The sequence below is a fragment of the Streptomyces cylindrosporus genome (genome assembly GCF_022698165.1).
GTDB lineage: Bacteria > Actinomycetota > Actinomycetes > Streptomycetales > Streptomycetaceae > Streptomyces > Streptomyces cylindrosporus.
On the sequence record NZ_JALDAY010000006.1, the window covers coordinates 1 to 115,343 of the forward strand.

Genomic DNA, 115,343 nt, shown 5'->3' on the forward strand with positions numbered 1-115,343 from the left:
GCTCATCCTCGGCGTCGAGGACGCCGAGGACCCGCTGCCCGCGCCGTAACCGCCGGCGCCTGCTGACGATCCGCGATACACCGATGGAGCCCCCGGCGCCTCTCTGCCGCACAGAAGGCCGCGGTAGCCACGGGCCTTCACCACGTCCTCGACAGCGCCGGAACGCAGAACACGCAGAGTGCCGGCAGCGCTTCGAAGTAGGCGCATCCTCCCCGCCTTTCGAGTGATGCCGATGCCGCAGCTGCCCGTCCTGTGGCCGCAATCGACTCCCGTGCGGCAGGATCCCTGACGCAACGCGAGGGAGACTGACGGGAACCACGCTCAGCGCCCACGCCCGCATCACGGAACACTTCAGGACGCGCCTGGGTGTCGCCCTGCGTCGGGCATTCGAACAGGGAGTCCCGGTACGGGATCTGGCGCAGGCCTGCGGCCGGAGCTACGGCTTCGTCCACACTCTGCTCGCCGGGGCAGGGACCTCAAGCTTTCTGCAGGTCGATGCCACAATCCGCGCTCTTGAACGACAACGTGAGGTAGGGCGCTTCCGTGAGCCTACTTCTTCTGCAACGCCTCAATCCGCTTCATCATTTCATCGAGGTAGCCAAGCGTGTCGTTTATGCCCGGCTCATAGTCGTCCGGATGCGCACACTCATTCCGCTTGGCCAGCAGCCCCTGTAGCGCCTTCATCATTCCGTTGGTGATGAAAGCCTGCTTCTTCATGACTTCAAAGAGGGTGTGATCCTTCTGGTCACGGAAGTCCGAAGCCTGCTTGATGTTCCACGCAGTGTAGTTGGCTTGGATCGTCGAGAGACGGGTTGCGTCGTTCGCAATCCACTCGTGAATGAAGTCCATCAGCGCGGCGAATGACGTGACATGCGCGGACCGGTAGAGCCCATGCTCCACGCACTGGAGTGCCTCACGAAACAGCTTGTCCTGCTTGACGTTGAGGCTCATCAGCTTGCCATAGGACTCGGTCACCGTCATGACTCGATGCGCCGAGGTCTCTCGCTTAGCGAGAAGCCTGCGCAATTCGTCCTGCGCGTTGGCCGCCCAGTCGGCGACCTCACGCGGGGTTCTAGGCGCCGCCATCCGTCAAACCCGTGAGGTGCTTTGCCATCGCGGCGAAGAACGCATCGTAGACGGCGGCGTCGCTGGTCGCATCGACGGAGAGTGCGATGTTCACATTGATAACCACCGAGCCGGGCCCGTTGCTACCCTGCTGACGTTGGCGGCGCCCCTTCGCCAAGTCGGCCTGCTCGTCGACTTCGCCCTCGTCACCTTCTTTGCCTGCATTACCGGCGGACGAGTTGAAGTCGCCGAACTTGCACACAGCCTTGAAGGTCTTGACCGCAAGACCCACCTTCTTGTCATCCAAGTCCGAATGACTCTTGAAGAAGGTCGCCAGTTCCGTATCAGACCGGCTGTTCGCGTCACTATAGGTCTGAAACACATTGTCGTACCCGGCACGGATACCCGCCGAGAGCAGGGCGCGACCTCCCTCTCCGCCCCGGAGGCCCTTGGTGTAGAGCTCGGTCGGCTTACCGGAGCCATCCAGCAACCCGACCTTCTTCATGATCGGGATGAACGGACGGCAGTTCGATGACGCAAACCCCACCGAGCCGAGATACTGCTGGTCGATCCTCGCCGGCACACCTATCCCCTGAAGCTTCTCCAGGAATTCTTCCAGCTTCCCAGGGGTCGGGGTGTATGGAAACGAGTTATCAGCTGCCATGCGTCGCATGGTACGCGGAGCCACCAGTGTAAAGCACTAGGGCAACACGAGCCGCTTCCGTGTCGAAGGCGGGCCCGCGTGATAGAGGGGCACACTGGCCTACTGTCACAGGCTCGAATTCGAACAAGCTACCGAATCTGAACCGACGTTTTGGCAGTCCAGCGGAAGCGACCGCCTTCGCCTGATCCTGCGCTCCGTCGCAGAGCGAAGCAGCGTGAGGCACGGCCGTGCCCTCGAGTATCAGGATGTCCTGCAGGATGCACTCAACGAAGCGTCACCTCCCGACACAGTTCTATGTGTGCCTTACTGTGCGCGCGACGTGCGATTCGAGTTATGCGGCGCGCTTTCCTGCACGTGCGCTTGTTCCAGCATGGCGGTTGCCCCGTGCAGGGCAGCGCGTTCGGACACTTCCTCGCCTCCGGCGACGCGGCCGTGGAGATCGCCGATGCGCTCGTACCGGGGGGTGCAAATCCGTCCGGGAAAGATGACCTGTTCACGGTCAGCGAGGCCATCCGGATGTTCGCCGAGGACGTGGGACTGGCTTACACGACGGTCCGCTCATACGAGGCCCGGGCTGGGCGTCGTACCGCCCCGCCTGTACGAGCTCGGGTTCAGCCACAACAACTGTGGAGGCACGTGCGTGCGCGCGGGCCAGCGCCAGTGGAGGCACTTGCTGGAGGTCCTGCCCGAGCGGTACGCGTACGCCCAGGAGCGGGAGGAGGAACTGCGGCAGCTGCTCGGCGACGTCAATCCTCCGTCGCCGCCTTGGCGGCGAGGGCCAGACCCTCCCCCTGAGCCTGCTGCGCGAGGAATAGCCGGTGCTCAGCGCGACGCCCCGGGCAGATGGCCTGGGGCGTCTGCGTTACATGGTCCGCTTCCCTCATTACGGCCGGGCTCATCGCCCTCAGGCGCGCCGCCCCACCAGCGGAGGCAGGAGGCCGTCCCCGGCCAGAAGGGCTGCACGGTCGCAATGCCGGTGAGGAACACGCCGACTTCCTCCAGGACCGCGGCGCGCTCCGAAGACCCGTAGACAACGACATCGTCGGCCGCGGCGTCATAGGCGCGGACGTGGCTGTGGGGCCCCGTGCAGACGAGGGCGCGCGCGATCTCGGGCAGGCCGAGGCTGAGGGCATCGCACTCCCCGGCGCGGACGAGCTGCAGCAGGTCGGTGGTGACGCTCTCCCAGTCGCCGACAGTTGGCCAGTCGGCGCCGCCGTTCAGTTCGTGGGTGAGGGTGGCCAGCGGGATGATGTCGCCCGGCTGCCTTCCCCGGGTGAGGACGTCGTGGATACGGGCGCCGTCGGGCTGGTGCACCTGCGGGTGGAGCAACGAGTCGGCGGCCACCACGGTGGTGTTGATCTCCTGGGTTCCCGGGCCGGGGTAGTACGGCTCGTGCGCGAAGAGCAGATAGACGCCGGTGGTGCAGACAGCCGGAGCGGGTTCGGGCTGGGGCATGACGAGGGTTCCCTTCAGCGGTGATGTGCCGGACGTGTGCTGAGGTGTCGACTGGACTGGCGGCCGCTCGCCGGACGGGGAGAGGCCCAAGGGTCGCCCGAGTGCGCAGGTCTGTTCCGCACGCACTGTGCCGTCCTGGGCGGTGATGCGCCTAAGGAGTTGGGCGACCTGGTCGACGAGTTGGAGCATCAGCCGTTCGCGGGCGATGAGGTCGGCTGAGGCCGAGCGGGGGTTGCGGGTCTGGAGCAGGTCCGCGGCATCCCACATCAGCTGTTGGCCGATCTCGGCCGAACGGCGCAGTTCGTAGCGGTCGCTGTCGGCGGCGGCCTGCACGAGCGAGCTGTGCAGGGCGGCGAGGCGCTGCATGTAGCGGACAGAGTCGTCACCTTCGACGCGGCGGACGTGTTCGTGGGCTCGGGCGTCGAGTCGGCCGGGCAGGTGCTCGGCGAGGATCGGAGCGAGCAGCATCGCCGGTAGGGCGACGTCGACGGGGACGCCGTGGCCGATGGCGAACAGGCCAGCGATCAGGCTGAGGACGGCGACCGCGGCGGCGGACAGCCGCAGGGATCCGGGGACGGCACCCAGGGTGATGCGCTGGGCGGGGCGCCGGGTCAGCCAGCGCAGGGCCAGCCGCTGAGTACGGGTGGCGGCCGGGGTGAGCACCCCGATCTGGTGGGGGGTCTCGGGCGGGAGGCCGTCACCGGGGACGGTCGAGGCGATCCAGCCCCAGCCGGTGCGTTCGTGGACGAGCACGAGCTCGCACGCGGCCGTGCAGGTGTGGCCGCGGACGTGGCCGGTCCGCAGGGCGCGGGAGCGTTCCTTCTCCCACCGCCTGGGGTCATGCGTGAAGGGACGCGCGTGGTGGGCCGCGGTCGGCGGCCGGGTGTGGAGCGTGTCGGTCACGGGCTTCCTTCCGGTTGGACGGCAAATGCGGAGGCACAGGTGGTGCAGCGACCGTCCCCGTCGGGGTGGGCTCGCCGAGGGGTGGGGCCCGGGCAGGTGCGGCAAAGTGGCCAGCCGAGGCAGGCCGGGCAGAGGTCCTCGCCGGGGGCGATTCCGGGAAAGCCGCAGCCGGCGCATTCGACGAGGGCCCGGTAGGTCAGGGCCTCGCTCACCGTGCGGGCGGCGGCGGATCCGGTCATCGGCGGCGCCGAAGGGTCGTCCCACACGGGTGCGTCGTGTTGGTCGGCTGCGAGGGTGGGCGGCGGGTAGGCCTGGGCGGCACGCAGGCGGGCAGCGATGATCGCGCCGACCGTGGTTCGCACCGGGTGGGGCAGGGGCCGGGCGGCGATGACGTGCCGCAGTTGCTCGCGGCTCCAGCCGGATTCCAGCATCACGGTCACGACGCGGCCTTGGTCGGTCAGCGCCTGCCCGGTCAGCAACAGCTCGGGGCGAGCCGCCCCGAGTTCGAGCAGCAGCCGGATCCCGGGATGCATCTCATCCGCCGCGGGCGCGGCCGGCGGGGACGAAGGCGTGTCCGGCCGGTCCGTCCGGCCGGGTGCGCGCGATGCGTCGCCGCGGCACGGACGGAGGGGGCTGGTGTGCTGCTGAGTGGTGTTCTTTCTGTTGGTGTTCTTAGTGGGCCGATGAGCCAACGTAGGGTCATCCACTGGTGGAAAACCCGACTCTGGCCCGGACCTGCCGTTTTGCAGAGCGGGCAGGTCGGTGATGAAGTACGCGACCGCGCCGAGGGTGCCGTCTGGGCCGCGCTCGCGTTCCCGGACCAGGAAGCCGTGCTTCTCCAGCTCCTTCAGCCCGCTCTTGACGGCTGAGTCACCATCGCGTCCACGGCGGGCGATGTCGGAGACGGTCATCCGCCAGCCGTCCCGGTGCGTGGAAAGCAGTCCGAACAAGCCCTTGGCCTTGAAGGACAACTGGGTGTCGCGGAACAACGCGTTGGCGATCTGGGTGAACTGATCGGCCGCCATCACGCCCCGGCGGATCCCCGCCGGGAGGCCGTCGGCATGCTCGGCCTCGGAGCCCGTGACCAACAAGTCGGCTTCGATCAACGCGATGTCCCAGGTGGCCGGGCGGTCCGTGATGCAGTAGACGACCTCGCCGAGGGTGCCGTCCGGGCGGCGCAGACGTTCACGGATCAGGTAGCCGTGCGCCTCGAGCTCCTGCAGGCCGGTGCGGACCGCTTCGCGTCCGTCCGGACCCAGGCGGACGAGGTCGGTGACCGTCACCTGCCAGCCGTTCCTGTGCGTGGAGACGGACCCGAAGATGCCCTTCGCTTTGAACGACAGCCCAGCGTCACGAAACAGCGCGTTGGCGATCTGGGTGAACTGATCGGCCGCCATCACGCCTCGGCGGATCCCCGCCCCGAAGCGGCTCACCGCCGCGTCCCCGACGCCTGCCGAGCGCGGTGGCCACGGCGGCACACCGGCCCCGCCGCGGTGAGGCGGCCGGTAGGCCTCGGCGTGGCGGCGGGCGTGTGTTCCATGGCGTCAGCTCACCCGCCGACCCCGACCAGGCTGACGGCCACGAGCCCCGACCATCGGTCACGATCCGGCAACGGACGCCTACTAGCTGCCGTGGTCGGGCCTGTGGTCGGGCCGACCACGCACCTTCAGCCCGGGCGCTCAGCGATTGCGCAGCCGACTTCGCAGCCCCGGACGGGTGTTGCGCAATCGGGCTGCGCAACCAGTCGAAGATCCTGCGCAGTCGAGTTGTGCCGGGGCGGCTGCGCAGTCCGCCCGGAGTTCCTGATCTTCTCTTGCGCAGGTCCGTCTCGCGCACTGCGCAGGTGTCTGTCGCGGCCCGGCCGGCTTCTGTCTGCGCATCGGCGTCCGGGCCCGGTGGCCGGGCGGCACATGATCACGGCGGGCGCCCCTCCTGGGCAACGCGCGCCGGACGCAATGGCCTACGGCCGGCCTGCGGCTGCCCCATGGTCGGGCCGACCACGGCCCCGACCACGGACTTCGTGTCCCCATCGTGACCGTGGTCGGGGTCGGGTGGTCGGTGGTCGGGTCGGGGTCGGCGGGTTTCCTCAAGGTCAGCAACATCCGTTCTGACCAGGGAGTTTGACCATGTCTCCTGGCACGCAGGCCGCACCGAGCGAGGCTGTGGCTGCGATGGCGGCCGGCGCCCGTCTGGAGGCGATGCGCCGCCGCGTACGCCTCTCACGTCTGGCGGTGCTGACCGCCATCGCGGCCGGCCCCGTCGCCCTGTGCGTCGCGATCGCCTCCACCCCGACCACGGTCCAGGCGGCTGTCCCGGCCCAGCCCACCGCCGTGCGCACCGCGACGGCCGCCGCCGACCCGGGCGGCTATGCGCAGCTGTTCGTCGGCGCGTGGCTGCGCAGCGACGCGAACGACGCGACGAGTGCGCAGGCGCGGCTTGCGCAGTCGATGGCGCCGGATGTCGAGCTGCCCGACCCGGCCGCCGATGCGCAATCGGCGCCTCAGTCGGTGACGGCGGTGCGCAGTGCGCAGCGCGGCACCGGTGCGTGGTCGGTGACGGTGGCTGCGCAGTACGCAGACGGATCGGTGCGGTACTACATGGTGCCCGTTGCCTCCGACAGCACGGGCTCCTCGTTCACGGTGACCGGGGCGCCCGGCGTGGTGGCCGGCCCGGCCCGGGCCGAGGTGGCGAAGTCGCCGTACGGCGTGACGGTTCCGGAGGGTGATCTGTCCTCCGCCGTCGGGGAGTTCCTGGCCGCCTACCTGACCGGGGCCGGTGAGGTCGACCGCTACCTCGCGCCCGGCGTGAAGCTCACCGCCGTCTCCCCCGCCCCGTACACGGCGGTCACCGTCCAGGAGGTGTCGGCCGTCGAGGAGGCCGCGGCCGCCGAGCAGGCGCCGACGGGCGGCACGACGGTGCGGGTCCTCGCCGCGGTGGAAGCCCGCGATGCCGACGGCCGGTGGCCGCTGGCGTACGAGCTCACGCTCAAGGCCCGCTCGGGCCGGTGGGAAGTCGCCGCGCTCGGGGCCGGCACCGCCCAGAACGGGGGCGGGCGATGACCGCGGTGCACAGCCTGATGCTCGCCGGGCAGCTGGACGACCTCGGCAACTCGTGGATCAACATGTTCAAGGAGTGGGCGACGAAGGGCCTGCAGGCCGGTCTGATCTGCCTGGTCGTCGTCATCATGATCCAGAAGTTCTCGTTGAAGGCGGGGATCGGTGCCCTGCTGCTGATGGTGATCGCGCTGGGCCTGTACAACTCGCGCGACAGCCTGGCGAACATGTTCGAGGACGAGGTGAAGAACCCGTCCAAGGGTGCACCCGCCGTCCCCGGCGTCGTCCGGTCCGAGCGGCCCGCCTCCCGTGACCACTCGCCGGGTGTCGGGGGCTGGCTGTGAGCGCGGCCGATGGCCGGGTGGGCCGCTTCTACACCGCCGCCCGCCGCCACCCCTGGGTGCTGGGCAAGGTCGCCGACTGGAAGATCCCCCTCGGCCCCTACACCCCTGCGCAGATCGCGGTCGCCGTCGGCGGCGGCTACCTTCTGATCAAGACCATCGGCTGGTGGTCGTGGATGGGGCCGGTCCCCATCGTCGCGTGGGGCCTGGCCATTTGGATGGTGCGTCGCCCGAAGGTCCGGGGCCGTGCCCCGATACAGGCCGCGCTCGGCTGGGTGCTGCTCGGCTGGCAGCCCCGCGGCGGGCGGATCGGCGGGCGGGCCGCCCGCGACCGCGCTCCCCACCCGCTGCTCGGCGGCTTCACCATCGAGGCCACACCCGCGCCCGTCCCCGCTGCACAGGCCGCACCCTTCCGTGCGGTGCAGCGGCGTCCGGCCCGGGCGCCGCGCCCAAGCCCGGCCGCAGACCGCGCGTCCGTACCCCGCCGCACCCAACCGGTTACTCCCGCGGCAGCGGTTGGGCCGGTGTCGGGCGTACAGCAGTTGCTCGCGCTCGCCCAGCAGAGCGGGGGTGCGCGGTGAGGGTTCCGATCCGTCACATCGCCGGGCATCTGGTGTGGTCGACGCAGGGCAGCGTGTGGGCCGTCTACCGCCTGCACCCAGGTCCGGACGCTCAGGGACGCCGCGAGGAGACCGTGCAGGGCACCTACATGCCCGCCGCGGTCCGCGACGAACAGCTCGCCAAAATCACGCACCTGGTGCGCTCGCTGTCCGGGGCGCCGCGGCTGTTCGGTCTGTGCGCGCAGGTCGACCCGGGCGAGGTCGCTCTCAAGATGATCGAGGGCATCGAGCCGGCCGAGCAGGCGCCGGGTGCGGGAGCGCATCCGTGGGTGGAGAACGTCGAGGCCGCCCTCGACCTGCTGGATGACCAGGAGATGCACCGCCGCACCCTGTGGCTGGCCGTGCCCCTGCAGAGCGAGACCACGGGCCTGCAGGTGTCGGCGTCGCTTGGCGCGGCGTGGGCCGAGATCGCGCCCCTGCTGGGCATGCGGCCGGCGCCGGTGGCCCGGCGCGAGGTGAACGCCTGCCGCGAGCAGGCCTCGCGGGTGGAGGCCGCGCTCGCCGGCGGGATCGCCTTCCGCCCGGCCCGCCCGGCGGAGATCGTGTGGATGATCCAGCACGCCCTGCACCGCGGCCTCGCCGAGCCGCTGCTGGCCCAGGCCGAGACCAGCGAGCTGTACGGCGGGCAGATCCGGGACGGGGTGCTGCGCTCCCCCAGCTACGCCGACCTCGGCCAGGTCCGCCTGCAAGAAGGCGGCCTCGACCCCGACCTCGACGACGTCGACGAGCTCAAGAACGCGGGCCGGATCACACGATCCGGGCGCAAGGCCTGGTGGCGGGTGAACACGGGCTCGCCGCTGGGGCGGCGCTGGCTGCAGGTCGAGTCCGACAACGGGGTGGGCTACCAGGCGCAGTTGGCCCTGGCCGAGTGCCCGCCCGCCGTCGGCCAGGACGCCGCCGACCTGTTCGCCCAGCTGGAATTGCTCGACTTCCCCGTCGACTACACCGTCGACCTCACCCTGGTGCCCGCGGAGAAGGCCCGCGAGCAGGTGCGGCGCAAGAAGAACGAACTCATCGACCAGGCCGACCAGTACGACGCCCGCCCCACCGGCATGCCCGCCTCCCTGACCGAGGCCGCCCGCGACCTGGGCGAGCTGGACGCCCGCCTGTCCCGCACCAGCGTGGAGGTCGAGGTGCAGTCGGTGACGGTGCTGACGGTGTGGGGGCCGACCGCCGCCATCTGCGACGCGCGGGCCCGCGCCCTGGCCGCGCTGCTGGGCGGCGCCGACTACCGGGCCGTGCGCCCGGCCGGACTGCAGGAGGCCCTGTTCACCCTGGGCCTGCCCGGCACCGTACGGCCGGGCGTGGTACGGGAGTTCACCCAGCACCAAATCAGTGAGGACTGGGCGCTGTCCGGGGCCTTCACCGCCTGCGAGGTCGGCGACCCGAACGGCATGTTCCTCGGGATCGACCTGGACTGCGGCACCACCCGCCCCGTCATGATCAACGTGGCGGATGCGCCCAAGGTCGACGCCTCCGCCTCGATGGGGATTGTCGGGGATCTGGGCGCGGGCAAGTCGGTGCTGCAGAAGCTGATCGCGGAGGCGGTGTGGGCGCGCGGCGGCTGCGCCATCTGCATCGACCGCACCCCGGTACGGGAGTGGGCCACGTTCGCCCGCGCCGCCGCCCAGGGCCGTGTCCAGATCATCGACGCCGCGCAGGCCGAGGTCTCCATCGACCCACTGCGCATGTTCGACGGACCCGAGGGACGCCACTACGCCCTGTCCTACCTCACCCTGCAACTCGGCATCGGCCCGATGAGCACCAACGGCGAGGTTCTCCACCATGCCGTCGAGCAGGCCGCCGCCAGTCCCGCCCCGTCCATGCACCGTGTCCTTGCAGTCCTTGAGGAGATGGCCGCCCGCGAGGCGGGCAAGCGGCAGGACGCGGCCGCCACCCTCGCCGGCCTCATCCACGTCGTCGCCACCAACTCCCTCGCCCGGATGGTCTTCGACCCGACGCTGCCACCGGTGCGGCTGGACGCCTCCAGCACCTCCGACATGATCGTGATCACCACCACCGGGCTGAAGCTGCCCCCCAAGCAGGCGTTCGACAAGCCCGAGATCCTGCACCAGCAGCCGCTGGAGGCGCTGATCGGGCGGGCGGTGCTCTACCTGATCGCCGCGATCGCCCGGCAGACGGCTTTCGAGGACCCCGAACGCTTCACCGCGGTGGTCCTGGACGAGTTGTACTGGCTCACCTCGTCCGCCGAGGGCACGGCTCTGGTTCACGAGATCCTCCACGACGGCCGCAAGCACGGCGCCGGTCTGTTGGCGGGCTCGCACGACGCCGACGAACTCGGCCCCGACCGCGGCCTGATGGCCTACCGGGCACTCGCCCGCACCGCCGACCGCGAACGCGCCCGCCGTGGGCTGGAGTTCGTCGGGCTCGACCCCAACAACCCGGAGCTTTTGCGGCTGGTGACCACCGGCCTGTCTCCGGTCGGACAGAGGGGCCGGGAGGGCGAGTTCCTGCTGACCTGCCCGCGGCAGAACACCGGCCGCGTCAAAGTCTCCATCCCCCGCATCGAGCGCATCACTACGTCCATCACCACCACGCCGGGACGTCGACCGAGCACTGTCTCCCCCTCCGCGCCGGAGCCGCTCGCCGGTGAGGCCGCACAGATTCGTCCGAAGGAATCCGTCTGATGATGACTCTGTCGTGGGACCGCTCTCGGCGCGTTGCCGCCGTGGTGAGCGTCCTCACTGTGATCGCCGTCGTCGTCGCCGTGGTGGTGCTCGTTCTCGGGGTGGGCGTGCCGCAGGGGTGGTGGCCGCACACCGGACAGGCCTTCGCCGCCGACGCCGCGCACCGGGATCCCTGCGCCCTGATCGTGGGCCCGGCTAAGGCGTACTGCGAGCGCGGTGCCGCTTCCGATGCCTCCGCCGGTCATCAGGACGTGGGTGGCGGGGCGTGGAGGCTGGGGACCGCGGGTGCGGGTGTGGGTGCTCTCGTGGTGTGGCGGCTGCGCAGCGCCGCGCGAAGGCGGCGCTGACGTGTTGCGTCCCGACCGCGCGAGCTTGCGTTCGGCCGGCTTGGTCGTGCTGCTCACCGGCGTGTTCCTCCTGGTCAACACCCAGGTCGTGTACGCGGCCGACAGCAGCGGCGAGACCGGAGACCTGCTCGCCCCGCTGAACATCACCTCGTCCGAGGGCGTGCCGATCGACGGGTACGACCTCAACGCCTCCGGCGGCTCCATCGTCGCCTTCAAGACACAAGCCCTCGCCTTCGCCCTGTCGGGGCTGTTCACGCTGATCCGGCTGCTGGTCGGGCTGGCCGGGTGGGCCATCGAGGTGGCCTTCCGCTTCCCGCTGCTCAAGCTCCTCACCACGCCCGCGCAGAAGGCCGCCGACACCTACGACACCGTGGTGGTCGACACACTCGGGATCAAAGGGCTCCTGCTGGCCTGGGCGTTCGTGTTCGCCGGGTTCATGATCGTGCGCGGGCGGGTCGGCCGCGGCCTGGGCGAAATCCTCCTCACCCTGCTCATCGCGGCCTTCGCCGCCTCGGCCCTCATCCGCCCCGACACCCTGCTCGGACCCGACGGCCCGCTGGGCCAGTCCCAGCAAGTCGCCGCCGAGGTCGCCCAGCAGAGCGTCAACTCCTACGACTGGGGCGGCAAGATCGCCAGCTACGACCCGTGCGCGGGCATGGCCGGCAACGCCGAGATCAAGTGCGAGCAGCAACAAGGCGAAGGACCAATCTCCGCAACCGAGGTGGCCCGCCCCCTCCAGGACTCGATCACCAACGCGCTGATCGTCAAGCCCTACATGCTCCTTGAATACGGGCGCATCCTCGACCCGGCCAGAAAGTCCGACCGCAAAGCCTACGCCGTCCACCTGAAGTGGATCACCGGCGGCTACCTGCCCCAGCCGGCCAGCGACAGCACGGACCAGGCGAAGGACCCCTGCCGGCTGATCCACGGGGCGGCCAAGAAGTATTGCCAGCGCGACGTCGAGGCCAAGAACGGCAACACCAGCGGCAGCTGCGATCTCCTGGACGGCTCGGCGAAGGAGGTCTGCGAAAACGACGGACTGCCCGCACTGACGCCGGGCAACGAACTGCTCGACTCCTCCCACGCGATCGTCACCGACGAGGACCGGGCCTTCGCCCTGTTCCTGGAGGACCTCAAGGACGCCGGGCCGGTCGGCAAGGCGTGCGCGGCCTACGCCGAGAAACCCACCTGGTGGCGGGTGGGCGGCGCCTTCCTGCTGCTGATCGCGGCACTGTTCGTCTGCGGGATGCTGCTGTCGTCCGCGATCGTACTGCTGGGCACCCAGGGAGTGTGCGCCGCCGCGGCGGCCGCCGGCGGCGTCACCTTCGTCGCGGGCATGCTGCCCGGGCCCGCGCGCCAGTCGGTGTGGAAGTGGCTGTCCGTGTGGGGGATCGCGGTCCTGGCCGTGGTCGGGATCTGCGCGTTCATCCCCTTCTTCGGCATCGCCGTCGACGCCACCGTCACCCACGGGCCCGACCTGATGGTCGAGCGGATCCTGCTCATCGATGTCCTCGCCATCGCCGGCGCGGCCGGGCACCGCCGCCTGCTGACCGGGATCGCCTCCTTCGGCCGGCGCATGGCGATGCGGATGCGCTACGCCAAGGTCGGCGGCACCCACCTGCCCGGCGACACCTCCGAACTCGGCGCCGCGCTCGCCATGAACTCCCCCGCCGCACTGGGCGGCTACGGCGCCGGGCTGCGCGCGTTCACCGGCGGGGGCGGCGGCAGGTTCGGGATGCTCGGCACCCGGCAGCGGCTGATGGGCGCTCTCACCTCCCTGGCCGACGGAGCGGGCATGCCGGTGGACACCGGCGGCCTGCTCGCCGATGCCACCGCCGAAGCCGGCCGCGGGCTGGCCCCGCTGGCCGCGGCCGCGGCCCTGGGCGGGCTCGGTGCCCGGCTCGGCGTGAAGGGCGCCTACGGGCTGCTGATCGGACGGCGGCCGGGCAAGGAGCAGTTGGCCAGGTGGCGCAAGCCCACCGCCGACGGCGATCCGAACTCCGGCGGGCCATCGGACGGCGGGGGCGGCGGTTCCGGTGGCATGGGGCCGCGGCGGCCCGGGGGTCCGCCGGACCGGTATCGCAACGAGGACGGCCAGGTCGTCGACCGAACCACCGGCCAGGTCTTGCACGACCAGCACAGTGACCGCACGCTGCTGTCGACCCGGGCCCACAACCGGCTGGTCCGCTTCCGCGGCTACCGCATCCTCCACCGCGGCGGCCGGGCCGCCTACGGCGCGACCGTCGGACTGCCGGCCACCATCCGCCGGGCCCGGTCAGGCAGATCGCGTTACTCCCACGACGCCCGCCAGCAGGTGCGGGTGTGGGGCAACACCGTCCGCGAGGACGGCCGGGCCTGGGGCGACACCGGGCGGCACGTGGCCCGCGTCATCCGCGACCACACCGACGACAGCGGCGGAAGCGGTCCGTTCGCCGGCCGCCGTCTGCCGAACGCTGCGACTGCGGTCCCGTCCCCCGGCCCGGCTGCGTCCGCCAGGCCTGCCCGCTCCGGACGCCCTGCGCGTCCGGCCCCTGCCCCCGCACGGCCGGCCGCGCCGGCGGGCGGTCCCGCAGCAACTCCGCCCCCGGCACCGCTCCCCCGCCGCGCGGCCTCTCCCAGTCCGCCTCGGTCCGAGAGCGGCGGGCCCGGGCGTCCGGATCGTCCCGGCGACGGTGACGCGGGCGGTTCCGCAGGCACCAGCAACCAGGCCCGGATCCAGGAGGCGATGCGGCAGGCCGAAGCGCTGCGCGCCATGCGGGCCCGGTGGAGGACCGAGGACGGTGAGGACGAGTGAGGCCGCCGGGACGCCGCGTCCGGCGGTGGGGGTGTGTGGTGGCGCTGCTGATGTTTGCCGCCGTGTGCTGTGCCGCGCCGGTAGGGAACGCGATCAGCGCGTACGTCGCGCTGAAGACCGGCGCCCAGGACGACGGCGGGATCGCCGCCGGCGGCAGCGCCGCGGACATCCCGCCGCGGATGCTGACCGCCTACAAGAAAGCCGTCCAGCAGGTCGGCACGTACGTGCCGACCTGCCGGGGCATGCGCTGGCCGATCCTCGCCGGGATCGCGAAGGTCGAGTCCAACCACGCGGTGGGCAGGAGCATCGCCGACAACGGAGACATCACCCCGAAGATCTACGGGGTGCTCCTCAACGGCTCCGGCCAGGGCGGCAACACCACCGTCGTCCCGGACACCGACGGCGGCAAGTGGGACGGCACCTCTCAGGGGGAGCGTGCGGTCGGTCCGTTCCAGTTCCTGCCCTCCACCTGGGAGTCGATCGGCCAGGACGGCAACGGCGACAAGGTCGCCGACCCGCACAACGCCGACGACGCCGCGCTCGGCGCCGCGATCTACCTGTGCGGCAACGGACGTGACCTGACCAAGCGTGCGCAGCTGAAGGCCGCGATCTGGCAGTACAACCACTCCGAGGAGTACGTCGCCGATGTGCTGGGCTGGATCGACCAGTACACGGCGGCCGCCACAGACCCGGACCTGACGAACGTCACCGGCAAGGTCCGCACCGTCATCGACGCCGCGCTCTCCCAACGCGGTGTGCCGTACTCGTGGGGCGGGGGCAACGCCCAGGGTCCGTCGTACGGGTTCTGCTGCTCGCCCAGCGGCAAGAGCGGCGCCGCCATCAAGGGCTTCGACTGCTCCGGGCTGACCCAGTACGCCTACGCGCGCGCCGGTATCACCCTGCCGCGCGTCGCCGCCGCGCAGGCCGGGGCCGGCCAGCGCATCCCCGCCCGCCTCGGCACCGGCGTCCTCAAGCCCGGTGACCTAGTCTTCTACGCCACCGCTCCCGGACGCGATGCCACGATCTACCACGTCGGGATCTACGCGGGCAGCGGACAGATGGTCAACGCCGCCCGCCCCGGCACCGTGGTGCGCCTGGACGCCGTCAACGCCATGCCCGGCTACGCGGGGGCAGCACGACTGCTATGACCACCACCCCGCGCCCGCCGCGCCTGCTCATGCTGAGCACCATCCTCCTCGCCGCCGCAGGAGTCGCCGTGCTGAGCGTGCCGCACGGCCATCAGCCACCCACCGCGACGACCGCGCCGGCAGCGCCCCCGAATCCGGCAGCGGTGGCGGCTGCGCCTCCCGCCCCCACCCCGACCGCCGGCACGGCTGTCTCTGCGACGCCCACGCCATCAACACCCGCCGCCGTCGAGTCCGCGCTGCCACCCCACGGCGAAGGCGCAGCAGGTGACCCGGCCCTCCAGCAAAACCTGGAAGCAGCCTGGCCCGCCGACCTTCCCGCCGCCGACCAGCAAGAGTTGCTCACCGCCGCTCGAGCGCTGCTGCGCGCGGACGCCACCGGCGTCGGCCGCGCGCAGTGGCCGGACGTCTTCGGTGACTCGAGGCAGGCCGTGGCCCCGGCGTTCGCCGCCGCCCGCTTCCGCATCCAGGCCGCGATCGCCCGCCGCGAGGGCAGCCCGAACAAGGCGGTGGTCCACCTGGTGTGGGCCGGCACCGACCGCGGCGGCACCTACACCGACCTACGCATCACCGACTGGCACTTCACCCACACCATCGAGAAGGGAGCAGCGGCGTGGACTCCACAGCCCCCCACCTGACCAGCCAGGCATCCTCATCCTCATCCGGGCAGGTGCTCGGCCTCGTCTCGGGCATCGTTCACACCGTCGGCTGGGTGATCACCTACTGGTGGGTGGCGGCCTTGACCGCCGTGGCGGTCTGGGCCACCGGCGAGGCGCTGGTGCGCCATCTGGCGCGGAAAGCCTCGGCCGAACGGATGGCGCTGGAACTCGAACCCTCACGGCACTTCGACCCGGGTCTGGAGGAGATCGTCCGCCGGGGCGTCCAGCTCGCTCGGGCGTCGACGAGCATGCCGTGGTGGGCGCCGCGCCGGTCAAAAGCGGTGCAGATCCGGCTCCGCGCCGACGGGTCCAGCCCACTGCGCTACCGCATCGAAGGCCCGGCCGGCGGTGAACGGCTGCTGTCGATCACGCCGTTCGGGCCGGACGTCACGGTCAAACGGGCCAGGACGATCGCCGACGAGCCGCGCACGCACACCGTGCGCGCCGAGTTCATCCTGCGCGGCAAGCTCACCTCTCCGCTGCGCGAGGTGCCCCTGACCCCCGATCCCCTCCAGCCGCTCATCGATGCCGTGGCCGATCTGCGCGCCGAGCTCGGCGACCTTGCTGAGCTACGGCTCGACCTCCAGCGCGCGCCGAAGTGGGCGCTGCGGGCGCGCCGCCTGCAGCTGATGGGGGCCGCGCGGCGGTCGGAGCGCCGGGAGGCCCAGCGGGCCGCGCGCTGGCTGCGGCAGGACGCCAGCGGCATCGAGGACTCCCTTACCTGGCAGCTGCAGCAGTTGCTCACGGACAGGCCCAGCGCCACCTCCGGGCGGCGGCTGGTGATGCCGCCGGTGCCCCGCCGGGTCGAGCCGGCCGAGGCGCTGGGCAAGCTCGCCGAGGACGACCACCTGGTGCGGGTCCAGCTGCTGGTGATGTGCGCGTCGAACACCGAGGGCCGCGCCCAGGCCCGGCTCGCTCAACTCCAGGCCGCCCTCGACGTGTTCGGCGGGCGCTCCCGGTGGGCGATGCGCGGCTGGCGGCTGGGGCCGTGGCGGGTCGGTGCCGACCACTGGCCCACCAAGCGCGGGTTCGAGCGCCGGTGGAATCTGGGGCACTGCCAGCCGCCCCGCGCGAACTGGGTGCGGTTGGAAGAGCTGACGGGCCTGCTCAAGCCGCCCACCGTCAACTGCCGTCTGCCGGTGCTCGCCGGGGACCTGCCGACGTTCGAGTTCGGTGATCCGCAGCTGCTGCTGCAGGGCATCTACCGGGGTCCGGACGGCCGGGAGCGGCTGGTCGCTACCTACGCCGAGGAGACCCTGTTCGAGGTCGGGGTCGGCAAGGCGGGCGGCGGCAAGACGGAACGGGCCCTGGCGCAGGCGATCGGCTGGGCCCACGCGGGCGGGGGGCTGGTCTTCGTCGACCCGCACCGCGACTCGTGGCCGCGCGCCCTGCCGTTTTTGGCGCACGACCACCTGATGCCGCGGATCGCCCTGATCGACCTGGGCGGCCTCGGCCCCAACCCGCAGGTGAGTTCGTGGAATCCGCTCGGGATGCATCAGGGGCAGGCGGGGCACGAAGTCGTCGAGGCGATCGCCGACGCCTACGCCTCCGCACTGGCCTGGGACGACGCAAGTGCCCCGCGGGCGCTGACCATCCTCACCGCCGCGCTGACCGTCCTGGTCGCGGTGAACGAGGCGGCCTGCCGGGCCGGCCGGCCCGAGGACCAGGCCACGATCTTCCACGTCCGGGCCCTGCTCACCGATGCCGGCTTGCGCACGGCAGCGCTCGCCGCGGTGGCGGACGCTCTGGATGAGGAGACCCGCGCCTGGTGGCAGTCGGTGTTCCCGACGCTTACGCCGGACGCGTTCGCCGTCGTCCTCAACCCGATCGCCCGGCTGGCCGCCCACCCGGTCACCCGCGCCTTCCTCGGCCAGCCGGTCGGCGTCTACAACATCCGGGCCGCGATGGACTCCAAGATGATCGTGTGGGTGTGCCCGGGCGGCAACGGCCCCACCGACCGGCTGCTGACCGCGCTGCTCGCCCGGGACCTGCTGCGCGCCGCACGCTCACGGCGCGACACCCCGGAAAACCAGCGGGTGCCGTTCCGCCCGTACTTCGACGAGCTGATCACCCTGACGGGTGCGGCCCCGGAGACCATCGCGGCGATGTTCGAGGATCTGCGGAAATACCGGTGCCACGTCCACGGCATGACGCAGCTGCTGTCGCGCCTGCCCACGCCGGTGCGGCTGTCGCTGGTGCAGAACGCCTCCACCCTGGCCACCACCGCCGGCTCGACGTCCGCGATCGCACCGATCACCGCCGAGTGGGGCGATGACCCCAGCCCGCACCGCGTCGCCACCATGGAACGCTTCGAGCACTACGTGTCCGTGAACGTGCGCGGCCAACGGGTCGGGCCCGTCCAGCTGCGCGGACCCCATCTCGACGCCGTCTTCGCCGCCCAAGCCCGGCCGCAGCAGACCCGGGCACTGCAGCGAGCCGCGGAGGCAAACGCCCAGGCGCTCCCGCTGGGCCAGCTCACCCACCGCGCCGCCCAGCAGCTCGGCCGGGTCACCGCCTTCCTCGCCGCGCACGCCCCCGCCGGCGCTGTCCGCCTGTCGAAAGAGGACAACGAATGGACCTGACCACCGCCCAGCCCACCAGCCGTACGGCGGGCTTCACGCCCAGCCCCGTCGAGCCCCTCAAACATCAGCTGCTGGCCACGCTCGCCCAGCACCGCATGGCCTCCACCCACCAGCTGCATGTCCTGCTGCGGCCCGACCGCTCCCGCCAGTCGGTCTCCCAACGGCTGAACGATCTCCTCGACGAGCGCCTGGTCGACTTCGTCGTGCTGCCGCAGTCGCATCGCACCCGGGTCTGGTACCTCACGCCCAAGGGCGCACGCCTCACCCGGGACTGGCCCGCGCTGCGGGGCCGTCCGCCGTATCCGATCACCTCGGCCACCGCCGCCTCGCTCAAGACCCCGCACACCCTCACCGTCCTGCGCACCCACCTGACGTTCGTCGCGGATGCCCGCCGCCGCGGCGACGGACACGGTCACCTGGACTGGACGCCGGAGATGTTCCATTCGATCGGTGACGGAGAGCGGGTCGTGGCCGACGCACTCATGCACTACACGCTCATCGACGGCCAACAGCGGCGCAAGCTCCGGGCGTTCATCGAGGTCGACCGCGCCACCATGAGCAGCGAACGCCTCGCGGCCAAGCTGATCGAGTACGCGCGGTTGTGGACGTACGAGCCGCAGCCCGTCAGCCGACGCCGGCAGGCGGCCAGGCCCGGCTGGCTGCGCTGGTACCCGGTGTTCCCCCGCATCCTGTTCGTGCTGACCGGTGCTTCACGTCGGACGATGGACAACCGGATCAGCGACCTCCAGGCCATGGCCGCCCATCATCCGCTCGTCGCTGATCTGGCCCGTGAGGTCCCTTTGGGAGCGGCCGTCCTGGAGGACCTCGACGAGTACGGGCCCACTTCTGACGTGTGGGTGCCGCTGGCCGGCGGCAAGCCCCGTCCCTGGACCGAGCTGTGACACCCCGCTCGACGGGGCCGAATGTCGCAGCCCTGCAACGACACCCCAAACCCCTTGAATTTGCTTACGTGAACCAATAGTTTACTACTGCACACCTCGACGCCGCCTTGCACTCCCTTGCCGGACAATGAGGTTGGAGGACTCCACATGTCGCGCCCCCCTAATCAGATTTGCACTTCACAACGAGCCATCGATGGCGGATGGCCCAGCCGGACGCAGGACGTCTCCTACATCGGGGACGCATGCGTGGTCCGCGGAAGCAGCGACTTCGATCTCACCGACCTCAACGCCGTGCGCGGCCACTTCCCCGGCCGGCGCGTCACCCTCGACGGCGACGTGATCACTGTATGGCCGCCCGTTCAGCAGTGATGAACACGCATCCGCCCCCTGCCCGCCCCTGCCAACCGCAGCACTCAACCGCCATATGCGGCCCTGGATCCACCACTGAAAGGAAGGAGACCCATGACCAGTTGGCACGCCACCACCTCCGGCCGACACCTCACCGCGACAGCACTCACCGCTGGCCGGCAGTACACACCGCCCTCTGTCCGCCCGGCAGCCGGGAGCACAACCGCACCGACAGCCAATCCCACCTCCTCCAAGCAGCACACCCCCGCCATCCCGAGCACGCCGGCGGAGGACCCAGCGGGCGCGGCGGCCACCTTCGACCCGCGCGGACTCCGCGAGCGACAGCCGACGGCCCCGACGCCACCGATCCCGGCCACCAGAACAATCGACGCATCGAGATCTCCTCTCCTCGCGCCGGCACTCAAGGGCCGCACCACGAAAAGAAACCGGACGTCCACCCGAATTCACCGTCCCAACAGCCGCATACAGGCGGCTACATGTCGACACCTGGCTTGAGAAGTGACCGGATACGTCCGGAGTTGCGCAAGTGAACTCAAATATGACACTGGGAAGTTGGCCGGCATATGCGTAATCTCACCGTCACGCAAAGGCACCACCGCAGTCGGCAGGCCGCGGTTCTGGGTCGTCGCAGGGCGAAGGCCGGGGGCAGCGGTCAACCACACCGCGCCGTACGGGGAGACCACGTGACCCAGCAACACCACAGCCCACCGCCCACCGCTGCCCGCATCCGAAACCTCGCGGTCTCGTCCCTCCTAGTGAGCGCCGTCCTCGTCCTCGCCGCATGCAGTTCCACTGACGGCGACAACAAGGCCTCGGAGGACACCTCGGCCTCCTCGTCGTCAAAGACGGCTAGGACAACGTCGGCCGACCCGCAGGCGGTCGAGAAGAAGGCCGTTCTGAGCGCCTACGACGCCTTCTGGACCGAACAGGTCAAGGCCTACGCGCAAGGCGACATCAAGGGCACCGCCCTCAAGAAGTACGCCACGAAAGACGCGCTTGGTGGCGTGATGGGCGACGTGCTGGTCATGCAGAAGGCCGGCACCGCGACGACGGGCGCTCCCACACACCAGGCAGAGGTCACCGCCATCACTCTTTCGGGCGATTCCCCCGCGGCCACCGTGGAGGACTGTCTCGACATTTCGAACTGGAAGACCGTGAAGAGGAAGTCGGGCCAGGTGCAACCGTTCCCCTCAAATCAGCCCTTGCGCTACATCACCACCGCCAAGGCAGAGAAGTGGGGAAACCAGTGGATGATCACCAAGCTGACGCCGGACGGGGACCGCACATGTTAAGACGCTGGCCGCTCACTGCGCTCATGTCCATCGCCGCGGTCAGCGCCGTCGCCGGGCCCGCGACCGCCGATGATGACCCGGTCATCGGGGGCGACTGTGAGGGCACGAGCAAGTTCGTGACGGTCTGCCGACAGGAGCCGGCCACACCAGGCGGAACCCAAGAACAAGGCGGCAGTTCCACCGACCCCAGCTCCGGCACGAACACCCGCAAGCCGACACCGCAGACGTGCTCGGTGGAGAAGCTCTCCCCGCAGCCGCCGACGAGCGATCCGGTCTGGGACGGGCACACGCCAGGCGACGGTGCGATCTACGTTCGTGTGTGTCTCAGCGACGCCCTCGGCGCGGCCGCCGGCGCGCAGACGGTCCCACAGGTGTTCTGGGCGGCGACGGCACCCGCCGTCAACGTCGATCCGGAACAACTAGCCCGGGAGGCCGTCGACAAGATGCTGCTGACCGGCCCGGACGTCGCCAGCCCGCGCGCCACAGGCCGGTACGTCGTCGGCATGCCCATGTGGATGTGGGTCAACGAGAGTCCCACCACCTACGGTCCCAACTCAGCTTCAGCGTCGCTGGCCGGAGTGACCGTCACGGCTACCGCCAAGGTCTCCAAGATCGACTGGCAGATGGGTGACGGCAGCACGGTGACCTGCAACGGCCCAGGAACGGTGTACACGGCCTCGTACGGCAAGCAGCAGTCTCCGACCTGCGGTCACACCTACACCCGCACCTCTGCCTCGCAGTCCGGGGGCAAGTACGCGGTGACCGCCAAAGCCACCTGGACGGTGGACTGGCAAGTCAACGGCGGCGGGGAAGCGGGGCAGTTCACCGAGGTCAGACAGTCGCAGATGCAACTCGCGATCGGCGAATTACAGGTCGTCAGGTAACACCGCCGGAAGGACAGAGAGTTGAGTAGGACTCAAGTAGACGCAGCCGCGCACGGAGTCCCCCAGCAGGGCCATGTGACCGGGCCGGTGGCACCACCGCGTGTGTCGGCCCGCCGTCGACGCCCCGGGGTGATCGCCCTGTCGCTGGCTTTGATCGCCGCCGGAGGCGCCGGAGTTGCCGTCCTAGTGCTGCAGGTAGGCCACCGCACGGACGTGGTGACCGTGGTCCGCGACGTCCAGGTCGGCCAGGTCCTCACCGAGAACGACCTGGGCCGGGCGTCCGTCGCCCTGGATCCGGCCGTCAAGGCGGTGCGGGCCGACCAGCTGACGTCGGTGGTGGGTAAGCGGGCCGCTGTGGAACTCAAGCCCGGCTCCATGCTCGCCCCCTCGCAGGTCACCAAGGACAACCTGGTGCAGGCCGGTGAGCAACTGGTGCCGATCGGCTTGGAGCCCAAGCAGATCCCGGCGACCGCCCTGGTGCCCGGGCAGCGGGTGGAGTTGGTGCACGTCCCGGCCCAGGGCGCCACCGACACCGACACGGGCAAGACCTCCGACGCCGTGCCGCAGACCATCGACGGCCGGGTGGTGAAGGCGTCCAGTGCCGCCCCCGGCACCGGGATCGTGGTCGTCGACATCGCTACCTCGGCCGCCGACGGTCCCACGGCCGCCGCGTGGGAGGCGGCCGGCACCCTGCGCCTGGTCCTCGCTGCTGCGGACGGCAGCTGATGGCGGTGATCGCGCTCGCCGGGTGCAGCGGCGCGCCCGGTGTGACCACGAGCGCTTTGGCCCTGCTGCTGTCGTGGCCGCTGGAGGCGGGCCGGCGGATGATCCTGGCCGAGTGTGACCCGGACGGCGGGGCCGTGCTGCACGGTCTGCTGCAGGGAACGCTCGGCGACCGGTACGGGCTGCGCAACCTCAGTGTGGCCGCCCGCAAAGGGGAGTTCAGCGACGCGTTCTGGCGGCAGCTGATCGATGTGAGCAGCGGAAACGGCCAGCACGACTCTGCGCGTGACCGGCTGCTGCTGCCCGGCGTCACCGACCCCGCGCAGGCGGCCAGCCTGACTCAGGTGTGGAAGATGCTGGCGCAGATGTTCCGCGGTATCGAGGCCGAGAGCGGTCACGACGTTCTGATCGACCTCGGCCGCCGGGGAGCGTTCGGGCCCTCCGGGGTGCTGGCCGAGCAGGCCGACGCCGCCTTCGTGGTGGTCCGTAACACCCTGCGCTGTCTGCAGGCGGCCGAGGGCCGGGTGCGTGCGCTGGAGGAACGTGTCGGGGACGTCAGCGTGCTGATGATCAACGAGGGTCCCTATCCTGCGGGCGAGGTGCAGCGCGTGCTGCAGGTCCCGGTGATCGCCACCTTGCCGTACGCGCCCGAGGACGCCCGTGTGTTGTCCGACGGCGCCGAGCAGCCCCGTCGCTTCACCAGGTCGGCGCTGATGAAGGCCGCCCGCACGAGCAGCACGCTGATCCTTCAGCGGGCGGCCATGCGCCGGGCCCGGCTCGATCCGCGCGTCGCGCGCCCGGCAGGCACGGAGGTGACCCGTGCACGCTAAGCCTCTGCACCCCGACCCCACGGTGGCCCCGGCGCCCCAGGGGTGGACGCCTTGGTACAACGGCGCGCCGGCGTCTGCCGGTACTGCCGCGCGTCCTCAGGTGCTCGGCACGTCGGTGCCCCAGGTCACCGTTGACTACCTGGTGGCCCGCGACATTGCCTCGCAGGTGGCCAAGCAGCGCGAGGAGCTGCTGAAGGCCAAGCCCGGCATGGACCGGGCCAGCGAGGAGCAGCGCTGCCTGAATTGGATCGCCGAGGCCGTCGCGCTGTGGTCGGATGCCCAGGCGATGACACCGCAGGAGGACGAGGCGCTGCGGCGTGCGGTGTACGACCTGCTGTTCCGGGCCGGCCGGCTGCAGCCCTATCTGGACGACGAGCGGGTCGAGGACATCATCATCCAGGGCCCGGGCGAGGTGTGGCTGGACTATGGGGACGGCGAGCGCCGCCGGGTGGGCCCGATCGCGGACTCGGAAGAGGAACTGCTGGAGCTGCTGCGGGAGTTGGCGCGCGGTTCCGGGCACAGCGAGCGGACTATCTCCACCGCGAACCCCACCCTCGCCCTGGCCCTGCCCGACGGCTCCCGTCTGCAGGCCATCACGGGGCTGGGGCCGATGACGTATGCGGTCATCCGCCGCCACCGGGTCTCCCACGCGACGCTCGACGACCTCGTGCGGCTGGGCACGATCGACCCGATCCTGCGCGCGTTCCTCGGCGCCTGCGTGCGCGCCGAGAAGAACATGATGATCGCGGGCAAGCAGAAGGCGGGGAAGACGACGCTGCTGCGGGCGATGCTCAAGGAGTTCGCCCCCGAGACGCGGTTTGCCACCATCCAGACCGAGGACGAACTCTTCGCCCACCAAAACGGCTACCACCGCCAGGTGGTCTCCCTGGTCGGGCGGGAGTCCAATGGGGAGAAGGACGCCACCGGGCGCGGCGCGGGCGAGGTCACGCTGCTGGATCTGATGCATCCGGCGTTGCGGATGTCGCTGGAGCGGATCGTGGTCGGCGAGGTCCGCGGCCCCGAAGTCGTCGCCATGATGCAGGCGTTGACGAACGGCTCCGGCGGCAACTTGTGCACCATCCACGCGCGGCGCCCCGACATCGTCTTCGACCGGATCGCCGAGCTGTACGCGCTCGCTCAGGGCAACCTGTCCGAGCAGCTCGCCTACCGGCAGACCGCCAACGGCCTGGACTTCATCGTCTACGTCGACATGACGGACGAGACGCAGATCGGCGGCCGCCGCCACCGCTACGTCTCCCACGTGCTGGAGTTGACCGGGATCGGCGAGATGGGCCGGCCCGCCACCAACGAGATCTTCTCCCCCGGCCACGCGTGGGGGGAGCTGCGGGCGGTGCCGCGGATGGACCCGACGTGCATCGACGACCTGCGCCGCGTCGGCTTCGACTCCGGTCTGCTGCAGCAGCCCTACGGGGCCTGGCCGGCGCCACTGCCTTTGATGGTGGGGGTGGGCCGATGACGTTGTTGTTCGGGCTGCTGTGCGGGATGGCCGTAATCGGTGGGCTGATCGGTGTCGTGGCCGGTGTCGTGGGCACCACGGCGCCGCGCCCAGCCCCGCTGCACCGGCGCTGGCAGGCGGCCTGGCGTTGTGGGAAAGAGCAGGGCGAGGACGTCCGGCTGCGGCGGCGGACCCTTGCCGTGGCGGCCGTGGTGGTGTTCGCGGGCGTGTGGCTGGTCTCGGGGAACTTCGTCGGCGGTGCGCTGCTAGGCGCGGCTGTCATCGGGGTTCCCTGGCTGATCACCCCGGCACAGATGGCGCAGGAGCGCATCGGGCAGTTGGAGGCGCTGTCCGAGTGGACGCAGCGGCTGGCCGGCCTGCTGCGGCTGGGCATGGGCCTGGAGCAGGCGATGATCACCAGCCGTCAGGGGGCACCGGACGAACTCGCCGGGCAGATCGTCAATCTGTCCGACCGGCTGCGCCTGGGCTGGCGGCCGGACGGGGCGCTGCGCGCGTTCGCCGAGGAGCTCGACGATGTCACCGCGGACAAGGTGACCGCGGCGCTCATCCTGTCGGTCAATGACCGCGGACCGGGTCTGGCGCAGGCCTTGGAGGATCTGGCGGCCACCGTCCGCGAGGAGGTCGCCAAGAAGCGCGCCGTCGAGGCGGACCGGGCCAAGCCCAGGACGACCGTGCGGTGGATGACCATCATCACGGTCGGCGTCGTGGTGGCCGGGTTCTTCGTGCCGTCCTACACCACGCCGTACTCCACCCTGCTGGGCCAGCTCGTGCTCGCCTTCCTGACGGCCGGGTTCGTCGGCGTGCTCGCCCTGATGCGCCAGCTCGGCAGCTTCCGGCGCATCCCGCGTTTCCTGGTCACCGACCCGGCCAGCACCGTCCGGCTGCCCGCACCTGAACCGGACGGGCGGCCGGCGGCCGCCGGCCGGGAGCCGGAAGGAGCGATCTCGTGAACGTGCTCCCCGTGGTGCTGAGCGGCGGCACGGTCGGCGCCGGTGCGGCCCTGCTGATCCGCGAGCTCCTGCAGCCGCAGCCCGCGTTGGCACCGGCCCTCAAGCGCAGCGCCCCGGCCACCTTGACCCTGCCCGAGCCGGACCTGGGCCGCGAGGAGGTGTGGGGCCGGTGGCTGCTGGCCCGCCTCGAGCGGCTGCCGGGCGTACGGGTCCCGGCCACGAACCTGGCCCTGCTCGGCCAGGGGCCGGGGGCGTTCATGCTGAAAAAGGTCGCGCTCGCCGGGCTGGGGCTGCTCTGCCCGGTGATCGCGGCGATTCCGTGGATCATCGCCGGGGTGGGTCTGCCGTTCTACGTGCCCGCCGGTGTCGGACTCGTCGTCGCCGGCCTGCTGTTCATCACCCCCGACCTCGCGGTGCGGGACCAGGCCAAGCGGGCGCGGGAGGAGTTCGCGCACGCCCTGTCCGCCTACCTCGACCTGGTCGCCCTCAAGCGGGCCGCCGACGCCGGCCCCGCCGAAGCGCTGGAGAAGGCCGCCGCCGTCGGCGAAGGCTGGCCCTTCCGGTATCTGCAGGGCGCGCTGCGCCGGGCCCGGCTGGAGAAGATCCCCCCGTACCAGGCGCTCAGCGAACTCGCCGACGCATACGACCTGCCGGTCCTGGACGACGTCGCCGACATCATGCGCGGCTCGGCCACCGACGGCGCCGCCGTCTACAAGGCCCTCCGCGCCCGCACCGCCGCGCTGAATGCCGAACTGCTCGCCGGCCAGGCCGCCGAGGCGAACGCGGCCAGCGAAAAGATGACCGCACCCGGGGCCTTGTTGGCCGTCCTGGTGATGCTGCTGATGGCCTTCCCCGCCGTGATCCGCATGCTCACCGTCTGAAGACCACCCGACCCGTTCACCCTCCAGAGAGGCAAAGGACCATGAAGCACACCGCAGCCCGCACCCGCCGTGCTGTGCTCCGCGCCACGCACAAGCCCACCACGGCCACGGGCCCGGGGCCAGGCCGTCGAGGCTTACACAGCCGGGAACGCGCGCACCGTGCGCTCCTGCACCTGACCACCCGCGTGCAGGACGGCCTTAAGGAGGCCGCCCGCCAGCCGGACCGCGGCGACATCAGCATCACCACCGTCATCATCTGGGTGGCCGCCGTCGCCGGGGCCCTGGCCATCGCCGGCACCATCGCGGTCGTGATCGCCAAGTACAACGGCCAGCTCAACGGGCTGTGATGAAGCCTCCCGAGCGGCTCGCGCAGTGGTGGCAGGGGCGACGGTGGCGCGACGACCGCGGCGACACCGGCATCCAGATGGCGATCGTCTTCCCGTTCGTGCTGCTCGCCACGATCGCCGTCATCCAGGCCTCCATGTGGTACTACGCCCGGCAGATCGCCCTGACCGCGGCCCGCGAAGGCGCCAGTGCGGCCCGCGCCTACCAGGCGAGCCCCGCCGACGGCGCCGCCCAGGCCCGCAGCGTGCTGCAGCGCACCGCGGGGGACAGCCTGCGCGGCTACAGCGCCGCCGCCAGCAGCGACGGCCAGCGGGTGCAGGTGCGGGTGTCCGGCACCGCCCTGTCGATGATCCCCGGCGTGCCGGGCCTGCAGATCACACAGTCAGCCTCCGGAACACAGGAGCGCTGGACCGTCCCCGGGGAGTGAACCACGTGCGATCCACCGCCCGTTGGGCACGCAGATGGCGCAGTGACAAGGGCAGCGCCGCGATCGAAGCGGCGATCGTCCTCCCCGCGCTGATCATGTTCCTGTGTCTGGCGATCGCCGGCGGGCGGATCGTCACCTCCGGCTCGAAGATCGACTCTGCGGCCGAGGACGCGGCCCGGGAGGCATCCATCCACCGCACGGCCGCAGCCGCCCAGAGCGCCGCGCAGGCGGCGGCCGCCCAGTCCCTCCACGACCAGGGCATCACGTGCGCGTCCACCAGCGTCCACGTCAACACCGGCGGCCTGCGCGTGCCGGTAGGCCAGGTCGGCACCGTCACCGCCACCGTGACCTGCACGGTCAACCTCTCCGACCTGCTGCTGCCGGGCGTGCCGGGGGCCAAGACACTCACGTCGACGGCGACGTCGGTGGTGGACCAGTTCAGGCAGAAAGCTCTCGGGTTCACGAATTCCGAATGGTCCTCGGGCGGGAACTCGAGCGGTGGGGGTAGTGATGCCTAGGGTATGGCACTCAGGTTCCCGAACTCGGCGACGGATGGTGCTCGTTGGCGGGCAGGTCGCTGCGGAAGCCAGGATGATCGAGAGCCTCGGTGTAGCGCTGAGCCGCTTGGGTGCTGAGGCCGAACAGGTCGCTCAGGCGTCGGGCGTCCCCGTTCGTGGCGAGTGCCTCATCGAGGAATCGGTCTTCTCGGAGGGATCGGGCGTTGATGTTCGGTCCCAGCAGGAGGTAGATCCAGCGGTAGCCGACATGCCCGGTTCCGTTGACTGTGCGGAAGTGGACGAACAGGTGCGGGTTGGCCGTCTTCGGCCAGTGCCTGTTGCGGTGGTCGAGGTAGTTGGCGAGACGCCGGCGGACGGGGGCGGCGAGGGGAACGGATCGGCCGGCCAGTTCGAGGCGGCCGTCGTGGATGTCGGTGAGCAGGAGGTGCTGCACCCGGATCGAGCTGAGGCCGTGAAAGGCGAACAGCGAGGTCAGCAGGGCGCGTGCGGGGTCTGGGGAGTCGAGGGCCTCGCGGATGTCCTCGACGTTCAAGGGCAGCGGGACCTTCGGATCGGGGAAACCGGTCTTGATCTGGGCGATGGGATTGGTGAACAGCAGTCGGCTGGCCTTGAGGAGGCGGAAGATCGAGCGGAGTCCTTGGCCCATCTGGGCCCGCGTGATGCCGTCTTGGGGCAGCACCGCGCGGACATCTGCGGAACTGATCTCGCGCAGCGAATCCTTGCCGTCTTCGGCCCACTGCCGCAGCGCGGGCAGGGCCCAGCCGAGGTGGAGCCTGATGGTGATCTCCGTGCGGGGCCGGCGCCGCGGGGTAGTGCTGCTGCCCTCCCGCATGATGCGGAACCAGGCCCACACCTCGCTGGTCATCGACTCGGGGAGCCCGCTGAGACTGCGCTGGACCCAGGCGGTGACGGCGGGGGTCCGGTCGTCGTCCAGCAGCCTCGCGTCGTCGAGGACCTCCAGGACGTGCGCGATCGGCAGATCGACCTCCGACAGCACACTGACATCGGTGGCGGCGATGGCAACGCCCGGGGTGTCCTGGAAGCCGAGCATGATGTTGACGCCGGTGCGGACACACCAGATCAGATCACGGTTCCAGCCATGGCGGGCCGCGCGCTGTTTGGTGAACTGTTCAACCCAGGCCGCCAGTTGAGGATCAGCTCGCCCCGCGAGCCCGCGCATGCCGCGGTGTCGCAGGGTGCGGGTCATGTCGAACAGTGTCGGCTGTCGGTAGCTGACCGGCGGCAGCGGTTTCGGTGGCACCGACGGGACAGGCGAGCGTATCGGGATGGGTGCCCCATGGCCGGAGAACAGGTCCGCGATGAAGAGCTGTTGTCCGTCACGGTTGGTCTCTTCCAAGGTCGCCTGCGCGCGAGCGCCGCGGACCAGAGCCGCCTGCTTGCGGCACAGCCGGCACACACGGTCCAGGTCAAGAACTGCATCGTGTCCGCAGACGCGGCAGGCGCCGCCGAGGGTGTACTTGCGACACCACGAGGCGCATCCCCTGCACAGCCAGGTCAGATTGCGGGTGGCACCCCAGGCCAGGCAGTTGCGGCAGGACTCGACAGGCGGGATCGCGGACGGGTGGCAGCGGGCACACAGCCCAGAGGCGTAGTAGAGCGTGCGGGATCCGCAGCGAAGGCACGGGGGCGTGGTGACTGGCCCACCGGGCCAGCAGGTGAAGCAGTAGGCGACGCGCGCCATGGCGATCGGCCGGCGGCCGCAGACACTGCACATCGTCTTGTGGCCCGTACTCATGCGGGTGGCACCGTTCGGTGCTGGCCCCACCGCGGTGCCACGGTCGCGCTGACCGCCGCGGTCTCGGCTGGCGCGGGCTTGCGCGCGGCCACCTTCTCCGGTTCGCGGATGAGCAACTCGGTGGGCTCGCAGGCGAGTACCGCGCAGATCACGTCCAGGTCGTCGAGGCGGATCGTGGTCGGAGTGCCCGTCCACAGCGCGGACATCTTCCCCGCGCTGATCTCCAATCCGGCATCGGCCAGCCGGCGGCGCATCTCGGTGGACTTCCAGATGCCCCGCTCGGCCGCTTTCATCCGCAGGTTCCAGCGCATCAGCTCATCCGATCTCCTGGCCCAGGCGCGCGGCCACGCGGGCATTGGCACTGGTCCAGGCGAGTTCGATGTGTTCATCGCAGACATGGATGTAACGGGTGGTGGTGGACAGCCATTCGTGACCCAGCAGGTCCTGGATCGCCTTCAGGTCCAAACCCCGGCCGTAGAGCGAGGACGCGCAAAAGTGCCGCAGCCCGTGTGGAGTCAGTCGGCCCGCCCAGTCCGGCAGCCACCGCTCGACCTCGTGTGCCAGCGCGGTGCGCAGGGCATTTGCTCCCACGCGGGCGCGCTGCCCGTCGCAGGCCCGGCGTTCGCTGGGGAACATGGGGGCGTCCGGATCGGCGTAGTCCGGGCCGAACTGCGGACGGACCTCGGCCAGCCACCAGTCCATCAGTGCGTCCACCTGGTCGATGCCGGGCACCAGGCGGGCCTTGGGCCCCCGGCCCTGACTGCCCTTGCCGTGGCGGATATGGAGCTTGCCGAACTCGCCGAGGTCGGGCCGCCAGTCCCGGATGTCGAGCATCACGGTCTCGTTGATGCGAAGGCCGGCCCGCCGCCACAGCGAGGCGGCCATGTAGTTGCGGGCGGCGGACAGATACTTGCGGGCGCTCGGCAGCTGGTGACGCCAGGCGTCGAAGAGCGCGATCACTTCCTGCTCGGAAGGAGGCACGCGGCCGACGCCGTATTCGGCATGGGTGGGCTTGTTGAACTCGTCGATCGGCTGCGACAGCACGTAGCCCGTGCGGGCGTGGATCTCGCCCTGGTATCGGGCGATGAGGAAGTCGTAGAACCGGGCGATGCAGTTGGCCTTGCCGTACACCGTCGACCGAGCCTGCTGACGCTCTCGGCGCAAATACGCCAGGAAACGGTCCGCGTCACACTCTTCCGCCGTCCATACCGGACGGCCGGTGAAGCGGATGAACTCGAACAGCGCCGACCGGTCCGCCGCCAGCGACTTGTCCCCCAAGCCCGCCCCGACACCGGCCAGCAGGAACTGATCGATCAGCTCCTGCTCAAGATCTGCCAGCTCCTCGATCGACGAAGGAGCTCGCACATCGGACAAAGACCGGACGACTGTCAACGTCATGGCGCCTGCCTCGGTTCAACGGAGACGCATTCCATGCCTGATTACTGCGCAACGCTCAGGAATCCCGGAGCTTTATCGGAATCCTGTCCCGTTCGGGTGAACTTGGGACGACCAGCTGACACCGCCTACCAGCAGGGTTCATCCTCCGCCGAACCCAACGCCCTTCGGACAAGAGGCGACTGATGATCTTGCGCCGGATTCTGCGGAGACCGTGCGACGACCGGGGAGGCGTCACCGTGTTCGTCGCGGTGTGTGTCGTCGCGCTGATCGGCATCATCGGCCTCGCCGTGGACGGCGGCAGCACGATGCGCGCCACCGAACGGGCCGACTACCTCGCCGGCGAGGCCGCCCGGGCCGGCAGGCAGGCCATCGACCCCGCCGACGCCATCAACGGCACCGCCATCGACGTCGATCCGCAGGCGGCGATCGCCGCCGCGCAGGCCTACCTCAGCTCCGCCGGCGCCACCGGCTCGGTCAGCGTGTCCGGCAACGGCACGACCCTCACCGTCACGGTCACCGACACCTACGCCACGAAGTTCCTCTCGGTGGCCGGGATCGGCTCGCTGCCGGTGACCGGCCATGGCAAAGCCACCCTCCTGCACGGCGTCACCGCTCCCGAAGGACCTTGATGCGCACCACCCCCTCCCCCACCGCGACCGCGGGCCGCACTCTGGCGCGAGTCGTCACGGCAGGCTTCAGCCTGCTGGTCCTGGTCGTCGCGGTCGCCGGGCTGCCACTGCTGCTGGCCTGGGCCACCCCCGTCATCTGGGCTGCCACCCACGACGACGCCCTGCACCTGCTGGATAGGCAGGACACCGGCAGCGTGTTCCTGCTGCTGCTCGTCGCCGTGGGATGGATCGGGTGGGCCCAGTTCACGTTCTGCGCCGTTGGCGAGCTGATCGCACAAGTGCGGGGCCGCACCTGGCACGCCCCACGCGGGATGGGCGCCGCCCAGCGCGCCGCGGCCCTGCTGATCGGATCCATCCTGGTCCTGCTGCCCACCAGTTCGGCCCTCGCCTCCGACGCCCAGGCCGCGCCCGCCACATCGGCCGCTCACGTCCCCGGCCAGGCTCAGGCCCGGCAGGCCACCGAGACCCGGCAGGCTCCGACCGCCGCGGCAAGCACACGCGCGTCGGGCACCACCACGTACACGGTGCGCGAGACACGTCCCGCACAGAGTTTGTGGGGCATCGCCGAGCAGGAGCTGGGGGACGGCGAGCGGTGGCGGGAGATCGCCGAACTGAACGAGGGCCGGACCATGGCCGACGGGACAGTGTTCCGCGCGAACAGCTTTCTGCAGCCTGGCTGGCAGCTTCAGATGCCCGAGGGCGCCGCGTCTGCAGCGGGCGTCCGTACGCAGTTGGATGCCCGTGCCCCGGCGGCCGACGAGAAGGGTGAGCACGTCGTCACGGTCCATCCGGGCGACTACCTGTCGAAGATCGCCAAGGAGGAGCTCGGCGACGGTGACGAGTGGCCCGAGTTGTTCGAGGCCAGCAAGGGCCGGCCGCAGCCGCACGGCCTGCCCAAGATCACCGACCCGGACATGATTTTCGCGGGCCAGCAGGTCACCGTGCCCGGCGCCCGGCCCGACCAGTCGCCGCAAGAGCGCGGCCAGGGCGAGGAGTCGGGTGGTAAGGAGACCGCTCCCCCGGCCACGCAGAATCCCGGCGGCGAGCAGACTCCGGGCGACGGCACGGGGGACGCGCCCCGTCAGACCACCACGCCGGCACCCGCCTCGTCGCCTCCCAGTTCACCGTCCCATCGTCCTGCCGAGCAGCCTGGGCAGGGTCAGTCCTCTTCGTCCACGGGAGCGTCCGCGACTCCCGAGCCCAGCGCCAGCGCTTCGCCCTCTGCTGCCTCCCCCTCTGCGTCGGCGCCACAGTCGTCTGGCTCCGCTGCCTCCTCCCCCGCTGCCAGGGCATCCCAGACGCCGGCGTCGGCGCCATCCGACGGTCCGTTGAACCTGCGCATCGTCCTGGGCGCCGGCGCGCTGCTGGCCGCCGCCATCACCGGCGCGCTCGCGCTGCGCAGGACGCTGCAGCGTCGTCGCCGTAAGCCGGGAGAGACGATCGCCATCGCGTCGGAAACCTCCCCGGCGGAGGCCCAGTTGGCGGCGGCCGCGGAACCCGATGGTGCGGCCCGACTGGATGTGGCGCTGCGGACCTTGGCTCACCACGTGGCCCAGCAGGAGGACGCGGTGCTGCCGCCGCTGCGGGCCGCCCGGATCGCAAGCCGTGCGCTGCAGGTGCTACCCGAGGACCCGGCCCAGGATCCGGTGGCGCCGTTCACCCCCGGGCCGGGCGGCTGGTGGGTCCTGCCCGCCGACGCCACCCTCCTGGACGACGAGGCCGCCCGCGAGGTACCGGCACCGTATCCGGGGCTGGTCACGATCGGCCACACCGAGGCGGGCGACCTGCTGCTGCCAAACCTCGCAGCCCTACCCGCGCTGCTGCTGGACGGCAACCCCGTCCACATCACCGAGGTATGCACCTCGCTCGCTCTGGAACTCGGGATGAGTCCGTGGGCGGCCGACGTCGAGGTCGTGACCGTCGGGTTCGGCGAGGACCTGCCGCAGCTGCTGCCCACCGCGCGGATCGCGCACCTGCGCCAGCCCGCGCACGCGCTGCGGGATCTCAGCGAACGCCTCCTGGAGGCGCACCAGATGCCCGAAAGCCAGCATCAGCCCTACCTGCTGCTGTGTGCGGCGGCCCTGGACGAGGATACCGCCTGGCAGCTCGCCGACCTCATCGACAAGGCCCGGGCAGTGCCCGTCACCCTCATCGCGCCGGCCGGCACGGCAGCCGCACACTTCCCGCAGGCGCAGATCCTCAACGCCTCGGTCAGCGACCCGCAGCCCCTCGACGCCGCCGCAACCGACATCCGCCTGCAGCGCCTGGAACACGCCGCCTACCAGCAGATCACCACCGCGCTCAAGGTCTCCGGGCAGCCGGCCCACCCGGCCGAAGGGCCCTGGCAACACGTCCCCGACGAACCCGACATCCGGCACGAGCCCGCACCCGGGGAGGCGGTCGTGCCCGCGCCCGGCACGGGCACGACCGCCTCCCCGGCATCAGGCGCGGACGGGGTCGGCGAGGTCTTCCCCGCCCTGCTCGCCGCCACCACCGATCCGTCCGCACTGCGCCTCCCGCCCGCCACCACGCCACCGCCTGCAGCCGAAGACGAGCCCGAGCCGGGCACCGACGCGCCCTCGGCGCCTGCCACCGAGGGCACGCCAGACCAGGACGCCCAAGCCGAACAGGCCCCCGAAAAAAGACCGGTGCCCCAGGCGGACGGAGGCGCAACGCATGACCTGCACGCCCCGGAAATCCGGGTACTGGGCCCGGTCGAGGTGGACGGCGTGGCCCACACCGGCCACGGCCCGCGCATGGCGCAACTCGCCGCCCTGCTGTACTTCCGGCCCGGGCGCAGCGCGGATGTCCTGTGTTCCGCCATGGACCCCGTCCACCCCTGGTCGCCCAGCACCCTAAACGCACGGATGCAGGGCCTGCGCAGCTGCCTGGGCAGCGACTCCTGCGGCAGCCTCTACGTGCCACGCCGCAAGACAGGCGAAGACCCCTACCGGCTCGCGCCCGGCGTGCGCTGCGACTGGACGCGCTTCCTCCACCTCGCCGAGCACGCCCTTCCGCTGGGCCCGACCGGCCTGACCGACCTGGAAAAGGCACTCTCCCTGGTGCGCGGCCGGCCCTTCGGGGGCAAACCACTGCCCTGGGCCGAACCCCTCCAACAGGAAATGATCACCCGGATCATCGACGTCGCCCACACCGTGGCCACCCACCGCACACCGGAAGGCCCCCACCACGACCTCAACGCCGCCCGCCACGCCGTCACCACCGGCCTCGACATCGACGAAACGGCAGAACTCCTCTACCGGGACTGGCTGCGGATCGAACACGCGGCCGGCAACCGACACGGGCTGCACACCGCCATCGCCCGCATCCAGCACGTCAACCAGGCACTCGACTGCTCCCTGGAAGCGGAGACCGAACAGCTCATCAACAGCCTCCTCAACACCCCGGGCACGGCGGTGCGCAAGACCTTATAGCCGCCCGGCGCGCCGACGCGCAGACCGCCGGCTACCGGCCGGCGGCCATGGCGCGGCCGCGGACGCAAGGAGTTCATCGATGGCGGCCGCGCTGGAGGCAGGAGGACGCTCACGCCACTCGGCCAGAATGCCGCGGACGGTCCACGCCACAGCCCCGACGGAGTCGTCCCGGACCTGTGCCTGTTCGAGCGGACGGGCCCAGGTTCCGTTCGCCTCCCAGCGGGCGAACCACTTGTAGCCCGTCCACCACGGCCCATAGCGTGTCGGCAGTTCACGCAGCAACGGAGTACCTGTCCGCTAACACCCCGTTGCTCACCCACTGATGATCACGCCACGGCCGCCTACGACCATCAACACCTGGCAGCAGGGGCGCAAGGCGTACCCACGCCACATCAGTCAGGTCACCACGACCCGCCGCAAGATCATTATCAGAGGTCTTCGTGCGTGCTGAGGAAGACCGACTTGAACAGGTCCGCCGCGTCTACGAGGGGCTCGGTGGGCACCCGGAGCTCACCACCGGTCAGCGCGTCGTTGCCGTCCTCGGTAAGTTCCCACGAGACCTCCACCGAACTGGCATGAGGATCCTTTGCAATGATAATGTAGTCGTCTTGGTCGCTCGTCCAAAGTACGTTCGGACGGAACGACTCCGGAGTGAGTACAACTACGGCGTCCTCGCCGCGGGTACTCCAGGTCACGGGATAGCCCCGCGGGAGGGGTCGGATAGTGGAGTGGTCGAGGCTCGGCAGGAACGGCTCGTGCGGCCCCAGCACTGGTTCGACGGCCTTCTCGAAGTCTGCGTCGTCCAGGTCGAGGTAATCCAGCACCTCACAGTTATGGAACGTCAGAATCAGGTGCGGCTTGGACACGAAACGATCGCGACTGACCACCTGGACGCCAGCACCCGGCAGCCCGACGCCTAGGAGGTGCTCCCGACCCTTGGCGATGTGCTCGGCCTTCTTGCTCTGCCATGCGGCGAGCACCTGCTCCCGGTCCTCCGTCGACAGTGGCTTCGGGTTGCCGAAGACGCTCGACGGCAATACGAACGGCGTCGAGACGAGAGTGTCTTCAGCCGGTGTCGGCTGCTTGCGGAACTGCTCTTCTTCGTAGCGGCGCAGGCTCTCCAAAACCTCGTCCACGCGGTCGACCCTGCAAATCGGGCCAAGCAATTGCACCTCAAGGTCAATCGGTGGCCTCCCGCCTCGGCGGACCCGCTCGACGAGGGCGAGGACCTCTCCTGAGCGTGCGGGCCGCGTGTTGCTGGTGCCTCGAACGTAGATCGCGCCGTCCTCGAGGCTGTCGCGGCGGTCGTCACCCTGAAAGCTCTTGTGACACGGGAAGATCGTCTGGCCATCCTCCGGCGGTTGGGCGATGACGAACAGGACCTCGTGGTCGGAGTCGATGCCGATCCTGCCGAACTCGAAGGCCGGGAACTGGGGCCCGAGGTAGGGGCGGAGCCGGTCCTCGAGCTCGTGCGCCTCGGTTCCGCGCAGTACTCCGGGAGCACTGTTCTTCTGTGCGCCGATGACCAGGACCGCGTAGCCGTGGAAGTGTCGGGCCGCCTCCCCCGGACGCCGGTTCGCTGCGCCCAGGAGGAACTTTGCGATCTTGGCCGCCGTCGCCTTGCTGTTCATGTCGAGTGGGCTCTTGACCTCGAGGTAGGTCGTCTCGGCCTCGTCGCCGACAGCGACTACGTGTCCCAAAACGCCCCGTAGGGCGCGCTCACCGAGCGGAATGACGTTGGTGTCGAGAGCGGAGGTCCCGGCGTCCGAGTCGTCTTCAGGCAAGAGATCCGGCATGGGACGATTCTCCCATTCATGACCGCCGGGCGGGATCAGATATCCGCCTCCGAGAAGCCTGGGCCGCGGTCACGGCGCAACATAGCCGACGATCGCCGGTTACCCCAACCATCCCGGAATGGCAGCAGCAAGACGGAATGGCTCACCGAGACGGACGTCACCACCGCCTACCACCTCCGCTACACGGCGGCCGCCGAACGAGACGAGCGGCTGATCGATGTAGGGGCAGACCTCGTCGACACCCTGGCCGATCGAGCGGGTCCTGCCGGCAGGGGAGACGGTCGGTCTGGAGGCGGATCAGCGTGCCTTCGAGGACAGGGAGTTCGCCGGTGCGGCCGATCCAGGCGGAGCGGGTCGTGAGCCGAGCGTGGATGCGGTTGAAGGACATCGCCTGGGCGGTGCCGTACCGGTCGGTGACCTGCACCGTTTCCGCGTCCGGCTCGCCCCAGGTGTCCGGCTTGGCGAAGCGGAGTTCCTTGCCGTACTTCGGCGGCCGCCCGCCCTGGGGATAGGCCAGGGCGTACTCGTTAAGCGAAGGCACCGGCCGTCGCATGACGCGGTCCGGCGGCGCCGATGTGGCCGCAGTTCAGCGCGTCGTAGAGCGCGCCTTGCCCGCGGCGGTGCTCGGCCAGCAGTGTCAGGTCGACCGGCGAGGTGACCGGCCCGTTCTCGCAGAGCATCGCTCCGCACAGCTCGAACAGGATGTCACCGCGCCGGGTCAGACACTCGTGGAAGTCCTCCCGGAAGTGTGACGTGAAGTCGAACGCGTCCCAGCGGGCATCGTGGTCCAGCACACTCACCTCTGCGCCCTTCGTATGACTCTGATTCCGTGGCGGAACGCAGGATCATGCGAGGGTCATCCGCCTGTCCGGCGAATTCCCAGGTGAGTGACGGTGTACGACGCCTCGTTCGAGTCCAGAGGACATAACAAGCTTAGGCCCATGTGGCGTTGTACGGGTTCCAGGTGCCTTGGGCTGTCCTGCCCAGCGCGGACCCGCATGACCCACACCCGGCCGCTGCCGTTCCCCGAAGCCCGGCGCCCAAGCCCAAAAGCTTGGCAGACTTTACGAAGGCACAATGCAGGTTGGGGGATCGGATGGCGAAGATCGGTCTTGCTGCGGCGATCGAGGAACTGCGGCAGGAGCTCTATCAGGCGCAGGACCTGGGGGCGGATCAGCAATTCGCGTTCGTCGTCGAGGAGGCCGAACTGGAGCTGCAGTTGGAGTTGCGCAAGACCGGTAAGGGGGACGGCAAGGTCAGTTTCGGTGTGGCGACCGTCGGTGCGGGTGGTGAGCGCTCGACCGTCCGCACCCACCGGCTGACGCTGAAACTGTCGGTGCGGGACCGGGCCCGCGGCGGCTCCAGTCCCGAGATTAGCGATCCCGAGACCGGGCCCTGGGATGACAAATGATGGCCCCGCACAGACTGGCGCTGATTCGCAGCGGAACCACGCGGCGGGGCTCCGAACCCGGCATCGGCCAGTACGTCCGGCTCGGCCCCCTGGGCAACGCGCTGCTGGCCGGTCCACGGCCCAGGGTCCTACTCATCGACGAATTGGACAAGGGGGACGTCGATCTGCCCAACGACCTGCTCACCGTGTTCGAGGAGGGAGAGTTCGAGATTCCGGAACTCAGCCGCCTCCCCGAAGAACACTCCACGGTCCACGTCCGCACCGACGACCCGAACGTGTCGGCCCCGGTAGTCCGCGGCCGCGTCCGCTGCCATGAGTTCCCCGTCGTGATCATCACCAGCAACGGTGAACGCGAGTTCCCGCCCGCCTTCCTCCGACGGTGTGTCCGTCTCGACCTGCCCGAGCCCGATGAGGAGCGCCTGCGGGACATCGTCGCCGCGCACCTAGGCCACGAGGCACTCCACGCCATCGATGAGCTGCTGGAGGAGTTCCTCAGCCGCCGCGCGCCTGGAGAACTCGCGACCGATCAGCTCCTCAACGCGGTCTTCCTACGCAAGAGCGGCATCGATCTGGACGCAGGCCGACTGCTCGACGCCGTTCTGCACCAACTCGGAGGGGCGGTATGAGGACATGCTCGGACGTCTGAGAGAGATCCTGGCCAGGAGTGGCGTTGACCTCGCTGAGGAGGAACTCCTCGACATCCTGTGGCTCGCCAGCAACCTGCCGGGCGACGTCGCTCCATTGGCGCGACGTCCGGCACCGGCCGCACCACGGCAGGCCGCCGAGCGCGGTACGCCCCGGGCCTCCGGCGCGGACGATCCCGCGCAACCGGGCCTGCACCCGCCGCAGGACCTCGCCCCGCACCGCCTGTTCCCCCTGCACGCGGCCTCGCGGGAGAAGGACAGCGGCAGGGCAGAGCACGCTCCACACCGGGCGCATGCCGTACGCGCCCCGGGCCCCCAGATGCTGCCGAGCCCGCATCTCACGCTCGGCAAGGCGTTACGGCCGCTGCGGCAGCGGCTCCCCGATCGGCGCCGTCAGGAAATGGACGTGGCACGGACGGTGGACGCCATGGCCGAGACGGGCCTGCCCGAGACCGTAACAAGTCCCGCCCGCAGCCGCTGGCTCTCCCTCACGCTGCTGATCGACGACGGCGTGTCCATGGTCCTGTGGCAGCGTCTGGCCTCCGAGATCCGCACGCTGATGGAACGGGCCGGTGCCTTCCGTGACGTCCGTGTGTTCGGACTCAACACCCGTGGTCCCCAGGCCCCGTTGCTGAGCAACCGACCTTTCCGCCAGCAAGGCCCATATCTTCCGCCGGCCGCGCTCTGCGACCCCGCCGGCAGCACCCTTGTCCTCGTGGTCAGCGACGGTGTCGGGGACGCCTGGTGGGACGGTCGGATGAGCGAAGCGGCGGCCCTGTGGGCGCGACGGCAACCCACCGCGATTCTGCAGGCGCTGCCTGCCCGGCTCTGGGCCAACTCGGGCATCACGACTCGGCCGTGGCACGTCACCAGTGTCCGCAGAGGTGGCCCCAACACCGCCTGGCACGTCACCGACCCGACACTGCCGGCGGATCTGGTCAGCTTTGACTCCGTCCCCATCCCGGTGCTCGAACCCACTCTGGCCTCCGTCGGCGACTGGGCACGGCTGGTCGCCTCACCCAGCGCCACCGCGGCACTGCCGCTGTGGGACATCAGACGGTCCTTCGCTCAGCCCCAGCGCCTAGCCGAGCCCCAGCAGAGTCCGGACGCCGAACCCGTCCTGAGCTTCCGCGGTGCGGCCAGTCCGGAGGCGTATCGGCTCGCCGCCCACCTCGCGGCCGTGGCGCCCGTCACTCCGCCCGTCATGCGCATGGTGCAGGAGGCCCTTGGCCCTCCGACGGACATAGGGCACCTCGTGGAGGTCTTTCTCGGCGGCCTCATGCACAACGCGGCTGCGGACGCCAGCGACCGCTTGCCCCAGCCGGAGTTCTTCGACTTCTCCGACGACGCACGGCGTATCCTGCTCGGCACGCTCCCCGCCCGCGAATTCCTGCGCACCACACGACTGATCGCTGACCGCCTTGCCTCGTCTGTCCGGCACTCACCGAGCTTCACCGCCTGGGTGACGCACCCGAAAGGGCCCACCGCCGTCGGCGCACCCGAACGGTCCTTCGCCCAAATGGAAGAGCGTCTGCTGAAACGCCTCGGCGTCTCCACGCACATCGACTCTACGTCCCACGACCAGCCTCTCACGGCCCCGGAACCCCGGGAACGGGCCCAGGCACAGCCACCTTTGGCTCAGCGACAAGGCACTATGCCTCCCGCCCTGCCCTCCACAGCGGACACGAAGGCCAAGATCCTTCTGGTCGACGACCAGCCTGAGAACCTGCTGGCTCTGGAGGCCACCCTGGCAGCGCTCGACCAGACACTCGTGCGTGCCTCGTCGGGGGAGGACGCACTCAAGGCGATGAACGAGGACGAATTCGCCCTCGTTCTACTCGCCGTCCAGATGTCGGGAATAGACGGCTACGAGACCGCCGCACACATCAAGCGCCGTCACCGGACTCGCGACACCCCGATCATCTTCGTCAGCGCGGCCGAGGCGAGCCCCCATTACACCTTCCGAGGATATGCGGCCGGTGCCGTGGACTATCTGTCGCGACCGTACGATCCCTGGGTGCTACGCGCCAAGGCGACCGTCTTCGTCGACCTGCACCGGACGAACATGCAACTACGCAAACAGGCGGCCTTATTACGCACCGAGGCCGAGACCGATCTACTGGCGCAGTTGTCCATCCTATTGTCCGACGCCGAGACGCAGGCACTCACCCTGACCACAAAACTCCAGGCACAGGCATCGCGCGCGACAGTGAAGACCACGGCCCTCCGCCTCGGACTCGCGATCAGCGGCATGCGCCAGTTGCTGCAGGACGCATTGGAACTCCCAAAAGAGCCTGCCGCCCCACCCACCCCAGCTTCCTCACACTCACTACGACATCGAGACAGACGAATACTCTCCCTCGACGCCGACCTCGGCGGACTATCTCTCCACGACCTGGTTGCCGCCGACGTCAACCTACTCACCCGCACGGATGGAGGGGTGGTCGAGGACGAACGCCTCAACACCGTGCTGCGCGGCCTCACCCCGGCTGAGCGGGCGGTCGTCGTCGCATACGCCGAAGGCGAGGGCACCACCTGGACCGAGGCCGCTACATGCGTTGGCGCCACGGACCCGGAGGCCTTCGGAGAACGCGTACGACGCAAGGCCAAACGGCTCGCCGCGGAACAGAAGCGACGCCTCGCGCAGCGGTCGTTCGCACCTCGCCCAGAACCGAGCGACGCTGATCCGTAGCGGACCGAAGCGGTATATCGACGGGCGAGTGCCCCACTTACGCCGAGTGGTGAGCGCGCGATGTGAAAAGAGAGACCTGGCTCTTCGCAGTGTCGCGCCGGGCACGGACGGCCGATTGTCAAACCCTGCCGGTAGCGTCATGGGTGTCAGGACGTCGTGCGCTACCAAGGAGCCCTGGACATGTGGACTTTGCTTGCTGGCGGCCCGCGCCTTCATCCGCTCGAACCGCGACGCCGACCGCGACCCAAAGGCGCTCCCCCAGCCGTTCGAGGACTGGGAGGCCGGGACCATGCGCGCCCACGGCTGGGCCCGCGCCCAGGAACCCGAGGCCCCTTCAGTCCATCCGCCCCGCCCGGCCTCACACCGCGCGGACGAGGCTGAACGTGACGTGGGAGAAAGATCTGTGACAGAGCTCCGATTTGGGACCACTGATGAATCAGTCGGCGGCGGTGCGAGGGCATAGGGCATCATGACCTTCATGCCGATGGAGACCGACGACTTGTTCGACAACGATGCGGCGGCCTGCGTTCCGGTCGCCGATGAGGCGACCGGTGAGATTCGGCTGCTGTCCGAGCGGTGCTCGACCTGCATCTTCCGACCGGGCAACCCGTTCCGGACCACGATGCCGGAACGGATCCGCAGCATGATTGCTGATGCTGTGGCGGACGAAGGTCATGTGACGTGTCACTCGACGCTGCCGGGCTCGGCGCCCGCAGGTGTCGATCCGGCGATCTGCCGAGGGTTTGCGGATACGTATGGTGACCGATCGTTGGCCCTGCGGTTCGGGGGCGCCCTGGGCCTCATCCGAGAGGTTCCGCCTCCCTCGTGAGGGCGGTCGGCTACTTCATCCCGGCGTTCGCTTTGGTGCGGGCCAGTCGGTAGGACTCGGTGCCGGTATCGATGAGGGGGGCGTTGAAGGTGAGTCGATCCACGATGGCCACCGCGCAGAGCCGTGGATCAGTGAACGTCTTCGACCAGCCATCTGGGAACGCCTCGTTGGAGGCGATCGCAATACTGTTCTTTCCTCAGGCTCGGTCAGAATCTGGAAGAGCATCTCGGCGCAGCGGCGGTCCAGTTCGAGGTAGCCGAGTTCATCGATCTCAAGGAGGTCGACGCGTCCGTAGCGGGAGATGATCTTGCCGAGCTGCTTGTCATCGGCCGCTTCGACGAGCTCGTTCACCAGGGCGGCGGCGGTGGTGTAGCGGACGCAGTGGCCGGCCATGGCGGCCGCGGTGCCCGATGCGATGAGCAGGCGGGACTTTCCGGTGCCGGAGTCCCCGATCAGACACAGCGGGTAGCCCTTGGCGATCCAGTCGCAGGTGGCGAGGTTGTGGATGACGGCCGGATCCACATTGGGGTTGGCACGGTAGTCGAACTCGCGCAGGGACTTCTCGCGCGGGAAGTGGGCGGCCTGGATGCGGCGTTCGGCCCGGCGGCGGTCGCGGTCCTCTCACTCGGCGAGCAGGAGCTCGGCGAGGAAGCCGGCGTAGGAGAGCCCCTCGCGCTCGGCGCGGGCGATGGTGTCGGCGGCCTGGGCCCGCATGGTGGGTAGCCGCAGCATGCGGCAGGCGGTGTCGATCGCGGCGTCGGATGCCTGTGCGGTGAGCGCATGGTGGGCAGTGGTCATGGCGACTCCTTGCGGTGAAGGTGCAGCAGTTCGTCCCACTGCTCCAGACGGGGCAGAGGCCGGACGTCATCGAGCAGGGACTTGGCCAGACGGCGCGAGGTGAGGTGGCTGACCTGCGGCAGTTGAGGGTCCATGGGCTCGGGATGTTCTGGTACTGCTGGTGGCGGTACAGCAGCGGCACCCTGACCAGGGCGGTGGTGCCGTCGTCCTCGCCGAGCGCCCGGGCGCGGCAGCGCGCAAGACCTTGTAGCCGCTCGGTGCGCAGACGCGCAGACCGCCGGCTACTGGCCGGCGGCCATGTCCCCGCGCTCGGGCCGCTGTCGTCCGGGGCGGGGCTGGAGGCTGAGCGGGCCAAGCTCGTCCAGGCAGAAGCCGACTTCGGGTTCGACGGGTATCGGCCCTCGCGTCACAATGGGTTGGGGTCACGCAGGCCGACTGCGTCATGCCGCCAGAACGGCTCTGCATAGACCAGCGTCCCCGTCATCCATGGCTCATGCTCCGGGAACCTGATGACCTGAAAGGCACCGTCCGGGATACGCAGGGACGGCTTTCGGAAGCCCAGGCCGCCACCGGGCACGAAGCCGAAACGCGAGTAGTAGCCCGGATCGCCCTCCAGGAAGACGAGGGGAACGGCCCGTTCGGCGAGGACCTCCAGTCCGTGTCGGACCAGGGCCGAGCCGATACCGCGCTGATGGAGTTCAGGCATCACTGCCAGCGGACTGAGTACTTGCACGTCAACCAGTCGGCGAGGTGCATCGAGAAGACTCCGGGTGAACATGACATGCCCGACGACCTGCCTGTCGTGCTCGGCGACCAGCGAGAGACCATCCTGGGGCGTGATGGTCTCGCGCAGGGTATCGACCAGGTCGGCCACGACAAGGCCGTGGTCACCGAACGCCTGCAGGTGAACATTCCGCACGGCCTGTCGGTCACTCGGACGTTCTTCGCGAAGATCCATGCCCGGAGAGTAAAGGCCCCTCCGGGTGGCTTGCACACGGTTTTGGAGCCCGGAAGGACACGCGGCCAGTGACCGCTCAGTCGCACACAAACCACATCCGAACCGAACGCTCGCTCCTACAGGGCGAAGGTTCACTGATGCGGCACTAGATGGCTGCGCAATGGCACGGCTGACCAGGCGCTTGCGGTTGCCCAGCGTCCGGGGACGGGAGGGGCAGGCCGGCGCACCGGTGCTGTGCTGGTGCCTCATGGCTGGGCTTGCGCATGGTGGCGGGTCAGGGCCTGCCAGCGCCGTTCGAAGTCGTCGACCTGCCCGGCGAGATAGGCGGTGGTGACGGGCTTGTTGTGCTGCGCAGTGATCCCGTGGGCTGCGCACTCCTGTGCAAGGGCGTCCAGCGAAGGACGGCTGCTGCGCACCCGGTGCCCGGCCCACAGGTGGTAGATCCGAAAGGGCAGGAGGTAGCGGCGCAGGGTGGACGGGCTGACCGGCTTTCCGCCGCGGCCCGTCATGCCCTTCTCCTGCGCGAGCAAGGCCGACAACTGCTCGGCCTCCCGCGTCGAGGACTGAAGCTCCCTGCCGCGCTGCCTCTGGAACTGCGACCATGCCAGGTAGTAGCGGTCGACGGTGGTCAGTCCGCCCGCCGCGGCGGCCGGCTCATCGTCGTCATCGGCCGGCGGGATGTCGATGGGGGCGTGCACGCGGGGACCGCGCCGCTCCCTGGCCGCCTGCGCACCAGCGCCCGCGGCCGCCGCCTCGGGCTCTACCTCGCCCGGCCGCGGCTCGTCGACCCGGTCGTCGTCGGGCTCGCCGGCTTCCTGGCCGGCGGGCTGGTGCCCTGCGTCGAACTCACGCTGCCGGAAGGCGTCGACATAGTCCTTGAGATCCTCGCCCGTGATGGGGCGGCCGCCCGGGCCGGTGACGTTGTCCCGCTCCAAGACGTACGCGGCGAGCGCGGCCGCGTCGGGGTACGCCCCCCGCTCCTGCACGTACGCGAGCCAGGCGTTGGAGAAGGAGTCGCGCCAGGACAGATCATCGTCCGTCTGCCGCTCCTCGGCAGCGGATTCGGGCCACGGGCCGTAGCGCTGCTGGAGAACCTGCAGCAGCGGCCGCAGTTGTGCGCCGGAGAGCCGTCCGCCGGCCGCCGCGGTGATGCCGTGCTCCTGAAGCCAGCCCGCGAACTGGGCAGCGGTGGGCTCGCTCTGGAAGGTTGCGGCCCACGCCTGGCAGGCGTCGGCGAAGCCCTGGGCTGCGTCCGTGCCCCTCTGCCCTGCCCCGGGTGACGGCTCAGGCTCAGCCGGTGAGGCCTCCCGTTCCGGTGGTCCTGCATCAGGAGGCCGTCGGCCCGGTTCACCCTGTGGGTCTGCCGCGGCCACAAGCGCGGGATCCTCCGACCGGACGGGGGCGGGCGCCCGTTCGCCAGTGACCGTAGATGCGACCGGCACTTCGTCGATGCCGGCAGCAGCAAGACCGGCGGGAGCCGTCTTGGCGAGCGGCACGCCGTAGCGGGCCAGCCGCAGCGGCATCAGGGACTCCACCGGGGCCTTGCGGCGCCACGCCCGGCCGAACCGCGAATGCAGCCGGGCCCGGTAGACGAGTCGTTCCTGCTCCAGCTTGATGACCTGCTCGTAGGAGCGCAGCTCCCACAGCTTCATCCGGCGCCACAGGAGGAACGTCGGCACCGGCGAGAGCAGCCAGCGCGTCAGCCGCACGCCCTCCATGTGCTTGTCGGCCGTGATGTCCGCGATCCGGCCGATGGCGTGCCGGGCGGCCTCCACGGCGACGATGAACAGCACCGGGATGACGCCGTGCATGCCCACGCCCAGCACGTCCGGCCAGGCGGTGGCGGCGTTGAAGGCGATCGTGGCCGCCGTCAGCAGCCAGGCCGTCTGGCGCAGCAGCGGGAAGGGGATCCGGATCCAGGTCAGCAGGAGGTCCAGGGCCAGCAGCACACAGATGCCCGCGTCGATGCCGATCGGGAAGACGCAGGCGAAGGTGCCGAAGCCCTTCTTGATGGCCAACGCGCGCAGGGCCGCGTACGAACCGGCGAAACCGATGCCGGCGATGACCACCACCCCGGCCACGACCCCACCGATCAGGACCCGATACCCCCGGGTCAGCCGGGGTAACGCACCATCCCCCGCAACCACGCCCCCACTCCCCTGCCCGCCTACTCACCTACCACTCAACGCGCAACCTTCACTCTCGCACACAGCCAGCCCTCTTGGACACCGTCATCACCCGGCAATAACACCATCTTCGGCCGCCACCACGCACGTTCCGGGAGCAAAGACGGACCACTGCACCAACCCCACTCCCCTCACCACAACAGCGGATCTGACAAGGCCTGTCCGACCCACCCCTGCGGGGCGTTCACGCGCGTGCCTGATCAGGCATGTCTCAGCGGGTTGAAGATCGTTTCCCGTGCGGCGGGTGATCGCTCCCCGTCAGCTGACGGTCCAGGCCATCCACGCCGGCGAGGGCAGTCCGGCGGTGACGCGCGGGCCGGGGCAATGGCCCCAGCCCACGTGTCGCGTAGGTGTGAGCGTCCGATTCACGACTCCTGCACGCTGACGGCGGCCCGGTGATGGCGGGGGGCCTCGGTTTCGTCGAGTAGCGCGACCGCGAAGTCCGCGTAGGTGATCCGGCTGGCCGGGTCACCGTGCTCAGCGATCCGGTACCGGCCGGTGCGCGGGCCGTGATGGTCGAAGTCACCCGCCGGGGCCACATAGGCCCAGTCCAGGTCGTACTTCCGCAACTCATCGAGGCCTGCGGCGTGGCCGAGGGAGAAGGAGCGGTACTCGTTCGGGTAGCCGGGTTCGTCCATCAGCGGAGCACCGGATGCCCCGGGCATGACCGACGCGAGTCCGACCACCACGAGGCGGTGCACGCCCGCCTTGGCCAGGCCGGTGGCCAAAGCGCGGGACGAGGTTGTGAAGAACTCGTGCGGTGGCGCGGACAGGTCGGCAGCGGCGCTGATAGCAGCGTCGTGCCCGGCCGCCGCATGCTCGACGCTCACCGTGTCCGTGACATCGCCCGCCACCACCCGAGCGTCGGTCAGGTCCCCGTGCCCCGCGGGATCGCGCACCACGGCGGTGACTCGGTGACCGCGCCGCCGCGCCTCGGCGACGGCCTGCCGCCCGGCCCGGCCGCCCGCACCGAAGACCACGATATCCATGTCGAACCGCCTCTCACCGGGGCCGGAAACCCGCGCGTCCCGGCCGGTTCCCGGACGCTATCGAGGACTGCGGTTACCGCTGGGATACCGCGGCTAGGGTGAGGCCATGAGCAAACCCCTGCCCGCCGACATGTTCGACGAGCTGTGCCCGTCCTCGCTCAATCCGATCCGATTCGGTGACAAATGGGCAGCACTTGTCATCCGCTGTCTTGAACACGGGCCGCGCCGGTTCTCCGAACTGCGCGTGCCGCTGCACCGCGTCACCCCCAAGGTGCTCACCCGGACGCTGCGGTCCCTCGAACGCGACGGCCTGGTCAAACGCACCGCCTACGCCGAGGCCACTGTCCGCGTCGAGTACGAACTGACGGCGCTGGGCCGCAGCATGCTCGAACCGATCGCGGCGGCGTGCGCCTGGACGGAGAAACACTGGGACGAACTGCTCGACGCCCGCGAGTCGTACGACAACCCACGGGCCTCAACCGCGCCGGCTGACGCCTCGGGCCGTGTGCCCGCACGGCCCAAACACCCGGCGCAGTCCGATCGCTGAACAGGCACGGAGCCACCGGCAGGCCGGCTGTCTCCTCGAGTGCGGTCAACCGGTCCGTCCTTTACAGCCCTTGCGGCACCAGAAGCCCTGAGGTGGGCCTGTGTTGTCCCCTGCGATCGTTAGCAGACAGCTCGCGCGATCTTGCGGCTGCGGCTCCTACCGTGTACGGGAACCCTGACGCGGCCGTAGGGTCCGTCCGCGATGCTGACGGGAACCAGGGCAGATCATGGCGTCATATTCTGAGCATTTGGACCGGGAGAGTCGGCCGTCCGTGACCGGCTGACCGGGCTGCACGAGGAGTTTGAACGGATCCGCAGGCAGATCGGCGAGGCCGAGGACCGGCTACACCGGTTGGCCATCACGCGGGAAACTCTGGACTCCTTGCCGCCGGATACCGACACTCCAGGCGACACCGGGCCCCCGGATGCCTCCCAGGAGGGAGAGTCGGCAGGCTCGTCAGAACCAGCACCCGAAGAGGCCGCACCCGTCTGTCGACCGGGGAGAAGAGCTGCCGCAAGCGGATGGCCACCCTCGCCGTCGTCCACGACGCGGATCCGGCCGTGCGCCGGCCACACGACATCATCGCCCCGCCCGGCGGCCGCACCACCCGCCGCACCCCGCGCAAGGGGCCCAAGGCCCGCGCGAAATGGCTCACCGCCTCGGTCCAGCACGACGCGGACCACGTCATTGCCGCCGCGTTCGACGAGGCCCAAGCCCGTGACCCGCAGCACCGCCGGTGCTGGGTGGTCCTGGTCGACGGCGCCGCCCACCAGCTGGAGTTGATCCATGCGCAGGCCGCCCGACGGGGCGTCACCATCCATGTCGTCCTCGACATTGTCCACGTGATCGAGAAGCTGTGGGCGGCCTCGCGGTGCTTCCACACCGCCACCGATCCAAACGCCGAGACCTGGGTCGGCACCCAGGCCGCCCGGATCCTGGCGGGCGACGCCCTCGGCGCCGTCACCGGCATCCGTACTCAAGCCGACCGGCTGGACCTGTCCCCAGATCAACGGGCAGCAGCGGACCGGGCCTGCCGCTACCTGGAGAACAACGCCGCCTATCTCCACTACGACCAGGCACTCCAGGCGGGATGGCCGATCGCCAGCGGCATCGTCGAAGGAGCAGCACGACATCTGATCGCCGACCGACTCGATATCACCGGCGCCCGCTGGGGCCTTGACGGTGCCGAAGCCGTGCTCCAACTCCGCGCCCTGATCACGAACGGCGACTTCAACAACTAATGGGTATTCCACGCGGCCCGTGAACATCAACGCCTCTACCCCGGCCCTGACCAGCAGAAGTACAGCCTCACGGCTTGATCCCGACCGTCACTTCAGAGGATCCGCACCCGCCTCAGAACCCAGTGTGGGACGGTCCCGATTCACTCATCGCCGACACTGTCTGAGCGTTCTGTCCTGACCCTGGTGTGCCGTTTAGACAGGGCCGTAAACGGCATGGTGATCTTGCAGGGATGAGGGCCTACTGGATTGGGCGGGGACTGCCACATTGAGCGCAGCCGCCAAAGGTCTTACGTGTCGCGCAATGCCTCGCTGGCACCGCTCGACTGCGTCTGGTGAGGCGTGGTCGATGACGGATGACCGTAGCGACGGCTGGCTGTTCAGCCAAACCGCAGTCAGGCACCGTCGGTTATGTCAGTGAGACGTGCCGTATCGCGCTGGGCCTCGACCTCGGCCAGCCGCTCGGACAGGGCCGCTTGGAGAAACCGGTAGGAGTCACTTCCCAGGACCAGTCGCAGCGGGGCAGGGGTCTGCTCCACACTGTCGATGATGCGAGTGGCCATCACTGCCGGGTCACCAAGAGAAGGCCGACTCCGGTCCTGGGCTGCGCGGGTCATGGCGGCTGGTGTGTCGTCATACTCCGACAGCGGGGTCGCCATCTGAAGGCTGCTGTAGCGGAATTCGGTGCGCGCGCCTCCGGGCTCGACGATGGTGACGCCGATACCGAACGGAGCGACGTCCTTGGCTGTGGATTCCATGAATCCCTCGATGCCCCACTTACTGGCGTGGTACATGCAGGCGCCGGGGTTGGTGGCCTGGCCCCCGTAGGTGGAGATCTGGATGATCCGTCCTCCGCCCTGCTCCCGCAGGTGCGGCAGTGCAGCCCGGGTGACCTGGATCGAACCGATCAGATTGGTGTTGAGGATGCCGAGGATCTGCTCGTCGGTGACCTCCTCGGCCGCGCCGAACAGCCCATAACCCGCGTTGTTGACCACCACGTCGATCCGCCCCAACTCGGTGAACGCGCGATCGACGACCTCCTTGACGGCGGGGGTGTCGGTGACGTCGAGGGACGCCACCCAGAACGTATCGCCGTACTTGGCCATAAGATCGTCCACGGATCCAGGCCGACGGATCGTGCCGGCCACCTTGTGGCCCTTCTCGAGCAGCAGCTCGGTCATGTGCCGACCGAAGCCGCTGTTGACGCCGGTGATGAACCAGGTGCGCTGTGTCATGGCGTACTCCTTGCTGGGGAAGAGGAATTCCTGCGCGCCCCGGTGTTCCCGAGGCCTCGTTCTTGATCCTGCGCCCACAGCGTGTGGCCTGGCAGTGCCCCCGTGTTCCAGGTAGTGACAGGGCCCCCGCAGCTGGAGAAGCGGCGCGTTACCGTCGGAGGATGGACACAGCAGACGGCAGCAATGCCCTTGGCGAGTTCCTACGGGCCCGTCGCGAACTCGTCCGGCCGGAGGAAGTAGGGCTTCCTGCCGCGGGGATCCGCAGAGTGCCCGGGCTGCGCCGGGAGGAGGTCGCGATGCTCGCGGGCATCAGCGCCGACTACTATCTGCGTCTGGAGCGCGGCCGGGATCGCAACCCGTCGGTTCAGGTGCTCGACGCTCTCGCGGAGGTGCTGCAGCTCGACGCGGACAGCGCCGCTCATATGGTCGAGCTCGCCCGGCCCAAGTCCCGCCGCAGGCAGCCCCTGCCTCGCACCGAGCGTGTGCCTGACGGTATCGCGATGCTGCTGGACACGTTCGCCGTGCCCGCCTTTGTGCAGAACCGGTGCATGGATGTGCTCGCCGCCAACCGCCTGGCCGTCGCCCTGTCGCCGCACATGGCGCCGGGCGTGAACCGTCTGCGGGCCCTGTTCACCGAACCCCTGGCGCAGCAGCTGCACATGGACTGGGAGCAGGGCACGGCGGGTGTGGTTGCGCAGCTGCGCGCCGCAGTCGGCGCCGAGACGGACGATCCGCGCCTGACTCAGCTTGTTGGTGAGCTGAGCCTGAAAAGCGAGCGTTTTCGACGCTTGTGGGCCCGCCACGACGTCCGCCGTTGGGAGGGAGCCACTACACGCCTGCGCCATCCGCAGGTCGGCGAGCTGCATCTGCGCCGCGAGAAGCTGGCCGTCACCGGCTCCGACGGGCTGCTCCTCGTCGTCCACTACGCGGAGCCCGGCACGCCCTCCGCCACTGCGCTCGCCCTGCTTGGTTCCCTGTCTGCCGAGCAAGAGGCCACAGGGGCGCCCCGCACGGGCAACGGCCCGGGCCGTTGATACTGGCCCGGCAAGACCGGGACGGTGCGCTCAACCGAAGCCCAGAAGTAGGTTGCCGTGAAGGAAGGCCCCAAAGCAACGAACTCTGACGCGGCCTGTGTAGCCACGGGCGTGTCAGTTCGCGTGAATGGCAGCCGCACCCTCGTTCAGCTTCAAGAACTTTGCTCGGGCAGCGCCATCTCGATCCATGTCGTCTTGCCGCGGCCGGCGGGTGAACTCCCCCATGCCGTGGCCAACGCGTCGACGATAAGCAGCCCTCGCCCGGACTCCGCCTCGGCGTTCATCGCCTCATTTGCAATGATCACAGTAGGGATTGGTGGCTGCGGGCTGCTGTCCTGCACTTCCACCCGGACGCCGCCGGCATGACGGCGCATTCGGATGTCGACGTCGCTCTGTGCGTGGATCAGCGCGTTGGTGACCACTTCGGACAGCATGAGCTGCAGGTCGTCCAAGAGTGCTTCTGATCCCCAGCGTTTGAGCACGTCGCGCAAGTAGTGACGTGTGGAAGCCACGGCCTGGAGGTCGTAACGCTGGACGAACAATCGAGCGACGTCCTGCTGTTCCCCTGGCTGGACGCCGTCGTATCTCATCAGCAGGAGTGCCAGGTCGTCGTCGAGTATCTTGTGACGCTGGCGATCGCTGATCAGGCCGTCGGCGAGCATGTCCATGTTCTCGCGGTTGCCTGCGGCCAGTCTGTCCGCCAGCCGCGCGAGCGCGGCATCGAGGCCGAGGGCGCGGGTTTCCAGGAGGCCGTCCGTGAACAGGGCGATGATGCTGCCGGATGTCAAGACGATCTCGCGTTGCTCATAGTGGTGGCCGTTTCCGAGTCCCAGCGGGGGGCCTACCGGCACGTCGAGGGCGGTGAGTTTGCCCGGAGCAGGGCTGATCAGTGGGGGCGGGTGTCCGGCCGTGGCCGTCTTGGCGACACCCGTGACGGGGTCAAGCCATAGGCAGCAGCAGGTGGCATAGCGGGAGGCGCCGAGTACACGCAGCAACGCGTCAATGCGTTCGAGGACAGTGGCTGGTTCGTGGCCTTCTGAGGCGTAGGCCAGGACCGCGCTGCGCAGATGGCCCATGACGCCGGCCGCTTCTACGCTGTGGCCCTCGACGTCTCCGATGGCAAGCCCGATTCCGCCGTCCGGTAGCGGCACGATGTCGTACCAGTCCCCGCCTACCGCTGCCCCTGCAGTGGCGGGAAGGTATCGGGACGTCACCACGGTCTCCGGTCTGAGGGGCAGGCTGGGCGGAAGCAAGCTCTGCTGCATGGTCCGGGCAAGAGCGTGTTCCAGTTCGTGTGCGTGGATGCGCTCCAGGGTTTGGCCGATCTGCCCAAGCATGAGGACGGCCAGGGCGATGTCCTCGTCTGCTGGGAGGCGGCGCCACTGCGCTGGGAACTCCAAAATGCAGCACCCGATGGCCCGGCCGTTGGCGATGAGAGGCATGTACGCCCGCGGGTGGGTGTCCAGAGCGGGCGCAGGGTGCGAGGTGCCTGTGTGAGCAGGTCGATCGCTTGGCTGTTGCAGCCGTGCTTCGACGCGGGTTACGGCGTCGGTCTCGGGCGTGGATCGCGACAGAGGGAGGCCGTCCACGCGGCCGACCTCCTCGCGGGAGAATCCACTGGCCCCGACGACGCGCAGACGCTCGTCCTGGACACGGCAGAGCATCAGCGCGCCGGCCCCGAAGGGGGCCATGATCTGGTCTTGGGCAGCGGTGAGGACGTCTCGGGCATGAACGGCGGCAGCCAGTTCCGCGGACAGGCGTTTGAGCTGGTAGAGGAAAGTGGTGCCGGTGAGGCCTCGGCCGAGCCGCGCGGAAAGTGCCGGAGCGCCGGTCGAGAGCGACTCCGCCGGAACGGGTGGAATGAAAAGCGGGATGGGCGGGGCGTCCATCGGCAGGCCTGAATCGGCAAGGAGCAGCAGTTCGCCTGCGAGTTTTTGAGCGATACGCCGTAGGTGCTGCAGTTCTTCCGGGGTGACTGGGTCGTCTGGGGCTTTGGTGCGCGACCAGTGCACGCTCAGGCATCCAAAGGTCCGTCCTCCCGCAACGAGCGCGACCGATGCCACTGCCGTCGGAAAAGGATTGTGCAGGAAATGTGCAGGCACCTGGCGGGTCAGTTTCCGCATTTCGGCGGCTTGCACCGCGACCAGATCGCCGCTTTGAAACGCCCGAGCGGTCGGCAACCGCAGATCGTCGACATCCAACTCTGAGGGAATGGTGAAGGCGCAGGGAGTGTCCACTGCCATGGCCACGCCCAGAGCGGGTCGGTCCGCCACGGGAAGGTAGGCGGCGTAGGTGGTGGCGGCGAGCTTGCCGGCGAGGTCGAGCAGCGCCGAGGCGACGGCCAGGTCCCGCGGAGAGCGGGGGCGCCCGGAGGCGGGTACTGCCTCGATCCCGGTGCTCACTGCGCCTCACACCTCTGTGACTGTCGGGATGCTCTGATGCATCCACGCTATCGCTGCTTGTTGCAGGCCGCCCCGGTCATGCCGGGACATGCCCGACACGGGCGAGGAAGTTGTCGCCTTGTGGCATGTCCTGGGCCAGGGCTGCACTCATCCTGCGTGGGTCCGTGCCGCGCAATGCACTGCGTGGACAGCTGAGTGGACCGATGTAATTGCTGCTCCTGGCGGTCTCGCCGAAAGTGGGCGTTGATTTGAGCCGACGAAGGAGTGGGTGATGGAGCCGCTATCCGTACGACATGACGTTCCTCTCTCGCCTGCAACCGTCCGGAAGTAGCTTTTAGCGCGCACCAGTCGCGCCGTACTGCGGACGTGTTCTCGCGCACGCGCCCTTGCCTGCTGCCGCTGGCTCCGCTCGCTCTCCACCGGCACCGGGATCGAGCGGAAACCATCACGGAAAGACAATATGAGGCCGTCCACTGATTTCCCGCGATCATCGCGAAATCGCGGCACCAAGCCCATATTCGTTTCCGTTTCCCCCGAGTCGCCTCCAGACACTTGAGGAGAAGTATCGTGCCTTTCTACATTGGCGAAGCCTGCGTGGACGAGATGGACAAGTCCTGCACCGAGGAATGTCCCGTGGACTGCATCTACGAGGGCGACCGGAAGCTGTACATCAATCCCAGCGAATGCATCGACTGCGGCGCCTGTGAGACGGTCTGCCCGGTAGAGGCGATCTCCTCCACGTTGCGCGGCACTCCCAGCGCCGAGTGGGTGGCCGACAACGCCGCGTTCTTCACGGAGACCCTGCCGGGCCGCGCCGAGGCGCTCGGCAATCCGGGGGGATCACGCCGCACCGGTGTGATCGGCGCCGACACCACCAAGGTCGCTGCCCTGGAGAGCCGGGCATGAGGATCATCGACACCCACACACACGTCGTTCCCTCAGGCCTGGCAGCGCCGGACCATGACGAACGCTGGCCCGTGGTGGTCGAGCGGGACGACGGCTCGGCCGATGTACTGATTGCCGGCCGGGTCTTTCGCACGGTGCCCCGCACGGCCTACGACCTCGAGCACCGCGCCGAGCAACTGGCACCGGATCACGTTCAAGTGCTCTCCCCCATGCCGGAACTCTTCTCCTACTGGGGCAGGCCGCAGGCAGGGGCCGACTACTGCACATCGGTGAACGAGTGGATTGCCGCAGGGGTGAACAAGTTCCGGCACGCCTTCCGCGGCTTCGGCATCGCTGCAATGCAGGATCCTGATGTCGCATGCGGTCAGCTGTCGCAGATCGCAGCCCTGGGGCTGCCCGGTGTGGAAATCGGCAGCAACATCGCGGGTGTCTTGCTCCACGACAAGCGGTACATCGAGTTCTTCGATGAAGCGTCCCGCCTGGGACTGGTGGTTTTCATCCATGCCTTCCATCCGCCGGGGATCGGCACCTTCACTGATCCGATGGCCGGGAACGGTGTGACCTTCCCTAATGAGATCGGCCAGGCTGTCGGCGGCCTCATAGCCGAAGGGATGCTGGAACGCTTCAGCGACCTGAAGATCCTGGCGTCACACGGTGGTGGTTCATTCGTCAGCCTGTTGCCCAGGCTGCAATTCATCGCGAGGAACTACGAGCGGGCCCGGGTTCTGATGCCCCGTGACCCGGCCGATTACGCGCGGAAGATCTTTTATGACATGCTTGTTTTCTCCGCCCCCCTGCTGAGCCTGTTGCTGGACAACGTGGGCGCCGGCCGGGTTGTCGTGGGCTCCGACAAGCCGTTCATGAACCATGATCCAGTGACGCTTCTTGAGCGTTTTCCTCATCTGGGATCTGCCACGATCGAATCAATCCGGTGGGGCAACGCTGCGCGTCTGCTCGGCCTGTGATCACGGCCTCTGCGTAGCGCTCTATGGCCCTGCGCCACCGCTTCTATCTATGCTCGGACGACACCGCTCAGCCATCCACGACCGTTTCCGGCTGAGCGGGGGTCGGAAAGGTCCTGTACCTTGCACGGCCCGAAAGAGAGGCGTCTATGCGAGTCAGCGATCAGGAAGAAGATCGATCCGTCATCGGACGTGTCATGGCCATCTTGGATGCAGTGGCCGCGGAGCCCGGTGAGGTGGGACTGAGCGAACTCGCACGACGAACGGGCATCAAGAAGGCCACCGTGCACCGGCTGGCCACCGAACTCGTCGAGCGCAGGATGCTGGATCGCGGCGCCTACGGCTACCGCCTGGGTTTTCGCACCTTCGAGCTCGGACACAGCGTTCAGGTCTCTCGGCTCCTGCGTAACCTGGCACTGCCCTACATGGAAGACCTCTACGAAATCAGTCACGAGATCGTGCAGCTGGCGGTGCTGGATGGCACCGAGATCGTATATCTGGAGAAAATCACCGGGCACCGCAGCTACAAGGCCCCTTCGGGAGTCGGCGAGCGCTACCCCGCCTACTGCAGCGCGCTCGGGAAAGCCATCATCGCCTTCAGTTCCGAGGCCGTCCTGGACCGGATCCTGGCCGCCGGACTGCCCAGGCGCACCCCGCGCACCATCACCGATTCGGCGCTCTATCGCAAGGAGCTCCAGCTCGTCCGTGACAGCGGCGTCGCCTTCGACCGCGAGGAGGGCCATCGGGAGGTGTCCTGCGTGGCCGCACCGGTGCTCAATCCAGAGGGGCTACCGATCGTTGCTCTGTCGATCACCGGCCCTTCGTATCGCATGGGGCTTCCGCGGCTGGCGACCGCGGTACGCGAAGCCGCGGTCGCCCTCGCCCGTGTGGTCAACGCGCACGCCACGCTGCAGGCTTTGCCACGCCGACACCAGCGGCGCGCGGAGGAACTGCGGTCCTTGTGCACCGACGGCGAGTAGCCGAGCCGGCCCGGGCAGCTTCCCTCGGGGCCGGGTGTGGCGCGGTCGGCCACGCGGCGCGCGTTCAGTCCCTGCCCTCGCCGCGGGTTGCGTTGCGCGTGTGCGGCAGCCGCCGCACGCCCACGCGGTCCCCGGACTGGAACTCCGCTTCCACCACGTCGCCCGGGGCCAGCTCCACGGCTGAGGTCAGCCCGCCAGTGATCACCAGCATGCCCGCCTCCAGCCCGGCATCTTCCTGGTGAAGTTGGTGCACGAGCCAGACCAGGGAGTCGATCGGGTTGCCAGAGGCGGCTGCCGCTGCTGAGGTCGCCACCATCACTCCGTTGCGGTGCAGGACGACACCCGCGTTCACCAAGCCGTGCCGCAGGGTGGGCAGACGCGGACCAATGACGACTTGCGCCGCCGACGAGCCGTCTGCGGTGTTGTCCTCGGCGGTGAACCGGTAGTCGGCCCAGAGGGAATCGACCACCTCCAGACAGGCCACTGCGTGTTTCACCGCGTTCAATGCGTCATGGCGGGTGATCCGGCCGGCCAATGGCCGGCCCAGGACGAGGCCGACTTCCGGTTCGACGCGGGGCTGCAGCAGAGCAGGGTCCGTGGTGCTGTCGTTGGGCACCAGCATTCGGTCGGTGAGGGGACCGTAGTTGGGCGTGGCGACCCCCATTTGCTCGCGCATCGGCTTGGAGGTGTATCCGAGCTTGAACCCGGCAGGCTTCTCTCCGTCGCGCAGGCGGCTTTCGTTTACCTTGCGCTGGATTCGGTAGGCGTCACGCAGGTCGAGCGGCTCCTGATCGGACATCGGGTTCAGCAAAACCCGTCGACGACGGGCCGCCAGGAGCCACGATGCCCGTTCCTCGGCCCAACCGTCATCACGTACTCCGTTGGCCGCCAGGACAGCCTGCGCCGAGGGGGTTGTACGTCTTGCAGAAGCCATGGCGTTCACTGACTCTCTTCACTCGCCCTTGCAGGGATGGCAATGCCCAGCCTGCTCACGCCGGGGGCGCTCTGGAAGACAAGCGGTCCAGGCAGTGAACCGATGACCTTGTTCCAACTTGCCCCCGCCCGGAAGGTGATGCAACGCACCCTGAAGGTTCAGCCCGGGTTCACCACGCACCTCATTCGTGCATCGGCCTTCGGGTGCCGCGCTGTTGAACATCTAGGGAGCGCCGATTGGATCTTCTCGCCGTGCTGCGGCACCTGATCCCGGCCCTGCCGCACCGATCACCGCACCGTATCCCCGGCCGGCGGCACGGGACGCCGTCGCCGACCACGCGGGTGCACTGCCGCACCCGCCGTTCTCAGGAGAAGACCCTGTGGTGGACAAAACGGAGTCGCTATACCTCGACGGGCGTTGGGTATCACCCCTGGCTACCCACCAGCCGGAGCAGACCACCCTGGTGTGTGCCAGTACGGAGGAAAGTCTGGGCGCCGTTTCCCTTGCTGGGCCAACAGATGTGGATGCTGCCGTTCGAGCCGCGCGCGGAGCCTGCGACGCACCCGACGGATGGGCTCACTGGGAGCCGCAGCAACGTGGCGACGTCCTGGACCGGCTGGCCGACGCGCTGCAGCGCCGCAGCGAGGACATCGCCAGCGCCGTCTCATCCCAAAACGGAATGCCCATCGCCGTCTCCCGCCAGATCGAATCAGGGCTGACCGGCGCGATCGTCCGGTACTACGCAGAACTGGCCCGCACCACGCCGACCGAGGAAACACGCCCCCATCTGGTGGCCGGCACCACGACGGTGCGCAAGGAACCTGTCGGTGTGGTGGCGGCGATACCGCCGTCGAACTTCCCGCAAAGCCTCGCCGCCACCAAATACGCTCCCGCGCTGGCGGCCGGCTGCACCGTCATCATCAAGCCGTCGCCCAGCACCCTCCTTGACGCCTTCCACCTGATGGACGCCGCCGCGGAGGCCGGGTTGCCACCCGGAGTCCTCAACCTGCTGCCGGCCTCGGCGGACACGGCCGCCTACCTGGTAGGCCACCCCGGAATCGACGCCGTCGCCTTCACCGGTTCCACCACCGTGGGCCGGCGCATCGCCGAAATCTGCGCACCGCTGCTGCGCCCGCTCGCGCTCGAACTGGGCGGGAAGTCCGCCGCGATCGTCCTCGACGACGCCGACCTGGACCTGGCCACCATGGGCGAACAACTGTTCCAGGCCACCTTGCTGAACAACGGCCAGACCTGTTTCCTCAGCACTCGCATCCTGGCCCCCCGGTCCCGGTACGACCAGGTCGTGGGTGTCTTCGCCGACCTCGCCTCCTCGCTGCGTATCGGCCATGCACTCGAGGCCGACACGCAGGTGGGGCCCGTGGTCAGCCAGGCACAGCGTGATCGGGTGGAGAGCTGCATCGACCAGGCCAAGGCCGATGGCGCGCGTCTCGTCGCCGGTGGCGGCCGCCCGCCAGGGCTGGACAAGGGCTGGTTCGTCGAACCGACCGTCTTCGCCGATGTCGACAACCGCAGCCGCCTGGCCCAGGAGGAGATCTTCGGCCCGGTGCTGTGCATTACCCCCTATGACGATGAGGACGAAGCCGTCCGCATCGCCAACGACTCTCCCTACGGCCTGGCCGGCACGGTCTGGAGCGCCAACCCTGACCGCGCACACACCATTGCCCGGCGTATGCGCACAGGCTCCGTCGGCATCAACGGCTACCTCCCCGATCCGGGTGCGCCGTTCGGCGGCGTGAAGCACAGCGGCATCGGCCGGGAGCTCGGCCCGCAGGCCATGGCCTGGTATCAGGAGCCGAAGTCCATCTTCCACTGAGAAGAACGGCGCGGCTGCGCCCTTCCAGCGGCTGCGGAGCGTCTCCCTTCCCTCCGGACGCTCCGCAGCCTGTCCCACCGCGCCAGGCACACAAGGCTGCCCGGCCTTGACTGCGCACGACCGTCCCGGGCCGGCCCGGTGCCATGACGGCAGCGGCCCACTCAATGGATCGACCGCGTTGCCCCGGTGGACATTTGCTCGGAATTCTGACGTAACAGCAACGAAGCTAGGAGTGCCCGATGGCTTACCCTGCCGCCCGAGCCCGCGAGGTCGATCTCGTCATCGTCGGTGCCGGACCCGCCGGCCTGTTCGCCGCCTACTACGGAGGATTTCGCGGACTGGGCGTGGCTGTGGTCGATTCGCTTCCCCAGCCGGGCGGCCAAGTCATGGCGATGTACCCGGAGAAGCCCATTTACGACATCGCCGGCTTCCCCTCGGTGCGCGGCCGGGACCTCATCGACGGCCTGATGCGTCAGGCCGCGCCGTTCGAGCCCCTCTATCTGCTCGGACAGCAGGCAACCGAACTGCATCGCAGCGACGACGGATCGCTGACGCTGGCCACCTCGGCGGGCGAACGCGTCACCTGTCGCGCCGTGATCCTCACCGCCGGGGTGGGCACCTTCACCCCGCGTCGACTGCCGGCCGGCAACTCCTACGAGGACCGCGGCCTGATGTACTTCGTGCCACGCCCGCAGGACCTCGCCGACCAGGACGTCGTCATCGTCGGCGGTGGGGACAGCGCGGTGGACTGGGCCCTGCTGCTCGACGGCGTGGCCAGGTCGGTCACCCTGGTCCACCGCCGGGCCCGCTTCCGTGCCCACGAACACAGCGTTGCCCAGATGATGGCCTCGCCGTCCATCGAGGTGCTGACCGACCACGAGATCGTGGAAGCCGGCGGAACACACACCCTGGAGCACGTACGCGTCGCCAACAAACGGGGCAACGAACGCTCGCTCAAGTGCCAGAGCCTGGTCGCTGCCCTCGGCTTCGTCGCCGATCTGGGCCCCCTTGCCGAGTGGGGCGTCGAACTGCGCGACCGGCACATCCTGGTGGACACCACCATGGCGACCAACCTGCCGGGCGTCTTCGCCGCCGGTGACGTGACCGAGTACCCGGGCAAGGTCCGACTGATCGCCGTGGGCTTCGGCGAGGCAGCCACCGCGGTGAACAACGCCATGACGTTGATCAACCCTGAGGCGTCCCTCTTCCCCGGACACTCCACCGACCAGCCCTGTTAGCCCGGTTCCCCGCCGGTGCGGCACAGCTCCGCCATGCCGCCACCGGCACTGGTCCACCCGGTGGACCAACTGCATTGTTCCTGTTCACAGCCCTGGAGAGACTCCGAGCATGCGTAAAAACCAGCTACAGGAGGCCGCCCGCCGGCTCACCGAAGCCGAGCGGGACCGCCAGCCCGTCAAGCCGCTCACCCAGACCTACGACGGTCTGGACATCCCGGCCGCGTATGAGGTGCAGCGCATGGTGATTGCCGACCGCATCGCCAACGGCGCCAAGGTACGCGGACACAAGGTGGGCCTGACGGCCGGCGTCATGCGCGAACAGTTCGGTGTCTCCGAGCCCGACTACGGTGTGCTGCTCGATGACATGTTCCTCCTCGAAGGCACCGAGATTCCCGCCGGAAGCCTCCTCGCGCCCCGCGTGGAGCCCGAACTCGCCTTCGTGCTCGACCGGCCGCTCAGCGGCCCGGGAGTGACCGTGGCCGACGTGCTGCGAGCCACCGCGTTCGTCGTGCCCAGCCTGGAAATCATCGACTCCCGGATCCAGAACTGGGAGATCACCGTCTACGACTCCATCGCGGACAACGCCTCCTCGGCCCGCGTCGTGCTCGGCGGCACGGCCACCCACATCAGCGACATCGACCCCCGGCTGCTGGGGGTGGTGCTGCGCCGCAACGGCGAGATCGCCGAAACCGGCGCCACCGGCGCCGCCCTGGGCAACCCCGTCTCGGCGGTCGCCTGGCTGGCCAACAAGCTGGGTGAGTTCGACGTCACCCTCGAGGAGGGAGCCGTCGTGCTTCCCGGCAGCTGCACGCGCGCCCTGCCGGTCTCCCCCGGTGACCACGTGCGCGCCGACTTCGGACAGATCGGCTCGGTGGGAGTGGTGTTCGCATGAGCAGCAATCTGCAGGACGGGACGACCGCAGTGAACTTCCCTGACCTGGCGGCGCGCCTGATCGCTGCTGAAGACGCCCGCACCGACATCCTGCCGCTGAGCCAGGACGTGGAATTGAGCGTCGACGACGCCTACCGGGTCCAGAGCGAGGTGCTGCGTACCAAGGAGGACCGCGGTGAGCGGATCATCGGCGGCAAGCTCGGTCTGACCTCACGCGCCAAGCAGATCGACATGAACGTGGACAACCCCCTGTATGCGTTCGTCACGTCAGGGATGCTGCACGACGCCACGACGCCGGTGGACCTGTCCAGGCTGATCCACCCCCGGGTGGAACCGGAGATCGTTTTCGTGCTCAAGGAGGAACTGGCCGGCCCGGGCATCACCGCCGGAGACGTCCTCGATGCCACCTCTTCGGTCTGCGCCGGCCTGGAAATCATCGACAGCCGCTACCAGGCATTCAAGTTCACCCTCCAGGACGCGGTCGCCGACAACGCGTCCTCCGCGCTGTTCGTGCTCGGCAATGAGTTCGTCGATCCCCCCAAGGACCTGTCCCTGCTGGGCTGCGTGCTGGAGGTCAACGGCAAGCAGGTGGCCACCGCGGCCGGCGCCGCGGTCTGCGGTGATCCCGCGCAGGCCGTGGCGTGGATGGCCAATGCGGCCGGCCGGCGTGGAGGCTCCCTCAAACCCGGATGGCTGGTGCTGTCGGGAGGACTGACCGCCGCGGTGCCGCTGCGCTCCGGCGACTGCATCAGTGCCGGCTTCAGCCGCCTGGGCAGCGTCAGCGTGCGCGCCCAGTAGCCCCCGGCCCTCAAGAAAGGACACATTCAATGCCGTTCATCCAGATCACCATGGCCAAGGGCCGCACCGCAGACCAGAAGCGGGATCTGCTGCGTGAGGTGTCCGCGGCCGCAGCGCGCGCCACCGGCACCCCCGAGGCCGCGGTGCGCGTGTGGGTCGTCGAGGTTGATGCGGGCGAGGTCATCGCCGGAGGCACGATCCTGGCCGACAAGCAGGCTGCCGCCGCCGAGCGGACCACGTCATGAGTACGTTCGTCCTGGTGCACGGTGCCTGGCACGGCGCCTGGTGCTGGGACCGTGTACTGCCTGAGCTTCGGGTGCGAGGTCACCAGGCCGTCGCGGTGGAGCTGCCCTCGGACGACCCGGCCGCAGACAGCGAGGCCTATCTGCGGGCCATCGACGACTGCGTCGACGACCCAGCCTCCACGGTCCTGGTCGCGCACTCGATGGCGGGCCTGATCGCTCCGGTGTACGCCGAACGGCATCCGGTGCGTGAACTGGTGCTGCTGTCCTGCCTCTTGCCGCTTCCCGGAGCCAGCTGGCGCGAACAGCTGTCCACCTCGCGACCCATGGCCAAGGAGTTCTACAGCGAGTTCATGCCTCACCAGCTCAAGGACGACCAGGGCCGCAGCTTTTGGCCCCCGGACGTCGCTGCGGACCTCTTCTACCACGACTGCGCACCCGAGGAAGCCGCCGAGGCTGCATCCCGGCTGCGGCCGCAGGCAGCCACCGTGCTGAGCGAGCAGACCCCCTGGAGGGGGGAAGTCCCCTCACCGACCCGGTACATCGTGTGCGAGGCCGACCGTGCCGTCTCCGGTGACTGGGCCGGCCAAGCCGCCAGGACCCGCTTCGGCGCACACATCGCTCGCCTGCACACCTCCCACTCCCCCTTCTGGTCCCGTCCCGCCACGCTGGCCGAGCTGCTGACGGCCGAACACGAAGGCCGTGCATACGGGCGGCCGCCCCAGGAGTTGACGCAATGATCCCCACCGGCCTCACGTCCGCGACGATCGGGCACGCCACCCCAGCCGACGCCGTCCGGGTGCGCGACAGCATGGTGATCAGTGCTGTCTCCCAGTTCCTCTTCGACGAGGCCGCGCTGCTAGACGAGTGGCGCCTGGACGAGTGGCTGGGCCTGTTTCATCCGGATGCCGTCTACCTGATCCCCACGCCGGAGGACCTCAGCGATGATCCGGCGACCACCCTGCACCTGGTGCACGACTCCATGAACACGCTCGCCGGCCGAGTGGACCGGCTCAAGAGCAAGCACGCCCATGCCGAGAGCCCCCGCTCCCGAACTCGGCGCCACATCACCAATGTTCGCGTCTGGCAAGGCCCGGACGGCCTCGAAACACGCAGCGTCTTCCAGGTCACCCGGGTCCGCGGCGGAGTCGTCGACCGCTACGCCGGCGTCTACGAGCACCTGCTCGTCCCGACCGTCGACAACGACGTGCCCTGGCTGATCAAGCGTCGGCGGGTGGCCCTCGACCACAGCATCGAATCGGCAGGGGGGCAGCTGAGTGTGCTGCTGTGACCTGTCCCGTCCGCACCAAGGGAGGCGTCGACCATGACCCCCAGCACCGACTCACGCACCATCTCCGCCAAGGAGTGGGTGGTCGAAGACGTCGCAGCGGGCACGTTCCGCGTCGACCGGACCACACTGATCGACGAGGCCGTCTTCGAACGCGAAATGGCCACGGTCTTCGGCCGCTGCTGGCTCTACGTGGGCCACGAATCGGAAATCCCCCGGCCCGGCGATTTCAAGGCACGCGACGTCGGCAACCGGCCGCTGATCTTCTGGCACGGCCACGACGGGGCCAAGCGCGTGCTGTACAACTCGTGCCGCCACCGCGGCGCCCTGGTGTGCCGCGTCCCCGAGGGCAACGCCCGCGGCATGAGCTGCTTCTACCACGCCTGGACCTACAACAGCACCGGAGCGCTCAACGGCGTACCCGGCGACGAGGGCTACGGAGAGCACTTCGACCGGGCCGCCATGGGGCTGCTCTCACCGCCCAAGGTCGACAACTACCGCGGGTTCTACTTCGTGTGTTTCGACCCCGACGCCGTCGACCTCAAGACATACTTGGCCGGAGCGGCCGACTACATCGACCTGGTCGCCGACCAGGCCGACGACCTGGAGGTCGTGCCCGGCGCCCACGAATACTCCATGGACGCCAACTGGAAGCTGTTCGTGGAAAACAGCCTGGACGGCTACCACCTGCTCCCCCTGCACAAGACGTACTTCACGTATCTGGAAGAGCGAGAAGGCAACACCCTCGACCGCGACGACACCACTGAGGCGCTGGATCTGGGGAACGGCCACGCCGTCATCTGCGTCCACGGCCCGTGGGCACGCCCCGTGGCCCGCTGGACCCCGGCCCTGGGCGAACACAACCGTCCACAGGTCGAGGCGAAGTACCAGGAGCTGGTGGACCGCTACGGCCCCGAACGCGCCCAGATGATCGGGCTCACGGACCGCAACCTGCTGGTGTTCCCCAACCTGATCATCAACGACATCATGGGCGTCGTGATCCGCACGATCACACCTACCGCGGCGGGACACACCAAGATCCACCAGTGGTCCTTGGCGACTGCCGGTGAGGATGCGGACCTGCGCGCCCGGCGCCTGGACAGCTACATCGCCTTCCAGGGCCCTGCGGGCCTGGCCACCCCCGACGACCTGGAGGCCTGTGAGGCATGCCAGGCCGGACTGCGCACCGCCCCGGACGTGACATGGTCGGACATCTCCCGCGGCATGCACCGCGAGCACGCCGGACAGCCCAGCATGGCCAGTGACGAGCTACAGATGCGCGCGTTCTGGCGCCGCTGGCAGTCGCTGCTGGACTGACCCCTCCGCGCAACCCCCTCCGCGCAACCCCCGAGCGGGCCGGGCCACTTGCGGGCCCGCCCGTGCTCTCTTCCCCTGCCCAGCCGCGGCAGCACCACCGAAGAAAGGTGAAGACCATGGCAGAAGTGCTCGGTCTTGGAGTAACCCACTACCCGCCGCTGAGCGGCACGAACGACAACCTGACCCGCGTGTTCCAACGCGCGCTCGCCGATCCCCAGCTCCCCGAAGCGCTCCGCGATCCCGCCAACTGGCCTGCGGAGGCACGCGCGGAGTGGGCCTCCGACGAGGGCCAGCAGGCCGGCCGCCGCCACCGGGAGGCCCTGGTCGCCCAGTTCGCCAAGGCACGGCAGGCACTCGACGCGTTCAACCCCGACGTCGTGGTGATCTGGGGGGATGACCAGTACGAGAACTTCCGCGAGGACATCGTCCCGCCCTACTCCGTGCTCGCCTACGACGACCTGACGGTCCGGCCCTGGGAGCACTCGGCCGAGTCCAACGTCATGGGCGACCACAACGTGTGGAACGAGCCCAAGGACCACGAGATCCGGGTCCGGGGCCACCGCGAGGCGGCCAAGCACTTCACGAGCGCGCTCCTCGAGCAGGACATCGACGTCTCCTACGCCTACAAGCCGCTGCACCACCCGGGCTTCCCGCACGCCTTCCTCAACACGATCCTGTATCTCGACTACGAGCGGCAGGGCTTCGACTACCCTGTCGTCGCCTTCCCCCTCAACTGCTACGGCCGCCGGGTGATCAGCTACCAGGGCAACATCAGCGCTCTTGGCGACGTCCGCGAGCTGGATCCGCCGAGCCCCTCGCCGGCCCGCGTCATGCAGGTGGGGGCGGCCGTCGCCCGCGCCGCGGCCGCAAGCCCCTGGCGGGTCGCTCTGATTGCCTCCTCCAGCTGGTCGCACAGCTTCCTGGTGGAGTCCACCCACCATCTCTTCCCCGACACCGCCGCCGACCAGCGGCTGTACCGGGCGCTGGTCGACGGCGACCTCGACGTGTGGCGGTCGACCAGCCTCGCCCAGGCGGAGGCCGCCGGCCAGCAGGAGCTGCTCAACTGGTGGGCCCTGCTGGGCGCCATGAGCGAGCTGAGCCGCACCACGCCGACCTGGTCGGAGTTCGTGGGGTCGCACCTGTTCGTCTCCGACAAGGTCTTCGCGGCCTACCAGCCGTGAACCACCAGCCCCCAAGGAGTTGTTCGTGACCACCGTGCGCAGTACCAACCCGCACGATCCCAAGGAAACGGTCGCCGAAGTCGCCGCAACCCCGTCCGGCGAATTTCCGGCCCTGCTGGACCTCGCCGCCGGCGCGGGCCGTGCCTGGGCGCGCACCGCCGCCCCGGAGCGAGCCGTCGCTCTCACCCGTGCCGCAGACGACATCGCCGCCGGCGCCGAGCGTCTCGCCGACCTGATCTCCCGCGAGGTCGGCAAGCCCATCACCGAAGCCCGGGGGGAGGTCGTCCGTGCCGAGCGGACCTTTCGCTACTTCGCGCAGAGCGCACTGTTTCCCGAGGGGGACGTGCTGCCGGGCAGCGAGGCCCGGACGCTGACCTTCACACAGTCCCGGCCGCGGGGCGTGGTGGGGCTGATCACGCCGTGGAACTTCCCGCTGGCGATTCCCGCGTGGAAGCTGGCGCCGGCCCTGGCGTACGGCAACGCGGTCGTCTTCAAGCCGTCCGCGCAGGCCGTCGGTACCGCCCAGGCCCTGGCGGAGATCCTCAACCGGCACCTTCCCCCGGGCGTTGTGATGTTCGCGGTCGGACCTGGCAGCGGGGCCCTCGTGGCCCAGTCGCCCGCCATCAGCGCCGTTTCGTTTACTGGATCGACCGAAGTGGGTCGCCAGGTGGCGGCCGCGGTCAGCGCACGCGGCGGCATCGCCCAGGCGGAGATGGGAGGCCAGAACCCCACGGTGGTACTGGCCGATGCCGATGTGGACGGGGCCATCGCCGGCATCGTGGGGTCGGCCTTCGCCTACGCGGGACAAAAGTGCACCGCCACCAGCCGCATCATCGTCCAGGACGACGTCTACGAGCACACCCGCGACGCCCTGGTCGAAGCGGTCAAAGCCCTCGTCGTCCTTGACCCCTCCGACCCGAAGTGCCAGGTCGGTCCGGTGATCGACAAGGCCTCCCGGGACGGCGCCCTGGCCGCCGTCGCGGCCAGCAGCGGGCGGATCCTGACGGGCGGGAGCAGGCCCGACGTTCCCGGCTCCTACCTGGAGCCGACGTTGGTCGAGGTCGCGGACGCCGACGACGTCCTGGCCACCGACGAGGTCTTCGCTCCCGTCACCGCCCTGCTGCGAGCCCGGTCCGTCGAGCACGCCATCGAGCTGGCCAACGCCACCCCGTACGGCCTGTCCGCCTCCCTCTACACGCGTGACCTGACGGCGGCACTCACCCACACCCGCGACCTGGAGGCCGGAATGATCCGGGTCAACGCCCCCACCACCGGGCTCGACCACTGGGCGCCGTTCGGCGGCACCAAGGAGTCCAGCTTCGGGCCCCGGGAACAGGGCCTGGCCGCCCTGCAGTTCTACACCGAATCCACCACGGTGGCTGTCAGCCCCTGATCCATCGGACCGCTGTTGTGGCGGGCAGATGCCTTCCCCCACCCGCCACAACAGCTCGGCAATCGGAATACGGCAAGAGAACCGTGGTCAGCGAGACAGCGCCGTCGTCGGCGACGGACCCCCTGCCCCCGCAGGGCTGCACCGCCCGCGCGACCAGGGCGGCATCACCGTCCCCGGCCGACGACAGACACAACGGCATGTGGCCGTTGTTGTCCTCAGCCCTGACGGCCGTGGTGCTCTCCTGCATCCTCATCGGCCTGTACGTCGGGTTCAGCAGCGCCGCCAAGCCCCACCGAGTGCCGGTCGCCGTCGTGACCAAGCAGGAGCCGGCCCAGCAGGTCGGCGTCCTGGCCGGACCCGCGCTGCAGGCGCACCCGGTCGGGGACCGAAAGTCAGGGCTGACCCTGTTGAGGAACGGGCGGGTGAGCGCGGTGATTTCGACCACGCCGATCGGCCTTCGCCTGGACGTGGCGACGGCGGCCGGTCCCACCACTGCCACGAGTATCGAAGAAGTGGTGTCCGCGGCAGCCGCAAAGCTGCACCGACCGCTGTCCACCTACGACACCGTTCCGCTGAGCCCAACCGACCGTCGAGGCCTGGCCATGTTCTTCACCGGTCTGAGTCTCTCGCTGGCGTCATCTTCCCTGGCACACAGCCTGAACCGGGCTCACTCCCGTCCGACCTGGTGGCAACGCGTCTGTGTCACCGGCGTCTTCGGGGCCCTGAGCGGCCTCGCAGGAGCACTCGTCACGGGGCCGCTGCTGGGCGCTCTTCCCGGCCCGGTACTGTCCGTGGCGGCGACTTTGGCCTTGTTGTCGGTGGCCGGTGCGCTCACGACTCAGGCACTTGCCCAGTGGCTGGGGCCTCCCGGCTATGCGGCAACCACTGTGCTGTTCGTTGCTGTGGGCATGCCCACCAGCGGCGGCATCGTCGGCGTCCATCTGCTGCCGACGCCGGCCCGGACCGTCTCGGAGCTGTTGCCTCCAGGAGCCGCTGTCCGGGCCGTCCGCAGCTATTGCTACTTCCATGGCGTGCAGGTCACCGTGCCGTTGCTGACGCTGGCCGGCTGGATCGCTGCCGCAGCCGTGCTGCTGTGGATGCGCGACGGCAGGTACCGGCAGTCGGAATGACACCTCGATTTCGATCAGCCGCTGGTGTCCACGCCGGGCAAGCAGGGGGCATCTCACCGAGACCAACACCTGCACACGTGCGTTGCATTGGATCGCTTCGGCCCAAGGACCCCCAAGGCCCCGCACGCACCTACCGCATGCCGTGCCGGGCTCGCGCCTGCTGCCGCCCTGTCGACGCCACAGAGTGCATCGGCCGTCCTGACCCCACCGTGAAGCGGTCCGTAACCGAGCGGCCAACCGTCGCGTGTCCCGGCTGCACGAGAACCCGTCCGCTCGTCCGCGCGGCCTCACCTGCCGCAGCCGCCTGTTCGGGGCGGGCTGGCGCAGGCGGCGGCCGGTCAGTGTGCGTTCGCGTTGCCGACCAGGTCCCGGCTTCCCTGGATCGCGTGGTCCGCGACTTCGCCGAGGGCATTGCGCTGCGGGAAGAAGCCGTCGCGGAACAGGCCGACGTAGCCGTGGGCCAGTGCGATGTGACGCTCCATCAGCACCAGGGCGTCGGCCGGAGTCCGGCCCGTGGCGACAGCCAGACCGAGCAGGAGGTCGATCAGTTCGCGCCCTGCGGCAGCCAGTGACTCATCGCGCAGCTTCTGCAGACGGGTGGCGAAGATGACGTTGAACCCGGCGCCCCGCTGGGCGACGTATCTCACGTAGACACCGGCGGTCACTGCGAAACGCTCCACCGGTTCTTCGCCTGCCGCGTCGACAGCGTCACGCATCTGAGCCGTCAGTTCGCGTGCCGCCTGTGTCGCCATGGCGGCGACGATCTCATCGCGATCGGCGAAGTGCCGGTACGGAGCGGCGGTGCTGACGCCCACCCGCCGGGCGATCTCGGCGACGGAGAAGGCGTCGAGGCCCTTCTCTGCGAGCAGCGCGAATCCTGCGTCGATCACTGCGGCCCGCAGATCGCCGTGATGGTACGCACGCTTGCGCCGTTGACGCGGCTGCGCCGGGGGCGGCTCGTCGCTGTGGGGCACCGGTCTCCCGTGAGTGGGACGCACGCCAGCCTGACCGGCCAGCAATGTTAGAGGGCTATCACATCGATAGTAGACCACCTCGCGTCAGCCTTCAAGGAGTCGCCGACACGATAGCCCGGCCGCCAATGTAAGAGGGTTGTCACATTGCTCGTCGGCGCGTTAGCGTGGATGACGACACGGAAGGACACCGCCTGGTCGGCTCCTTCACGCCAGCCCACGCGCGCCCCCTGAACGAGGCCATTGCCCTCGAATGAACAGGGTCCGGAAGTACGCAGCGCGCCATCTGGGCACCCCCACCCACAGGTCGTGCCGTGCGCACGTCATGAGAGGAAGCACCACCGTGCTCGAGCTGGACGAGATTCAGCGCATTTTCCAGGCCCAGCGCAGCCACCGCCGCGTCATGCGGCACACGACCGCCGCGGAGCGCGTCGAGCGCCTGGAGCGCCTGCGCGCCGAGATCCTCACGCGGCAGGACGAGATCGGCCGGGCCATCCACGAGGACCTGGGCCGCCCGGCCGACAACCGGGACGAGATTCAGACGGTCATGGGCAATCTCGACAAGGTCCGGGATGAGCTCGCGGACTGGATGGCGCCGCTGCCCGTCGAGAAGTCACCGGCCACGCCCGCCGCAGAACGCATCTTCGTCAAGTACGAACCCCGCGGCGTGGTGTTGCTGTTCGGCACCTGGGACTTCCCGATCGGTATGTTCTTCTCCCCCCTGATCCAGGCTGTTGCTGCGGGCAACGTGGTCCTGGCCAAGACCAGCTCGATGGCGCCGGCGACCGGTGAGGTGATCGAGCAGATCGTGCGCGCGGTGTTCGACGAGCGGGAGGTCGCGGTCTTCAATGACAACGACGTCACCACGCCGGACGGGGTGCGCAGCACCAACGACGTGCTGCTCGACCTTCCCATCGACCACATCTTCCTCACCGGCAGTCCCCGCGTCGGAAAGATCATCGTTGAGAAGGCCGCCCAGCACATGGCGTCGTTCACCCTGGAACTGGGCGGCAAGAGCCCGGCCATCGTGGACCGCACCATCGACCTCGACCTGGTCGCTGAGGCATTTTTGGGCGGCAAGATCTACAACCACGGTCAGACCTGTCTGTCGGTCGACTACGTATGGGTTCCCGCGGACTTGCGTGATGCCTTCGTCGAGACGTATGTCGCCGCGGTCAAGCGGGCCTACTACGACGAGACCGGCGAGTTCCAGTGGCAGAGGGACGGCCGCTTCGTCGACAAGCGCAACTACGAGCGCGTCAAGGGCTACCTCGACGAGGCCATCGCGCGCGGCGCGACCGTCGCATTCGGCGGAAAGACCGACGCAGACAACCTGGTCATCGAGCCGACCGTGCTGCTGGACGTCCCCCGGGACACCCGGATCATCCAGGAGGAGATCTTCGGGCCCATCCTGCCGGTTTTGACCTACACGGACGAGGAGGAGATCTTCGCCCACTCCGACACTCTCGGGAAGCCGCTGGGCTTCTCCGTCTACTCCAGGGACGACGCGTTCATCGAGCGGATGCTCGACAACACCACCTCCGGTGGCGTCACCATCAACGGCCACGCCGTGCACTGGGCCGAGGAGAACCTGCCCTTCGGCGGCGTGAACTCCTCCGGCTACGGCCGCTACCACGGCGTATGGGGCTTCCGCGAACTGTCCAACGCCCGTTCCGTCTTCCACGTCGCTGTCGACTGAGCCCGGTGCAAAGCGGGTGGTCGGCCACCTTGGCGGCCGACCACCCGGCGGCGTCGAACGCTCCTGACCGGCCCGGAGCGTAAAGCCGGGCAAGGAAGCGACTGCTGCGCCACCAGGCAGCGGCCGCCCCACACCGGACCCGGTGGGGGGGAAGATTCCTGCCCCGGCAAGAACTCTCCCCTTATGCCGCAGAGCCGCGGCGTGAAGCCTGGTCTTCATGTCCCGGCGACAGGCCGGGCTCGGAGACTTGATCGGTTTCTGCAGCAGAGCTCATCTCGGAGAACCATCCATGCGCATGGACGTCACGTTCGACAGCGCCGGCATCACGATCGCCGGACACCTCTTCACCCCGGACAACGAACAGGTCGGACCGCGCGCTGCGGTGGTCGTCGGGCACCCGGCCAGCGGCGTGAAGGAACAGGCTGCAGGTCTGTATGCCCGCCACCTGGCCGAGCGCGGGTTCGTCGCGCTCGCCTTCGACGCCGCCTACCAGGGTGAAAGCGGCGGCAAGCCGCGCGGTCTTGAGGACCCCGCGCAGCGGGTCGAGGATCTCAAGGCGGCCGTCTCGTTCCTGAGCACCCGCGCCGAAGTGGACGCCGGCCGGATCGGCGCCCTTGGTATCTGTGCCTCCGGGGGCTACGTCATCCCCGCCTCCGCCACCGACCATCGCATCAAGGCCGTCGCCACCGTCAGCGCCGTCGACGTCGGACGCAGCTACCGCGAAGGCCCTGACGGAACCCAGAACCCGGCGGTCCTCCAAGGGCTGCTGGACATGGCCGCCCAGGCCCGTACCGCCGAGGCACGAGGTGAGGGCACCGGCTACTTCCCCATCTTCCCGGCCACCGCCGAGCAGGCCCACCAGCTGGGCGGCCGGCACGGTCTTGAAGGCTTCGACTACTACTGCACCGACCGTGCCCAGCACCCGGGCTCGGCCAAGGAATTCACCTGGTCCAGTATCGACAGGATCGCCGCCTTCGAGGCATTCCGCTTCATCGATCTGATTGCCCCGCGGCCACTGTTGATGATCGTAGGCACCGAGGCCATCACCCGGCACATGACCGCTGATGCTTATGCCGAGGCACATCAACCCAAGCAGCTGCACTGGATCGACGGCGCCAGCCACGTCGACCTCTATGACAAAGCCCAGTATGTCGACCCCGCCGTCGAGAAGCTGACCGAGTTCTTCGGCGCCGGCCTCTCGCAGGACACCCCGGCACCCTGAGCTCCACAACACAATCAGACACACCCGTGCCAAGTGGCGGACACAGCGGCGGCATGAAACCGGACGGACATGCCGAGAAGATGTATCCCCTCCACCTCGGCACGTGTCCTGCGGAGCGAGGAGGACAGAGATGGCCGAGGACAGGTCGACGCGAGGCGAGTTGGGGGCGTTCTTGAAGGCCCGCCGCGCTGAACTCACCCCTGCGGCAGTGGGTTTGGCCGACGACGGCACCCTACGACGGGTGCCGGGCCTGCGGCGTGAGGAGGTGGCACGCCTGGCGTCGATCAGCGTCGACTACTACAGCCGGATAGAGCAGGGACGATTGCAGGTCTCAGCGACGGTGCTGGGGGCCCTTGCGCGTGCTCTCCGACTCGACGCGGGCCAACAGGCCTACCTCTACGAGCTCGCCGGCAAGCCGATCGCTCGCCGAATTCGCCGCGGGCCACAGCGTGTTCGCCCGTCGATACACCGGTTGCTGGATCAGCTCGACCGCTCCCCGGCCATGGTGCTCGGGCGCTACAACGACATCCTCGCCTGGAACGCCGCCGCCACGGCGCTGTACCTGGACTTCGCCCAACTTTCCTTGCAGGAGCGGAACTACACTCGTCTGCTGTTCCTGGACCCCGGGATCCGCAACCTCCACGTCGAATGGGAAGCAGCAGCCCGCCTGAGCGCGGCCACGCTACGCCTGGAGACCGCCGGCAACCCGGACGATGCACGCCTGACAGCTCTGGTCGGCGAACTGTCCGTGCGCAGCCCGGAGTTCCGGCAATGGTGGGGCGGGCGGGTCGTGTCGTCCGCCAGCCATGGCACCAAGCACTTCCGGCATCCGCTGGCCGGCCCGCTGACGCTGGAGTGCGACACCTGGACCAGCCCGGACGACCCGGACAAACGCCTCGTGGTGCTGACCGCCGAACCGGGCAGCCCGTCCGACGAGGCACTTCGAATCCTTACCTCATGGAGTGCGGAAGACACCTCCACGGAGTCCACCCAATGATCAATATCCGCGTACCGCTCTCACGTCGGGGACCGATCCGGCGCCCCCCGCGTATGCCGGGGCGCAGTTGGACATCGAGCGGGCGCCGGGCAGGTCGTCGCCCTGTGTGGCTGACACGGCATCCGTTGCGGCGGCAAGCATCCTGCAATGGGGGGCTGCTGCGCTTCACTACGCCTTATTGATCGTTGGCCGCGCGTGGCACCCCAACGTCCCACACACTCGCGCCTGTTCGTCTGCTTGTGTGCGGCTGGGGGGCGGCGTCAGTTCCCGGCCAGGACGAGTCCGGCCTCGCGCGCCTGTCCCTTGGCGGCGGCGTACTGCTCATCGGCCAGGTCCCGCAGTTCCTCCATGCCGGGCGTGGAGGCGGCCAGCGTCAACTCGCGCTTGATCAGGGTCACGTCGGCCTGCCACACCTCGCCGACGATGCGCTCAAGGTAGGAGGTGGAGTGATCCCAGCCCTCACGGGGGGTGCCGGGGCTGTAGCCGCCACCGATGGTGGTGATCAGCGCGGTGGGCTTGCCCTTGAGCACCGGATCGGTCGGGCCCGCTCCAGCGATCACCAGGTCGACCCAGGTCTTGAAGTGCTGGGAGACGCCAAAGTTGTACAGCGGCACCGCGAGGATCACCGCGTCGGCGCCGCGCAGTTCCTCCACCAGCGTGGCCGCCAACGCCGCTGCATCGCGCTGGGCCTGGCTGCGTTCGGCCTCGGGGGTGAAGCCGGCGGTGGTCGCCAGCGCCCAGGCATCGGCGGGCAGCGGATCAGCGCCTACGTGACGCCGTGTCACCACGGCATCGGGGTGGGCGGCGCTCCACTCGGCCTCGACCAGGGAAGCCAGCTCGGCGCTGGCGGAAGCGGCCGGGATGATGCTCGCATCCAGACGGAACAGGTTCATGGCAAGACTCCTCGAAAGCAATACGGGGCGTGCGCGGCGATGGGCAGGTGCCTCAGGCCAGGCGCCCTCGCCTAAACGGACTTTACCCCGTTTAGCGCGAGGGCGGTAGGTTGGTCAGGTGAACGGATCTCTCGTCCCCCTGGGCAAGCCGCGCCCCGAACGCGCCGACGCGGTGCGCAATCGCGAGCTACTGCTGGCGACAGTCCGGGAGATGTTGGCCGAAGGGGGCACCGGTTGCGTCACGATGGACGCACTGGCAGAGCGGGCCCGACTGGGCAAGGGCACTGTCTTTCGACGCTTCGGCACGCGCGCCGGGATCTTCCGCGCCCTGCTCGACGCAGACGAGCGCATCTTTCAGGAACAGGTGCTGTGTGGCCCGCCTCCCCTGGGGCCGGGGGCCTCGGCGCTCGATCGCATGGTGGCGTACGGGCAGGCCCGCATCGCCTTCCTGCTGGATCACCACAGCATTGCCCGCGCAGCCCTCGACCGCAATCAGCCCGTTCCGGCCGGTGAGGCGACCATCACCCGCGTTCACCTGCGTATGCTGCTCGGTCAAGCCGGGCTGGGCCTGCCGGACCTGGACAGTCTGGCCATCCAGTTGACCGGCGCGCTGGAAGGCCCGCTGCTGCTGTATCTGGCCCTGCCCGAACCCGACACGCCCCCCTCACCGGCCGCAGGCCGCCCACTCGCCGACAGTTGGAGCATCCTGATTCACCGCCTGCTGCGCACAGAACCTGGCAGCACAGCCACCTGATCCTTCAGGACGAGCCGCTCGGCGTCTGCGGCAGTTGCCCTCATGAGGTCCGTCCCGTCGATCGCCCGCACCGGCCCTCGGGCTGCCGCGTGCGGACGGTGGCATCAGGCTCGCGGCGGCTGGGCCGTACGGTGGATTGCAGCCATCGCGTCCAGCACACCGGCAGTGCGCGCCCCTGTCCAGCCTCACCGGCGCGGTGCGCGGCCGTGCTGCGGACGCCCTGGCAGGCCGTCGCCTCGACCGGCTGGCCCCCATCATGACGCCTCGTCACTGCTCGGCCTGAGAGCTGGCGGCAGCGTCATACTCCTCACGGTCGCGGCGGATCTCGTCGAGATTCGCCTCGGTCCAGGCGACCAGCTCGGCAAGGATGCCGTGCAGGCTGCGTCCGCGCTCGGTCAGCGCGTACTCGACGCGGGGCGGCACGGTGGGCTCGACGGTGCGGCTGATCAGGCCGTCACGCTCGAGGCGGCGCACCGTGGTGCTCAGCATCCGTTGGGTGATGCCCTTTACGGCTCGTCGCAGCGCGTTGAACCGGAGAGGGCCGTCGTCGAGTCGGCAGATGACGGTCACCGACCACTTGTCGCCGATGCGGTCCATCACATCGCGCAACAGCTCATCACGGTCGGAGCGTTCACGTGATTCAACCATCGCCGGCTGGGCCACCTGGTACCTCCCGTGATACCTGGGCAGTTCAAAGTGCTCTCTTGTGTGCCACTTACCTGGCGGTTCCAATCGTATACCGGTACCTGTTGTATACCGATGAAAGATGGAAGCCGTCGTGTCAGACACTCCCGTGCCCCAGCCCCTCCTGCTGCGAGGCGGTCACGTCCTCTTCCCGGACGGGATGAGCCGGATCGCCGATGTCCTGATCCGGGATGGCCGCATCGCCGGCATTGGCGACGCCGCCGCCGCTGTCGGCGACGAAGAGATCATCGATGCTGCAGACCAGCTGGTGATGCCGGGTCTTGTGGATACGCACCGGCACATGTGGCTGGGAAGCCTGTCGGCCAGTTCCAGCGACATCACGCTGTTTCCGTACGCGCAGCAGGTGAACGAGGGACTCGGTGACCCATTCACCGCCGAGGACGTGTATGCGGGCGTACTGTGGGGCGCGGTACAAGCGCTCAACGCCGGGGTCACCACCGTCGCCGACTGGGCCCACAACCTGGGTTCCGAAGCCGACATCGACGCCAATCTGCGTGCTCTGCAGGACAGCGGCATCCGGGCCCGGCTGCACTTCGGCGGCAAGGCCAGTTCCAGCGGGGACTACTCGCGCTACGAAGCACAGGCCCGGCGCCTGCATGCCATGCACGCGGCGGGCCGCCTGGACGGCCGCATCGCACTCGGGCTCGCCCTGCGCGGTCCGTCCATGGCGACACCGGCGGAGAACGAGTACGAGTTCGGCCTCGCCCGTGAATTGGGGCTGCCGATCTCCCTGCACGCCGGGATGGCGGGGCTGCCCGGCGCCGTCGACCAACTCGGGCGCCAGGACCTTCTCGGCCCCGACGTGAACTACGTCCACGCCAACGAGTTCACCGAACGTGAATGGAAACAGGTCGCGGAATCGGGCGGAAGCGTATCGGCCACCCCGACCGTCGACATGACCATGGGTCTGGGCACCCACCCCGCCGTGGGCGCCGCACTGGAGCACGGCGTGCCGGTCGGCCTGGGCGCCGACACGGTCGCCTACGGCCCCAGCGACCTGTTCGCAGAGATGCGCCTGGCGCTCGCCGCCGAGCGGTCCCGGGCCAACGCGGGGCCCGTCAACCGGGGCGAGATGCCCGGCGAACTGCGGCACGGTCACCTTGCCATGCTGGACCTGGCCACGCGCGGGGGCGCCCGAGTGCTCGGCTTCGCCGACCAGGTCGGAGAGATCACAGTCGGCCGGCATGCCGACGTGATCACGCTCGACCTGTCTACCCCGCATCTGGACAGCTTCGACAACCCTGTACTCGCGGCGTTCCTCAGCGCCGGGTCACGCGACGTCGACACCGTGATCGTCGGCGGACGAATCCTCAAACGGCGAGGCGCACTCACCAACGGCCTCCTGCAAAAGGCACGCCAGGAGGTGCGCAGCTCGCGGGCCCGTATCCGCGGGCGGTCGCTGTGACCGCAAGCGATACGGCCACGAAGGCTGCACACGCCTCTGTGCGGCCGCAGGGCATGGTTCTGGCGCTGTGCTGCGCGGCTCAGTTCATGGTCGTGGTCGATGTCACCATCATGAACGTGGCGTTGCCGGACATCCGGACCGGCCTCCACATGGGTGTAACCGGCCAGCAGTGGGTGATCAACGCCTACACTCTGACCTTCGCCGGCTTCCTCCTGCTGGGAGCACGTGCCGCCGACCTGATCGGCCACCGCCGGGTGATGCTCGCCGGACTGAGCGTGTTCACACTCTTCAGCATCCTGGGCGGTCTCGCCCCCAACGGTGGCTGGCTCATCGCCGCCCGCGCCGTCCAGGGTATCGGCGGGGCTCTGTTGGCACCCTCGACGCTCAGCGTGCTGACGACCGCGTTTACTCAGCCGGACGCCCGTCGCAAAGCCTTGGGCGTGTGGACGGGAACCGCGGCCGCCGGCGCCGCCGCGGGCATGGTCGCCGGGGGCGTCTTCACCGACCTCCTCGACTGGCGCTGGGTTTTGTTCGTCAACGGTCCGATCGGTGCTCTGCTACTCGCGGCCCTCCCCCGCTACCTGGACCCCGCAGAGCCACACTCACGAACGCGGCAACGGCTCGACATGTGGGGGGCCGTCTTGGCGACCTGTGGGCTGTCCTCACTCGTCTACGGGATCGTCACTGCGGCCCACCACGCGTGGACGGCGCCTACGACGCTGGGAGCACTGGTACTCGGCGTCGTCCTGCTGACGGCCTTCACCCTCGTGGAGGCCCGGATGGGCGACACCGCGCTGGTCCCCCTGCGAGTGCTGCGCATGCGCAGGCTCATGCTGGCCAACGGCGTCGCGGCCACCATTGGCGTGGCCCTGTTCGGCATGTACTTCTTCATGTCTCTCTTCCTCCAGGACGTCAACCGCTACGCGCCGCTGAGGGCGGGGCTGGCGTTCATGCCGGCCGGTCTGGCGACGATGGCCGGGACCCTGGTGGGATCCCGGACGGTCGTACGCCTCGGAGCCAGCAGGCAGATCATGATCGGCCTGGCGGCCGCGGCGGCGGGCATGTGGTGGCTGAGCGGCAACGACGGCCCGGTCGGCTACGCCAGCCATCTCCTGGCGCCGCTGGTCCTCATCGGCCTCGGCTCAGCCTTCGTGCCGACCACGAGCACCGCGACCTCGGGTGTGCCTGCATCCCAGGCCGGCCTGGCTGCCGGGCTGGTGACGACCAGTCGGCAGATCGGGGCCGCACTCGGCCTGGCGGTGATGACCACAGTCGCGGGACATGCCGGATCGGGCGCCGGGGACGGGGTCGGATCCGCGCTGCGGGTCGCTTCCGGTGTTCTGGCCCTGGGTGTCGTACTCGGAGGGGTTCTTGGATACCGCGGGCAGGCCAGAGGGTCAGGGGGATGACGCAGGATCATTTTGCCGGTCCCGGAGACGTACTCGAAACGCCGAGAGTAGCCCAGCGGCGGTGCATGACGATGTGTCACGAATGCAGCACGCTCGAGATCGGGACCCTGGCGGCACACCATGCGTGGAACGCAGGGGTTCGGGACGGGGCGCCTTGGTGCCTGGCACGGCAAGTACGCCACCGTATCCAGCTCGAACCGCCGGGGCCCTGTGAGCCTGCCGACGTCGGCGTGGGCACTTCCTCAGGTGACACCCCAGAGCTCATGTACATGGCTGGGCGATCCATGGTCAAGCAGCACATGGATCGGATCCCACGGTTCGTGAAGGCTGGTGATCTGAAGAAACTCGTTACCGGGAGTGTGCAGTGAACGAAATGACAGAGCCCGACCTGCGAGGAAAGGTGGCTGTGGTCACGGGGGCGAGCGACGGCGTCGGCCTTGGGCTGGCCACCCGACTCGCCCATGCGGGCGCCGAGCTGATCCTGCCGGTACGCAACATGGCCAAAGGAACCACCGCCCTCGACCTGATCCGGACGAGTGTGCCGAGTGCGCAGGTCTCCCTTCGCTTCCTCGACCTGGCTTCGTTGGCTTCGGTCGAGAGTCTTGCCGACACACTTAATTCGGAAGGCAGGCCGATCCACCTCCTGGTCAACAACGCAGGTGTGATGGCGCCCGCTCGGCGACACACGACGGAGGACGGATATGAACTGCAGTTCGGAACCAACTACCTTGGTCATGTGGCCCTCACCGGGCGGCTGATGCCTTCACTGCGGGCCGGTCGGGCTCGCGTGACCACCGTCACCAGCAGTGCAGCGCGTGGCAGCCGGATCGACTGGGACGCACCGCAAGCCGCGCAGCGATATTCCCCGGTGCGTGCGTACGGACAGTCCAAACTGGCCAACCTGCTGTTCGCACTCGAACTGGATCGTCGTAGCACGTCAAACGGCTGGGGCATCGTCAGCAACGCAGCTCACCCCGGTACGACTCTGACCAATCTGTACGCAGCCGGCCCCAACCTCGGCCGCGCCCGTCCTGCTCCCTACGCGGCGATCATGAAGCGACTCGCGCGCTGGGGCATGCTCGTGCAATCTGTCGACGCCGGGCTGCGTCCGCTGCTGTACGCAGCCACCAGCCCAGAAGCCAAGGGCGGGCGACTGTACGGCCCCGACGGTTGGGGCGAGTTCACGGGCGGGCCCAAGGAACTCGCCGTCTACAGGTCGGCCCGGAGTGAAGCGGACGCATCCCGGCTCTGGCAACTGTCCGAGCGCCTCACAGGAGTCACGTTCGCAGCAACCTCAAAATAGACAAGGCCAGACCAGCATCAGCTTCTACCGCACAGGACGAATCGTGGACAGAGCCAGACTGGCGGCATTTCTCCGAACCCGGCGAGAAGCCTTGCAGCCTGAGGACGTGGGACTGCCCCGCGGACGTCGTCGGCGTACCGACGGACTGCGCCGGGAGGAGGTGGCGGCTCTGTGTGACATGTCGGCCGACTATTACAGCCGACTCGAACAACCACGGGGGCCGCGCCCCTCCGAACACATGCTGGCCGCCATCGCCCGCGGCCTGCACCTGTCGCTGGAAGAACGCGATCATCTCTTTCAGCTGGCCGGCCATGCAACGCCGCGAAGGATCCGGCGCGGCGACCACATCAGCCCGGGGCTGATGCGCATCCTGGACCGACTCGAAGACACGCCTGCCCAGGTAGTGAATCACCTGGGTGAGACTCTGAAGCAGACCCGCATGGCAGTTGCCCTCCTGGGTGACGAAACAGCCTTCGAAGGACGTGCGCGCAGCGTCTATTACCGCTGGTTCACTGACCCCGCATCACGGCTGGTCTACGCCGAGAACGACCGCCGCGCGCACAGCCGTCTCCTGGTAGCGGACCTCCACGGCACCTATGTGCGTGAGGGCAGAAACTCCCACGCCGCAGACCTCGTAAGCGCACTACAAGAAGCCAGCCCCGAGTTCGCTGCCCTCTGGCGTGAACACCCCGTGCCCGGCCCCTACTGCGCAGCCAAGCACTTCCGGCACCCTCAACTGGGGGCCATGGAACTCCATTGCCAGACGCTGATCGACCCTGATCAGCCTCAGCGGCTTCTCGTTTTCACCGCGGCACCAGGTACCGAGAGCCACGCCCGCCTTCAACTCCTCTCCGCCCTCGGTGGCTAGCCGGCCAGAACAAATCCGTCTTGACCCTCTCCCTGAGGGAGGGTTCAAGGTCGCAGACATGAGCAGCAATGATCTCGATGGACGTCGCGCCGTGGTGGCAGGTGGCAGCAAGGGAACTGGGCTGGCGACAGCGCGCCGGCTCCGAGACGCCGGGGCCGAGGTGGTCATCATCGCCCGTACTCCGCCGAAGACCGCCGACGCCCTCTTCGTCCAGGCCGACTTGAGCACTCCCGACGGGGCCGCGTCGGCGGCCGCGGCAGTGGCCGAACTCATCGGTGTCCCGGACGTCCTGGTGCATGTCACGGGCGGCTCTCGCTCCCCGGCCGGCGGGTACGCGGCTCTCGACGACCAGTTGTGGGAGGAGGAGCTCGCACTCAACCTGCTTCCAGCGGTCCGGCTGGACCGGGCGCTGATCCCCGGGATGGTGGCCCGCGGGTCGGGTGCCGTCGTCCACGTGACCTCGATCCAGCGGCGCATGCCGTTGCACGACTCGACATTGGCGTACGCGGCGGCCAAAAGCGCCCTGGCCACCTACAGCAAGGGGCTCGCAGTTGAGGTGGCGCCGAGTGGTGTCCGGGTCAATTCGGTCGCCCCGGGCTTCATCCGCACCGACGGTGCCGAGCACCTCCTTGCACGCCGGATGAGCGAGGGAGGCATCACCCGGGAGGCGGCCCTCGATGACCTGATGCAGGTCCTCGGCGGCATCCCGCTGGGGCGGCCCGCCGAGCCGGACGAGGTGGCCGAGCTGATCACCTTCCTGGTCTCGGACCGGGCGAGTGCGATCACTGCCGCCGAGCACATCGTCGACGGCGGCACCATCCGCACCCTCTGACCAACCACCTCTTCACACCACGGGACAGACCATGCGAGACGTCCAGGAATTCGCCGAGGAGTACTTCGCAGCGGCGACCGATCCCGACCGCGAGCGCTACTTCGCGCTCTTCGACGACGACATCGTCGTACACGACGACGGCCACAGCCATGAAGGGCTCACGGCGGTGCGCCGCTGGCGCACCGAGGTCCCGCCCGTGCGCTACGACCTCCGCGATGTGACGGGCACAGCCACTGCATGTCAGGCCGTCGCAGAGGTTTCCGGCGCCTTCCCCGGCAGCCCGGTCACCCTCCGCTTCACTTTCGAACGCGACGCACAGGGGAAGATCACACTGCTGGACATCGCCCCCTGAAATCCGAGGCGCGAGTCAGCCAGGATGTATGCGACGAGGAGGACAGCGTGACGGAGCAATGGACGATCGGGGAGTTTTCCCGGATCACTCACCTGAGTATCCGCACACTCCGCCGATACCACGAGCAGGACCTCCTCGTCCCTGCACAGGTCGACCCCGCCACGGGCTACCGCTACTACACGCCCGCACAAATCCGGCCCGCACTGACCATCAGGCGGCTTCGCGAACTCGACCTCCCGCTGGCAAGCCTCCGAAGCTTCCTCCAGGCCGAATCCGGCGGCGCGGGCGTGGAAGGCCGTCATACGGCGCAACAGATCGTCGCTACCCACCTGCGCCGTCTCGAAGACCGGCTCGGTCGCACTCAGCGAGCGGTCCAGGCACTCCGGGAACTCCTCGATCCGCAGACCGAACGGACCGTGAGCCTGGAGGTCCTTCCGCCGCAGCGCGTCCTGGCGGTGTCCCTCGACGTCCCTCCTGGATCCGACCTGAGCTGGTACGACTCCGCGATGCACGACCTGGACACGGCGGCCGGCAGCCGCCCGGTACTTCCTCCGGGCGGCCGCTACGAGCATGCCCTGTTCACCGACGGGCACGGCCGCGCCACCGTCTATGTCCCGGCTGAGGCGCCGCTGCCACCGGGAGCACCGGCCAAGGTGAAGCCGCTCGAACTGCCCCAGCGCACCGCAGCTGTCGCCACCCACTGCGGCCCGCACGACGACCTCGACCTCACCTACGCCGCCCTCGGTTCTTTCGCCGCGCACCGCGGTCTGCGCTCTCAGAATCTCGTCGAGGAGATCTACCTCGTTGGGCCGCGCGACACCGACCAACCCGACCACTGGCGCACCCTCGTCGCATGGCTGATCGACCCCGATACCGACCGATCGGCCACGTAGCTGCAGCGGCCCCATCCTGTCCGCCGCCCCTACTAAGTCACCGGCCGCCGACAATCAGGTTGGAGGTGATGGCCGCTGTCTCGCAGCCACAGCCGGGCGGGCATGCCCGGTCGGCCGTCGCCGACCTCGGTTCGCAGGCACCGAGGCTCGTGCCCCAGCTCGTCAGGCTGCACTTCTCCTCTGCTGGCAAGGCGACGTCGACGAGGCGGGACGGGATGAACTGGCTCTCGGAGCAGGCCTACGGCAAGCGTCGAAGTCGACGGCGGCCTCTTTGAGGGCCGCAGCCATGCCCAGAGAGGCGACGGCGGCCTCGAACCGTGCGAGGCACACGGGACTCACCGATTCGCTCCGGGCCGGCGAAGTCCGTCGATGACAAGCTCGAGGACCCGGTCGGCCTGATGCAATCCCGCCTCCCCCGGCGGCACCCGCCACAAGAAGCCCATGACCAGGAGCACGTCGGCCGGATCGAGCCCCGGTCGGACCTCTGCCGCTTCCTGTGCGGCAGTCAGCAGTTGCCCGACCGCCGCGGTGACCGGTGCGTACGTCTCGTTGATCGCTTCTTGGGCGGCCGCAGTGTGAAGCGCCTCCCCGAGCCCGTGCTTGACGCGGACGTACTCCGCAAGCCGACGGAAGAAGACCCGGATCGCCTCGAGCGGTTCGTGCGCGGCAAGGGTCGCCGGCACCTCGCCGACCAGCGCCTGCACCTCCTGGCGGTAGAGCGCCAGGATCAGGTCCTCCCGAGTCGGAAAGTGCCGGTAGAGCGTGCCGGGGCCGACACCGGCCGACTTCGCGATGGCGTTCAGCGACGTGTCGGAATCGGCCGCCAACGCCTCGTACGCCACCTTGAGGATGCGCTCGCGATTGCGCCGAGCGTCCGAGCGGGGCGGCGTCATATGACCTCCCGATTGGAAAGCGGAGAAATCTCCGCTTCATTGACTCTAGGAGCCCCGTGGACTACATCAAGCTGGGCCGGACCGGCTCGACATCTCTCCGATCGCCATCGGTGCGATGACCTACGGCGAACCCGATCGCGGCCATCCGGTCTGGTCGTTGGGCGAGGACGACTCCCGCCCCCTCCTCAGGCATGCATATGCGCAGGACGCTCCTGCGCATACCCGGCCGTGCCGCATGGTCAGGTCCGAAGACCAACGCGCCGCCGGCTCAGTCCACTTGTTTCCCCCGTGCTGACCCTGCGCAGGCAGCGTGCGGTGGTGCACCCATGCACATTCCTTGCCAGAAGGCGCGGCACGCGCATGTTCGGGTTGGATAGGGGCATAGCAGGTACGGCACTGGAGCACCGGGACGGCGGAACAATGGACATTCGGCAAATCGAGTTCTTCGTCGCGGTGGCCGAGGAACTCAACTTCACACGAGCCGCCGAGCTGACACACGTCACGCAGTCGGGCCTGTCATCGTCGATCCGCAGCCTTGAGCGGGAACTGCGGCACCAACTATTCGACCGTTCGCCTCGGTCGGTCGCCCTCACTCCGGCAGGGCACGCTTTCCTCCCCCGGGCTCGGCGCATTCTGGCCGATTCCCGGGCCGCGCTGCGTGAGCTCACCAGCCAGCAAGACGCGACAGGCGCCTTGAGCCTAGGGGCCGAGCAGTGCCTGGGCGATGTGATCGACCTGCCGGACGTCTTGGCCGCCTTTCGAACACGCCACCCGGGCGTGACGATCCAGTTCGAGCAGCAGGGCTCACTCGCGGTTCTCGACCGGGTCCGTCACGGAAAGCTCGATGCCGGCCTGATCGCCGAGCTTGGCTCTACGCCGCCCCGGGACCGTGAGATCACGTCATTCGAAATCGCCAGGGACGGCTTCGAACTGCTCCTCTCACCAGAGCATCCCCTGGCCTCGACAGCAATCTCCTGGCCCGCGTTCGAGGCCCATCCGTTCGTCGACCTGCCCGACGACTGGACGGCCCGCCAAATCATCGACGCCGCCTTTCGACGCCGCCGACTGCTGCGCCGCAGTGCGGTCACTGCCGAGGATGTACACATGCTCCTTGACCTGGTGCGGCGAGGGCTGGGCCCCGCACTGGTGCCGGCCTCATATGCGGCGAAACCACAGGCCGAGGGACTGATCCGACGCCCCGTGCCCGACTCCGACCTGACATGGCTCGTTCATTTCGTGGCCCGAGCCGACGCCAGCCCCACCGTGCAGCCGTTCGCCGACATGCTCATCGCCGCCGAGACGGTGGACGAAGCACGTACGGCTCTCGGCGGCAACGCAGCAAGGGAGGCGGGCCGAAACGTCGAGATCGGCTGATCGCATCGTGATCCGGGGGACCGGCAGTGACCCGCTGCACCGGCGGTTGGGACCCGACGGCGACGCGACTGCCATGCGGCCCGCCTGACTAGCACCGTCCTCCTTGTCCAGGACGACCCGCCTCAGGAATCACATCAACAGCAGGACGTCGGCGACCTCCAGCCCACAGGGCGGTTCGCCGCTCTCGGAACCAAGCGCTGCACATCGTGCCGGTACAGGGTGCCAGGGATAACACCCGCCCGCTTGGCGATGGTGTTGAGCGAGACCGCCCGTCCTCCGTGGACGCATGATGCGTTCACGGAGGACACCTGGGACCCGCACATAGGGGCCTATTCGGTCCGGTTTTCCAGTACCGCCCGCGAACGCAGCTTCCCTGCGGCCAGCCGACCGAGGACCTCCGGTGCGTTCGGGAGGCTGAAGCGGTCGACGATGGAGCGGACCTTGCCCTGGGCGGCGAGGGCGAGTACCTCGTTCATCTGAGTGCGGTTGCCCAGGATCGACGCCTTGATGGTCTGGGCCTTGTTGAACGGAAAGCCCGACACCGACACCGGGACACCCGCAACCAGCGTTCCGCCCCAGGCCAGGGCCTTCAGGGCCTGCTCGGTGACGGCGTCGGAGGGGGCAAAGGTGATCGCGGCGTCGACCGATTCCGCGAGGACTTCTCCCGGGTCCTCGGCAGTGGCATCCACGACCCGGGTGGCGCCCACCTCCCGCGCGACACGTAGATGATCCGCGCTCCGGCCCACAGCAATGACGTCCGCGCCGGCCAGGCCCGCAAACTGGACCGCCATGTGCCCCACGCCCCCAAGGCCGAAGACCGCCACGGTGGCGCCGGGGCCGAGGTCGAGCTTTTGCACAGCGCCGTACGCCGTGATGCCGGGGCAGAACAACGGGGCGGCTTCGGACAGGTCCAGCGACTCGGGCACGTGGTAGGTGTGGGCCGCGTTGGACAGCATGTACTCGGCGTAACCGCCATTGACGTGCTCGCCAGTGATCTTGCGCCGGTGGCACAGCTGCTCGCGTCCGGAGGTGCAGTATTCGCACTCTTCGCAGGTCCACCACAGCGGTTGCACTCCGACGCGGTCGCCCACGGCGAAGCCTTCGACGGCGTCGCCGAGTGCCGCGACCGTTCCGGTGACCTCATGTCCCGGGATGATCGGGCTGATGGCGGGGACGCCGCCGTCCACCCAGTCGCCCTCCACCATGTGGAGGTTGGACCGGCACACGCCGCACGCGGCGACCTTGATCAGCAGTTGGCCGATGCCAGGCGACGGAGTGTCGACCTCACGCCACTGAAGTGGGTTTGCATCAAGGGGGGCAGGTGAGTTCAGAGCGATTGCGTGCATGCAGACAGCGTCTGCCTACCCGTCCCCCAACGTCCAACAAGGGATCGCCATCACAGCCAGCACTGATCCGCATCATGGCTGCGACCTGCGAATATGCGTCCCAGCCTCCACATCATCTGCTACCGTCCGAGCCGACGTCCTACCGTCTCTCCCCCCGTCGGGCATGGGAGTCGACCGAATCGGCTGGCTGCGCGGCTTGCCTGGCGGGCAGAACAAGCCGGGCTGCAGGCCGCCCCGTTCCCGGCCTCCGGCGTCATCTGCGGGATGCCCGCGGCCAGAGGATCCGAGACTGTGCTGCGGATGGTGAACGCGCCCGCCAAGTCGCCTACCTGCCACTGGACTCGTCATGGAGCAGAGGTCAGCTCGGGGTCGCCCGCGGTTGCCGAGGAAGCCAGGACGAGGGTGGCGGCGTGATGCTAACGCCTCGTGTGCGCCCCATAGTTCGTGGGAGTCGACATGCAACAAGTCGCTCAGGCCGACCGATCGAGCGGTGACGTGTTAACGCCCTGCTCTTCCGGGCCGGTCACCGCACCCAGCATGATTCGGCTCGCCACGGCGACTGCCTCCGTGCGGCCGAGGCGGTGCTCGATGACTTCACGCGCGAGGGCCTCGGTGGCACCGATGACGCCGAGCATGAGGGGCATACCCTCGCCCTTCGGAAGGGGTACGAAGCGTTCCAGGGCACGCAGGTAGAGCTCGGCGTAACGTTCACGCCCCTCACGCAACAGGCTCTCGGTGCCGGCGATTGAGGAGAGGGCGGCGGTCACGGTGCCGAATTCCTTGCCGATGTGCAAGACACAGTCGACGTAGGCCTCGGTCAGAACACGGGCGGTTTCCGCGAGCGAGTGCGCCTGCGTGTCCAAGGCAGCCGTCGCCGCCTCGGTCTGCTGCTGGTCGATACGGCGGTAGAGCGCGGTGAGCAGGCCGGTCCGCGTGGCGAAGTGTTCGTAGGCGACGGGCTTGCTGACGCCGGCCTCCTCAGCGACCCGTGCGAGCGTGAGAACATCGGCGCCCTCTTCGCGGACGATCGCAAGGGCCGTGTCGAGCAGCTGCGCTCGCCGTTGCTCGCGCGTCAGCCGGCGTCCCGCCACAGTAGCCCTCCGTCTTCTCCTACGTGGTTACGAACAGTAGCTTACTGCGCCCGCCCGGCCACTTCCGCGGCTCGACAGGGGCCTTGACACGTAACCTACGAATGGTAGCTTACGATTAGTAAGTTAGCTCGCCCGGGGTCGCTCTGCGAGCGAACCGCGTTTCCCCCTCGCCCTGACGGTCGCGACCCGACCCTGTGCCCTCCCGGAGAATCCGTGTGAAACATCGTGTACTCGTCGCTGGCGGCTACGGACTCGTCGGCGGATGGATCGTCCGCCACCTGCGGGCGGCCAGCCACGACATAGACCTCGTGATCGGCGGCCGGCGGCCGGACAACGCCACGGCGCTGGCGAAGGAGTGTGACGCGGACGTCGTCCAGCTCGACAGCGACGACGCCGCAACCGGCCTGGCCGCTGCAGGCCCCGTCGACCTCGTCATCGCCGCCCTGCAAGACCCCGACGACAAGGTGCTGCGGGCATCACTGCGGGCCGGCGCCGCGTACATCGGCATCGTCCGCAAAGCGGACACTGTCGGCCGAACCGCGATGGCCGCAGCCGGCCTCGCACGCCGCCCGGCCCTGATCATGGGCCACTGGCAAGCCGGCGTCACGACATTTGCCGCGCTCGTGGCCGCCCGTCCGTTCGCCCATGTCGACCAGATCGCGCTGGCAGCCCTGTTCGACACCGCCGACCCGATCGGACCGATGACGAGCAGCGACAGCAGCGCGTTCTTCACCCGCGCGCTGACCCGGCGCGGCGGGCACTGGGCGGAGATCGAGCAGTCCGAGAACGTCCGCACCGTCGATCGCGGCGGCCCGCCCGCGTTCGCCGCGCAGCCCATGGGTGTCCTCGACGTCCCTGCCCTGGTCACGGCCACCGACGCGGCGGACATTCGTTTCGACATCGGCATGGGCGACTCCCTCGGCACGCTCGCCGGCAGCGCGCCCTCCCACGACATCTACATCGACCTGCGGGGCTCCGACCACGACGGCACGTCCATGGCCCGCCGCACCGTGGTCAGCGATCCGCGCGGACAGGCCCACCTCACGGCACTCGGTGTGCTCATCGGCGCCGAGCGTGTCCTCGGTCTGGACGGAGCTGCCCCGCCACGGGCCGGAGTTGTCTTCCCGGAAGCGGTGATCGACCCGGCCCACGCGCTGGACCGTCTGCGCATGTTCGGTGTCGCCATCACCACTTCTTCTCTCCCCGCCACGAACGCCTGACCGGCGCGAGCCGCCACGCTCTCGGCCCCGCACCCCGGCCCTTGAACAGGAAGACCCGGTCATGCGAACTCACATCAAAGACATCGATCACTGCTGTGTCCTGGTACGCGACTTCGCCTCCGCCCGCGCGACATTCCAACGGCTCGGTTTCACGGTCGCTCCATTCGGCCGGCACGGCGCCGAGATGGGCACCGCCAACCACACCGTCATGCTGGAGCAGAGCTATCTCGAACTCCTCGGCGTCGTCACCCCCACCGACTTCAACCGCGAGATCCGTGACGTCCTGACTGTCCGAGAAGGGATCGCCGCGATCGCCCTGGGGACCTGCGACGCAGAGGCGGCCGTCGCAGAACTGACCGCTGCCGGGGTCGCCACACGCGGACCGCAGAGCGTGCGGCGGCCTGTGGCACTGCCGGACGGCAGTGAAGCTGAGGCCGCCTTCACCATCGCTCACTTCCCCGACGTCGGCACTCCCTTCATGCAGGTGTTCTGCAACCAGATCCTCACCCCCGAATACGTTCGCCATCCCCAGCTCACCCGCCACCCCAACACCGCCTGGGGCATCGACACCGTCGCGATCGTGACGCCCACCCCCGACACCGAAGCGGCCACCGTCGCCCGTTGCCTCGACACCGCACCGCACCGGGGCACCCACGACACCATCGAGGTCGCAACGGGCGGCGCCCCACTGACATACCTGACAGCAGAGGCTGTCGCCGCCCGCTACCCCGGCGCCGACCTCAGCGGCCTTGCGCAGTCCGGTCCTGCGGTACTTGCTCTCACCGTCCGTGACGCACAGGCCGCCCAAGCGTGCCTGGCACGCTCCGGTGTCCCTTTCACGGCGACCGGCGACAGTCTCGTCGTCGCGCCACGCTACGCCTGCGGCGTCCTGCTCGTTTTGCGCGAGGTGCGCCCGGCGCACTGACCCCTGCCCATGATCATCTTTTCCAGCACGTGGAGAGACATACCGATGGCATCTACGCACCACCGCGAGCGTGCGGTCGACGGCCGCACCCTGCGGCCCGAGACGCTGATGATGGGGCACGGTTACGACCCCAGTCTGTCCCAAGGGTCCTTGAAACCCCCCGTCTTCCTGACCTCTACCTTCGTCTTCACCTCCGCCCAGCAGGGCAAGGACCTGTTCGACGTCACCTCCGGCCGCCGCATGCCGCGCCCTGGTGAGGAAACCGGGTTGGTCTACTCACGGTTCAACAACCCCAACGCGGAGATCCTGGAGGAGCGGCTCGCCCTGTGGGACGGTGCCGAACGCGGCGCGGTCCTGTCCTCGGGCATGTCGGCGATCACCACCACCCTCATGACCTTCCTGCGGCCCGGTGACACAGTGCTGCACTCACGGCCGCTGTACGGCGGTACCGAGACGCTCCTGCGCAACACGCTGTCCGTGTTCGGCATCACGCCGGTCGGCTTCACCGAAGGCACCAATCCCGCTCACGTCCGGGATGCGGTCAGCGAGGCCCTGGCCACCGGGCCCGTCGGACTGATCCTGGTCGAGACGCCCGCCAACCCGACCGGCGGTGTGGTGGACCTGCGGCTGCTGACCGAGGTCGCCGACGAAATCGGCTCCCGCACCGGACGGCGCCCGCTGGTCGCCGTCGACAACACTCTCCTCGGCCCCATCTTCCAGCAGCCGCTCCGGCACGGAGCGGACCTGGCGCTGTACTCGCTGACGAAGTACGCCGGCGGCCACAGCGACCTGGTGGCCGGGGGTGTGACCGGCAGCGCGGAGCATGTCGGCGCCATCGCCCGTACGCGTTCCGCCATCGGCACCAATCCGGACCCGCATACCTGCTGGATGCTCCTGCGGTCCTTGGAGACGCTGTATGTGCGAACCGAGCGGGCCTGTGACAACGCCCTGCGGGTCGCTCAGTTCCTGCACGGTCAGGAAAGGATCACCAGCGTCGACCATCCGGCGTTCCTCGCCACCGACGACCCCGCCAGGCAGGTGCTCGAGCAGCAGACGACCGGTGCCAGCTCCACGTTCTCCTTCCGCATCGACGGCGGCGAAGCTGAGGCGTTCGCCTTCCTGGACCGGCTGGCGGTGTGCAAACTCGCCGTCAGCCTGGGGGGCACCGAAACACTGATCTGCCACCCCGCCTCCACGACTCACTCGGGAGTTCCGAGGGACCTGCGCGAGGAGATCGGCTTGACGGACTCGTTGATCCGTATCTCCGTCGGCATCGAGGACGCCGACGACATCATCGCCGACCTCGCTCAGGCCCTCACCCGTCTCTGAAGCCCGAGCTCCGGTCGGCGGCACGGCCCTACACGTGCAGACGAGCACAACCATCCAGCAATACCCCACTGGTTCACACGTCTCGGGCCGCCCCGGCGCCTTACGTGTCGGAACCGCCCCTGGCCCCCCACCGATAAACGGAGGCACACCGATGAGCACCGTTACGGCACACGGCATCAGGTTGGAGTACGACGTTATCGGCCCCGCGTCGGGAGAGCCGCTGCTCGTCGTGCAGGGTCTGGGGGATCAACTGACGAAGTGGGATGACGGGTTCCCCCAGGAACTCGTGGCCCGAGGGTTCCAGGTGATCCGCTTCGACAACCGGGACGCAGGTCTATCCACCCACCTCGACGACGCCCTGGTCCCCGACCTCGGTCTGGTCACGGCCGCTGCTGCCGGTGCCCCGCCGCCTGCAGTACCGTACACACTCGACGACATGGCACGCGACGCCGTCGCTGTGCTCGACGCGGTGGGCGTCGACCGTGTCCACGTCCTCGGCGCCTCCATGGGGGGCATGATCGCCCAGTTGGTCGCCGCCCATCATGCCCACCGGGTTTTGAGCCTGACCAGCATGATGTCCACGACCGGCAACCCGGCGCTGCCCCTGCCCACCCCGCAAGCGATGGCGGTGCTGACGGCCGATGCGCCGGACCCCCGAGCCGACGAGGAGGCGTGGCTCGAGCATTCCGTCGCATGTGCCCGGGTTCTGGGCAGTCCCGGATACCCCCACGACGAGCAGCGGTTGCGCAGCGCGCTGCTGGCGGCAGTGCGCCGTGCCCACAATCCGGCAGGTTTCATACGGCAACTGGCAGCGATCTCCGCCGCCTCCGACCGCCGCGCGTTGCTGCGGAAATTGGCAGTTGCCGCTCTCGTCGTCCACGGCACTGACGACCCGCTGCTGCCGTTCGCCGGGGGCCAGGAGACCGCCGACACCATCCCGGGTGCCGCTTTCCTTCCCCTCGCCGGTATGGGCCACCATCTGCCGCCGCAGCTGTACGAGACGCTCGCCGATGCCGTCGCAGCGCTCGCTGCCCAGGCATGGGAGCGTCGGCTCTTCAGTGCGGGGACTGTAAATGGAACAGTGTAACTCCGATCATGGAGGATTGCACCTGTGACCAGCGAGAACATAGCCAAGGAATTCGGGGACGGTGGCCGTGGAGACGGTTCCGTCAGCAGTGGTGGACGAGCGGTTCATCGAGGAACTGGTCTCCCGGGCCCAGGCTGACGGGCTGCAGCTGACCGGTGCAGGCGGGCTGCTGCAGCAGCTGACGAAGCGGCTGCTGGAGTCCGCGCTCGACGGCGAGATGACCGATCACCTCGGCTATGACAAGCACGATCCGGTGGGCAAGAACGGTGGCAACTCCCGCAACGGCAAGCGGTCCAAGACTGTCCTGACCGACGTCGGGCCGGTCGAAATCGAGGTTCCCCGGGACCGGGAGGGCTCGTTCGAGCCGCAGATCGTCAAGAAGCGGCAGCGGCGCCTGACCGGCGTTGACGAGATGGTCCTGTCGCTGTCCGCGAAGGGGCTGACCCACGGTGAGATCTCGGATCATCTCGCCGAGGTGTACGGCGCCGAGGTTTCCAAGACCACCATCTCCACGATCACCGATGCGGTGATGGAGGGCATGGCCGAGTGGCAGAACCGGCCCCTGGACCCGGTCTGTCCGGTGGTGTTCATCGACTGCGTGAACGTGAAGATCAGGGACGGGCAGGTCGCCAACCGGCCGATCTACATGGCCCTGGCGGTCACGGCCGAGGGCCACCGCGACATCCTCGGCTCGTGGGCCGGCGACGGCGGCGAGGGCGCCAAGCACTGGCTCCGCGTCCTGACCGAACTGAAGAACCGCGGCCTGGACGACGTCCTCATGCTCGTCCGCGACGGCCTGAAGGGGCTTCCGGACGCGGTCGGTGAGGTCTGGCCCTGCACTGTCGTGCAGACCTGCGTCGTTCACCTCCGGAGGGCGTCGTTCCGTTACGCGGCCCGGCAGGACTGGGACAAGATCGCGAAGGCGCTCAAGCCGGTCTACACCGTACCAACCGAGGACGCGGCCACCACCCGGTTCCTGGAATTCACCGAGACCTGGGGCGAGAAGTACCCGGCGATCGTGCGGCTCTGGGAGAACGCCTGGGCCGAGTTCGTGCCGTTCCTGCAGTTCGACGCAGAGATCCGGCGGATCGTCTGCACGACCAACGCGATCGAGTCCGTGAACGCCCGCATCCGCCGGGCGGTGCGGGCCCGCGGCCACTTCCCCTCGGAGGCCGCCGCGTTGAAGTGCGTCTATCTCGCGGTCATGAGGCTCGATCCCACCGGCACCGGCCGCAAGCGATGGACCAGCCGCTGGAAGCGGGCCCTCCAGGCATTCGACATCGCCTTCGACGGACGTCTCTCAGCAGCCCGCATCTGACTCACCAACCACCCCAGTTACACCGTTAAGTTGACAGTCCCGCCGGCCGGGGACTGCTCATCGTGAATGCGCTCACCAGCCAATGGGGCTACACCCCTACCCCATCCAACGGAAAAGCCGTCTGGGCCCGCGTCTCCACACCCGATCACTGACACCCGCTCAGGGGCAGCCTGCGCTTGCTACGGCACGTGGCCCGCCTGCCGCCGAGACACGCCCGGCCAGGTAGAGGGCCACACACGCGGTCCACGGCAACCTTTGGTTAACGCCTGCAGCCCTTTCACAGGACAGCGCTTGGGAGCTCGGGCGCACGCAGTCGCCACGACCAGCCGGCCTCGAAGGCCGCGGTGTGACTTACCGCCCAGGCGGGTGAGCCGAAGGGCAAACACCACGTGCCCCGGCGGCCTGACCGCTACGAAGATCACAAACCGTTCGTGATCTTCGGAAGGACGTCCTGTGCGTCTCGCCCTCACCGTTCGCAGCGCGGCAGTCCTGCTTGCCGCGCTGACTGCCGCGCTCGCCCCAACCACCGCCGAAGCCAATCCACTTGGACTCACCGCCGTCGGGCACGCCGCCCCCGGAGACATGATCGCTCTGCCCGTTCGCGAGGCGCTCGCCGCGCTGCCTGTGCAGGGCGAGGACCGGACGGGTACGAGCGCACGAAGTTCCGGCACTGGATCGACGCCGATCGCGACGGCTGCACCACCCGCGCCGAAGTCCTCCTGGCCGAGGCGGTGCAGGCGCCCGCCATCGGCGCGAAGTGCGCCCTGACCGGAGGCAGGTGGTACTCCGCGTACGACGACGTCTACGTCGACAGCGCCCGCCAGCTGGACGTCGACCACCTCGTCCCGCTCGCCGAGGCCTGGGACTCCGGCGCCTCCGCCTGGACGGCGAAGGAACGCGAGGCGTACGCGAACGACCTGGACGACCCGCGCGCTGATCGCGGTCTCCGCCGCCTCTAACCGCTCGAAAGCCGACCAGGACCCGGCCACGTGGTTGCCGTCGTCGGCCGGCTACCGCTGCCAGTACGTGACCGACTGGGTGGCCGACAAGACCCGCTATCAGCTGTCCGTCGACCCGGGCGAGCAAGCCGCGCTGTCCGAGCTGCTCGCCGGCTGCCCCGACGTCCCCATCGCCGTCACCCTCGCCCGCTGACACAAGTGGGGCCCGTCACCACGGGGGAAAGCGACGGGCCCACACCTACCGTGCCACAGCCGCCCAGGCGGCGCAGCCCATCCGGCCCACGAGTCCGGCTCAAGACCACAAGGCCGGGGCCGGGCTCCAGGTCGTCTTCCCCAACTCCTTGATCCCCTCAACACAGCGGATCAAGGGGAGGAGGCGGTTGACAAGGCGCGCCTGTGCGTGAGCCGCCGAAGAAGTCGAACGCGGCGACGTGGGTCTCGGTCCAGGCGTGCTGGTCCATGCTCAGCACCGGGCGCACGAACATGTGCCGCGAGCAGGGCAGCACCGTGACGAACGCCCAGACGCGGTGGCGTTTGCCCGTGCGGGGATTGATCCACTGCCCGAGGAACCCGTAGTCGATCTGGGCCTCGGAACCCGGCTCGACCTCCTCTCGCAGCACCGTGACGCGCGCCCGGTGGGCCTGTTCGGGCATCGTGGCCCGGACCCAGCGCCGGAAGGTGGCCACCGACACCGTCAGACCGCGCTCGTCGCGAAGCCGCTGGTGGATCGTGGACATGTTGACCGTGCCCAGCAGATGCTTCACGAAGGCGCGGTGCGGATCGATCTCGCCCCAGGTGATCTGCCGCAGCCTGCGGTCGGTCATCTCCGGGAACCAGCCGTTGATGACCCTTGATGAGCTTGGACCAGTCCTCCTCGGCCATCGGCGGGCCGCCCGGCGCGATTCCGGACCGCTCGGCCGGCCGCAGGTATTCCTCACCGTCTTCGGGTCCACCCCCAGCGACGTCGCAACCTCGGTCTTGGACCGGCCCGCGTACCCGTGGACGAAGATCTCGGGGATGTCGACCACGACGAATGTCCTCCTCGCCATCCGGCTGCCCATCGGCCCGTCAGAAACCGCTGGAGGCGTCAGGGACGGTGATCGCCGTACGTCGCGACCCTGTCCCGCTGGCCCGAGGCCGTGCTACCCATGGGGATCAAGAACGTGCCGGAGAACACTGGACTCAGCGGTCAAACCACCCGCGAGAGCGCACTCAGACGCGACTTGCCTGGCGCGGAACGGGGCGTCCAAGGTCAACGAGCAGGCCGTCGGGGAGGCCGGACCGGAGCACGTCGACAAGGAAGGGCGGTTCTTGGAGGAGGCTCCTGCCGAGGAGCGGGTGAGGCCACGTGCTCGGGTCAGCGAACGGAAGGCCAAGGTAGGCGGTGCCGGGCTCGGTCGGCCACGTGGCGTCCAGCGCCAGGCCCTCGGGGGTGACTGCCCAGGCGTGCGGGGTGTGCAGCGCCTGGCCGGCGCCGACCGGCGCGGTCCCGAACCCCTCGCAGTACGTCAGTCGCAGTTCAGGATGCTCGTCGGCGAGCTGGCTGCTGTTGGTGAAGCAGAAGCCCGGGTGCAAGCGCTCAACGCCATCAGGGAGCGGGGCCGGGCTGAACAACCTGCCTTCGCGCAGCAGCAGGTCGTACTGGCTGGTGTAGGCCCAGCCCTCCAAGATCGGCTGGGCCGACGGATCAATGGCATCGGCAGCCTGACGAAGGTAGCTCAGCAACTGATCTTCGGACTGGGTCAGGCGCCAAGTCTGATCGGCCATCACGCCGTCTTCCCTCGTGCTCAACGAAAAACGCTGGTCAGCCACAGGGGTTCACTCCCTGGCCGATCCGACCTCTGGCCGCAGTTGTTATGGCAGAGCCCTCGCCCAGGCAGCCTACCCCGGGCCGGGACAGGACGGCCCCGAACTCGGGGGGAACGGGGCCACGCGACCTTTCAGCCCGGAGAGCCGGAGATCACTCTTCAGTCGCTCATAGCGGCGGGACAAACGACGCAAGGTAGGAAATAACCTGATCGCGATCATGAATTGGGCGGGAAAAACTTGATCGTCGACAAACGTTCACGGATCCACAGCTCTGCCATCCTCGACCGCCTCCTGCACCACTGCGAAGTGATCTCCATCAACGGCCCGAGCTACCGCCTGAAGAACCGCCTCAAAGCCGTCGAGCGCGAGGCCGAAGTCGCCTGATACCTCTGCACGTTCATCCGTACGCGGTTCTGCACTTCAGCTCGTACGTCGACAGCGGGTCTTACCCGTTTCAGGGCGCCCTGTGCGTGGCGATGCCCAGGGCTTCGAGGGCATCGAGGGTGGGCTGCGGTGTGGCGGCATCGGTTACCAGGACGTCGACGCGGTCGACGGGGGCGACCGCTGCCAGCGCGGTGCGGGTGAACTTGCCGGCGTCGGCGGCCAGCAGGACGCGGCGGGCCTGGGCCATGGCCAGGGTCTTGACCGCGGCATCAGCCAGGTCATAAGCGGTGACTCCGTCCGTGACGGAAACGCCGCAGCAGGTGAGGATCGTGGTGTCGAAGCGCAGCGCACGCAGGCTCGCCTCGGCCAGTGGGCCGTTGACGGCCAGTTCGCCGGGGCGCAGCTCTCCGCCGGGCAGGATGACCCGGGTCGGTGCTGCGGAGGCCAGCGCGTTGGCCGCCTGCAGGGACAGCGGCATGACCGTCACCCGGCGTCCGGCCAGGGCGCGAGCGATGTGCAGTGCGGTGGTCCCGCCGTCGAGGAGGACCGCTTCCCCGTCCTCGACCAGGCCGGCGACGGCAGCACCGATGGCCCGCTTGGCCTCGGTGTTTTTCAACTCGCGGAAGACGAAAGGGGGCTCGTCCCCCCGTGCGAGGTCGCTGACGGCGCCGCCCCGCACCCGACGCAGCACCCCCAGCGCAGCCAACTGCTCCAGATCCCGACGGATGGTGACCTCGGAGGTCCCCGTCGCCTCAGCCAGCACGGACACGTCGGCCCGGCCGCTCTCACGCAGACGTTCCATGATTGCTAGATGGCGTTCCGAAAGCTCCACGCGACTATTCAATCGATATCTGTGTGCGTTATCAAGGAGAAGCAGTCGCGCCCCTGCCGGGTCCTCACAGGACGGAGCGTTCATGCCATCGAAGTCACGGCCAACGCAGCGAGCCGGACAGCACGACCGCCCTTTCAGCTACCGCGCCGTCCTCACCACACCCGGTGCGATGCCCCTGGTGATCTGGTCGTTGCTGAGCCGGCTGGCGTTCGCCATGACGAACCTGAGCCTGCTGCTGTATGTGAGCGCGGCCAGCGGCTCCTACGCCTTCGCCGGAGGCATGACCGCGGTCAGTCTGATCGGCACGGCCGCCGGAGCGATCGGGCAAGGCCGCCTCATCGACCGGTTCGGGCCCAGCCGCCCCCTGCTCGCTCTGACGGCGGCATACGGCCCGCTGAGCCTCGCCCTGATCGCCATGGTCCCGGCCCAGCACTCACCGGATCTGCTGCTCGTCTGCACGGTGTTTGCCCAGAGCGCCACGCAGCCGCTGCTGGCCGTCGCGTCCCGGGCGATGTGGCCGCGTCTCGTCCCTGCAGACGCGCAACGGCAGACGGCCTACAGCTATGAGACCATCAGCACCGAAACCTGCTATCTCATCGCTCCGGCCATCGCGGCCACCCTGGCTGCAGCCATGTGGCCGGGAACTCCCCTGTCCCTGGCCTGCGGAGTCATCACCACGACGGCCCTCGGCTTCGCCCTGGCGCCGGCGGCTCGCCGGCACCGCGGCCGGGACGAAACCACCGCCCAGAGCCCGCGCCATCCGCATGCCGTCGTGCGGCAGCGGGGAATGCCGATCCTGCTGATCGCCGCGCTGGGATTCGGCACCGGAGTCGGCTTTGTCGCGGTCGGCATACCCGCCGCAGCGACCGCGCTCGGCGCGACACCTGCGGCCGGATTGCTGCTGGCCACCTGGTCCGTCAGTTCCGTGCTGGGCGGACTCACCTACAACCGCCGCCCCTGGCCCTCCGAGCCATCCCTGCGGCTACCGATGCTGATGGCCGCCTTCGGCCTACTGCTGTGCCCCGTCTTTATCGGCGGCTTCTACGGCCTTGCGGCAGCGATGATCCTCACCGGACTCACCCTCGCCCCCCAACTCACCACCCAAAACGCCCTCTTGGACACGCTCGTACCACCCCATCAGGTTTCCGAGGCCTTCGGATGGATCACCACCGCCATCGCCCTCGGCAATGCCACCGGCCAAGCCGCCAGCGGAGCCCTGATCGAACTCAGCGGACACGAAACGGCGTTCCGCATCGGCATCCTCAGCGTTCTCGCATGCACAGCCGCGGTCACCGTCGGCCGACGCCACCTGCGGCCACACCCCACACTCCGTCGCACCACCGCGGGAAACGATCACCTGGAACACGGGAACTGACGACGCCCGAGCCACAGAACCTTGCCGGTCACGCCCTTTCGCCGGTGCGCAGCCGCTCCGCACTACGAACCTTGTGGCGAGATCGCCCCGCTCCGCTTTCTGGTGGGTTGAGCGCTCCGGGCACCGGGAGGCCCCCTCGACCGTCGCCGAACTCGCTGGCCTGGCCCCGCTCATCGACAAGCTCGTCGACGTCGAGGGAACATCACCGGACCCGGCGCCATACCGTCCGTCGCTCACGACAGCGCCGCCTGCGGCGCCGAGGACACCACCGGGCGCCGACAGGGACCGCTGGCTGGGATGACCGTGGTCGTCATCGGCGCGACGACCGGCCCTCTGCCGAACTTCCCCACGGCACCCCCATCCGATGCGCCGTCGCGTGCTCTCGACGCGGAAGGACGCGCGACGGAAGCCAGTCGGCGGATCAGCGGAGGCCGAGGCGGCTGAGCGCGGTGGTCCAGTCGGTGACGATGGCCTGCTGCCCGGCGGCGGCTAGGGTGACCTGGCCCTTGCAGACCGCGGTGTGCAGCTTGGTCTCCACCGGGTCCTTCCGGTTGTTCACCCCCGTGCCCTTCCGGTGGCCGGGGTCGGCCGGCTCCACCCACAGATTCCTCGGGTCGTTGGGGTCCCCGCCGAGCTGAAGGCTGATCAAGTGGTCGTACTCCGCGTCCGACATGCTCCCGGTGAAGCCGTACGAGGCGGCGTTCAGCTTCTTCTCCTTGCCCGTCACATACGCGGAGGGGCGCACCCCAGAGGTGTAGCCGCCCGTGCGGCAGATCGTCGACGTCAGGTTCGCCTGGGTGACCGCCGGGGAGATCGCGCCCGGCGTGCACGCCGGGTCCTCCAGCGGCTCGCCCTGCTCGTAGCGGTAATGGCACGAGCCCGCGGCGGGCTGCTGCTGCACCGTGTAGTGCTTCTGCGGGCCCGCCCCCACCGCGATCACCTTGCCGGACCCGGCCTGCGCGGACGTGCCCGGCGCCCCCGGCATCGGACTACTGCTGTCGGACGAGGACGAGGTGCCGAGCAGGAAGGACGAACAGCCCGCCAGCAACAGGCAGCAGAGCAGGACGGGCGGCACGGTACGACGGGCAGAGCGCATGACGATCCTTCACGGGCAGGTGACGGCTGAGCAGATGCTCCCCCCACCACCGCGACGTCCGACCACGCGGGGTAGGACGGCGGCGCGGGGGCGGTCATGGCGCGGATGTCGGCCCACGCGCGGTGTCGAGGGCTTGGCGGCCCAGGCCACGTGGGTGGCGCGGGCGCGGGGCCGTACAGACAGTTCGCACCACCCGCTGCACCGGGGGCAGGGGCTGTTCCCTCGAACCGGATCAGCGATCACCGACCGGGCGAAGGCCACGGTGCCAGCCCCAGGGTTGCCTGCGAGCACGGTGAGTACGCCCCGTCGGACAACGCTCAGCCGCGCGGTAGCGTCCAGTGCCCCACCCTCATGCTCGCGGCTTCGTTCGCGTCGAGGGACTGGAGGCGGTCGGCCACATCGGTCAGCATCTGCGTGATGCCCGGCCAGCGGGGCGCCCGGTCGTGTCCGGTAGGGGTGAAGGGGACGATGCAGCCGTGGAGTTGCCCCGGCCGAAGGTCGGTGAACAGGCCGCCGCCTGCGCCGTCGACGGCCACGGGCAGCCACTGGGGCAGCCATACGGGGACTGCTTCCGTGGGGTACAACGTGCCCGCGGGATCGGCGCTGCGGGCGCGGGTGTGCTGTTCCCAGGCTGCCGCGAGTGGCGGGGGCACGATGTCGCGTGCCACCTGGAGGTGGATCGTCCGGCGTTCGTCGGCCTCGGCCGCGCCGCAGGGGTCGTAGAAGTCGGGGATCAAGTGGCCTGCCGGGGGCGGTGATGCGGGGGCTGGCGCACGGTCGAGGCCGTCCGTCCGGGCCCACCAGGACAGCAGGGCCGGGGGCAGTTCGGCGCCCGCAGAACGCTGCGCGACCTGGCGCAGCAACTCGCCGTCGGCGGGCGGGCGCAGGCGCGCGCGGTAGCCGGGGGCGTGCTCGGACAGCCAGCGGTCGATCCGGTCCCAGGCGTCAGCTGGTGCATGAGTCACGGTCACCGCCTTCTCTCACATCGCAGTTGTGATCGCCGGTCTCACAGGTGAGTCACAATATCTCCCCGCTTATATCGGGGGTTTCAGCCAGTGTGTCCCTGTGCGTCGCCGCAGGTGCCTCGGGGGATATCGGGTGAACCGTATGGTCACAGCAGACACGCGCCTTGCCTTGTAATCGTGGGTACCCCTTCCGGCCCAGCCGTAATGATGGCCGTGTTCGGTCAAAAACGGGGGCCGCTCCATGCGTCACATCTGTACGCGAGTGCACAGCCTTGTCCTGACGGCGTGGCCCCTCTTACACCGAGGGGGAACACCCGCATGTCGTTGTCTCGCATCAGGAGGCGGTTGCGCTGGTTCGCAACCGGGCTGCTGATACCGCTGGCCATCGGTCTGTCCGGCCCTGCGGCACATGCGCAGGACGCCACAACCGCAGCCATCGCCGGCACGAAACTGATCGGCGAACCCGTCCTCCTGCCGTACAAGCTCGGCAAGGTCCGTCCGGGCGAGAAGGTGGGCAGGCCCGCGCCCGCTGTGCAGCCCGACCGTACGTCCGCGCTGTCCGCGAAGACCGTGGCGAACGCGCTGCTTAACGCAGGCAAACAGGAACAGCACAGCTACGCCGACACCTCCAAGGTGCCCCTGACCAAGGACGCCACGGTGCCGAGCTCAGAGGCGGCCGCGGCGGCGGCACCGCCGACCGGCTGGGGTGACGAGCCGCCCCCCGACGGCGCGGCATGCCTGGACCGGGACGGTGCCGAGACGGCCTCCGGGGAGACGTACAACCGCTGGCTGTGGTGCAAGAAGGGCCGGCTCGGCATCGACTACTACACCGTCAACAGTGACGGCACCCGTGAGTTCCACGGCACCGCCAGCGTCGCGTACGACGCGGTGACCGTGGGCAACGGTAAGGAGCGCGCGGTCCGCACCTACTTCCAGGCGCAGTACGGCTCCGTCTCGTACGACGGGTGGAGCCCCCTCGACGGCTGGATCTGGGAGGTCGACGACCTGTCGATGTACGTCCTGTCCGACTGCACCCAGGACGCGACGTTCTGCTACGGCACCGGCAGCGGGATCGAGCACACCTGGGACGAGTGGGACTACCACGACGAGTGGCTGCACTGGGACATCTACTCCAACGAGACCGCCTCCACCGCCGCTGACAAGGTCCTGTACCACCAGTGGCACTTCCGCTTCGGCGGCAGCGGCGGCGACTACGTCTACACCACCGGCACCACCGAGAACCACACCATCCGCTGCGACTCGGCCAACTACTTCACGTTCTTCCAGGACTATCCGAAGGCGTGCGTGAACTACGACGTCATCCCGCATCTCCAGTACAGCGTCGGTGACAGCCGGGTCACCTCGGTCGCCCAGCACATCCGGTTCGCCCAGAACGATCCGACGCGTACCTATCCGATCGAGATCGAACGCAAGGACATCCCGGGCAAGTACACCGGCTCCCGCGACGAACGCGGGCTGCACCGGGTGCCCGCCGGGCCGATCACCAGCGCCAACAGGTACTACAAGGACGCGGCCTGCAACCGCACCACCCCGTACAACGACCAGACGGGCCTGCCCGCCTACGACACGGCGACGCAAGATTGCGACGAGTACCCGTTCCAGTCCACCGACGAGGGCGCGGGCAGTCCCGTGTGGGACTTCTCGGTACGGGCCGTGCCACGGACCGAGAACCAAGCCGCGGGCGGACTGCTGATCTGGTACTACTTCAGCGACCGCATCCTGTACAACACGGACGAGTTCTGGGTCGACATCACCGACTGACCACCAACGCCTCCACGGCGCCAACGAACTGCGTCCACGCGACAGACCCGACAAAAAGCGGAGTGCCCGTCCGGCAGCTTGCTGTCCCGGACGGGCACTCCGCCGGGGACACCGTCGGCCACTTCGAGGCAGCTGCCGCCGATGTCGCCGCCGTAGCTGCTCTCGCGCCAGCCAGCGTTGCACAGGTGGTACGCGTGCCTCGTCTGAAGTCCTCCACCGCCGATTCGATCAGGGCAACGGACGCCTGCGCCGACAACCGGCCTTCCTCAAACGCGGCGAGCCTCATCCCGGTGACGGCGGGATCAGGCTCGGATCACAGCGCCGGGCCGGCATGGCACCTGCATTCCCCGCAGGAAGCGGGGCGTCGTTGCTTGGACCACCAACGCGCAACCGGCCGACCGGAGTTACGGCAACCAACCCATGATCAAGCCCAGGTCGTGTCCACAATGTCAGAGGAGACCAAGCCTGCCCGCCGCAACTCCGCGATCAAGTCGAACCACTGCCCAGCCCACTCCGGCTCGGGCCCATGAAGCGCTGGCCCACGGGCCAGCCGGGACGAGGGACTGGCAGGACGCCGCCGTAGGCTCCCAGGGTGATTGAGACCATCGTGTTGGACATCGGCGAGACGATCACCCGGGACGACCGCTACTGGGCATCGTGGGCCGACTGGCTGGACATCCCCCGCCACACCCTCTCCGCTCTAGTCGGTGCGGTCGTCGCCCGGGGACAGGACAACGCCGAAGCCCTCCGGCTCGCGCGCCCTGGCATCGAGGTCGCTGCGGAGTACAACGCTCGCGAAGCCGCCGGCCGTGGCGAATCTTTGGATGAGAGCGACCTTTACGACGACGTGCGGCCGGCCCTGTCTGCTCTACGGATGCTCGGAGTGCGTGTCGTCGTGGCGGGCAACCAGACTTCCCGCGCTGCCCAGTTGCTACGTGACTTGGACCTACCGGCGGACCTCATCGCTACCTCGGGCGAGTGGGGCGTGGCGAAGCCGCGGCCGGAGTTCTTTCGGCGGGTGCTGGACGTGGCGCAGGCTGCTCCGAGCGCGACCCTGTATGTCGGCGACCATCCCGCCAACGACGTGTTCCCGGCGAAGGCCGCCGGGCTACGCGCCGCGCACATCCGCCGCGGGCCGTGGGGACATCTGTGGGCTCGTGACCCAGAGGTCAGGACGGCGGCGGACTGGCGCATCGACAACCTGATCCAGCTGACAGACATCATCGAACGGTGATCCGAGAACGAAGGGCCGCAACCGGTGCGGCCCCTCGTGCACGCGCGGCGTTTCGACGTGGGTACGGTTCGGAGTGGATGCACCGAACTGGAGCCACTGTGTCGGCACTTACAACGGCTAACACAATGAGCCGAGTTGTCGGTGGGTGATGAGGCAGCACGCGAGTTTGAGGAATGCTTCGTGCATGTCGGCCCGCCGTTCCCACCGGATCCGCAGACGTCGGAAGCCGTGCAGCCACGCGAAGCTCCTCTCCACGGCCCACCGGTAGGTGCCCAGTCCGTGCCGTGCAGGGTGCCGCGTCTGGCGATTGCGGGCACGATGCCACGGGCGCGGACCTGGTCGCGGTAGATGTCGTGGTCGTAGCCCCGGTCAGCGAACAGCGAATCCGGCTTGCGGCGGGGCCGACCGACCCGGCCGCGGACCGGTGGGATCGCGTCGAGCAGCGGCAGCAGTTGAGTGACGTCGTTGCGGTTGCCGCCGGTCAGCAGGACCGCGAGCGGGGTGCCGTGCCCGTCGGTGATCAGATGGTGTTTCGAGCCGACCCGGCCCCGGTCGACCGGCGAGGGGCCCGTGTGCGGCCCCCTTTTAGCGCCCTGACGTGGGAGGAATCGACCAGCACCGGGACCAGTCCAGCCGCGATGCCGCGTTCAACTCGGCCAGCAGGACCTCGTGCAGCCGCTGCCAGACGCCGGCCTCGTTCCAGTCCCGCAACCGTCGCCAGCACGTCATGCCCGAGCCGAAGCCCAACTCCTGGGGCAGGTACTCCTACTGGATCCCGGTGTGCAGCACGTACAAGATCCCGCACAGCACGTCCCGGTCCGGCAATGCCTTGCGGCCGGGATACCGGAACCTGCGCTCACGCTGCGGTAGCAGCGGCCCCAGGCGGTCCCACAACTCATCCGACACGATCCACGGCGACGTCCCCACACCAGACCGAACGCTCAACTCCCGCACCAGTCACGGCAGTCAGGGCCGATCAACCTCTTTGTGTTAGCCGTTGTTAGTCGTGAAACGACAGGAGCAGTCCGGACACTGGCAGCGCCTGCGGATCGACGTGTCGTCGTCGGTCGTACGACTGTCGACAAGCACCTCAATGCGCCACGGGCATCGCCAGCGACCCGCCGCGCTCTGCGCTGATCGGTCGTCGCCCCCCTTGCTGGCTCGTCTATATCTGACCGATGAGGATGTCCTTTCACCCGCTGGTCGGCTACGCCGACGGGTGCGCACACCCCTCGTGACGTCGGGACCGCGCCGTCGTCGAACAGCACCCCTCCATCACGCCGGGCCAAGGGGATGCCTTCGCTCGTCAGGGCCGTAGTGCACCCGGCTGGCGCCATCGCCATGTCCCGACTCGTGCGCTACCGCAGCTGCAAGCGGAGCCGCCTCGTCAACTTCCAGAATTGGGCTGCCGGGTTTCCAGCAGTTCCCGAGCAGCGTCGAGCACCAGGCCCCAGGGGTACTCTTTGGGTCGGCCCTGGCCTGGCTGGTTGGGCACGAAGCCGCCCTCTCCGTACAGGACGCGTACCCCCATCTCTCGCAGTTCGCTGACGCTGCGCTCGAACCGGCGGTGCTGGACGTAGGCGGCGTTCACGCACGGCATCGCCACCATGGGGATGTTCTTGCCGATGCCCTCGGCGACCACGCCGACCACGAAAGTGTGGGTCAGGCCCAAGGCCCACGCGTTGATGGTGTTGAACGTGGCCGGCGCCACGGCGATCACGTCCGCCTTCGGCCACACGTCCGGCTCGTGCGGCATCTTGTACTCGCTGCGCACCGGATGCCCGGTCAGGCGCTCCAGTGCGGCCTGCTGCGGGGCCAGCCAGCGCGCGGCCGTAGGCGTCAGGCCCAGGCACACATCCCAGCCCTGATGCTGTGCCTCCTCGACGGTTGCTGCGATATCGAAAACGGGCGGAGCCGCCGAACCGAACAGGTACAGCACGCGCGAAGCAATCGTCATACCCGCTATCCGATCACACCCAAAAGCGAGCGGGGCAGGCAGTGTCTCCACGATGTGGGGCGGGCGGCGGGGGTGTCACCGGTAGGGTTTGCGTGAGCGCTGAGAACGGAGAGCGGGTATGCCCAGGCGGGATGAGAACCACACGGGCGCACGTATAAAGGAGCAGCGCCGCCTGGCCAGGTTGACGCAGCGCCAGATGGCGGCTCTGCTGCCCTACTCCTACAGCCTGCTCAACCAAGTGGAGTGCGGGGCCCGTCCCGCAACAGCCGACTTCGTGGCGGCGTGCGCGAAGGTCCTCAAGATTGATGTCACGGTGCTGACCGGGCAGCCGTACGTGAGCGAGCTGCAGCGGGACCGCCTGGCCGAGCTGATCCGGCCGATCCGCGAGGCACTGGACCTGTACGACCTGGGTGCTGATCCCGACCTGAGCGTACGCCCGGCCGCTGAGCTCGTCTCGCGAGCGGACCGAGTGTGCGCCGAGGTGCGTGCCACTCATCTGCGCACTGCGGCACGACAGTTGCCGGACCTGATCGCCGAGCTGACACACGCGGCCTGGACGGTGCCCTCCAGCCAGCTGTGGCGAGCGCTGGCCTCCGCCTACCGCTCCGCGCATGACATCAGCATCAAGCTGGGCTACTACGATCTGTCCTCGGTCGCGCTGGACCGGATGGGCTGGGCCGCCGAACGCGCCTCGGATCCCTGCCTGGGCGCGGTCCGCCAGTACATGCGGGCGCTGGTGTACTTCCGGGAGGGCGAATACCGCATCGGCCAACGGCTGATCACCGCCGGCCACAGCGTGGTCGGCCAGGCCGACCAGGGGCGCGAGGCGCTCGCCGTCACTGGGCAACTCCACCTCGGCGCCTGCGTGATCGCGGCCCGCGCCAGCAACGAGGACGCCGTCGAGTGTCACCTCGCTCAGGCGGAGTCGATCGCGTCGCGCACCGGGGACGCTTCCAACGTGCACTGGCTCAGCTTCGGTCCGGCCAACGTCGCCCTGCACCGAATGTCCGCGGCTGTGGAGATGCGCCGCTACGATGACGCCCTCACCCAGGCCCGCACTATCAAACTGCCGGCCCAGCTGGCCACCTCCCGCCGCGCGCACTTCTTGATCGACCAGGCACGCTGCGAAATGGAGACAGGCCACCCCCAAGGCGCGTTGGCCTCGCTTGTCGAGGCCCGCCGTCTGGCCCCCGAGCAGACGCGCTACCACCCCGCGGCCCGCGAAACGATCACCGGGCTCGTTCATATCTCCCGCCGCACCCCGGACACTCTCCACCACATGGCCTCCTGGGTCGGCCTCTAGCCCCGCTCACCCCCGCTCACACAACTGTGAGCGTTGCCTCCTTTCATGCGCGACACGCTGGTTGCGCACACCGTTGGCAGCAGACGCACAACACGGTGCTGACGGCTCACGACGCTGGCCCTCGCTTGCCTGGTGTGCCCAGGCAGTCACCCGACTGCTCAACCCGCCACGTCGCAAGGGAGCAGCAGATGAGCGCAACGACCCCGGCCAGCGCCCACCAGCGCGCAGGAGATCGCAGCCGTTCCCGGCCGATCCACCAGCTCCCTCTGTGCACCCCGCACCACTGTCCCCAGACGGTCGGTGCCTGCAGCTGCGTCCCGTCATCCCGTGTCCCGGGCCTGCCGCACCTGCCCGCAGACAGGCGCCGGGCGAGGAACACCACCACGGAGACCGCAGCGGCCACGCGGCCAGTGGACATCGACACCATGCGCAACACCGTCAGCCGCCTGATCGGCCCCACCGCGCAGCCGCCCGCCAACGACCGGCCGGCCACGCTATGGGATCTGCATGGCCTGGCAGAGCGGGTGACCTTAACGGTCTCGGAGTTGCTGACCAACGTCCTGAGGCACGTGCAGCCGGACGCGGGCACCGGAACAAGGAGTGCGCGGCTGACCGTCAGGCGTCTGCCCGGAGCGCTGAACGTCTGCGTACGGGACTTCAACCAGGCCTTTCCCGCGCCGTCCTGCGCAGCCGCGGGCGCTGAGGACGGCCGAGGCTTGCAGCTGGTCAGGGCAATTGCCGACGACTTTGGATGGTCCCCCGCCCTCAGCGGCAAGGACGTGTGGGCCACCTTCACCATCCCCAGCGTCGCCTCGAGCGAGGGCACACGGAGCCGGGAGGCGTCATGACCAGCCCGAAGACCTCCAGCGAGCACACCGACGCCCCGTCGTCAGCGGGAGCGCTGGTAAGCACCCGGCAGGAGCGCGAGCTGGCCGTGGGCACGTGGCTGCTGCTGTCCGCTGACAGTAGGGACCGGGCGCTCGAAGAGTGGCGCACCGGCGGGATCGCTCTCCTGCGATGCGGCATGCGATTCACCGCCGTCCGCATGGACGCCAGCCTGATCCACGCTGCGGCCGGATCGGATGCACCGAAGAAGGTGAGAGAGTTCCTCGCCCAGGTGCTGCACAACGGCCCCGTCTTCGCCGACCAGCACAACCGCCGGTACTACGCCCTCGTGCCACCGAGTGCCGCCGATCGACCCGAGTGGAGCAAACCGCGGCGCGGCGCCGAGTGTCTTGCCCGCGGCTCCTTCCTCGGTGTTCCGCGGTTCGACCTCAGTAATCCGGAAGACGCATTCAGCTACTGGGTGGTGCCGATGGACGGGCCGGGCGACCTGTGCCCCGCCTTGACGGTGTCGCAACTCGTCGCCTACGGCCACAGCCGGTCCGCCGACGAGGGGCCGTAATGGCGACAAAGGGCTGGGCCGAGAACTGACACCCGTATACCTCGCGCCGGCTGCCGCGTCGCGTTGCTGCGCGGCAGCGCTACTCCAACCACCCCCACCACTCAACGACGAGGCTCATCATGCCCGATTCGTTAACGACCAGTGCCACCTCGGCCGGCAGCGGAGACCGAGTGACACCCCCCGATGACATGAACCTGATAGTGAGCCCGGTCGGTCCCGACGCAGATCTCCGTGGGGCCCTCGAGGACCTGAAGCTGGGGCGCTTCGCATCCACGCACGACCTCCTTGTGCGGACAGGTGAGAACTGGTCACTGCGCGCGCGCCGCGCCCAGCAGCTCGTGGCGGGCGCTAGCGACCGCAGCGTCATCAAGATGTGGCGGGACGTAGAGCCGAACAACGCGCACGCGGTCACCCTGTGGGCCAGGGCCCTGACCGAGGCAGCCCTCGAACTTAATCGCGGTGGCGGAAACACCAGCACGGTGGGCCGCGCGATGGCGATGGCTTATCAAGAGTGGAAGAGGGCGCAGAGTCTGTGGCCGAAGTCGCCGGAGCCGTGGATCGGCAGACTCCAGCTGGCCCAACTCGTCCTCGATCCACGCGCCGTTGATCCCTACTGGAACAGGCGGATCCAACCGTGGGAGCGGCTTGACGACCCGGTGATGCACCTTGCGGGGCCGTGGCCGCTCCTGCACGAGATCAACTGGCGTGATCCCGGCAGCCGGGAAGGCCACCACCGCATGCGCGAGTACTTCCTGCACCGCCACGGCACTGCGGTCGCGCTGCAATACGTCCACTGGCTCGTTGCCGGCCGCGTGGTCAACCCCGAACTCCTGGTGCTGCCGCTGTACGCGCTCATGGACGTCTACCGGCAACGCCACGGCCAGGGCCAGGCGGGCGCGCTGGGGTTCTTCCAGACGGATCAGGTCCGCCACTTCGCCGTCCAGGCCTACGACCAATGGTTTCTCCACGTTCCCGACACCGAGCATGCGTGGCTGTCGCCCTGGGACCTGAACTACCTGGCGCACGCCCTGGTGGCGTGCGGCGAAACCCACCGGGCGGCGCGGGTGTTCCAGGCGATGGGCCCCTACGCCGTGCCGCAGCCCTGGCAGGACATCAACGCCAGCCTCGGCCGCTCCAAGGACTGGACGCTGGAATTCCTCCGCATCCGATCCTCCGTCCTGCGGTAGCGCGCCCCGCGATGACCAGCCGCGGCCCGCCTGACGAGATCGGCTCCCCCGCTCTGCCCCGCACCTTCCCCTTCCCTTCGAAAGTGGATCTCTGGTGACTCACAAAAAAGCCCGCCCGGCGGAACCGGCCAGCGACGATGATGTTCTCACCGTCCTCGGGATCAAGCCCGAGCTGTCCCGCAGACTGGGCCCGTTCGGCAATTTCGCGATCTCCTTCAGCGTGATCTGCATCCTGGCCGGCTGCATGACCCTGTTCGGGTTCGGTCTCACGACCGGCGGGCCCGCCGTGATGCTCGGCACGTGGGTGGTGATCGGCTTCTTCACGTTGCTGGTCGGAGTGTCCCTCGCCGACGTCGTCTCCGCCTACCCCACCAGCGGCGGTCCCTACTTCATGGCCGAAAAGCTGGGCGGACCGCGCTGGGGCTGGACGGCGGGCTGGCTGAACCTTCTGGGCCTGCTCGGCGCGATCGCCGGCATCGACTACGGGGCCGCAGCGTTCGTCGGGGCCTTCGCCCAGCTCCAATGGGACATCACACCCTCCACCCGCAGCACCATGGTCATATTCGCGGCCATCCTGCTCCTGCACGGGCTGCTCAACTCGTTCGGCGTGCGCCTGGTCAACCTCCTGAACTCGATCTCCGTGTGGTGGCAGCTCCTCGGCGTCGTCCTCATCGTCAGCGCCTTGACCGTCGCGCCGGCCAAGCACCAGTCGGTGAGCTTCGTCTTCACCACCTTCCACAACGACACCGGCGTCTCCAGCCCGTTCTACGTCGTGCTCGTCGGCTCCCTCCTGGCCGGGTACACGTTCTGCGGGTACGACGCCTCCGCGCACGTCGCCGAGGAGACCACGGACGCCCAGAACTCCGCGCCCAGGGGCATCGTCCGCGCCATCTCGGTGTCCTGGGCGGCCGGGTTCGTCCTGCTGGCCGGGCTGCTGTTCGCCATCCAGGACTACGCGAAGACCCAGCACACGCCGACCAACGTAGCGCCCGCGCAGATCTTCATCGACGTCCTCGGCGCGAACGTCGCCAAGGCCCTGCTCCTGGTCGTCATCGTGGCCATGCTGTTCTGCGGGAACGCCGAGGTCGCCGCCGCCAGCCGCATGGTCTACGCGTTTTCCCGCAGCGGGGCCCTGTGGTGGTCGCAGAGCTGGCGGAAGGTCAACCAGAAGACCCGGACGCCTACCCGCGCGGTGTGGTTCGCGGTCGTTGTGCCCTTCGCGCTTGCCCTGCCCGCCCTGTGGTCGGCGGCCGCCTACGGCGCGATCACCGCGATCAACGCGGTCGGCATGACACCGGCGTACGGCATCCCGGTCTACCTCGCGCTGCGCAAGGGCAAGGACTACCAGCCCGGCACGTGGACGCTGGGGCGCTGGCGCCAGCCGATTGGCGTCATCGCCGTCACCTACGTCGTGGTCATCACCGTCGTGTTCTGCCTGCCCCAGTCCGCACCGGTCACCGTCACCTCCTTCAACTACGCGGGCGTGACCCTGCTGGGGGCGCTGCTACTGGCCTGGGCGACCTGGCTCGCACGCGGCAAGAAGAGGTACCAGCTGACCGTCGCGCACACCGCCCAGCCCGGCGAAGCCGCGTACAGCGGAGGGTTCTGATGACCACACCCACGACACTCCCCGCCGCCGAGCACTGGCCGTACGAGGCGCTCACCCCGGAGGAACTGGAGACTTTCGTCCGGGACCAGCGGGTCACCGAGATCGTGCTGGGCGTCCCCGACGTCCACGGCCGCCTCCAGGGCAAGGTCTTCAACCCTTCAGTGTTCCTGGACCGGATGGCGCACGGGGCGGAGATGTGCTCCTACATCCTGGCGACCGACCCGGACCGGACACCCCTGGACGGCTTCGACTCCGCCGGCTGGGAGCAGGGCTTCGGTGACTTCCTCGTCAAGCCCGACCCGGGTACCGCCTGGATCCTGCCCACCCGTCCTGAAAGCGCCCTCTTCCTGGGAACCCCCGTCCACGACGACGGCACGCCCGTCGAGGTCGCCCCGCGCCGCATGCTGACCAGGCAGCTTGAACGGCTGCGGGAACTGGGCTATTTGGCACGGATCGGGGTGGAGAGCGAGTTCCTGCTGTGCACGAAGCAGCAGGCGAGTCTCAGCCCGGTATGGGAGGGAAGTCTCGACTACAGCCTGAACCCCCCGCCCAAGGTCCGGACCTTCTTCGGTGACCTGGGGAACGTCCTCAACGACGCCGGTATCGGCCACGAGGCGATGAAAGCGGAGGGGGCGCCCGGCCAGGTCGAGGTGACGTTCGCCTACACCGATGCGCTGAATGCCTGCGACGACTACACGCTCTTCCGGCACATGGCCGCAGAGATCGCCGGGACCGGCCTTGCCCCGGTGTTCATGGCGGCCCCGGAAACCGGCGTCGGCAGCGGGCTCCACCTGCACGTGTCGCTGTGGTCCGAGCACGGTGAGCCGTGCTTCGTCCACCACCGGGGGCAAGATCTGTCGCCGTTGATGGACCATGCCATCGCCGGGCTGATCGGAGCCCTCCCGCACCTGGGGGTGCTGTACGCGCCCTACGTCAACTCCTACAAACGCTACCGCCCCCACTCCTTCGCCCCGCTGCGCTACAACTGGGGCATCGATCACCGCGGTTGCGCCGTCCGCCTGGCCGGCCACGGCGAGCGCGCCCGCCTGGAGGTCCGTCTCGCAGGCGCCGACGCCACCGTGTATCTCGCGGCTGCCGCCTGCATCGCCTCCATCGTCTACGGCATCGAGGAGAAACTGGCGGCACCGCTGGCCTGCGGCGGGGACGCCTACCAGGACGAGAGCTCGATGCCGCTGCCCGGCGATCTCGGGGAGGCTCTCCAGCAGTTCGACGGCAGCCCGGTGGCCGACCGGCTGCTCGGCAAGGACGTCGTACGCCACTACGCCCGCCTGGCACGCGCCGAACTCCTTTACCACCGCAGGCAGGTCACCGACGTGGAACGGCAGCGCGGCATCCGCTGAGCCACCCTCCTGCCGCCGAGTCCACCCCCCTCGGCGGCAGTGGGCGGCCTGGACTCCTGGCCCTCGCCGTTGGGCCAGGGGGGTCTGATCCCCGGTGGGTCCGGGCCCCGCTCTGGCCTTCCGCAGGGTGGCGCCTGCGGAAGGCCAGAGCACCACCCGCCACGCCGTCTGCGGGCGGGATCCTGCTCGATCACAGCGACTGGAGCCAGAAGGTGGCTGGGAGAACCACTTCCCCCGACCGAGCGGAAGCCGAGGCGCGTGCCGCCGGCTTCACCCCGAAAGAGCCTTACCCGGGCAGGGTGTTGGACTTGTGGCTGCTCGTCTGTTCCACCGAGGGCTGCGGGGAGAAGCACCTGTTCAAACTCAACCGGATCAGGAACGGCGAACGCTGCACCCACCAAAAGATGCTCCGAGCCCGCCGCGCAGCAGAGCGGGCGAACCGGCCGAAGTGCGGCACGTGCAAAACCGTCCTCAAGGACGGGGCCTGCCCGGCCTGCGCGGAGGCCAGGCAGGCCGCCGAGGAGATGCGCGCCGCCGGGTTCATCCCCCAAACCCGCTACCCGGGCCGGTTCACGGCGTCCTGGCCGCAGAAATGCGCCGAGTGCGGCCAGATACGCCGCACGACCCGCAAACGCGTCAAGGACGGCAACCGCTGCACACACCGCGTAGTAGCCGAGCCGCCCATGGCACCCCCGTGGCGCACCGCAGCCCAACTGGTCCCGCCGCGCCAAGGCGGACACGGTCCGATCATCGGGCGCACCCAGCCCGCCCCACCCCATCACAACGCTGAGGAGACAAGCCGTGCGAAGCAGGACCCACGGTGACGACGTGGTCACGATCGTGTGTCTGAATCTGGAGCGGGACGGAGGCGAGGACAACCCCGACGGGACCTTGCCGCAGCGCTGGCTGGACGCCCACCACCATATTCTTAAGCCTCTGGAGGCCGACCTCGTTCTACGACAGGAGGCCAAGTACAGCCACCTGGCCGACAACCGGCGGCTGAAGGCCGCAGAGAAACTACTGGGGATGAGAGGCTTCCTCTCGCCCAACGGCGCCGGCCACAACCCGACCGCCCTGTTCATCCGGCCGGAGACCTTCCCGGTCGCCGAGCGCAGGCCGTACAACCCCATGTTCTGGCGCACTCCGCCAACCGTCGTGTCGGCCCGCTTCGCCGACGCACCCCAATCCGAACTGATGCTGATGTCGTGGCACGCGGCGTTCAACAGTCCCCGAGGCCGTGAGCGCGAAGCCGACGAGATCACGGAGCTGATCGACCGGATGGAGGGGCGCGGAGGTTTCATCGGCGGAGGCGATTGCAATGAGTACGTGCGACGTGAGGTCGCATTCTGACAGTGGGACATCTGCGTGAGAGCGATGCCCCCGGCTTGTGACCTGAAGTCGGTCGGCAGCCTCAGGTGCGTTCCGGGTAACCAGAAGGTGCTAAGCCGAGGTGAAAAGTCCAAGGGCGAACGGGTCCACCGGGAGCTACAGGCGAGCCGAAGATGGGACGGGTGAACGAAAGTGAATCCTCGTAGTAAAGAGTCGTTATGCATAACCCGCGACAGTGGACAGTAAGCGGCGGGTAGAAACCTGGGGCTTGAGAAGGCCCATGCGACTCCCGGTCGGTATTTGCCGGGAAGTAGGTCACCGCAGGTTCGGCTCAGAGAGGGCACCCACCCCTATCGCATCTGTGGAATGTGGAACACGGAAACCCCGTATGGGTCCGGGACTGGTCTCCCGGTAAGCCGGAGGTAACGAAGGCCCAACCCCTGTGCGGGAACAGGATGCTCCAAGAAGCGAAGGCCGCTAGGGCGAAAGCCCAGGGGAAACGACAGGCGAACTGGACTCACCCAGCTGTCTATCACCCGGCGGATACCGGGCCTGTGCCCGGACCCGAAAGGGGGCTGACATGGAGCAGGTAGACCATGTAGAAGCGAAACGCCAAAAGCCATAACCGAGGCACAAGTTAGACGAGGAAGGAACGATGACCGAAAAACTGGGCGCCGGGCCCTCCGCGAACGGAACCGAGGACGTGACAACCGATGCCGAGTTCTGGTCGACTGTCGACTGGCGCACGGAAGAGGATCACGTACGGCGACTGCGTCAACGAATCTACAGGGCCAGCAGGCAAGGCGATCACAAGAGTGTTCGCAACCTTCAGAAGCTGATGATGCGGTCCCGTGCCAACACACCCTGACCAGTGTGAAGCGGGTATCTCAGATCAGCACCAGTAAGAAAACAGCGGGCATTGACGG

Annotated in this window: 98 protein-coding genes and 14 pseudogenes; 77 read left to right on the forward strand and 35 right to left on the reverse strand. The window is 68.9% G+C overall.

The window, feature by feature from the left end; all coding sequences use genetic code 11:
* Positions 1 to 338 precede the first annotated feature (338 nt).
* Positions 339 to 464, forward strand: a pseudogene (locus MQP27_RS50980) (helix-turn-helix domain-containing protein); the annotation flags it as partial.
* An 85-nt stretch (positions 465 to 549) separates the two neighbouring features.
* On the opposite strand, the gene MQP27_RS19740 reads toward MQP27_RS50980, so the two are convergent.
* From MQP27_RS19740 to MQP27_RS19755, 4 genes are all read right to left on the reverse strand, one after another.
* The gene (locus tag MQP27_RS19740; RefSeq protein WP_242766554.1) at positions 550 to 1,086 is read right to left on the reverse strand and encodes a hypothetical protein; all 537 of its coding nucleotides are present in this window, start codon (positions 1,084 to 1,086) and stop codon (positions 550 to 552) included.
* Positions 1,073 to 1,729: a DUF5343 domain-containing protein gene (locus MQP27_RS19745; protein ID WP_242766555.1), complete on the reverse strand. Its 657-nt coding sequence runs from the start codon at positions 1,727 to 1,729 to the stop codon at positions 1,073 to 1,075. The genes MQP27_RS19740 and MQP27_RS19745 overlap by 14 nt, the downstream gene beginning before the upstream one ends.
* Before the next feature lie 822 nt (positions 1,730 to 2,551).
* A complete protein-coding gene (locus MQP27_RS19750) occupies positions 2,552 to 4,087 on the reverse strand; it encodes a hypothetical protein (protein ID WP_242766556.1) in 1,536 nt (511 codons plus the stop codon).
* Positions 4,084 to 5,520: a helix-turn-helix domain-containing protein gene (locus tag MQP27_RS19755; RefSeq protein WP_242766557.1), complete on the reverse strand. Its 1,437-nt coding sequence runs from the start codon at positions 5,518 to 5,520 to the stop codon at positions 4,084 to 4,086. Before MQP27_RS19755 ends, MQP27_RS19750 begins: the two co-directional genes overlap by 4 nt.
* Positions 5,521 to 6,213: 693 nt before the next feature.
* Here MQP27_RS19755 and MQP27_RS19760 point away from each other — a divergent pair.
* The 21 genes from MQP27_RS19760 to MQP27_RS19855 all read left to right on the forward strand — a co-directional run bounded on the left by MQP27_RS19760 (position 6,214) and on the right by MQP27_RS19855 (position 27,874).
* The gene (locus MQP27_RS19760) at positions 6,214 to 7,146 is read left to right on the forward strand and encodes a conjugal transfer protein (protein WP_242766558.1); all 933 of its coding nucleotides are present in this window, start codon (positions 6,214 to 6,216) and stop codon (positions 7,144 to 7,146) included.
* Positions 7,143 to 7,484, forward strand: coding sequence for a hypothetical protein (locus MQP27_RS19765; protein ID WP_242766559.1), 342 nt, complete (start codon positions 7,143 to 7,145; stop codon positions 7,482 to 7,484). Before MQP27_RS19760 ends, MQP27_RS19765 begins: the two co-directional genes overlap by 4 nt.
* Positions 7,481 to 8,062 carry a hypothetical protein gene (locus MQP27_RS19770; protein WP_242766560.1) on the forward strand — a complete coding sequence of 194 codons (582 nt, stop codon included), beginning with the start codon at positions 7,481 to 7,483 and terminating at the stop codon, positions 8,060 to 8,062. The genes MQP27_RS19765 and MQP27_RS19770 overlap by 4 nt, the downstream gene beginning before the upstream one ends.
* On the forward strand, positions 8,059 to 10,749 hold the full coding sequence (locus tag MQP27_RS19775; protein ID WP_242766561.1) for an ATP-binding protein: 2,691 nt from the start codon (positions 8,059 to 8,061) through the stop codon (positions 10,747 to 10,749). The genes MQP27_RS19770 and MQP27_RS19775 overlap by 4 nt, the downstream gene beginning before the upstream one ends.
* Complete coding sequence (locus MQP27_RS19780; protein ID WP_242766562.1) at positions 10,749 to 11,096, forward strand: hypothetical protein; 348 nt, start codon at positions 10,749 to 10,751, stop codon at positions 11,094 to 11,096. Before MQP27_RS19775 ends, MQP27_RS19780 begins: the two co-directional genes overlap by 1 nt.
* Before the next feature lies 1 nt (position 11,097).
* Positions 11,098 to 13,890, forward strand: a complete 2,793-nt coding sequence (locus tag MQP27_RS19785; RefSeq protein WP_242766563.1) for a hypothetical protein — start codon at positions 11,098 to 11,100, stop codon at positions 13,888 to 13,890.
* Positions 13,891 to 13,928: 38 nt separating this feature from the next.
* Positions 13,929 to 15,038, forward strand: a complete 1,110-nt coding sequence (locus tag MQP27_RS19790; RefSeq protein WP_242766564.1) for a C40 family peptidase — start codon at positions 13,929 to 13,931, stop codon at positions 15,036 to 15,038.
* Positions 15,035 to 15,673, forward strand: coding sequence for a hypothetical protein (locus MQP27_RS19795; RefSeq protein ID WP_242766565.1), 639 nt, complete (start codon positions 15,035 to 15,037; stop codon positions 15,671 to 15,673). The genes MQP27_RS19790 and MQP27_RS19795 overlap by 4 nt, the downstream gene beginning before the upstream one ends.
* Positions 15,649 to 18,276: an ATP/GTP-binding protein gene (locus MQP27_RS19800; RefSeq protein WP_242766566.1), complete on the forward strand. Its 2,628-nt coding sequence runs from the start codon at positions 15,649 to 15,651 to the stop codon at positions 18,274 to 18,276. Before MQP27_RS19795 ends, MQP27_RS19800 begins: the two co-directional genes overlap by 25 nt.
* Positions 18,267 to 19,178 (forward strand): replication-relaxation family protein, encoded by a 912-nt coding sequence (locus tag MQP27_RS19805; protein WP_242766567.1) that lies wholly within the window; start codon positions 18,267 to 18,269, stop codon positions 19,176 to 19,178. Before MQP27_RS19800 ends, MQP27_RS19805 begins: the two co-directional genes overlap by 10 nt.
* 246 nt (positions 19,179 to 19,424) lie before the next feature.
* Entirely contained in the window at positions 19,425 to 19,547 is a 123-nt protein-coding gene (locus MQP27_RS50985; RefSeq protein WP_278196325.1) for a hypothetical protein, read from the forward strand.
* 683 nt (positions 19,548 to 20,230) lie between these two features.
* Positions 20,231 to 20,839, forward strand: coding sequence for a hypothetical protein (locus MQP27_RS19810; protein ID WP_242766568.1), 609 nt, complete (start codon positions 20,231 to 20,233; stop codon positions 20,837 to 20,839).
* A 23-nt stretch (positions 20,840 to 20,862) separates the two neighbouring features.
* Positions 20,863 to 21,723, forward strand: coding sequence for an ATP/GTP-binding protein (locus MQP27_RS19815; RefSeq protein ID WP_242766569.1), 861 nt, complete (start codon positions 20,863 to 20,865; stop codon positions 21,721 to 21,723).
* 102 nt (positions 21,724 to 21,825) lie between these two features.
* A complete protein-coding gene (locus tag MQP27_RS19820; RefSeq protein ID WP_372511277.1) occupies positions 21,826 to 22,449 on the forward strand; it encodes an SAF domain-containing protein in 624 nt (207 codons plus the stop codon).
* Positions 22,449 to 23,276 (forward strand): CpaE/TadZ family protein, encoded by an 828-nt coding sequence (locus MQP27_RS19825; RefSeq protein WP_242766571.1) that lies wholly within the window; start codon positions 22,449 to 22,451, stop codon positions 23,274 to 23,276. The genes MQP27_RS19820 and MQP27_RS19825 overlap by 1 nt, the downstream gene beginning before the upstream one ends.
* Positions 23,266 to 24,753 (forward strand): TadA family conjugal transfer-associated ATPase, encoded by a 1,488-nt coding sequence (locus MQP27_RS19830; RefSeq protein ID WP_242766573.1) that lies wholly within the window; start codon positions 23,266 to 23,268, stop codon positions 24,751 to 24,753. The genes MQP27_RS19825 and MQP27_RS19830 overlap by 11 nt, the downstream gene beginning before the upstream one ends.
* A complete protein-coding gene (locus MQP27_RS19835) occupies positions 24,750 to 25,703 on the forward strand; it encodes a type II secretion system F family protein (protein ID WP_242766574.1) in 954 nt (317 codons plus the stop codon). Before MQP27_RS19830 ends, MQP27_RS19835 begins: the two co-directional genes overlap by 4 nt.
* Positions 25,700 to 26,584: a type II secretion system F family protein gene (locus MQP27_RS19840; protein WP_242766575.1), complete on the forward strand. Its 885-nt coding sequence runs from the start codon at positions 25,700 to 25,702 to the stop codon at positions 26,582 to 26,584. Before MQP27_RS19835 ends, MQP27_RS19840 begins: the two co-directional genes overlap by 4 nt.
* Before the next feature lie 167 nt (positions 26,585 to 26,751).
* The gene (locus MQP27_RS19845) at positions 26,752 to 26,931 is read left to right on the forward strand and encodes a hypothetical protein (RefSeq protein WP_242767134.1); all 180 of its coding nucleotides are present in this window, start codon (positions 26,752 to 26,754) and stop codon (positions 26,929 to 26,931) included.
* Positions 26,931 to 27,356, forward strand: a complete 426-nt coding sequence (locus MQP27_RS19850; protein WP_242766577.1) for a TadE/TadG family type IV pilus assembly protein — start codon at positions 26,931 to 26,933, stop codon at positions 27,354 to 27,356. Before MQP27_RS19845 ends, MQP27_RS19850 begins: the two co-directional genes overlap by 1 nt.
* On the forward strand, positions 27,353 to 27,874 hold the full coding sequence (locus MQP27_RS19855) for a TadE/TadG family type IV pilus assembly protein (protein WP_242766579.1): 522 nt from the start codon (positions 27,353 to 27,355) through the stop codon (positions 27,872 to 27,874). The genes MQP27_RS19850 and MQP27_RS19855 overlap by 4 nt, the downstream gene beginning before the upstream one ends.
* A 10-nt stretch (positions 27,875 to 27,884) precedes the next feature.
* Here the strand turns inward: MQP27_RS19855 and MQP27_RS19860 are convergent, their stop codons facing one another.
* The 3 genes from MQP27_RS19860 to MQP27_RS19870 all read right to left on the reverse strand — a co-directional run bounded on the left by MQP27_RS19860 (position 27,885) and on the right by MQP27_RS19870 (position 31,028).
* Positions 27,885 to 29,081: a site-specific integrase gene (locus MQP27_RS19860; RefSeq protein ID WP_242766580.1), complete on the reverse strand. Its 1,197-nt coding sequence runs from the start codon at positions 29,079 to 29,081 to the stop codon at positions 27,885 to 27,887.
* Between the two features lie 545 nt (positions 29,082 to 29,626).
* Complete coding sequence (locus MQP27_RS19865) at positions 29,627 to 29,941, reverse strand: helix-turn-helix domain-containing protein (RefSeq protein ID WP_242766582.1); 315 nt, start codon at positions 29,939 to 29,941, stop codon at positions 29,627 to 29,629.
* Between the two features lie 4 nt (positions 29,942 to 29,945).
* The gene (locus MQP27_RS19870) at positions 29,946 to 31,028 is read right to left on the reverse strand and encodes a tyrosine-type recombinase/integrase (protein WP_242766583.1); all 1,083 of its coding nucleotides are present in this window, start codon (positions 31,026 to 31,028) and stop codon (positions 29,946 to 29,948) included.
* Positions 31,029 to 31,210: 182 nt separating this feature from the next.
* Here MQP27_RS19870 and MQP27_RS19875 point away from each other — a divergent pair, with 182 nt between their 5' ends.
* Positions 31,211 to 31,657, forward strand: a complete 447-nt coding sequence (locus MQP27_RS19875; protein WP_242766584.1) for a pilus assembly protein TadG-related protein — start codon at positions 31,211 to 31,213, stop codon at positions 31,655 to 31,657.
* Positions 31,657 to 35,091 carry a LysM peptidoglycan-binding domain-containing protein gene (locus tag MQP27_RS19880; RefSeq protein WP_242766586.1) on the forward strand — a complete coding sequence of 1,145 codons (3,435 nt, stop codon included), beginning with the start codon at positions 31,657 to 31,659 and terminating at the stop codon, positions 35,089 to 35,091. Before MQP27_RS19875 ends, MQP27_RS19880 begins: the two co-directional genes overlap by 1 nt.
* Before the next feature lie 135 nt (positions 35,092 to 35,226).
* Here MQP27_RS19880 and MQP27_RS19885 read toward each other — a convergent pair.
* From MQP27_RS19885 to MQP27_RS19895, 3 genes and pseudogenes are all read right to left on the reverse strand, one after another.
* Positions 35,227 to 35,491, reverse strand: a pseudogene (locus tag MQP27_RS19885) (transposase); the annotation flags it as partial.
* A gap of 28 nt (positions 35,492 to 35,519) precedes the next feature.
* A complete protein-coding gene (locus MQP27_RS19890) occupies positions 35,520 to 36,887 on the reverse strand; it encodes a hypothetical protein (protein ID WP_242766587.1) in 1,368 nt (455 codons plus the stop codon).
* Positions 36,888 to 37,140: 253 nt separating this feature from the next.
* Positions 37,141 to 37,687, reverse strand: a pseudogene (locus MQP27_RS19895) (transposase); the annotation flags it as partial.
* A 296-nt stretch (positions 37,688 to 37,983) separates the two neighbouring features.
* Here MQP27_RS19895 and MQP27_RS19900 point away from each other — a divergent pair.
* From MQP27_RS19900 to MQP27_RS19915, 5 genes and pseudogenes are all read left to right on the forward strand, one after another.
* A complete protein-coding gene (locus MQP27_RS19900) occupies positions 37,984 to 38,298 on the forward strand; it encodes a trypco2 family protein (protein WP_242766588.1) in 315 nt (104 codons plus the stop codon).
* A 41-nt stretch (positions 38,299 to 38,339) separates the two neighbouring features.
* A pseudogene (locus tag MQP27_RS19905) lies at positions 38,340 to 38,924 on the forward strand (MoxR family ATPase); the annotation flags it as partial.
* A gap of 4 nt (positions 38,925 to 38,928) precedes the next feature.
* Positions 38,929 to 40,365, forward strand: a pseudogene (locus tag MQP27_RS50990) (SAV_2336 N-terminal domain-related protein); the annotation flags it as partial.
* A gap of 231 nt (positions 40,366 to 40,596) precedes the next feature.
* Positions 40,597 to 41,265: pseudogene (locus tag MQP27_RS19910) on the forward strand (response regulator); the annotation flags it as partial.
* A gap of 838 nt (positions 41,266 to 42,103) precedes the next feature.
* Positions 42,104 to 42,463 carry a hypothetical protein gene (locus tag MQP27_RS19915; RefSeq protein ID WP_242766589.1) on the forward strand — a complete coding sequence of 120 codons (360 nt, stop codon included), beginning with the start codon at positions 42,104 to 42,106 and terminating at the stop codon, positions 42,461 to 42,463.
* A gap of 10 nt (positions 42,464 to 42,473) precedes the next feature.
* Here the strand turns inward: MQP27_RS19915 and istB are convergent.
* From istB to MQP27_RS19940, 5 genes and pseudogenes are all read right to left on the reverse strand, one after another.
* Positions 42,474 to 43,261: pseudogene (gene istB, locus MQP27_RS19920) on the reverse strand (IS21-like element helper ATPase IstB).
* Positions 43,258 to 43,395: a hypothetical protein gene (locus MQP27_RS19925; RefSeq protein WP_242766590.1), complete on the reverse strand. Its 138-nt coding sequence runs from the start codon at positions 43,393 to 43,395 to the stop codon at positions 43,258 to 43,260. The pseudogene istB and the gene MQP27_RS19925 overlap by 4 nt, the downstream one beginning before the upstream one ends.
* A 272-nt stretch (positions 43,396 to 43,667) precedes the next feature.
* Positions 43,668 to 44,219, reverse strand: coding sequence for a GNAT family N-acetyltransferase (locus MQP27_RS19930; RefSeq protein WP_242766591.1), 552 nt, complete (start codon positions 44,217 to 44,219; stop codon positions 43,668 to 43,670).
* A 1,444-nt stretch (positions 44,220 to 45,663) separates the two neighbouring features.
* Positions 45,664 to 46,336 (reverse strand): annotated as a pseudogene (locus tag MQP27_RS19935) (DUF2637 domain-containing protein); the annotation flags it as partial.
* Between the two features lie 434 nt (positions 46,337 to 46,770).
* A complete protein-coding gene (locus MQP27_RS19940) occupies positions 46,771 to 47,394 on the reverse strand; it encodes an NAD(P)-dependent oxidoreductase (RefSeq protein ID WP_242766592.1) in 624 nt (207 codons plus the stop codon).
* 106 nt (positions 47,395 to 47,500) lie between these two features.
* Between MQP27_RS19940 and MQP27_RS19945 the strand changes: the two genes are divergently transcribed.
* Positions 47,501 to 47,941, forward strand: coding sequence for a winged helix-turn-helix transcriptional regulator (locus MQP27_RS19945; RefSeq protein ID WP_242766593.1), 441 nt, complete (start codon positions 47,501 to 47,503; stop codon positions 47,939 to 47,941).
* 458 nt (positions 47,942 to 48,399) lie between these two features.
* Positions 48,400 to 49,260: pseudogene (locus MQP27_RS19950) on the forward strand (ISKra4 family transposase); the annotation flags it as partial.
* A gap of 314 nt (positions 49,261 to 49,574) precedes the next feature.
* Here MQP27_RS19950 and MQP27_RS19955 read toward each other — a convergent pair.
* On the reverse strand, positions 49,575 to 50,414 hold the full coding sequence (locus MQP27_RS19955) for an SDR family oxidoreductase (RefSeq protein WP_242766605.1): 840 nt from the start codon (positions 50,412 to 50,414) through the stop codon (positions 49,575 to 49,577).
* Between the two features lie 161 nt (positions 50,415 to 50,575).
* Here MQP27_RS19955 and MQP27_RS19960 point away from each other — a divergent pair, with 161 nt between their 5' ends.
* Complete coding sequence (locus MQP27_RS19960) at positions 50,576 to 51,448, forward strand: helix-turn-helix domain-containing protein (RefSeq protein ID WP_242766606.1); 873 nt, start codon at positions 50,576 to 50,578, stop codon at positions 51,446 to 51,448.
* A gap of 152 nt (positions 51,449 to 51,600) precedes the next feature.
* Here the strand turns inward: MQP27_RS19960 and MQP27_RS51405 are convergent, their stop codons facing one another.
* On the reverse strand, positions 51,601 to 53,850 hold the full coding sequence (locus tag MQP27_RS51405; RefSeq protein WP_242766607.1) for an ATP-binding SpoIIE family protein phosphatase: 2,250 nt from the start codon (positions 53,848 to 53,850) through the stop codon (positions 51,601 to 51,603).
* Positions 53,851 to 54,417: 567 nt separating this feature from the next.
* Between MQP27_RS51405 and MQP27_RS19970 the strand changes: the two genes are divergently transcribed.
* From MQP27_RS19970 to MQP27_RS19980, 3 genes are all read left to right on the forward strand, one after another.
* The gene (locus MQP27_RS19970) at positions 54,418 to 54,756 is read left to right on the forward strand and encodes a 4Fe-4S binding protein (RefSeq protein ID WP_242766611.1); all 339 of its coding nucleotides are present in this window, start codon (positions 54,418 to 54,420) and stop codon (positions 54,754 to 54,756) included.
* Complete coding sequence (locus MQP27_RS19975) at positions 54,753 to 55,721, forward strand: amidohydrolase family protein (RefSeq protein WP_242766633.1); 969 nt, start codon at positions 54,753 to 54,755, stop codon at positions 55,719 to 55,721. The genes MQP27_RS19970 and MQP27_RS19975 overlap by 4 nt, the downstream gene beginning before the upstream one ends.
* A 146-nt stretch (positions 55,722 to 55,867) precedes the next feature.
* Positions 55,868 to 56,698, forward strand: a complete 831-nt coding sequence (locus MQP27_RS19980) for an IclR family transcriptional regulator (RefSeq protein ID WP_242766635.1) — start codon at positions 55,868 to 55,870, stop codon at positions 56,696 to 56,698.
* Between the two features lie 64 nt (positions 56,699 to 56,762).
* Here MQP27_RS19980 and MQP27_RS19985 read toward each other — a convergent pair whose 3' ends face one another.
* Positions 56,763 to 57,497, reverse strand: coding sequence for a 2-keto-4-pentenoate hydratase (locus tag MQP27_RS19985; RefSeq protein ID WP_242766637.1), 735 nt, complete (start codon positions 57,495 to 57,497; stop codon positions 56,763 to 56,765).
* Between the two features lie 517 nt (positions 57,498 to 58,014).
* On the opposite strand from MQP27_RS19985, the gene MQP27_RS19990 reads away from it, so the two are divergent.
* From MQP27_RS19990 to MQP27_RS20040, 11 genes are all read left to right on the forward strand, one after another.
* Positions 58,015 to 59,466: an aldehyde dehydrogenase gene (locus MQP27_RS19990; RefSeq protein ID WP_242766638.1), complete on the forward strand. Its 1,452-nt coding sequence runs from the start codon at positions 58,015 to 58,017 to the stop codon at positions 59,464 to 59,466.
* Between the two features lie 239 nt (positions 59,467 to 59,705).
* Positions 59,706 to 60,704 carry an NAD(P)/FAD-dependent oxidoreductase gene (locus tag MQP27_RS19995; RefSeq protein ID WP_242766639.1) on the forward strand — a complete coding sequence of 333 codons (999 nt, stop codon included), beginning with the start codon at positions 59,706 to 59,708 and terminating at the stop codon, positions 60,702 to 60,704.
* Between the two features lie 109 nt (positions 60,705 to 60,813).
* A complete protein-coding gene (locus MQP27_RS20000; protein ID WP_242766640.1) occupies positions 60,814 to 61,596 on the forward strand; it encodes a 2-keto-4-pentenoate hydratase in 783 nt (260 codons plus the stop codon).
* On the forward strand, positions 61,593 to 62,393 hold the full coding sequence (locus tag MQP27_RS20005) for a 2-keto-4-pentenoate hydratase (protein ID WP_242766642.1): 801 nt from the start codon (positions 61,593 to 61,595) through the stop codon (positions 62,391 to 62,393). Before MQP27_RS20000 ends, MQP27_RS20005 begins: the two co-directional genes overlap by 4 nt.
* Positions 62,285 to 62,638, forward strand: a complete 354-nt coding sequence (locus MQP27_RS51000) for a tautomerase family protein (protein ID WP_278196326.1) — start codon at positions 62,285 to 62,287, stop codon at positions 62,636 to 62,638. The genes MQP27_RS20005 and MQP27_RS51000 overlap by 109 nt, the downstream gene beginning before the upstream one ends.
* Positions 62,635 to 63,375 carry an alpha/beta fold hydrolase gene (locus MQP27_RS20015; protein ID WP_242766644.1) on the forward strand — a complete coding sequence of 247 codons (741 nt, stop codon included), beginning with the start codon at positions 62,635 to 62,637 and terminating at the stop codon, positions 63,373 to 63,375. The genes MQP27_RS51000 and MQP27_RS20015 overlap by 4 nt, the downstream gene beginning before the upstream one ends.
* Positions 63,372 to 63,926 carry an aromatic-ring-hydroxylating dioxygenase subunit beta gene (locus tag MQP27_RS20020; protein WP_242766645.1) on the forward strand — a complete coding sequence of 185 codons (555 nt, stop codon included), beginning with the start codon at positions 63,372 to 63,374 and terminating at the stop codon, positions 63,924 to 63,926. Before MQP27_RS20015 ends, MQP27_RS20020 begins: the two co-directional genes overlap by 4 nt.
* A 33-nt stretch (positions 63,927 to 63,959) precedes the next feature.
* Positions 63,960 to 65,240 (forward strand): aromatic ring-hydroxylating oxygenase subunit alpha, encoded by a 1,281-nt coding sequence (locus MQP27_RS20025; RefSeq protein WP_242766647.1) that lies wholly within the window; start codon positions 63,960 to 63,962, stop codon positions 65,238 to 65,240.
* Positions 65,241 to 65,356: 116 nt separating this feature from the next.
* Positions 65,357 to 66,421 carry a DODA-type extradiol aromatic ring-opening family dioxygenase gene (locus MQP27_RS20030; protein ID WP_242766648.1) on the forward strand — a complete coding sequence of 355 codons (1,065 nt, stop codon included), beginning with the start codon at positions 65,357 to 65,359 and terminating at the stop codon, positions 66,419 to 66,421.
* Between the two features lie 25 nt (positions 66,422 to 66,446).
* Entirely contained in the window at positions 66,447 to 67,814 is a 1,368-nt protein-coding gene (locus MQP27_RS20035; protein ID WP_242766649.1) for an aldehyde dehydrogenase family protein, read from the forward strand.
* 209 nt (positions 67,815 to 68,023) lie between these two features.
* The gene (locus tag MQP27_RS20040; protein WP_242766650.1) at positions 68,024 to 68,944 is read left to right on the forward strand and encodes a hypothetical protein; all 921 of its coding nucleotides are present in this window, start codon (positions 68,024 to 68,026) and stop codon (positions 68,942 to 68,944) included.
* Positions 68,945 to 69,282: 338 nt separating this feature from the next.
* Here the strand turns inward: MQP27_RS20040 and MQP27_RS20045 are convergent, their stop codons facing one another.
* On the reverse strand, positions 69,283 to 69,918 hold the full coding sequence (locus tag MQP27_RS20045; RefSeq protein WP_242766652.1) for a TetR/AcrR family transcriptional regulator: 636 nt from the start codon (positions 69,916 to 69,918) through the stop codon (positions 69,283 to 69,285).
* A 340-nt stretch (positions 69,919 to 70,258) separates the two neighbouring features.
* Here MQP27_RS20045 and MQP27_RS20050 point away from each other — a divergent pair, with 340 nt between their 5' ends.
* The 3 genes from MQP27_RS20050 (at position 70,259) to MQP27_RS20060 (ending at position 73,833) form a co-directional block, all read left to right on the forward strand.
* Positions 70,259 to 71,614, forward strand: a complete 1,356-nt coding sequence (locus MQP27_RS20050) for an aldehyde dehydrogenase family protein (protein ID WP_242766653.1) — start codon at positions 70,259 to 70,261, stop codon at positions 71,612 to 71,614.
* A 289-nt stretch (positions 71,615 to 71,903) separates the two neighbouring features.
* Positions 71,904 to 72,836: an alpha/beta hydrolase gene (locus MQP27_RS20055; RefSeq protein ID WP_242766654.1), complete on the forward strand. Its 933-nt coding sequence runs from the start codon at positions 71,904 to 71,906 to the stop codon at positions 72,834 to 72,836.
* Between the two features lie 130 nt (positions 72,837 to 72,966).
* On the forward strand, positions 72,967 to 73,833 hold the full coding sequence (locus MQP27_RS20060; RefSeq protein ID WP_242766655.1) for a helix-turn-helix domain-containing protein: 867 nt from the start codon (positions 72,967 to 72,969) through the stop codon (positions 73,831 to 73,833).
* Between the two features lie 260 nt (positions 73,834 to 74,093).
* On the opposite strand, the gene MQP27_RS20065 is transcribed toward MQP27_RS20060, so the two are convergent.
* Entirely contained in the window at positions 74,094 to 74,726 is a 633-nt protein-coding gene (locus MQP27_RS20065; RefSeq protein ID WP_242766656.1) for an FMN-dependent NADH-azoreductase, read from the reverse strand.
* Between the two features lie 118 nt (positions 74,727 to 74,844).
* On the opposite strand from MQP27_RS20065, the gene MQP27_RS20070 reads away from it, so the two are divergent.
* On the forward strand, positions 74,845 to 75,480 hold the full coding sequence (locus MQP27_RS20070; RefSeq protein WP_242766658.1) for a TetR/AcrR family transcriptional regulator: 636 nt from the start codon (positions 74,845 to 74,847) through the stop codon (positions 75,478 to 75,480).
* Positions 75,481 to 75,747: 267 nt separating this feature from the next.
* Here the strand turns inward: MQP27_RS20070 and MQP27_RS20075 are convergent, their stop codons facing one another.
* A complete protein-coding gene (locus MQP27_RS20075) occupies positions 75,748 to 76,143 on the reverse strand; it encodes a winged helix-turn-helix transcriptional regulator (RefSeq protein WP_242766659.1) in 396 nt (131 codons plus the stop codon).
* Positions 76,144 to 76,246: 103 nt separating this feature from the next.
* On the opposite strand from MQP27_RS20075, the gene MQP27_RS20080 reads away from it, so the two are divergent.
* The 7 genes from MQP27_RS20080 (at position 76,247) to MQP27_RS20110 (ending at position 83,247) form a co-directional block, all read left to right on the forward strand.
* Complete coding sequence (locus MQP27_RS20080; RefSeq protein ID WP_242766660.1) at positions 76,247 to 77,590, forward strand: amidohydrolase family protein; 1,344 nt, start codon at positions 76,247 to 76,249, stop codon at positions 77,588 to 77,590.
* The gene (locus MQP27_RS20085) at positions 77,587 to 78,999 is read left to right on the forward strand and encodes an MFS transporter (RefSeq protein ID WP_242766661.1); all 1,413 of its coding nucleotides are present in this window, start codon (positions 77,587 to 77,589) and stop codon (positions 78,997 to 78,999) included. The genes MQP27_RS20080 and MQP27_RS20085 overlap by 4 nt, the downstream gene beginning before the upstream one ends.
* 373 nt (positions 79,000 to 79,372) lie before the next feature.
* Complete coding sequence (locus tag MQP27_RS20090; protein WP_242767135.1) at positions 79,373 to 80,302, forward strand: SDR family oxidoreductase; 930 nt, start codon at positions 79,373 to 79,375, stop codon at positions 80,300 to 80,302.
* Positions 80,303 to 80,342: 40 nt separating this feature from the next.
* On the forward strand, positions 80,343 to 81,170 hold the full coding sequence (locus MQP27_RS20095) for a helix-turn-helix transcriptional regulator (protein WP_242767136.1): 828 nt from the start codon (positions 80,343 to 80,345) through the stop codon (positions 81,168 to 81,170).
* 58 nt (positions 81,171 to 81,228) lie between these two features.
* Positions 81,229 to 82,002 carry an SDR family oxidoreductase gene (locus MQP27_RS20100; protein WP_242766662.1) on the forward strand — a complete coding sequence of 258 codons (774 nt, stop codon included), beginning with the start codon at positions 81,229 to 81,231 and terminating at the stop codon, positions 82,000 to 82,002.
* Positions 82,003 to 82,033: 31 nt separating this feature from the next.
* Positions 82,034 to 82,354 carry a nuclear transport factor 2 family protein gene (locus MQP27_RS20105; RefSeq protein ID WP_242766664.1) on the forward strand — a complete coding sequence of 107 codons (321 nt, stop codon included), beginning with the start codon at positions 82,034 to 82,036 and terminating at the stop codon, positions 82,352 to 82,354.
* 47 nt (positions 82,355 to 82,401) lie between these two features.
* The gene (locus MQP27_RS20110; protein ID WP_242766665.1) at positions 82,402 to 83,247 is read left to right on the forward strand and encodes a MerR family transcriptional regulator; all 846 of its coding nucleotides are present in this window, start codon (positions 82,402 to 82,404) and stop codon (positions 83,245 to 83,247) included.
* A 335-nt stretch (positions 83,248 to 83,582) separates the two neighbouring features.
* Here MQP27_RS20110 and MQP27_RS20115 read toward each other — a convergent pair whose 3' ends face one another.
* On the reverse strand, positions 83,583 to 84,140 hold the full coding sequence (locus tag MQP27_RS20115) for a TetR/AcrR family transcriptional regulator (protein WP_242766667.1): 558 nt from the start codon (positions 84,138 to 84,140) through the stop codon (positions 83,583 to 83,585).
* A gap of 56 nt (positions 84,141 to 84,196) precedes the next feature.
* Between MQP27_RS20115 and MQP27_RS51410 the strand changes: the two are divergent.
* Positions 84,197 to 84,336, forward strand: a pseudogene (locus tag MQP27_RS51410) (aldo/keto reductase); the annotation flags it as partial.
* Between the two features lie 224 nt (positions 84,337 to 84,560).
* Positions 84,561 to 85,514 carry a LysR family transcriptional regulator gene (locus tag MQP27_RS20125; protein WP_242766668.1) on the forward strand — a complete coding sequence of 318 codons (954 nt, stop codon included), beginning with the start codon at positions 84,561 to 84,563 and terminating at the stop codon, positions 85,512 to 85,514.
* Positions 85,515 to 85,648: 134 nt separating this feature from the next.
* Here the strand turns inward: MQP27_RS20125 and MQP27_RS51660 are convergent, their stop codons facing one another.
* The 3 genes from MQP27_RS51660 to MQP27_RS20135 all read right to left on the reverse strand — a co-directional run bounded on the left by MQP27_RS51660 (position 85,649) and on the right by MQP27_RS20135 (position 87,951).
* Complete coding sequence (locus MQP27_RS51660; protein ID WP_372511254.1) at positions 85,649 to 85,837, reverse strand: TetR/AcrR family transcriptional regulator; 189 nt, start codon at positions 85,835 to 85,837, stop codon at positions 85,649 to 85,651.
* A 6-nt stretch (positions 85,838 to 85,843) separates the two neighbouring features.
* Positions 85,844 to 86,860 carry an alcohol dehydrogenase catalytic domain-containing protein gene (locus tag MQP27_RS20130; RefSeq protein ID WP_242766669.1) on the reverse strand — a complete coding sequence of 339 codons (1,017 nt, stop codon included), beginning with the start codon at positions 86,858 to 86,860 and terminating at the stop codon, positions 85,844 to 85,846.
* A gap of 470 nt (positions 86,861 to 87,330) precedes the next feature.
* Positions 87,331 to 87,951 (reverse strand): TetR/AcrR family transcriptional regulator, encoded by a 621-nt coding sequence (locus MQP27_RS20135; protein ID WP_242766670.1) that lies wholly within the window; start codon positions 87,949 to 87,951, stop codon positions 87,331 to 87,333.
* A gap of 215 nt (positions 87,952 to 88,166) precedes the next feature.
* Between MQP27_RS20135 and MQP27_RS20140 the strand changes: the two genes are divergently transcribed.
* The 6 genes and pseudogenes from MQP27_RS20140 to MQP27_RS20165 all read left to right on the forward strand — a co-directional run bounded on the left by MQP27_RS20140 (position 88,167) and on the right by MQP27_RS20165 (position 94,982).
* The gene (locus MQP27_RS20140; RefSeq protein ID WP_242766671.1) at positions 88,167 to 89,171 is read left to right on the forward strand and encodes a saccharopine dehydrogenase family protein; all 1,005 of its coding nucleotides are present in this window, start codon (positions 88,167 to 88,169) and stop codon (positions 89,169 to 89,171) included.
* Between the two features lie 61 nt (positions 89,172 to 89,232).
* Positions 89,233 to 90,096: a VOC family protein gene (locus tag MQP27_RS20145; RefSeq protein ID WP_242766673.1), complete on the forward strand. Its 864-nt coding sequence runs from the start codon at positions 89,233 to 89,235 to the stop codon at positions 90,094 to 90,096.
* Positions 90,097 to 90,141: 45 nt separating this feature from the next.
* On the forward strand, positions 90,142 to 91,425 hold the full coding sequence (locus MQP27_RS20150) for a cystathionine gamma-synthase family protein (protein WP_242766675.1): 1,284 nt from the start codon (positions 90,142 to 90,144) through the stop codon (positions 91,423 to 91,425).
* Positions 91,426 to 91,576: 151 nt separating this feature from the next.
* A complete protein-coding gene (locus MQP27_RS20155; protein ID WP_242766676.1) occupies positions 91,577 to 92,512 on the forward strand; it encodes an alpha/beta fold hydrolase in 936 nt (311 codons plus the stop codon).
* 61 nt (positions 92,513 to 92,573) lie between these two features.
* Positions 92,574 to 93,830 (forward strand): IS256 family transposase, encoded by a 1,257-nt coding sequence (locus MQP27_RS20160; RefSeq protein WP_372511256.1) that lies wholly within the window; start codon positions 92,574 to 92,576, stop codon positions 93,828 to 93,830.
* Positions 93,831 to 94,283: 453 nt separating this feature from the next.
* A pseudogene (locus MQP27_RS20165) lies at positions 94,284 to 94,982 on the forward strand (HNH endonuclease family protein).
* A gap of 157 nt (positions 94,983 to 95,139) precedes the next feature.
* On the opposite strand, the gene MQP27_RS20170 reads toward MQP27_RS20165, so the two are convergent.
* A complete protein-coding gene (locus tag MQP27_RS20170) occupies positions 95,140 to 95,613 on the reverse strand; it encodes a hypothetical protein (protein ID WP_242766678.1) in 474 nt (157 codons plus the stop codon).
* Positions 95,614 to 96,001: 388 nt separating this feature from the next.
* Entirely contained in the window at positions 96,002 to 96,601 is a 600-nt protein-coding gene (locus MQP27_RS20175) for a hypothetical protein (protein WP_242766679.1), read from the reverse strand.
* Between the two features lie 264 nt (positions 96,602 to 96,865).
* Between MQP27_RS20175 and MQP27_RS20180 the strand changes: the two are divergent.
* A pseudogene (locus tag MQP27_RS20180) lies at positions 96,866 to 96,982 on the forward strand (ATP-binding protein); the annotation flags it as partial.
* 70 nt (positions 96,983 to 97,052) lie between these two features.
* Here MQP27_RS20180 and MQP27_RS20185 read toward each other — a convergent pair.
* Complete coding sequence (locus MQP27_RS20185) at positions 97,053 to 97,814, reverse strand: DeoR/GlpR family DNA-binding transcription regulator (RefSeq protein WP_308289958.1); 762 nt, start codon at positions 97,812 to 97,814, stop codon at positions 97,053 to 97,055.
* A 169-nt stretch (positions 97,815 to 97,983) separates the two neighbouring features.
* On the opposite strand from MQP27_RS20185, the gene MQP27_RS20190 reads away from it, so the two are divergent.
* Positions 97,984 to 99,189, forward strand: a complete 1,206-nt coding sequence (locus MQP27_RS20190; RefSeq protein WP_242766681.1) for an MFS transporter — start codon at positions 97,984 to 97,986, stop codon at positions 99,187 to 99,189.
* A gap of 421 nt (positions 99,190 to 99,610) precedes the next feature.
* Here the strand turns inward: MQP27_RS20190 and MQP27_RS20195 are convergent, their stop codons facing one another.
* Positions 99,611 to 100,285, reverse strand: a complete 675-nt coding sequence (locus tag MQP27_RS20195) for a hypothetical protein (RefSeq protein ID WP_242766682.1) — start codon at positions 100,283 to 100,285, stop codon at positions 99,611 to 99,613.
* Positions 100,286 to 100,602: 317 nt separating this feature from the next.
* On the reverse strand, positions 100,603 to 101,250 hold the full coding sequence (locus tag MQP27_RS20200; RefSeq protein WP_242766683.1) for an SMI1/KNR4 family protein: 648 nt from the start codon (positions 101,248 to 101,250) through the stop codon (positions 100,603 to 100,605).
* A 345-nt stretch (positions 101,251 to 101,595) separates the two neighbouring features.
* Between MQP27_RS20200 and MQP27_RS20205 the strand changes: the two genes are divergently transcribed.
* Positions 101,596 to 103,032, forward strand: a complete 1,437-nt coding sequence (locus MQP27_RS20205) for a NucA/NucB deoxyribonuclease domain-containing protein (RefSeq protein ID WP_242766684.1) — start codon at positions 101,596 to 101,598, stop codon at positions 103,030 to 103,032.
* On the opposite strand, the gene MQP27_RS51665 is transcribed toward MQP27_RS20205, so the two are convergent.
* Positions 102,972 to 103,154: a hypothetical protein gene (locus tag MQP27_RS51665; RefSeq protein ID WP_372511257.1), complete on the reverse strand. Its 183-nt coding sequence runs from the start codon at positions 103,152 to 103,154 to the stop codon at positions 102,972 to 102,974. The genes MQP27_RS20205 and MQP27_RS51665 overlap by 61 nt on opposite strands.
* Positions 103,155 to 103,624: 470 nt before the next feature.
* Here MQP27_RS51665 and MQP27_RS20215 point away from each other — a divergent pair, with 470 nt between their 5' ends.
* Positions 103,625 to 104,266 (forward strand): HAD family hydrolase, encoded by a 642-nt coding sequence (locus MQP27_RS20215; protein ID WP_242766685.1) that lies wholly within the window; start codon positions 103,625 to 103,627, stop codon positions 104,264 to 104,266.
* Positions 104,267 to 104,383: 117 nt separating this feature from the next.
* Here MQP27_RS20215 and MQP27_RS51670 read toward each other — a convergent pair.
* The 4 genes and pseudogenes from MQP27_RS51670 to MQP27_RS20230 all read right to left on the reverse strand — a co-directional run bounded on the left by MQP27_RS51670 (position 104,384) and on the right by MQP27_RS20230 (position 106,223).
* Positions 104,384 to 104,790 (reverse strand): annotated as a pseudogene (locus MQP27_RS51670) (IS5 family transposase).
* A gap of 241 nt (positions 104,791 to 105,031) precedes the next feature.
* On the reverse strand, positions 105,032 to 105,220 hold the full coding sequence (locus tag MQP27_RS51675; RefSeq protein WP_372511258.1) for a transposase: 189 nt from the start codon (positions 105,218 to 105,220) through the stop codon (positions 105,032 to 105,034).
* Positions 105,221 to 105,268: 48 nt separating this feature from the next.
* Positions 105,269 to 105,361 (reverse strand): annotated as a pseudogene (locus MQP27_RS20225) (NrdR family transcriptional regulator); the annotation flags it as partial.
* 292 nt (positions 105,362 to 105,653) lie between these two features.
* Entirely contained in the window at positions 105,654 to 106,223 is a 570-nt protein-coding gene (locus MQP27_RS20230; RefSeq protein ID WP_242766687.1) for a flavoprotein, read from the reverse strand.
* Between the two features lie 118 nt (positions 106,224 to 106,341).
* On the opposite strand from MQP27_RS20230, the gene MQP27_RS20235 reads away from it, so the two are divergent.
* The 8 genes from MQP27_RS20235 to MQP27_RS20270 all read left to right on the forward strand — a co-directional run bounded on the left by MQP27_RS20235 (position 106,342) and on the right by MQP27_RS20270 (position 115,285).
* Positions 106,342 to 107,526: a helix-turn-helix domain-containing protein gene (locus tag MQP27_RS20235; RefSeq protein WP_242766688.1), complete on the forward strand. Its 1,185-nt coding sequence runs from the start codon at positions 106,342 to 106,344 to the stop codon at positions 107,524 to 107,526.
* Positions 107,527 to 107,951: 425 nt separating this feature from the next.
* Positions 107,952 to 108,374, forward strand: coding sequence for an ATP-binding protein (locus MQP27_RS20240; protein WP_242766689.1), 423 nt, complete (start codon positions 107,952 to 107,954; stop codon positions 108,372 to 108,374).
* Complete coding sequence (locus MQP27_RS20245; protein ID WP_242766691.1) at positions 108,371 to 108,931, forward strand: hypothetical protein; 561 nt, start codon at positions 108,371 to 108,373, stop codon at positions 108,929 to 108,931. The genes MQP27_RS20240 and MQP27_RS20245 overlap by 4 nt, the downstream gene beginning before the upstream one ends.
* 188 nt (positions 108,932 to 109,119) lie before the next feature.
* Positions 109,120 to 110,118 carry a hypothetical protein gene (locus MQP27_RS20250; RefSeq protein WP_242766693.1) on the forward strand — a complete coding sequence of 333 codons (999 nt, stop codon included), beginning with the start codon at positions 109,120 to 109,122 and terminating at the stop codon, positions 110,116 to 110,118.
* Positions 110,119 to 110,212: 94 nt separating this feature from the next.
* A complete protein-coding gene (locus tag MQP27_RS20255) occupies positions 110,213 to 111,727 on the forward strand; it encodes an amino acid permease (RefSeq protein WP_242766694.1) in 1,515 nt (504 codons plus the stop codon).
* Positions 111,727 to 113,088, forward strand: coding sequence for a glutamine synthetase family protein (locus MQP27_RS20260; protein WP_242766695.1), 1,362 nt, complete (start codon positions 111,727 to 111,729; stop codon positions 113,086 to 113,088). The genes MQP27_RS20255 and MQP27_RS20260 overlap by 1 nt, the downstream gene beginning before the upstream one ends.
* Positions 113,089 to 113,916: 828 nt before the next feature.
* Positions 113,917 to 114,438, forward strand: a complete 522-nt coding sequence (locus tag MQP27_RS20265) for a hypothetical protein (protein ID WP_242766696.1) — start codon at positions 113,917 to 113,919, stop codon at positions 114,436 to 114,438.
* A 634-nt stretch (positions 114,439 to 115,072) separates the two neighbouring features.
* Complete coding sequence (locus tag MQP27_RS20270; protein WP_242766698.1) at positions 115,073 to 115,285, forward strand: reverse transcriptase N-terminal domain-containing protein; 213 nt, start codon at positions 115,073 to 115,075, stop codon at positions 115,283 to 115,285.
* Positions 115,286 to 115,343: the final 58 nt, after the last annotated feature.

Coding starts and splice junctions, on each gene's coding strand:
- MQP27_RS20090 (WP_242767135.1), top strand. CDS start 79,373: ATGACAGAGCCCGACCTGCGAGGAAAGGTGGCTGTGGTCACGGGGGCG.
- MQP27_RS20260 (WP_242766695.1), top strand. CDS start 111,727: ATGACCACACCCACGACACTCCCCGCCGCCGAGCACTGGCCGTACGAG.
- MQP27_RS20005 (WP_242766642.1), top strand. CDS start 61,593: ATGAGCAGCAATCTGCAGGACGGGACGACCGCAGTGAACTTCCCTGAC.
- MQP27_RS20245 (WP_242766691.1), top strand. CDS start 108,371: ATGACCAGCCCGAAGACCTCCAGCGAGCACACCGACGCCCCGTCGTCA.
- MQP27_RS20130 (WP_242766669.1), bottom strand. CDS start 86,860: ATGCACGCAATCGCTCTGAACTCACCTGCCCCCCTTGATGCAAACCCA.
- MQP27_RS19795 (WP_242766565.1), top strand. CDS start 15,035: ATGACCACCACCCCGCGCCCGCCGCGCCTGCTCATGCTGAGCACCATC.
- MQP27_RS20195 (WP_242766682.1), bottom strand. CDS start 100,285: ATGCGCTCTGCCCGTCGTACCGTGCCGCCCGTCCTGCTCTGCTGCCTG.
- MQP27_RS19940 (WP_242766592.1), bottom strand. CDS start 47,394: ATGGATATCGTGGTCTTCGGTGCGGGCGGCCGGGCCGGGCGGCAGGCC.
- MQP27_RS19900 (WP_242766588.1), top strand. CDS start 37,984: ATGGCGAAGATCGGTCTTGCTGCGGCGATCGAGGAACTGCGGCAGGAG.
- MQP27_RS19985 (WP_242766637.1), bottom strand. CDS start 57,497: ATGTCCGATCAGGAGCCGCTCGACCTGCGTGACGCCTACCGAATCCAG.
- MQP27_RS20025 (WP_242766647.1), top strand. CDS start 63,960: ATGACCCCCAGCACCGACTCACGCACCATCTCCGCCAAGGAGTGGGTG.
- MQP27_RS19850 (WP_242766577.1), top strand. CDS start 26,931: ATGAAGCCTCCCGAGCGGCTCGCGCAGTGGTGGCAGGGGCGACGGTGG.
- MQP27_RS20080 (WP_242766660.1), top strand. CDS start 76,247: ATGGAAGCCGTCGTGTCAGACACTCCCGTGCCCCAGCCCCTCCTGCTG.
- MQP27_RS20060 (WP_242766655.1), top strand. CDS start 72,967: ATGGCCGAGGACAGGTCGACGCGAGGCGAGTTGGGGGCGTTCTTGAAG.
- MQP27_RS51660 (WP_372511254.1), bottom strand. CDS start 85,837: ATGTGCGGGTCCCAGGTGTCCTCCGTGAACGCATCATGCGTCCACGGA.
- MQP27_RS20015 (WP_242766644.1), top strand. CDS start 62,635: ATGAGTACGTTCGTCCTGGTGCACGGTGCCTGGCACGGCGCCTGGTGC.
- MQP27_RS20065 (WP_242766656.1), bottom strand. CDS start 74,726: ATGAACCTGTTCCGTCTGGATGCGAGCATCATCCCGGCCGCTTCCGCC.
- MQP27_RS19980 (WP_242766635.1), top strand. CDS start 55,868: ATGCGAGTCAGCGATCAGGAAGAAGATCGATCCGTCATCGGACGTGTC.
- MQP27_RS19745 (WP_242766555.1), bottom strand. CDS start 1,729: ATGGCAGCTGATAACTCGTTTCCATACACCCCGACCCCTGGGAAGCTG.
- MQP27_RS19875 (WP_242766584.1), top strand. CDS start 31,211: ATGATCTTGCGCCGGATTCTGCGGAGACCGTGCGACGACCGGGGAGGC.
- MQP27_RS19930 (WP_242766591.1), bottom strand. CDS start 44,219: ATGGATCTTCGCGAAGAACGTCCGAGTGACCGACAGGCCGTGCGGAAT.
- MQP27_RS20190 (WP_242766681.1), top strand. CDS start 97,984: ATGCCCCTGGTGATCTGGTCGTTGCTGAGCCGGCTGGCGTTCGCCATG.
- MQP27_RS19955 (WP_242766605.1), bottom strand. CDS start 50,414: ATGACACAGCGCACCTGGTTCATCACCGGCGTCAACAGCGGCTTCGGT.
- MQP27_RS19765 (WP_242766559.1), top strand. CDS start 7,143: ATGACCGCGGTGCACAGCCTGATGCTCGCCGGGCAGCTGGACGACCTC.
- MQP27_RS20100 (WP_242766662.1), top strand. CDS start 81,229: ATGAGCAGCAATGATCTCGATGGACGTCGCGCCGTGGTGGCAGGTGGC.
- MQP27_RS20240 (WP_242766689.1), top strand. CDS start 107,952: ATGCGCAACACCGTCAGCCGCCTGATCGGCCCCACCGCGCAGCCGCCC.
- MQP27_RS20170 (WP_242766678.1), bottom strand. CDS start 95,613: ATGACCGACCGCAGGCTGCGGCAGATCACCTGGGGCGAGATCGATCCG.
- MQP27_RS19865 (WP_242766582.1), bottom strand. CDS start 29,941: ATGCGCTGGAACCTGCGGATGAAAGCGGCCGAGCGGGGCATCTGGAAG.
- MQP27_RS19915 (WP_242766589.1), top strand. CDS start 42,104: ATGACCTTCATGCCGATGGAGACCGACGACTTGTTCGACAACGATGCG.
- MQP27_RS19860 (WP_242766580.1), bottom strand. CDS start 29,081: ATGACCCGCACCCTGCGACACCGCGGCATGCGCGGGCTCGCGGGGCGA.
- MQP27_RS20270 (WP_242766698.1), top strand. CDS start 115,073: ATGACCGAAAAACTGGGCGCCGGGCCCTCCGCGAACGGAACCGAGGAC.
- MQP27_RS19805 (WP_242766567.1), top strand. CDS start 18,267: ATGGACCTGACCACCGCCCAGCCCACCAGCCGTACGGCGGGCTTCACG.
- MQP27_RS19870 (WP_242766583.1), bottom strand. CDS start 31,028: ATGACGTTGACAGTCGTCCGGTCTTTGTCCGATGTGCGAGCTCCTTCG.
- MQP27_RS19835 (WP_242766574.1), top strand. CDS start 24,750: ATGACGTTGTTGTTCGGGCTGCTGTGCGGGATGGCCGTAATCGGTGGG.
- MQP27_RS19760 (WP_242766558.1), top strand. CDS start 6,214: ATGTCTCCTGGCACGCAGGCCGCACCGAGCGAGGCTGTGGCTGCGATG.
- MQP27_RS20150 (WP_242766675.1), top strand. CDS start 90,142: ATGGCATCTACGCACCACCGCGAGCGTGCGGTCGACGGCCGCACCCTG.
- MQP27_RS19825 (WP_242766571.1), top strand. CDS start 22,449: ATGGCGGTGATCGCGCTCGCCGGGTGCAGCGGCGCGCCCGGTGTGACC.
- MQP27_RS19960 (WP_242766606.1), top strand. CDS start 50,576: ATGGACACAGCAGACGGCAGCAATGCCCTTGGCGAGTTCCTACGGGCC.
- MQP27_RS19890 (WP_242766587.1), bottom strand. CDS start 36,887: ATGCCGGATCTCTTGCCTGAAGACGACTCGGACGCCGGGACCTCCGCT.
- MQP27_RS19995 (WP_242766639.1), top strand. CDS start 59,706: ATGGCTTACCCTGCCGCCCGAGCCCGCGAGGTCGATCTCGTCATCGTC.
- MQP27_RS20055 (WP_242766654.1), top strand. CDS start 71,904: ATGCGCATGGACGTCACGTTCGACAGCGCCGGCATCACGATCGCCGGA.
- MQP27_RS20115 (WP_242766667.1), bottom strand. CDS start 84,140: ATGACGCCGCCCCGCTCGGACGCTCGGCGCAATCGCGAGCGCATCCTC.
- MQP27_RS20125 (WP_242766668.1), top strand. CDS start 84,561: ATGGACATTCGGCAAATCGAGTTCTTCGTCGCGGTGGCCGAGGAACTC.
- MQP27_RS19740 (WP_242766554.1), bottom strand. CDS start 1,086: ATGGCGGCGCCTAGAACCCCGCGTGAGGTCGCCGACTGGGCGGCCAAC.
- MQP27_RS20030 (WP_242766648.1), top strand. CDS start 65,357: ATGGCAGAAGTGCTCGGTCTTGGAGTAACCCACTACCCGCCGCTGAGC.
- MQP27_RS19945 (WP_242766593.1), top strand. CDS start 47,501: ATGAGCAAACCCCTGCCCGCCGACATGTTCGACGAGCTGTGCCCGTCC.
- MQP27_RS20155 (WP_242766676.1), top strand. CDS start 91,577: ATGAGCACCGTTACGGCACACGGCATCAGGTTGGAGTACGACGTTATC.
- MQP27_RS20230 (WP_242766687.1), bottom strand. CDS start 106,223: ATGACGATTGCTTCGCGCGTGCTGTACCTGTTCGGTTCGGCGGCTCCG.
- MQP27_RS20145 (WP_242766673.1), top strand. CDS start 89,233: ATGCGAACTCACATCAAAGACATCGATCACTGCTGTGTCCTGGTACGC.
- MQP27_RS19975 (WP_242766633.1), top strand. CDS start 54,753: ATGAGGATCATCGACACCCACACACACGTCGTTCCCTCAGGCCTGGCA.
- MQP27_RS19925 (WP_242766590.1), bottom strand. CDS start 43,395: ATGGACCCTCAACTGCCGCAGGTCAGCCACCTCACCTCGCGCCGTCTG.
- MQP27_RS20020 (WP_242766645.1), top strand. CDS start 63,372: ATGATCCCCACCGGCCTCACGTCCGCGACGATCGGGCACGCCACCCCA.
- MQP27_RS19880 (WP_242766586.1), top strand. CDS start 31,657: ATGCGCACCACCCCCTCCCCCACCGCGACCGCGGGCCGCACTCTGGCG.
- MQP27_RS51000 (WP_278196326.1), top strand. CDS start 62,285: ATGGCTGGTGCTGTCGGGAGGACTGACCGCCGCGGTGCCGCTGCGCTC.
- MQP27_RS20105 (WP_242766664.1), top strand. CDS start 82,034: ATGCGAGACGTCCAGGAATTCGCCGAGGAGTACTTCGCAGCGGCGACC.
- MQP27_RS19815 (WP_242766569.1), top strand. CDS start 20,863: ATGTCCATCGCCGCGGTCAGCGCCGTCGCCGGGCCCGCGACCGCCGAT.
- MQP27_RS20250 (WP_242766693.1), top strand. CDS start 109,120: ATGAACCTGATAGTGAGCCCGGTCGGTCCCGACGCAGATCTCCGTGGG.
- MQP27_RS19780 (WP_242766562.1), top strand. CDS start 10,749: ATGATGACTCTGTCGTGGGACCGCTCTCGGCGCGTTGCCGCCGTGGTG.
- MQP27_RS20235 (WP_242766688.1), top strand. CDS start 106,342: ATGCCCAGGCGGGATGAGAACCACACGGGCGCACGTATAAAGGAGCAG.
- MQP27_RS20000 (WP_242766640.1), top strand. CDS start 60,814: ATGCGTAAAAACCAGCTACAGGAGGCCGCCCGCCGGCTCACCGAAGCC.